The organism is Trinickia sp. Y13, assembly GCF_029522115.1.
Classification (GTDB): domain Bacteria; phylum Pseudomonadota; class Gammaproteobacteria; order Burkholderiales; family Burkholderiaceae; genus Trinickia.
In genome coordinates, this window is the sequence record NZ_JAKWFK010000008.1 from 57672 (window position 1) to 173014 (window position 115343).

Sequence of the window (115343 nt, forward strand, 5' to 3'; positions counted from 1 at the left end):
TTATTCGAGCCGCAGAGCAGGCAGTACCTCGCACATGGCGATCTATGGGATTGCGCCTACGACCGTAGCCGTGCGCCGGCGATCTTTCTGCCGCTGACGCTCGAACTCGGCTCGTGGCTCTGGATCAAGAAGAACCCGATGCAGATCTTGCGGCGCGAGGGCATCTTCAATCCGATCAAGGCGCACCGCACCGAGCGCGTGCTGCGCCGTCATACGAACTTGCTCGATTTTCTGGCGCGGGCGGCCTACGCGTCGCCGCGCTGGCTGCCGCAAGGGACGCGTCGTAAGCAATTGATGACGCGCGCCGTCGAGCACTGGTACCGGAGGTCCCGGGCGTGAGCGCATGGATCTTGCTGCGTGGCTTGACGCGCGAGTCGAGGCACTGGGCGGGCCTGCCTGGCCGGTTGCGCGCGAGCGGCCTCGAAGGCGAGATCGTCACCGCAGACTTGCCCGGCAGTGGCCGGCACGCTCATGCGCGGGCGCCGTGGACGATCGCCGCGACGACCGATTTCGTTCGGCGGGCCATCAGAGCGCAGGGTTATGCTCCGCCCTTTCGCGTCGTTGCGCTATCGCTGGGCGCGATGGTGGCGGTCGATTGGGCTCAGCGTTTTCCCGGAGAAATCGAAGGCATGGTGCTCATCAACACGAGCATGGGCCGCCATTGCGGGCCCATGCGGCGGCTGCGGCCGGGCGCTTGGCCTGCAATCGTACGTGCGCTTTGGTATTGGCGCGCGCGGCGTCGCGCGGAAGCGGCGATTCATGGGCTGACCTGCACGCGCATCGACAGTCGCGAGACCGACTTGGACCAATGGACGGCCATCTACGCAAGCGCGCCGCCTTCGCGCACCAATGCGCTGCGCCAATTGCTCGCAGCGGCGCGTTATCGGGGGCCGGCGGCTGCCCCGCGCTGCCCGGTCCTCGTCATCGCTTCGCGCGCCGATGCGCTCGTGCATCCTGCTTGCTCAGCGCAGTTGGCAGCCGCATGGAGCGCGGCCTCGATCGAGCACCCTTGGGCGGGACACGACCTGCCTCACGACGACCCGGCTTGGTTGGCCGGGACGATCGCCGCGTGGGCGGGGCGCGTCTGGGCTCTCACGACTGTCGCGGCCTCGCGCTCGGGCGCATAATCGCGCTCACCGGCCGAGCAGGCCGGGCCTACAGAACATCGTCAAGCATCGTCATCCGCCGCGGAGGGCACCCATGCAAGCGAACAACGAAGAAGCCATCGCCCATCTGCTCGCCGATCTCGTCGAGTATGCGCGCGGACGATGGTCGCCGGACGCATTCGTCCCGCTCGAATCGTTCTTGAGTTTTTACTACGAACTCGTCGATACGCAGGATTTGCAAAGCCGCAGCATCGCCGATCTGTACGGCGCCGCGATGGCGCATTGGCAGACGGCGCAACGATTCGTGCCGGGCGGCGTGGCGGCGCTGCGTGTCTACAACCCCGTGCTCGACGAGCACGGCTGGCATTCCGATCACACGGTGATCGAGATCGTCAACGACGACATGCCGTTTCTCGTGGATTCGGTGACGATGGAGGTCAATCGCTGCGGGCTCACGCTGCATTCGGCGATTCATCCGGTCTATCGCGTGTGGCGCGATGCGCAAGGGGCGATCGTGCGCATCGAGCCGGGCGGTGCGACGAGCGGCGAGGAAGCTTCGACCAACGGCTCGCGCTTGGAATCGTTCATCCACTTCGAGATCGATCGCTGCGGCGACGCGGCCAAGCTCGCGCAATTGCGTTCGAGCATCGCGCGCGTGCTGGGCGACGTGCGCGCGGCGGTCGAAGACTGGCCGAAGATGCAAGCCGTGGCAAAAGAGACGATCAAGGCGTTGGCTGCGCGAGAAAGGAGCGAGGAAACCGAGGAGGCGCGCGCGTTTCTCGAATGGATGGTGGCCGATCACTTCACCTTTCTCGGCTTGCGCGATTACGCGCTCGTGGCGCATGGCGACGATTTTGCGCTGCGGGGCGTGAGCGGCACCGGTGCGGGCATTCTGCGCGACGAACAGAAGCTGGCCGATGCGCCCGATTTGACGCCGCTGCCGAAGGCGGCCGGCGCGATCATCGGCGAAACGATGCCGATCTTCCTGACCAAGGCCAACTCGCGCGCCACCGTGCATAGGCCCGGATACCTCGACTACGTCGGCGTCAAGCTATTCGCCCCTGACGGGAAGCTGATCGGCGAGCGCCGCATGCTCGGTTTGTACACGTCCACGGCCTACACCGATTCGATCAACGAGATTCCGATCGTGCGCCGCAAGTGCGCGAACGTCGTGCGGCGCGCCGGGTTCTTGGCGAAAGGGCATTTGCACAAATCGCTCGTCTCGGTCCTCGAGCAATATCCGCGCGACGAGTTGTTTCAAACGAACGAGGACGAGCTGTACGACATCGCGCTCGGCATCCTGCGTCTGCAAGAGCATCAGCGCACCCGGCTTTTCGTGCGGAGGGACCGCTTCGAGCGCTTCGTGTCGTGCCTGGTTTTCGTGGCGCGCGAAAAGTACAACACCGATTTGCGCCAGCGCATCGCGAAGTTGCTCGGAGGCGCATTCAACGGGACCGGCGTCGAGTTCACGCCGCTCTTGTCAGAGTCGCCGCTCGCGCGCATTCACATCGTCGTGCGCACGAGTAGCGGTGTGCTGCCCGAGGTCGACACCACGGAGTTGGAGAAGCGCCTTGTCCAAGCGACGCGCCGTTGGCAGGACGATCTCGCGGACGCACTGCTCGAACGCTTCGGCGAAGAAGAGGGCAATCGCCTGTTGCAACGCTACGGCGATTCGTTTCCGGCGGGGTATCGCGAAGATTACGTTGCACGCACGGCCGTGCGCGACATCGAACTGATCGAGGCCGCGCAGCGCAGCGAATCGCTTTCCATGAACTTGTATCGGCCGATCGAAGCGGCGCCGCGCGTGTTCCGGTTCAAGGTCTACCGCGTCGGGCAATCGATCGCGCTCTCGCGCAGCTTGCCGATGCTCGAGCACTTGGGCGTGCGTGTCGACGAAGAGCGTCCCTACCTGATCGAGCCGCCCGGCGGCGCGCCGGCATGGGTGCATGATTTCGGCCTCGAATTGAGCGATTCCGTCGAATTCGACATCGAGCGCGTGAAGGCGCTGTTCGAGGAAGCCTTCGCACGCGTATGGGCAGGCGAAGTGGAGAACGACGACTTCAATCGGCTCGTGCTGCGCGCGCAACTCGCGGCCCGCGAAGTGTCGATCTTGCGCGCCTATGCGAAATATCTGCGGCAAGTGGGATCGACATTCAGCGACGCGTATATCGAACGTGCGGTAACGGGCAATCCGGCGCTCGCGCGCGGGCTCGTCGATCTATTCCTCACGCGCTTCGATCCGGCCGTCGGCCCCGCGCGGGCCGAGCGCACCGAACAACTGCTGCAAGGCATCCAAAGCGCCCTCGATCAAGTCCCGAATCTCGACGAAGATCGAATCTTGCGTCAGTTTCTCGGCGTCATCAACGCGACCGTGCGGACGAACTATTTTCGGCGGGATCAGGCGGGCGCGCCGTTGCCGTATCTGTCGTTCAAGCTCGATCCCTCACGCGTGCCGGGGTTGCCCGAACCCAAGCCCATGTTCGAAATCTGGGTGTATTCGCCGCGCGTGGAAGGGGTGCATTTGCGGGGCGGGCGCGTGGCCCGCGGCGGGCTGCGCTGGTCCGATCGGCGCGAGGACTTCCGCACCGAAGTGCTTGGCCTCATGAAGGCGCAGATGGTGAAGAACACGGTAATCGTGCCGGTCGGCTCGAAAGGCGGCTTCGTCGTCAAGAATCCGCCCGCGGGGGGCGATAGAGAAGCGACGCTGCGCGAGGGCATCGCTTGCTATCAAACGTTCTTGCGGGGGTTGCTCGATGTCACCGATAACCGCCAAGGCGGTGCGATCACTCCGCCGCCCGACGTCGTGCGTCACGATACCGACGATCCCTACCTTGTCGTGGCCGCGGATAAGGGCACGGCCACCTTCTCCGACTACGCGAACGCCATCGCGCGCCAGTACGGATTCTGGCTCGACGATGCCTTCGCCTCGGGCGGCTCGGTCGGATACGACCACAAGAAGATGGGCATCACCGCGCGCGGCGCGTGGGAATCCGTGAAACGGCATTTCCGCGAGATGGGGTTCGACACGCAGACGACCGATTTTTCGGTGGTGGGGGTCGGCGATATGTCGGGCGACGTGTTCGGCAACGGTATGCTGCTTTCGCGTCATATTCGGCTCGTCGCCGCGTTCGATCATCGGCACATCTTCCTAGACCCCGATCCGGATCCCGAAACGAGCTTCGTCGAGCGCGAGCGGATGTTCGCGCTCGAACGTTCGAGCTGGGCCGATTACGACCCGGCCAAGATCTCGGCCGGCGGCGGCGTGTTTCCGCGCACGGCCAAAGCGATCTCGATTTCGCCGGCAGTGCGAGCCGTGCTCGGCATCGACGCGGCGGCGCTCGCGCCGAACGAGCTCATTCGCGCCATCCTGCTCGCGCCGGTGGATTTGCTCTACAACGGCGGCATCGGCACCTACGTGAAGGCGACGCGCGAAACGCATGCTCAAGTAGGCGACCGCGCGAACGACGGGGTGCGCGTGAACGGCGCGCAATTGCGTGCCAAAGTCGTCGCGGAAGGCGGCAATCTCGGCCTCACGCAGTTGGGACGCATCGAATTTGCGCAGAAGGGCGGCCGCATAAATACCGATGCGATCGACAATTCCGCCGGCGTCGACTGTTCCGACCACGAGGTGAACATCAAGATCCTGCTCGGCCTCGTGGTGGCCGATGGCGAGATGACGGAGAAGCAGCGCAACGCCTTGCTCGCGGAGATGACCGACGAGGTCGGGCAACTGGTATTGCGCGACAACTACGAGCAGACGCAGGCGTTGTCGATCGCAGGACGCTATGCGCCGCAACTGCTCGAAGCCGAAGCGCGGCTCATGCGCTCGCTCGAACGGCTTGGCCGCCTGAACCGGGCGATCGAGTTCCTTCCGAGCGATGACGACATCGCCGAGCGGCAAGCGGGCGCGCTCGGCCTGACCACGCCCGAGCGCGCCGTCCTGCTTGCCTACAGCAAGATGTGGCTCTACGACGAGCTGCTCGACTCGGACCTGCCCGAGGATGCGCTCGTCGCCGACATGCTGCGCGATTACTTCCCCAAGCCCCTGCAAACGCGCTTCGCCGACGCCGCCGAGCGCCACCCGCTCAAGCGCGAGATTCTCGCGACGCACTTGGCCAACGCGCTCGTCAATCGTGTGGGCTGCACGTTCGTGCATCGGCTGCAAGAGGAGACCGACGCCAAGCCCAGCGACATCGTGCATGCCTGCATCATGGCGCGGGATGTCTTCGATATCGGCGAGCTTTGGTTGCGCATCGACGCGCTCGACAATCGTGTTGCCGATGACGTGCAGGCGCGCATGTTCGTCGACGTCGCGCGGCTCGTCGAGCGCGCGGCGCTCTGGTTCCTGCGACAATTGCAGGCTGCGCAGCTCGCGCGCGATAGTGCGGGCGTCGCGGCGCTGATCGCGCGTTGCCGCGAGGCGGCGGCGCGGCTGGCGCCTCGTTTGCCGGCGCTGTTGCCTAGCGCCGAGCTGGCGGCGCTGGACGAGCGGCGGCGCGCGCTGGAGCAGGCGGGCGTCGACGCCGATCTGGCCGCGCGTGTCGCGAGCGGGGACATTTCAGCGGCCGTGCTCGATATCGCCGAGGTGGCGTCGAGCGCGGCTCAACCGCTGGAACTCGTGGCGGGTGTCTATTTCGCGCTGGGCACCATGCTCGACTACGCGTTCATCAGCGAACGCGCGAGCGCGTTGCCGACGCACACGCATTGGGACATGCTTGCGCGCGCGGCGGCCCTGGCCGAGTTGGCGCGGCTCAAGCGCACGCTGACGGCGAGCGCCCTTGCACATGCGCCCGAGCGCGCATCGACCGACGCCATCGCGGCCGCGTGGCGCGAGCAACGCGCGCCGCAGCTCGAGCGCTTCGCGCGGCTGGTTGCCGAGCAGCGAGCGTCGGGCGGCGCGAGCTTGTCGATGTTGCTCGTGCTCGTACGGGAAATGGCGGTATTGGAACGGAGATGAACAAGTTGGGTATGAACGATCGACACGATGACCACACTGACCACATGCAAGCGCCGCGCTTGACGAGTCTCTCGCACGGAGGCGGATGCGGCTGCAAGATCGCGCCCGGCGTGCTTGCCGAATTGCTGGCGACGCAACCCGCGGCGATGCCGGTCGCGGCGTTTGCCGATCTGCTCGTCGGCCGCGAAACGGCCGACGATGCCGCTGTCTACCGCCTGAACGACGAGCAAGCGATCGTCGCGACGACCGATTTCTTCATGCCGATCGTCGACGATCCATTCGACTTCGGCCGCATCGCCGCGACGAACGCGCTGTCCGATCTCTATGCAATGGGCGCGCGGCCGATTCTCGCCTTGGCGATCGTGGGGATGCCGATCAACGTGTTGCCCCGCGAGACGATCGCGGCGATATTGCGCGGCGGCGAAAGCGTGTGCGCCGATGCGGGCATTCCGATTGCGGGCGGGCACTCGATCGATTCGGTGGAGCCGATCTACGGCTTGGCCGCCCTCGGCGTCGTGCATCCGGCGCGCGTCAAACGCAATTCGACGGCGCGCGAAGGCGATGTGCTGGTGCTCGGCAAGCCGCTTGGCGTCGGCGTTTTGTCTGCGGCTTTGAAGAAAGGCGAACTGGACGAACGCGGCTATGCGGCGATGATCGAGTCGACGACGCGGCTCAATCGCCCGGGCATCGCGCTCGCCGAATTGCCCGGCGTCCATGCGCTGACCGACGTGACGGGCTTCGGGTTGCTTGGGCACGTGCTCGAATTGGCGCGTGGCGCCAATCTCGGCATTCGTCTGCACTATGGGGCGTTGCCGCTGCTCGCCGGCGTCGAAGCGTTGGCCGCGCGCGGGATCGTGACGGGCGCATCGGCGCGTAATTGGAACTCGTACGGCGCCGACATCGACCTGAACGCGCAATTGCCCGATGTGGCACGTTCATTGCTGACCGATCCCCAGACTTCGGGCGGCCTGCTTGCGGCGTGTGCACCGGACGCTGTCGAAGCGGTGCTCGCTTGCTTTCACGCCGACGGTTTCGCCGATGCGGCGGTGATTGGCGAAGTCGTCGGCGGGCAAGCGCGCGTCAGCGTGGTGTGATGGCCGGCGTGGGGTTGCGGCGAAGATTCAGGGATCGTTCAGGTGAGAACGAAGTCAGATGAGGATCGCGCGAGCGGTGGGCTCTACGCCGTGCTCGCGATCCGTCGTTGCTGTTTCTTCCTCACGTATCTATGCGCAAATCCACGTTTCTCGGCCTTTTATTCCTCCTGTTTTGTCTATCGATTACCGCTCGGGCGGCGCCGGCGTCGACGCCCGCCGCGGCTGAGCCGGTCTCGAATCCTTCCACCGTCGCACTGAGCCCCGAACAGGCCAAGCACGCATTGCAAGTGCTTGGCGACCCCAAATCGCGAGCTCAAATGGAGGACACGCTGCGCGCCATCGCAGCAGCGGGCGCATTGGCGACCCCTCCGGCAGCAAGCGCGCCCGCGGCCGCGCCGGCCAGCGGTGCGTCTGCCGTCTTGGCCGCGATCACGTCGAACGGGCTCGTCTCGCAGGTATCTCGCCAGACCGTCCGAGGCATTCGAGCGATCGCCACCTCATTGCGTCACTCGGCGGCCGCTTTGCTCGATATACGTTCGGTTCGCGCGTGGTGGGTCTACGAAATGACGAGCAAGGAAGGGCGCGCGCAACTCGAACAGCTTGCATGGACCCTTGCCGCGACGTTCGTGCCGGCCTGGCTCGTGAGCTGGCTCTGCTCACGGCTGCTGCGAAAGCGCGTTCGAGCGTTGGCGACGGGCGGAGCCGAACCGCCTCGCGCGTCCGGCATGGACAATGGCGCTGAAAGCGGGCCGGCTGCCTCCGCCAATGCCCGGGCAGATGCCCGGGCCGATTCCACGGTCCGGCATTTCAACGCGAACGTGCCTGCGGCGAACATCGACGAGCATGCGATGCGCGCGGCGCGCAGCGGGCGCGACGCGGCGCATGCCGGGCGCCATTGGTCCGTGCTGCAGCGGCTGCCGTATGCGTTGCTGCGTACGTTTCTCGAAGCGATTCCGCTTGCCGCGTTCATCGGCGTGGCGATCGTCGCCATGTCGTTATTGACGGACGACGGCACGCCCGAGGCCGATGTCGTCGAGACGGTGATCGAAATCTACGTCATCGCGCGCGCCGTGGTGCTGGCGAGCGCGTTCCTGTTCGCGGACGATGCGCCGAGGCTGCGCATGCTGCCGCTTGGCGACGCGTGGGCTGCATTCGGGCAAAACTGGGTATTGCGGCTCGTGGTCGTGCTGGGCATCGGCGTTGCGCTGGCCGAAACGCCGGTGCCGCTGGGCCTCACGGCCGAAGCGCACTTGGGCATCGCGAAGGTGGTGGCGCTGGCGGGCCACGTGATGATCGCAATGCTGATCTTGCAGATTCGCCGCCCCGTGGCGGACTGGCTGAGAACGAAAGCCGCCGCTTCGCGCGTGCTGCGCTTCTTCGGGAATTGGTTGGCCGACATATGGGCGCCGCTCGCCGTATTCCTCGTCATGGCGCTTTGGTTCATTTGGGCGCTCGACGTGCGCAACGGCTACCAAGCGCTGCTCGAGCACGTCGGTTTTTCATTGCTGATTCTTATCGGCGCGCGCGTCGTCGCCATCGTCACGTTTGGCATTCTCGGGCGCATGTTCGGCAATCAGAACGGCGGGACCGCCTCGGTCGCGTTGCAGCGTGCCCAGCGGTACTACCCCATGCTGCGCCGCTTGATCTGGCTCGCCATCCTCGTTACGGCCGCCTCGCTGGTGCTGTGGGTGTGGAACGTCCACATCTGGCATGCGTTCACGAGCAACTTCGTGGGGCGCCGGGTCGCATCGGCTTGCACGACGATCGCCATTGCCGTGCTGGTCGCATTGCTCGTCTGGGAATCGATCAACGTGTCGATCGAGCGACGGCTGCACCGGTGGACCGACGCCGGGGATCTGATGCGGGCGGCGCGCTTACGCACGCTGTTGCCGATGCTTCGATCCTCATTGCTGTTCGGAATCGGGCTCATCGTGGGCTTGACGGGCTTGAGCGAGCTCGGCGTCAACATCGGGCCGCTATTGGCCGGCGCGAGCGTGCTCGGCGTAGCGCTCGGCTTGGGTGCGCAAAAAGTCGTGCAGGATTTCCTCACCGGCACGTTCCTCTTGATGGAAAACGCCATGCAAGTCGGCGATTGGGTCACGCTGGCGGGGCTATCGGGAACGGTCGAATACTTGTCGATTCGTACGGTGCGCCTGCGCGGCGGGGACGGTGCGCTGCACACCATACCGTTTAGCTCCGTGTCGACCGTGAGCAATTCGAACCGCGGGCTCGGCAATGCGGCCGTGAAGGTAAGCATTGCCTATGGGCAAGACATCGATCTTGCGGTGCGTACGCTGAACGAGATCGGGGCGGGCTTGCGCGAAGACCCGGCATTCAAGGACGGCATCGTCGGCGACTTCAGCTTCTGGGGCGTCGATCAGGTGGACGGCTCGATGGTCACGCTGCTGGGTCAAATGCAATGCCGCGATACGGCGCGTTGGCCGACGCAGCGCGAGTTCAACCGGCGCATCGCCGAGACCTTCCGCGAGCGCGGCATCGTCATTGCCAATCCGTTGCGCAATGTGTTGGTGCCGGGCGAAGCCCATCAGCCGGTCGCAGATAGCGCAGCGCAGACCGATGGCGCGAACGACGGCGCGCAGGCACGCCGTCCCGAACCCGACAAGAAGCCTTCGGCTCACCCATGACGAGCGATGAGCGCGCCTCTATACTGACGCGCGCAGCACCGGCATTCGCATCAGTAGGAGTATCGGTATCAGCTTCAGCGAGCGGTTCTCTCCAACAAGTCACGAATCCAAGGAGTGCCCATGCATACTCGCACCATCGCCTCGATCGGCGCGATCGCGCTGACCGCCTGCGCGACGACAGCCTCGGTCGCGCAGGATAACGACGCCGCCTTTGCCGAATCGGGCGCGCACGGTAGGCACGTGAAGGTCATGATCATTTCGATGTTCGCGCCGGAAGGACAAGTCTGGCTCGACCACCTGGGCCCATGGGAAGCAATTCCCGTCGCCGGGCTCTCGCCCGACTACCCGGACGTGCATTGCAACAAGCAAGACATCTGCGTGATGACCACCGGCATGGGCCATGCGAACGCGGCTGCCTCGACCATGGCCCTGACATTCTCGCCGCGCTTCGACCTGCGCCACACGTACTTCATGATTGCCGGCATCGCCGGTATCGACCCGGCCCAAGGGACGCTCGGGTCGGCGGCGTGGGCGAAATACCTCGTCGATTTCGGCATTCAATGGGAACTCGACGGGCGCGAAATCCCGCCGGGATGGAATACCGGTTATCTCGGCATCAATACGACGAGCCCGACGCAAAAACCGCCGCTCGATTACAAAACCGAGGTGTTCCAACTGAACGCGAAGCTGGCCGATGCCGCTTTTGCGCTCTCGCGCAACGTCGTGCTGACCGACAGCGCGCAGGCGCAGGCGGCCAGAGCGAAGTACAGCTACGCGCCCGCGAACCAGCCGCCATCGGTGATCCAATGCGACACCTTGGCGGGCGACACGTGGTTCTCGGGCACCGATCTAGGCCAACGCGCGCGCGATTGGACCAAAATCATGACGGACGGCAAAGGCACGTACTGCACCACCCAGCAGGAAGACAACGCAACCTACGAGGCGCTGACTCGCGCGGCCAATGCCCATCGCGTGGACCTCTCGCGCGTTGCCGTTCTGCGCACGGGTTCGGATTTCGATCGTCCGTACGACGGTCAGACGAGCGTTGACAATCTGCTCAACTACCAAGCGCAGGGCGGTTTCCCGCTGGCGATCGCGAACCTGTATGCGACGGGCAACCCGCTCGTGCAGGAAATTGCGACGCATTGGGGGCAATGGCGCAACGGCGTGCCGCAACGCTGAGGGCGCCGGCCGCGGCGGCGTTGCGCCGCTGCGGCCGAAACGGCGTCCAAACGGGCGCGTCGCTGTCCCAATGATCGAGCACGGAAGGCGATACGTCGAACATATAGGATCCCTTTAAGTTAGGACTGCTAATTATTCACCGGCGCGGGCGAGATCGACGCCGGCATTGCGATCCTCGCGCTGTGCCACGCGGGCCGCTTGCGTTTGACCTTCGAGGCTCAAGCTCGGATAGCTTTGCTTGTTCAGCGACGGCAACGTGCCGTCTTGCCGGGCAGCGACGAGTTCCGCGCGAACTTGATCACGGGTTTTCGTGCTGGTGCCGAGCCACGATTGATCTTGATACGAGCCGTTGTGGCCGATGCCGCCATCGGCAAATGCGGCCGTGCTGGCGAAGAGGGAAACGAAAAGTGCTGCTGCGAGAGTGCGCTTCATGATTTGCTCCTGTCTTGTTGGGTGCGGCGCCGATGATCGGCGTCGCGACAGAAGCAAATGTAGGCTCAGGCGGAATCAGGATAAACCCGAATTTGACGAAATGATTTGTCGGTGCGGCAAAACAATCGGCGCCGTCGACCTCACACCACCCACTCCGTGAGAACGGGCGTGTCGAGCGCCGGGGCGCTTTCGCGTTCCTCGAGGGTGCGCTTGCTGCAAGGGGTATCGAGGCTTTGACGGCCGCTCAGCAACGGGCAGCGGTCGAACACCTCGGCGATCCAGTCGACGAAAACGCGCACCTTCGGCGAGAGATGGCGGCTGTGCGGGTAGACCGCCGAAATCGGCATCGGCAGCGGTTTCCACGCGGGCAGCACTTCCTTGAGCGCACCGGAGCGCAAATGCGGCAGGACCATGAACAGCGGCGCTTGGATCAGGCCGAAGCCTTCGAGGGCGCAGGTCACATAAGCCTCGGCGTCGTTGACGGACACGGAGCCGGGCATCTTCACCTCGACTTCCTTGCCGTCGACGAGAAAGTCGAAGTTGATGATCCGGCCCGTTCTGCTCGAAAAGTAATTGACCGCTTGGTACTGGCCCAATTCATCGATGGTCTGCGGCTCGCCCGCGCGCGCGAGATAGTCGGGGGCGGCGCAAGTCACGCCCTCGAACAAACCGATGCGGCGCGCGACCAGCGAAGAATCGGCCAACGCGCCGACGCGCACCACGCAGTCCACGCCCTCCTGCAGCAAGTCGACGGGGCGATCGGAGAAACCGAGCTGCAGGTCGATATCGGGGTAGCGCTGATGGAATTCGCAGAGCCCGGGAATGACGACCGTGCGCCCGAGCGCGCCGGGCATGTCGACGCGCAACTTGCCGTGAGGCTTCTTGCTGCCGTTCTGCAGGCTGCTTTCGGTTTCGTCGACGTCCGCCAAAATGCGCACGCAGCGTTCATAATAAGCGGCGCCATCGGGCGTGAGGCTCAGCCGCCGTGTCGTGCGGTGCATGAGCCGTACGCCCAGGTACGCTTCGAGGTTCTGGATGATCGTGGTAACGGACGCGCGCGGCAGGTCGAGCGTTTCCGCAGCCTTCGTGAAGCTGTTCGTGTCGACCACACGCGTGAAGACCTGCATGGCCTGAAGCCGATCCATCGTCGTTCTCCGGAATACTCCCGCCGACTGTCCCAAGTAATGAGAACAATTGTTCGGGCGCGGTGAATTGTGTTGCCGGATTATAGGCATTTATCGCCGAGTCTGCCGAACGCACAATTCGCATCATTCTGAAACTGTCGCGCTTTGCGCGTTCGATCATGCGAACTACGCATTCCCGTGGGATTTCCGCGGGATCGCCTTGGGGCACGGATCCGCTCGAGGTCAATGAGGTCCGGATTGCCGGATATGAGAGCAATATACCGCTGCGGCTTTATCGCCGGGCCGGTGTACGCTCATTGCCGGTCATGCTTTATTTTCATGGTGGCGCTTTCGTTAGCGGTTCGCTGGACGATGCCGAATTTGCGGCACGCTATTTTGCGGAACATCTATCGGTATTGGTCATATCCGTAGGCTATTCGCTCGCGCCGAAGCATCCGTTTCCCGCAGCGCTCGAGGACGCCTACCGCGCAGCCCGCTGGGTGGACGGGTCGGGCCGGGCGATCGGCGGCGACGGCAAGCGGCTGTTGGTGGCAGGGCATTGCGCGGGCGGGCATATCGCCAACGGTCTCGCATTCGTCGCACGAGATCGCGGCGACGTGGGCATCGCGGCGCAAGCGCTGTTCAGCCCAATGCTCGATCCGAGCATGACGTGCCTAGCCGACGAGCGCCAAGTGGCGTCCGACATCACGCCGCGTCAGTGTCTGGCGAGCTACCGCGCCTACCTGCCGCAAGCGTCGCAACGGTTGCATCCCTACGCCGCGCCGCTCGAATCGAGGCGGCTCGCGGGGTTGCCGCCGGCTTTCATCGCGACGGCGCGCAACGACGTGCTGCACGTCGAAGCGGAAACCTACGCCGCTCGCCTGATCGGCGCCGGCGTGCCGACGCAGGTTATGCGCTACTCAAATGCAACACATGAGCGGATCGCGTACGATCCGCAAGCTTTGCAAGACGCCGCGCGCTTCTTCGAGCGTCACCTCGAACCGCGCGCTGTCACGATCGGTTGACCAGAAACGTCATACAACAACACCACACCGGAGCCTCGTCATGCCAAAGAAGTCTCTTTCTCGTACTCGCATCGCCTACGCCGTCCTTGCCGTGGCTGCGGTGGCCGGCATCGGTGCGTTCAGCGCGATTCGCGTCAACGCCAGCGCGCCCGCGCAAGCCGCGCCGATGGCGCCCGAGGTCGATGTCGCCTCGGTCCTGAACAAGACCGTCACCGATTGGCAAAGCTATTCGGGCCGTCTCGAAGCCGTCGATAGAGTGGACGTCCGCCCGCAAGTCTCGGGCACGATCGTGTCGGTCGACTTCAAAGACGGCGCGCTCGTCAAGAAAGGCCAAACGCTGTTCGTGATCGACCCGCGTCCGTACGCGGCCGAAGTCGATCGCGCGAAAGCTCAGCTCGCCGCGGCCAAGGCGCGCGAGAGCTACGCGCAGACCGATTGGCAACGCGCGCAGCGTCTGATGGCGGACAACGCGATCGCCAAGCGCGACTACGATGAAAAGCAGAACAATGCCCTCGGTGCGGCTGCGGACGTGAAGGCGGCGCAAGCAGCGCTCGAAGCCGCGCAGATCAATCTCGGCTATACGAGGATCGTCGCGCCAGTGGCGGGACGCGTTTCCCGAGCTGAGATCACAGTTGGCAACGTCGTGTCGGCAGGCGCGAATGCGGCGCCGTTGACGACGCTCGTCTCGGTTTCGCCGATCTACGCGTCGTTCGACGTCGACGAGCAGACGTATCTGCAATACATCGGCCGTGCCCGGAGCGGGGTGAACGTGCCGGTGGAACTGGGACTGGCGAACGAAACCGGCTACTCGCGCAAGGGCGCGATCGCCTCGGTCGACAACCGGCTCGATACGTCGTCGGGCACCATTCGCGTGCGTGCGCGCTTCGACAACCCGGACGGCACCTTGGTGCCCGGCCTTTACGCGCGCGTCAAGGTGGGCGGCGGGCAGCCGCATCCCGCGCTGCTGATCGACGAAGCCGCCATCGGCACGGATCAGGACAAGAAGTACGTGCTCGTCGTCGACAAGAAGGGCGCCGTGGCGTACCGCGAGGTCAAGCTCGGTGCATTGCACGGCAACTTGCGCGTGATCACGGCCGGGCTCTCGGCCGACGAGCGCATCGTCGTGAATGGCGTGCAGCGCGTACGTCCGGGCCAAACGGTGCGTGCGCACATGGTGCCGATGACCGACGATCCGTCCAGCAATGGTAGCGCGAGCGCCGATGCGGGCCAGGCAGGCGCGGCCCAATCGACGAATTCCTGAGCTTTAGCTTCGACTCAAAGCACACTCAGAACGCCACATGAACATTTCAAAATTTTTCATCGACCGACCTATCTTCGCGGGGGTGTTGTCGGTCCTGATCCTGCTGGCCGGCGTCATTTCGCTGTTTCAGCTGCCGATCTCCGAATACCCCGAAGTGGTGCCGCCCTCGGTCATCGTTCACGCCCAGTATCCGGGCGCGAATCCGAAGGTGATCGCCGAGACCGTGGCCTCGCCGCTCGAAGAGCAGATCAACGGCGTCGAGAACATGCTCTACATGCAGGCGCAGGCGAACAGCGACGGCAACATGACGTTGACCGTCACGTTCAAGCTGGGAACCGACCCCGACAAGGCGCAGCAACTCGTGCAGAACCGCGTGTCGCAAGCGATGCCGCGCCTGCCGGACGACGTGCAACGTCTCGGCGTGACGACGATCAAGAGCTCGCCTACGTTGACGATGGTCGTCCACTTGATCTCGCCGGACAACCGCTACGACATGACGTATCTGCGCAACTACGCGTTGCTCAACGTCAAGGACCGGCTCGAGCGTATCGCGGGCGTCGGCCAAGTGCAGTTGTGGGGCGCGGGCGACTACGCGATGCGGATCTGGCTCGATCCGAACAAGCTGGCTGAGCGCAACTTGACGGCGAACGACGTCGTCAGCGCCATTCGCGAGCAGAACGTGCAAGTGGCGGCTGGCGTGATCGGCGGCTCGCCGTCCTCGCCGGACGTGCCGCTGCAATTGTCGGTGAATGCGCGCGGCCGCTTGCAGACCGAATCGCAGTTCGGCGCCATCGTCATCAAAAGCTCTCCCGACGGCGGCGTGACGTATTTGCGTGACGTCGCGCGCGTGGAGTTGGCCGCATCCGAGTACGGTCTGCGCTCGTTGCTCGACAACAAGCCGGCCGTCGCGCTCGGTATCAATCAGCAGCCTGGCGCCAATTCGCTCGCGATCTCCGATCAAGTGCGCAAAGACATGGCCGAGCTGAAGAAGGATTTCCCGGCCGGCGTGGACTACGACATCGTCTACGATCCGACGCAGTTCGTGCGCTCGAGCATCGAAGCGGTAATCCATACGCTGCTTGAAGCGATCACGCTGGTCGTCATCGTCGTGATCGTGTTCTTGCAGACGTGGCGTGCATCGATCATTCCGCTCGTCGCGGTGCCGGTGTCGATCGTCGGGACGTTCTCGCTGCTGCTCGCATTCGGATTCTCGATCAATGCGTTGTCGCTGTTCGGGATGGTGCTTGCCATCGGTATCGTGGTCGACGATGCGATCGTCGTGGTCGAAAACGTCGAGCGCAACATCTCGGCGGGCTTGAGTGCGAGGGCCGCCACCTATCGGGCGATGCGAGAGGTGAGCGGGCCGATCATCGCCATTGCGTTGACACTGGTTGCCGTGTTCGTGCCGCTTGCGTTCATGAGCGGATTGACCGGCCAGTTCTATAAGCAATTCGCGATGACGATCGCGATCTCGACGGTGATCTCCGCATTCAACTCGTTGACGCTGTCGCCGGCGCTGTGCGCGATCTTGCTACGCGGGCACGATGCGCCCAAAGATTGGCTCACGCGCGCGATGGACCGCGTGCTCGGCGGATTCTTCAGGCAGTTCAACAAGGTGTTCAAGCGCGGCTCGCAGTCGTATGGCCGCGGCGTGACGCGCGTGCTCGGCCGCAAATCGCTGATGCTCGGCGTCTATGCGGTGCTCGTAGGCGCGACTTTGCTCGTCACGCACGTCGTGCCGGGCGGCTTCGTGCCGGCGCAAGACAAGGAGTATCTGATCGCGTTCGCGCAGTTGCCGAACGGGGCCACGCTCGATCGGACGGAGGGCATCATCCGTGAAATGGGCGACATGGCGATGAAGCAACCGGGCGTCGAGCATGCGGTGGCGTTCCCCGGCTTGTCGGTGAACGGCTTCACGAACAGCTCGAGCGCGGGCATCGTGTTCGTGACGCTCAAGCCCTTCAAGGATCGCGGTTCGAGGGCGTTGTCGGCCGGGGCCATTGCAGGCGCGTTGAACCAAAAGTACGCGGGCATCAAAGGTGCATTCGTGGCAGTGTTCCCGCCGCCGCCCGTGCTCGGCCTGGGCACGCTCGGAGGGTTCAAGCTGCAGCTGGAAGATCGCGGTGCGCTCGGCTATGCGCAGCTCGACGAAGCGACGCAGGCGTTCATCAAGCGCGCGCACGAAGCGCCCGAGCTCGGCCCGCTGTTCACGAGCTACCAGATCAACGTGCCGCAGTTGAACGTCGATCTCGACCGGGTGAAAGCCAAGCAGCTCGGCGTGTCGGTGACCGACATCTTCAATACGATGCAGATCTATCTGGGCTCGCTGTATGTGAACGACTTCAACCGTTTCGGCCGCGTTTATCAGGTGCGCGTGCAAGCCGATGCGCCGTTCCGCGCGCACCCGGACGATATCTTGCAGTTGAAGACGCGCAACGCCGCGGGCGAGATGGTGCCGCTCTCGTCGGTCGTGAAGGTGTCGCCCACGTTCGGTCCCGAGATGGTGGTTCGCTACAACGGCTATACGGCGGCCGACATCAACGGCGGCCCGGCGCCGGGCTACTCGTCGGATCAAGCGCAGAACGCGATCGCGCGCATCGCCAAGGAAACGCTGCCGCGCGGCGTGAGCTTCGAATGGACCGACCTGACGTATCAGCAGGTGCTGGCCGGCAATTCGGCGATCTGGGTGTTCCCGATCAGCGTGCTGCTCGTGTTCCTCGTGCTTGCCGCGTTGTACGAGAGCTTGACGTTGCCGCTTGCGGTCATTTTGATCGTGCCGATGAGCGTGCTGTCCGCGCTAACGGGGGTGTGGCTGCTGCGTGGCGACAACAACATCTTCACGCAGATCGGCTTGATGGTGCTGGTGGGATTGGCGTCCAAGAACGCGATTCTGATCGTCGAGTTCGCGCGTGAGTTGGAGCACGATGGCCGTACGCCGATCGCGGCCGCGATCGAAGCGAGCCGGCTGCGACTGCGTCCGATCTTGATGACGTCGATCGCATTCATCATGGGCGTCGTGCCGCTCGTGCTATCGACGGGCGCCGGCTCTGAAATGCGTCATGCGATGGGTATCGCCGTGTTCTTCGGGATGCTGGGCGTCACGCTGTTCGGCCTGATGTTGACGCCGGTGTTCTACGTCGTGCTGCGCAAGCTGGCCGGTGGCACGATCCACGTCGCGGGCAAGGACTCGAAGAAAGACACGGACGTCGACGAACCCGCGCTGTCGGATGCTTGAGGCTTAGAGGAAAAACAATGAAACGAATGGATTCGGTTGCCGCAAGCGCGCGTGACAAAAGCGCGAAACGCCTGGCGCTGCGGGTGTTGGCGGGCAGTCTGTTGATGACGCTGGTGGCGGCCTGCTCGGTGGGGCCGACTTACAAACGGCCCGATGTCGATACCCCGCAGGCGTTCAAGGAAGCGCCGCTGCCCGCTTCCGAAGCGGGCACGTGGAAGAGTGCGCAGCCATCGGAAGCGATGCAGCGCGGCCAATGGTGGACGATTTTCAACGATGAGACGCTGAACAAGCTCGAAGACGAAGCGCTATCGGCGAATCAAGATTTGAAGGCGGCCGCCGCGCGCGTGCGCGAGTCGCGCGCGGGGCTCGACGCCGCCCGTTCGGCTTGGTTCCCCGAACTCGGCGTGGGTTTCGGTCCGACGCGCGAGCGCTCATCGCCGGCTTCGCAAGGGCTGCCGCAGAACGCGTACGTGCCTCCCGTCACGCTATGGCGTGCGCAGTCGACAGTATCGTACGAGGCGCCTTTGTTCGGCCGCGTGAGCGATAACGTCGCCGCTAGCCGCGCCGATTCGCAGCAGAGCGAAGCACTGTTCCGCTCCGTGCAGTTGGCGTTGCAGGCCGATGTCGCATCGAACTACTTCTCGTTGCGCGAGCTCGACGCGGAGCAAGACCTGTATCGCCGCACGGTGACGTTGCGCGAAGAAGGGCTCAAGCTCGTCAAGCATCGCTACGACGCCGGTGAAGTCAGCGAGCTCGATCTTCAGCAAGCGACCAATTCGCTCGCGAGTGCGAAGGCCGACGCAGCAGGCATTGCTCGGCAGCGCGCCGCGTCGGAACACGCGCTCGCCGTGTTGCTCGGCAAGCCGCCCGCGGAGTTTTCGTTTTCGCAGCAGCCGCTCGAACGCGTGCTCGCGCGCGTGCCGGCCGGGTTGCCGTCCTCACTGCTCGAACGCCGGCCCGATATCGCCGCTGCCGAGCGGGCGATGGCCGCCGCGAATGCTCGCGTGGGGCTGGCCAAATCGGCGTTCTTTCCGCAGCTCGATATCACGGGGGCGTTCGGCTATGAGGCGTCCGGCTTGAGCCAGCTGTTCAACTGGTCGAGCCGCACGTTCTTGCTGGGGCCATTCGCGGGTACCGCACTGACGCTGCCGATCTTCGACGGCGGCCGCCGCAAGGCTGATCTGACGCGGGCGAGGGCGCAATACGACGAGCAAGTGGCGAACTACCGTCAGCAGGTGCTCAACGCGTTCCGCGAAGTCGAAGATAGCCTGGCCGATCTGCGATTGCTCGACGATCAGATCAAGGCGCAAAACGACGCGGTCAACGCGGCGGCGCGTGCGCAGCATCTGTCTGAAGCGCAGTATCGCGAAGGGCAGGTCAACTATCTCGACGTGCTCGATAGCCAGCGCACGGTGTTGTTGGCGCAACGTCAGGCGAGCCAGTTGGCCGGTGCGCAGGCGGTGGCGACGGTCAGTCTCATTCGCGCGCTTGGCGGCGGCTGGGGCGATCCCAAGCCGGCCGATACGCAGCAGGTTGCCAAGCGGTGATGCGGTGTGCCGCTCGCGCGCAAGCGGGCGCGGGCGGCGCGTCTTGAGTTGAGGGAGCGTCTCTCGTGCATTCGCTTGCGCGAGAGATGCTCCGGTCTGTTTGCGCTGCATGGCGCACAAAGGAAGCGAGGGACGGTAGATGAACTCGACGGTTGTGATTGATGACATCGAGCAGGGCGTGAGCTTCGAGCAATTCATGACATCGCTGCGCGATCCCGCGTTCGCAGCGCCCATCGTTTCGGCGCGGCGTTTTTCCGATGCATTGCATATCGACCTACAGACGCTCGCAAAACAGGCGGGCGTACATCGCAACACGCTGAGCCGGATGCCCGCGTCGGAGAGCGTGCAGCGGTTTTTGCGCGAGGCGTTGCGGGTGATTCGCGCGGCGACGGACGTGCAAGGGTGTGTGAAGCAAGCGCTGTTCTGGTACCGGAACGAGCCGTTGTCGGAGTTCGGGTACAAAACGGCCGAGCAGCTTGTGTGCATGGGGCGGACGGAGGATGTGCTGCGGTATATGGTTTTGCTCCAGCGGTAGGCGCACTGCGGTAACGCTGATCGCCAAGTTTGTCACCGCAAAACCGATCCCCTTAGTGAACGTTGAGCTTAAGCGGGGGGCGGAGAAAGGGGGGCAAGACGATGCGGGCGCCTACGCGCTCGCATTCAAGCTTGAAGCGAGCTTGGTTTGGCGAAGCGCGTTTCGCGACGGCGGAGTGGATGAAGCGCTAGACGTATAAGGCTTGGTGCGCATGCGCTCATTGTTGGTCGGATTCTCTGTTGTTGCTGTTTTGATTGTTTTTGATTATGGTTCGTCCGGCGGGTTTGATGGCCTGTTTCGGAATCATTTTGAAAAATCCCAGCCCGTTTGCAGTCTTTATTCCGTCGAAGCCCACGGAAACCCATTCGTTCCCCTGAGCCGCTTGCTCTGCCGGTATGGTTTTCCCTACATAATTTGTCTTGAAGACCCACTTTTTGAATTTATTTAGGTACGGCACTATTTCAAAGCCAACGAAAATGGCCGCACTTTTGTAATCTCCCTGGTAAATTGCTCTCCCAGCGTCCCAGAATGGAATGTAGCAGCCTAGAATGGTGTTGAACGCTTCCGTGAAGGTGGATTCGCGAGTCACAAGATCGGCCATTTTCTTTACGGTGTTGCCGATGATCGGGTGAAGGGTGTGCTTGACGGCGGTACGAACGGTGTCCAGCCGATGGCTACCTGCTTGCTCCACCAAAGTAGTGACGAATCTGGGGTTCGCCGGCAATGCGCTGGGATCCCTATAAAGTAACCGAGTGCCCACCAGCGTCATCCACGAGCGAAATCCGGCGGGATCGGTGGGTACCTTGAAAACTAAATTCGGATGGTGAGGAACGATGGCATAGCGCTGGGTTTCCCCATTCTTTTGTGTTTCGATTATGGAACCGAGCTCTGCTCTGTGGTGGTTGCTTTCTGCAGCGCCAAATTCTGTTCTTCGCTCTCTCATTTCGACGTGGTAAAATTTTGCCTTGTCACTGCGATTTATTCCAAAGTCGGCGAGCTTTTCCATGAAGACGTCGATGCCATCGTGTATGGTTCGCCACTTGATTTGCTCGACCCCCTTCTTTTCGAAGAAATTTTCACCCTTTTTTTCCATGGTTCTTATTTCGCCTATCAGTTTTCTCGCGGTCGGCGATTCCCCCAATATATCGAGCCCACCTCTGTCCGTGGTGCAGAAGTGCTGAAGGATCTCGATCGGTGTTCGTGTAGTCTCCTGTCTGGTTCCCGCTGGGACGCTGCCCGACACATCGATGCCACCGGTAATATGAATGATGGCTACAGGTAGGTTTTCGTGGGGATTATATCCGGCACGCTTTAGCGCGAATGCGGCCACTTGTTCAAACGATTGCACCGAGCTGATTGCCTTCCGCATATATTGACTTAAAGTCTGGGAGGGGTACACGATGACGTTCTCGGGAAGAGACGTAGCATTCCCAAATTGACCGTCCGTCCCGGCATCGCGACGCTGCCGTTGCTGTTGTTGGACTGTGTTCAATCCGGTGATTGGGCTCGCCCCAGGCTCGGTTTCATCGTTTTGAAAAGTTGTAAGTAATTCGTAAAGTTCGGTCGGCCTGCCGTGATTATAGGTGGATGATCCACTCCCTTGGCTGTTCGATCCCGGTGCCGGTCCAGGTCCGGACGCAGGTCCTGCACCCGGATCGAGGGGCGGGACTTTGGGCCGCTGGTAAGCTTTATCCCAGGTACGCGCATACGTGCCCGTGAAGAAGTTCAATATCATTGCCAGCATGAGCCAGCGTCCCCATCCTTCCACATTGGGTATGCTCGATGACTCGGGCGGTTGCTGCTCCGATAGTGCATTGAAGATGTCGAATAGGGTGGGTTGCTGCAACTCGCGATACCAAAGCTGTTCGTCGACCGCTTTTTTCTGCTCATTGGGGGTGGGCCGTTTCTGACCAACGTTGTGGCGGATTTTTTTCTCCAGCTTTTGTATGCCTTTCTTGGTCTTCGGCTGCTTATTCGGCGCTTTTTTATTCTGTAATGCATGGACGTTTGTCATGTGGCGGGCTCCTCGAAAGCCGTCGACTTCGGCACCGGCGCCGAACCGCCCATAGGCCCCGGGGAACGACGTTTATTTGCAGGCACAGTACCGGCTGCAACGGCGCCGAGCTTGATGATTTGCGGTGGCAAGGGATGGATCGGCGGACGGATATCCCGCTGCTTGCACGTTAACCGATGCTTTGTGGCGGTTCAACGGCCAATCGGTCAGCGTCGGTCCCCGCGGGTGTCGTTGCCCCACATACTGATACATGACATTTTCAACGGGAAACGCACTATTTCTCAACGACGGAGAGAAATGCGATAACGATCACTCCTGATCGCGACAAAGCTGCCACGTTGACAGGTCGAATCACGCATATTTGGAAGCGTCAAGGGCAAGACTTCTTTGAGCGCGAGGGGATCAAGCCGCTCAAGGATAAGTTCAAGAGCGAGGGCGTTGATGTTTTCGCTAAAAAGCTCGCGGCGGTCCGTGATGCTGGGGCGGCACGCTCATTTCCTGTAACGCGCGCCGGCAATCAATCTTTCAAAAACAACTCGTGCGTCGGCGCGAAATGCGCATATAGCGGCAGTATCGCCCCGCCCATCGCTCTGGCATCGGCGCCAATCGTCCCTTCGATCAACTGCGGCCGCACCATGCCTTCCCATTCGATCCGGTCGAGAGCGCCCTGCGTGCGCCGAATCATCTCTCGCACGAGTTGTCTATCGATCTCGCCGTCGATAACGACCGCTTCCAAGTCGAGCAATGCCGAAGACGTCGCGATCGTCATCGCGATCGCGGGACACGCTTCCTCGAGCCACCGCTCGGTCACCGCCCATACGTCCGGGGCAAGCGCGCGGTGATCGTGCGCGGCGGCGGCCGGTGCGCCGGCCGTGACGAACCGTTGCTCGAGCACGAAGCCCGATGCGGTATGCAACAACTGCCGCGGCGCGTGCCCATTGCCGAGCGAAAGCGGCATCGAGCCCACGGCCCCCGCATTGCCGTGCGGGCCGCCATGCAGGCGGCCGTCGATGACCAAGCCGCCGCCGATGAAGGTGCCGACGAATAGGTAGAGAAACGAGCGAATGCCCCGGCCTTGCCCCATGACCAACTCGGCAGCGCATGCGGCGGTCGTATCTTTGGCAAATTCGACCGGCAATCCCGTCATCGATTCGATCCGCGTGCGAATGTCGATCGCGTTCCACGCTTCGAGCGCAGCAGGCGGGGCGCCCAGAAAATCGCGCCACCCGCCAAGCCAGAGCGGGGCCGCCACGCCGATGCCGACGACTTTCGCGGCGTGCTCGCCCAGCGAATCGATCACGCGTGCGACCTTGCTCTCCAGCGCAGGGAACAGTGTGCTCGGATCGGGGTATGCATAGTCGAGGACGTCGCGCGTGCAGACATGACCCATGAAATCCATCGCGAGGACATCGAGGCTACGTCGCCCCACCTTGACGCCAATCGTGTATGCGCCATCCGGTCGCAACGCGATGGGCACCGACGGTTGGCCGATACGTCCGCGCACGCGTGCTTGCTTGGCGAGCAAGCCGTCATCGATCAGCCGGTCTACGATCATCGACACGCTTTGCATGCTGAGCCGCGTCAACCGTGCAACGTCGGCTTTCGGCAGCGGTCCATGCAAGCGAATCGCTTGCAGGACGATTCGCTCGTTGAACTGCCGCATGCCGACTTGGTTCGAGCCGACCGTTCTCGATGCGTGCGGTTGCGTTCGGGCATTCATATCAGAGGATCCTCGAGCATCGGCGCGGGCATCGAGATGGTCTTGCTCGCGGCGCGAAGCACCGGAGGCTCGCCATCAAGCGATCGCCCGAACGTCGGCTTGTTTGGCGCCCGTCATGATCGCGACGGCGTCGGACATATGAATGTCTTTCGTATTGACGAGCGCCGCACGCCGCCCGAGCCGCTGAATATGGATGCGATCTGCGATTTCGAATACATGAGGCATGTTGTGGCTGATGAGAATGACGGGCAGGCCGCGATCGCGCACGCGGCGGATCAATTCGAGCACCATGTTGCCTTCTTTCACGCCGAGCGCAGCCGTGGGTTCGTCCAAGATGACGACATGGCGCGCGAATGCCGCGCTACGCGCAACGGCCACGCCTTGTCGCTGGCCGCCCGACAAAGTCTCGACGGCCTGGCGCATCGATCGAATGCCGATCTGCAAGTCCTTCATATGCCCGGTCGCTTCTTCGAGCATGCGCCGCTTGTCGATCATCTTGAGCAGCGAGCCGCGCCAGCCTGGCAAACGTCGCTCCCGACCGAGAAACAAGTTTTCGGCGATGGTCATGGCGGGCGCCACGGCCAACTCTTGGTAAACCGTTTCGATGCCTTTCTCGCGCGCATCGAGCGGGCTGCGGAACTTGACGGGGGCCCCATCGAGCAGGATTTCGCCTTCGTCGGGCACCGTTGCGCCCGAGAGCGCTTTGATCAGCGAGGATTTTCCCGCGCCGTTATCGCCGATGACGGCGAGAATCTCGCCCGGCATGACTTCGAAATCACAGCCGTCGAGCGCGGTCACTTGTCCGTAGCGCTTCACGAGGCCGCGGGCTTGCAGCACGGGCGTCGTCGTGGAGCGTGAGCTTGAGGTCGACATGGCGTTTCCTTGGCGAATGCAAATGCGGATACGAGGATGAGGATGAGTCGGATCGACGATTGGCCGGAAGCGGCTCGTCAGGCGCGACGATGCGACAGCTTGTCGGCCGCAACGGCGAGAATCACGAGAATGCCGGTGATCAATACCTGATAGACGGATGAGACGCCGATCAAGGTCAGCCCGTTGCGGAACACCCCGACGATGAGCGCGCCAAGCAGCGTGCCCACGATCGAGCCGCGTCCGCCGAACAGGCTCGTGCCGCCCAGCACGACCGCCGTGATGCTGTCCAGGTTGTCGGTTTGCCCCGCTTGCGGGTCGCCCACGCCGGTGCGCGAGATGAGCAGCAGCGCGGCAATGCCGTAGATGCAACCGGCGAGCGAATAGACCGTCAACAAGATGCGTTGCGAAGACAAGCCCATCAAACGCGCGGCTTCGGGGTTGTTGCCGAGCGCATACAAGTGCCGGCCCGGAACGGTGCTGCGCAGCACGAACCAAGTCACCAAATAGAGCAGCAGCGCGAGCACGGTGCCGTATGTGACTTCGGCCGGCCCGAGGCGGAACGTGTTGCCGAGGAACATCATCGCATCGGGCAGGCTCGATACGGTCTCGGCATTCGAATAAATCTGCGTGAGCGCAAAGGCGATATTGAGCGTGCCGAGCGTCACGATGAAAGATGGCAGCTTCACGCGTGTGACGAGCACGCCGTTCAGGAGCCCAAACAGCGTACTCGCACCGATGCCGCACAGTATGGCGAGGATAGGCGAGACGCCGAGATCGACGGCGAATTTCGTCATCACGATCGAGCCGAACGCCATCACCATGCCGCACGACAAGTCGATGCCGGCCGTGAGCACGATCAGCGTTTGTCCGATGGCGATGACGGCGACGACCATCGTCTGTTGCAGAATCAGCGACAGATTCTGAAACGACAGAAACCGATCGCTTTGCGAAATGAAGAAGGCGCACGCGGCAATGAGGGCGATCAACGGGCCTGCCTCGGCGATGGTCGGCATGCGATGGCCGCGCGAGTGAGGAGTGGGGGCCGGTGCGAGCGGCCCGGCGGATTGAGTCGTCATGATGCGTCGTCTCCTACGATCGAAATCGAGAACTGAGCGGGCGCGGCGAGGGGAGGGCGCCGCGCCGAGCGCCGTTACTTACCCCAACAGTTTTCCAAACCGAACTTCGTGTCTTTGCTGTCGACACCGGGCATCGCCTTGTCGGTGATCAGCGTGACTCCGGTATCGGTGTAGCCGCTGACTTTCTTGCCGGACTTCGCGTAGTTCACGCCGGCATCGACACCCATCGACGCCATCTTCAGCGGGTATTGCTGGGCGGTCGCGGCGATTTCGCCCTTTTTGACATTGCGCACGCCTTCGCAGCCGCCGTCGATCGAGACGATCAGGACGTCTTTCTCCTTGCCCGCCGTCTTGAGCGCACGGTAAGCGCCTGCCGCCGCGGGTTCGTTGATCGTGTAGACGACGTTGATGCCGGGCGCCTTTTGCAAGCAGTTTTCCATGGCGGCTTGCCCCTTGGATTGATCGCCGCGCGTGTCTTGGCTGCAGACGATGCTCGGGTCGCCTTCCTTGACACCGAAGCCTTGCAGGAAGCCGTTGTGCCGCAAGATGCCGACCGAAATCCCGGGCGCGAGGTCGAGCGTGGCGATCTTCGCCGGCTTGCCGCCGAGCGCCTTCTTCGCATACTCGCCGATCAACACGCCTGCCTTGAAGTTGTCGGTGGCGAACAGTCCATCCGTCGCGTCTTGCGGGTCCGTCGGCGTATCGAGCGCGATGACCATGACGCCCGCCGCGCGGGCCTTCTTGATCGACGGCACGATCGCTTTCGTATCGCTCGGCGTGATCAAGATCGCCTTCGCCCCCGCCGTCGTCATGTTCTCGAGCGCCGTGACTTGCGCCCCATTGTCGCCATCGTATCGGCCGGCCGCGGTCAACAGCTTCGCGCCGTCCTTTTCGGCGGCCGCTTGCGCGCCTTCTTTCATCTTCACGAAGAACGGATTGGTGTCGGTCTTCGTGATGAGCCCGATGACGGGTTGATCGGCGAAAGCGGCGCCGGCACAGGCAACCGACGCTGCGGCGGCGCCGAGCATCGCACGTCGCGCAACGGCAAGATAGGGACGGGTCTTCATCGAACGCTCCTCCTCCAAGTGATTGACAACGAATTGGCAGCGTATGGCGTATCGCGTTTAGCTGCTCGATTAAATCAACTGCCTGGATTTAGTACAGCAGGCGTCGTCGAATGAGTCAAGGGAGCTCGTTGGGTGCGGTGCGTTAGAGACGGTTCTGTCTAATGGCGTAGAACCACCGCCCTCTAAGCCGAAGGAGGTAATGCTGCGATGCGGAAAAAAGAAAGCCGACTCAGGGAATATCCTAAGTCGGCTTGATGCGGGTGACGCCCTTTTTGTTCGCCAAAGCGGCGTGAGCGCGTGGTCCCTGTGCTTTGTACTGCGCAGTCCCAGGTGGCTCGACGCCGAATGCTTCGGCTAGCCTCTCGACGAAGCGGGGCGCGCGCAGGGCAGTGTGTTCTCTTACGCTTACGCGGCGCGCGCGGTTTCGTCGGCTGATGGGGCGCGCACGGCTGGCTTTGCGGTGCTCGCCCGCTTGGTCTTGCCGGCGCGCGATGGCGGCTGGCAGGCGCCGCAAACGACGTTGTGCTGCAGATCGTGCTTATGCGCGACGAACTTACCGCCGCAACGGCAGCACGGCGTCATTTGCAAAATGTCGGCATCGAAGAAACGAACCAACGTCCATGCGCGGGTCAAATCGAGCACGGGCTCGGCATCGCTGTGTTTGCAATGCTCGACGTAAAGCCGGTACCCCTTGGTTAGCGCATCCAGATGCGAGCATCCGGCCTCGTGCTTGAGGAACACGTAGGTGTTATAGAAGAGCGACGCGTGAAGGTTCGCCAGCCAAGTCATGTACCAATCGGCCGAGAACGGCAACATGCCCTTGGGCGGCGACACACCCTTGATTTCACGGTACAGCCGGATCATGCGGTCGCGCGACAGCGAGAGTTCGCTTTCGAGCACCTGCATGCGCGCCCCCAACTCGATGAGTGCGATGGCGCGAAACACCTCTTGAGCGTCTTCCGTCAGGCTCTTCTTCTGGACCATGACGCAACCCCGCGAGTTAAGCGAATTGTTCGGCCGGTTGGCTGGCGAGCAAGATCGCGGTATGAGTGGCGGCGACTTCGGTGTTCTTGGCGGTCTGTGTCAATGCCGAGAACATCGCATGATCGTTGAAGCGAAAGAAGCACAGTAGCTGATCGGAGGAGGCCAGCTTGACGCACTGCGCGAGCGAAAGCCCCCCAAGCAAATCGGCCAGTTCCGAGGACAAGCCCAGGCGGAACATGCCGATGGCCTTGTCCTCGCGTAACATGCGTTGCGCGAGCATCACATATGACAGGTTAATTTCGCGGATAGATTCCAGCGTGTCGCTGTTCAGGTCCATTTCTCACGTTTCCGAAGCCCCGTTGACCCAGATCGGTACGATTTACCGTATATTTTTTTGCTTTCACTAGCACGACATCGTTTGCGCGTCCGGCTGCAAATCTGATACAGCTAGTTACATCTTGTAACACCACAGGGCCAATTCTAAGAACCATAGTTACCGAAAGCAATCCCTTCCCAATAAAATGTAGGAAAAAAGCACACTTAGGGTTTTCGGCAATTTTTTCACAGTCTTGTAACAGGAAAAATTGACCGAGTTTAGGCTGGACTTTGGGGTGGCTTGGCGTGCGCGCCCCGGCGATTTGCGCTCGATGGTTTCCGTCTTGCCGCAACACGTGATGGCGGCAAGCGAGTGGATCTGAGCGTCGCCAAGCCGGAGCACGGGCTGTTATGTGGTGACGGCAAACAGCGTCGCGTTCATGAAGAGCTTGAAAGCTTCACCGAGCAGGACGGCCGCGCCGACGCCCCCGCACCAGAGGGCGATGAACCAAACGCAGCGCCGCAGCGTGACGCTCCGTTTAATGGTACCGATGCTCGCCATGGCGCACCTTGCCGCGAAACACCCAATAACCGAGCATCGTGTAAGCCAAGATGATCGGCAAAATCACGACGGCGCCCGTCAATGTGAACGTTAAACTGCGCTCGGGCGCGGCCGCTTGCCAGAGCGTGACCGACGACGGAATCGCATAGGGCCATAGCGTTGCGAGCAGGCCCGCATAGCCCAAAACGACAAATGCCATGGCCAGCACGAACGGGCGCGTGTGATGCCGGTCGCGTGCTGCGCGCCGCATCATGTATGCGCATGCCGCGACGAGGAACGGGGCGGGCAGCATGCGGTGAAACCACTGGGCGCTGAACCACCGCGCAGCGACGCCGGGTTCCTGCAGGGGCGTCCAAATACTGACGGCGGCGATGAAGGCGATCAGTACGACCGTGATGGGCCACACGAGCCGATGCAGGCGTCGTTGCAAATCGCCTTCGGTTTTCGCGACGAGCCAGCAGCAGCCGAGTAGCGCATAGGTGGCGACGAGCCCAAGCCCTGTCAGCAGCGTAAAAGGCGTGAGCCAGCCGAACGCTTCGCCTGAGAATTCGCCGTTTGCGAGCGGGATGCCTTGAATGAATGCCCCGAGCGAGATCCCTTGAAAGAACGCCGCACCGGTCGAACCGCCGATGAATGCCAGATCCCACAAGTGTTTCGTGCGAGTGGCCTTGGCGCGAATTTCGAACGATACGCCGCGCAGGATCAAGCAAACGAGCATTGCGACGAGCGGGAGATAGAGCGCGGACAGCACCGTTGCGTAGACGATGGGGAATGCGCCGAACAGCGCCGCGCCGCCCAGCACTAGCCAAGTCTCATTGCCGTCCCACACGGGCGCGACGGTGTTCATCATGAGATCGCGTTCGCGTTCGTCGGGGAAAAGCGGAAAGACGATCCCGATGCCGAGATCGAAGCCGTCAAGCACGACGTAAATCAGCAGGCCGAGCGCGATGATCGCGGCCCAGACGACGGTGACATCCATGGTGATCCTCAAATGACGAAAACAGTGCCGAAAATTGCGTTGTTGCAAAGGCGAGCGAGCTCGACGCGCGCGAAATCATGCGGCGGCGGTGAGCGCGGGCGGCCGATGTTGCACCCCAGTCGTGGCGTCGCTGTCCGGCGGCGAGACGGGCGGGCCTGCATGCATGAGCTTGAGCATGTAGTAGATGCCGGTGCCGAATACGAGGAAGTACACGACGACGAACGCCATCAGCGAGAGGCCCACTTGCTGCGCGCTGAGCGGCGACATGGCTTGCGAGGTCCGCATGACGCCGTATACGACCCAGGGCTGCCGCCCGACTTCGGTCGTGACCCAGCCGGCCAATAGCGTAACGAAGCCGGTGGGACTCATTAGGAGTGCGAAACGATGAAACCACGCGGCGTCATAGAGCCGCCCGCGCCGATCGAGGAACCAGGCGGTCACGGCAAGCGCGATCATGAGCACGCCGAGCCCCACCATGATGCGAAAACTCCAAAAGACGACGGTCGAGTTCGGCCTTTCTTCGGGCGGGAACGACTTGAGCCCGCGGATCTCGCCGTCCCACGTGTGCGTGAGCAGGAGGCTGCCCAGATGCGGCACCGACAGCGCGTACCGGGTGGTTTCGGCTTGCATGTCGGGCAGGCCGAAGAGATTGAGCGCGGTCCCGTTCTTCTCGGTGTCCCACAGGCCTTCGATCGCCGCGATTTTCGCGGGTTGATAGCGCAGCGTGTTCAAGCCGTGCTGATCGCCGACGAAGGCTTGCAGCGGTGCGATGGCGAGCACCATCCACAGCGCCATCGAGAATGTCTTCTTGATGGCGCGATCGCGCCGGCCCTTGAGCAAGTGCCAGGCGCCGGCCCCCGCCACCAGCAAAGCGGCGACGAGAAAGGCCGCCAGCGTCATGTGAACGAGGCGGTAGGGGAAGGAGGGATTGAAGACGATTTGGAACCAATCGACTGGAACGACGTGATCGCCGGAAATGGCGAAGCCCTGAGGCGTTTGCATCCAGCTATTCGATGCGAGGATCCAGAACGCCGACATCAGCGTGCCCACTGCCACGGTCAGCGTCGCGGCAAAGTGGGCGCGAGGCCCCACGCGGTTCCAACCGAACAACATGATGCCCAGAAAGCCGGCTTCGAGAAAAAACGCGGTCATGACTTCATAGGTCAGCAGCGCGCCCGTGATCGGCCCGGCGAACTTCGAAAAGCTAGCCCAGTTGGTGCCGAACTCATAGGCCATCACGACGCCCGACACGACCCCCATGCCGAACGCAATGGCGAAGATCTTCGACCAGAACAGGCACAAGTCCTTGTAATAGGCCTTGCCCGTTTTGAGCCAGCGCCATTCGAGCACGGCGATGAAGCTCGACAGCCCGATGCTCAAGGCCGGAAAAACAATGTGAAAGGAAACGGTGAAGGCGAATTGAATGCGCGCCAGGTCGAGGGCGCTGAGCGAAGACGATTCCATAGCGTTATACCGATGACGAGCGACGCGCGCCGGCTCGTGTCGACGCGCACTGCATGAGCAGCCGGTCGCAAGAGTAGATCAGCGGAAGAAAAAATGGTGCGATGCGGGCGCGGCGCGGACAGGGGCGCGCGTGCGGCAATTTACCGTATGGACATGCATTAAGGCGCTGAAGCGCAAGCAAAAATTTGACGCGCCGCAGCGCGCTCGCATTGCCGCGCCGATCTCGTGCTGCGGCAATACACCGCGCATTTGCGCGCGGATTGCTTGATGGAGATCGGCTGTCGCGGTGTGCATCGCATGCTAGCGCGTACCCGACGCCCGTGCGCGCGACGGGGCGCAATGCCGATTACATCCGGCGGCGCAGCCGGATCGAGCCGCGGCCGCCGTCGCCCAGGCTAACTGTCGCGTTTTTGCGTGCGGTCCGTCGGAGGCGAATTTCAGCTGAAAACGCGGGCCGATTGGCCGAAGGGGAGAGGCATGCGCCCCCGGGCCCTAGGGGGCGGAACAAGCGTGAACGAGCCTTGGCAAGGCTGTCTTAAAGCAAGGCCAGCGCGCCTTGTCGCGGTTCGCACCGGCGCAGCGGCGCACCGCTCGTCTTCGAAACGACCACGAGTTGAACGAAACTGTTCTCGGGCGCGAATGGAGCAAAGAAGCGGTCCATGACATCGATGAAAGCGCTGACGCTATTGCCCGAGAATGCTTGCTCGTCGACGGCGAGCGTCACCTCGATTCCCCGCACGAGCGCAGGGCAGGGATCCATGACGATCCACTGCATGGTCGAGCGCGCGCCCACGAACGCAATGCCTTCGATGTGCCGAGCCGGCGCGGGGGAAAGCGTCGCGAACTGACGCAGGAGGCGTTTGATTTCTTCGAGCCCTTCCGTGCTCAGCGCCATCGCGTGCGGCGTGAACTGGGCGAGCAAGCGCCACAGTGAGCCGTTGTTTTGTTGAGCGCGCACGCTTTCGGTCGGACGGCGCAGCAGCACGAGGCGCGCCGCTACCGAGCCGCCCTCGACGACGAGATCGCCCGTGGCCGAGCCGTACGGCAGGGTGGCGGGCACGTTTCGATTGGTGCAGGTGACGTCGGCGGCGACCTGGGTGACCGGGACCGCTGCCGGTTGACCGTCCAGGCCGACGAACGCCAACTCGGTGCACGCCGGGCCGTGTTGCTCCGGTCCGTCCTCGGTGCGAGCGACCCAATAGGGTCCGCTCAACGATGCCGCGCTGCCATGCATGAGTCCCAAGAAAGGCTGGAAAGCAGAGGGGCTCGCGGCTGATTGCTTTTCCGGGTAGACGGCATCGACGCGATACACATCGAAGTCGGAAGCGCTCGCGGATTTCTGCACTTTTGGCGTGACGACGTACGTGTGCTTGAGCGGATCGATCTTGATCGGCTCGGCCTTCGTCGAAAACAGGTTGACGATGGGCGTGCAGAACAGCTTCAAGTGCCGCTCGCTGAACTGCGCGATGCGCTGCGCGGCCCATGAATCTTCATGGACGCCTTCGATCGCCACATGCAGCGTCAACGTTCTGCAAGGACCCGTGGCGGCGAGCATCGACGCCGCATCGAGGTCGAGGAAATCGAATTTGTCCGGAAACGCGAAATACTCAGCGAGCAGACGGAACGGCGCCGATTCCTCGCGTTCTTCTTCGATGAGCGCTTCGTGCTCGGCGAAGCCGGCCGCCGCGATAGGAACGCGCTCGAGCGGTATCCAACGTCCCGTGCCGTCCGGCTCGACGAACGCCTTCGCGGCGCGCAGCAATAGCGTATCGATGAGCGCCGTGACGATTTCTCGTTGACCGTGCACATGCATGCGGATGGTCGATGGCGCAATGGATTTGAGCCCGGCGGCCGTCGATGCGGAAGCGAAGGTGATGGCCGCGAGCCCGGTCGTATCGGCGGGCAAGGCTGCATTTGCGGGCGCCGCGGCGCTCGGCAGGTAGCGAGCCGACGCGATGCGCACCGGCGCGAGCGTGACATCGCAGGCCGTGCGAAAACGGCAGGGCTGGGCTTTGCTGACGAGATCGGCCCCGCGCGCGATCTTGACGGGCCCAGTGAGCGCTTCGAAAACCTTCTCGGCGTCGAATTCGACAATCGAGCAGGAAGGGTACGGGCGAAGATACTGCGGATACAGCGTTTGCAGCATGCCTTCAGTGAATTCGGGATAGTCGTCGTGAAGGCGCGTGTCGATGCGCGCGGCCAGTAACGCAAACGATTGCAGCATGCGCTCGACATGAGGGTCGTCGGAATGCTCGCCCGAAATTGCCAGACGTGCGGCGATTTTGGGGTATTTCGCCGCAAAATCATGCAATGAGCGGCGCAGCATGGCGAGTTCGCGTTCGTAATGCGGAAGTAGGTCTTCCATTCAAAATCCGATATCGAGAGGGCAGGCTATTCACGGCTCGCGGCTGGGCCGATATATCGAGCGAGCCGCCTATTATTACCGATATACGATCGCCATCTCGACTAATCAGATTTTTCGGCCGATGCGCGGCGCGGGAGCGGCTCGGCACGCCCGCGCATGCGCAAGCGGCGGCTTTACTCGCCCGGCGCGTACATATCGAGCAGTTTCAGCGTGACGCCGTTGGTCCAGCCGAAGCCATCCTGGAGCGGGTATTCGCCGCCCCCGCCCCCGCCGGCATTAGGCCCCTCGACCACGTACTTTTCGACGAGCTTCTGATCGGACGCATACACCTGTTTCACGTCTGCGAGGAAACGCGTTCCGACGTCCTTGGCGAGCGGGGCGCCCGGCAAGTAATGCTGCACCCCTTTAACCGTTAGCCAATGCAACGGCGCCCAACCGTTAGGCGCATCCCACTGCTGTCCCGTTTGAAACGTCGTCGTTGCGAGGCCGCGCGTTTTCAGCAGTTGATCGGAAACGGCGTGGATCGTTCGGACGGCGCGCTCCGGCCATGCGGCGCGAACGAACAGCGGGTAGACGGCCGCCGCCGACAAATTGTCCCGCAGCTTGCCCAGGCGCCAATCGTAGTCGGCGTAGTAGCCTTTCGGATGCCAAAGATATCGGTTGATGCCTTCCGCTCGGCGCTCGGCTTTCCGAATATAGTCGGCCGTGCATCGGAAATCGAGCGACAGCGCGCACCCTTTCGCGATCGTTGCTTCGAGTGCGAACAATAGGCTATTCAAATCGACCGGGATGATCGAGGTGGTGCGGATGGACGTAAGCGTTTTGTTGTCGCCGAACCAACGCGAGCTGAAATCCCAGCCCGATTCCGCGGCGGCGCGCAGGTCGCGATAAACCTCGTTCGGATTGCGACCCACCGCCTGTTTCGCGGTCGTCACGTCTTCTAGATACGACTCGTCGCGCGGCGTATCGCGTGCGTCCCAGTACCGGTTCAGAACGGTGCCGTCGTTCAGTACCACGACGTTGCGCGTCGCATGTCCGCGCGCCGTCGTAGCGGCTCCCGTCATCCAGTAGGCGTATTCCTTCTTCAGCGCCGGCAAGTACTTCTGATAGACGCGCGGCCCTTCCGCCTTGGCCGCGAGCTGGACCATGAGCGCGAAGAATGGCGGCTGCGACCGGCTCAGATAGTACGTGCGGTTGCCGTTCGGAATGTGCCCGAAGCGATCGATCTCGTAGGCGAAGTCGTCGAGCATATCGTCGACGAGATCCTCATGCCCCGACTCCTGCAGCCCCAGCATCGTGAAATAGGTGTCCCAGTAGTAGCCTTCGCGGAAACGTCCGCCCGGCACGACGTAGGGCTTGGGCAACGGGATCAACGAGCTGTTGGCCGGCACGTCGGCCGCCGTGGTCGTGCGGGTCAGTTTCGGCCAGAGCCAATCGATGTGCTCGCGCAGCGTTTGGCCGCTGGGGGGCGTGATGACGGGCTCGCTCGGTAACGTGAAGTTGGCGAGCACGAACTGCTTCAGGTCGAAGTTCGGTTGCGCCTTCTGTTGCTCGTACGTCTGCACGATCGAGGCCGGGTCGCTGTTCGGCACGGCGTCGACGAATGTCTTCTGGTCGGGGAAGATCTGCTGCGTTTGGACCGCGACGAACAAGTCGCCGTATAGCTCGGAAGGCGGCGGGGGTAGGGAGGCGATGGCATCGGCGCGGCAGACGGACGACGCCGTGAGTCCCGCCAGCAAGACGATGCCCGCGAGCCGGGTCGTGCGCGCGCGTAGAGCGCTTTGGCCGCGCGCAAGGGACGATTCGAACATGACTCCTCCATGGGGTTGAGATGGTTCGTTCTTGGTCCCCTCGTTGTTGTGTCAGCCGGTGCGCTTGTCTCCGTGCGGCAGCTTGGCGATTTTGCCAAAGAAGAAGCGAAAATAAATCAATGGAAAACGTTTGTGCAAGGAGAATCGGTGAAATCGCCGCATTTGCGATCGACCACTACGAACGTGCATAGACTAATTTGTCTATATCGACGATCGGTTTAAAAATCGATGAAGCGGCGAGCGCAACGCTACTCGAACTTTCGCTATAAGCCGGAATGGGCAAATACAGGTGGGATTCGCGTCAATACGCGACTCGATGCGACGAGACACGGCTCGCGCGCAGCGCAAGCGCTGTCGGGCAGCTTACAAGCGGGAGCGTGCGTGGCGGGTATGCAATAGCGGCGCCGAATCGACGCACGCGCCCCGCGGATACGTCTGATGAATCAGCGGCGAACGGAGCGTCGTTGACTGCGCAAATCTTCGCGCACACGCTTGGTGACCAGCACAGCGAGATAGTCGGTGATGTGAGCGCCATCGCTGAACGCTTCCCACGTCTGGCTGACCATCTGCGACACGGTTTCGGGCGGCACGCCCGTATCCTTCGCAATCGATTCCACCAAATCGTCGACGTTCGGCTGGGCCATTTGATTCTCCATGGAGGGCGGACGGAAAGCGCGTACCACTATAGAAGGCCAGCTCGCGCGTATGCCAATTGAATTGACCTATCGGGGCTGCGAGGCTTCGTAGCGCGCCTCGTCGGACGGGCGTATGCACCGTATCCGTGCGGCGCCTGCGAGACGATTTGTCGCGTCCTCCAATCATTTGAACGTCGATTCCCGATTTCCTCAATTTATGGAGAAGCAGGGGGAGGTTGCGCATCGCGAACGCATGATCGTGGTAATCGTCGCCGCACGTCATTGTTCTTATCGGCAAGGGAGCTATGCCGTCGCATATCAAATTTTTCGTTGCTTTGGGCTAAAGAATTATGTCGCTTTGCCGATAATCAATGCGCGACGCGTAGGCCGGTAGGCGCCGCGGCATGATTATCGTTCCTCGCTATATTCAACGAGCATGAAAAAGACAATCTGTGGCATCGCCGCACTCATCTTGGCGGGCTGCGCCAGCGCCGGCCGCATCGGCGATCTGCCGGCCATCACCGATAGCTCAGCTTCCACGACGTTGGTCTTGATTCGGCCCAGTAATGCAATCGGCATGACCAACAGCTACTATGTCGCGTTCGACGGTAAGGACGTTTTCAGCATTCGCTCGGGCGAGAACACGCATTTCGCGATCCCGGCAGGATCTCACACGATCGCCGTGAAATGCTTCGGCGGGTGGTCGCCGACCTGGAAGGAAGACGGCAAGGCATTTGTCGCTGAACGCGGCGGCATCAATTACTTTTCGATTTCACCCAGTATGACGTGCTCGAAGATCGAGCCTGTCGGCGAGGCCGACGGCAAAGCGCTCCTCGCACGCACGACGTTTGTGGATCCGACCAACCCGTCCAACAAAGAAGAAACACCTTCCGGGCCCGCATCCAGCCAGTGCCCCGTTCAATTGCGGCATGGTGTCCGGGAGCCGGTTTGCGCGTCGCAGGCGTTGTCGCCGACGGTCGCACAGTTGCCTGCACCGCCGCTCTCGCGGCCAGCCGCCGAACGTAGCATGGGGCCCGCGCTTTCCGCCGCGGCGACGCCCGCCGCCCCTTCTTCGCTTCATTCACGGACTCAGACGATCACTAAGGTCGTTGCGGGCAAGCAGGTCGTTTGCGAGGTTCCGTTGGCAGGCTCCACCGGCGAACCCATGCAGCAGCGCCAATCGGCTACGACCATCGTACGCATCACGATATCGCCGCCGAGCACAGTCAAACAAGTGACGCTGGCCGAATCGAGCGGCAATACGGCGCTGGACGCCGAAGCGATGAAAGCGGCGGTCGGCACCGTGTGCAGCGGGCTCGAGCGACGTTTTGCGTTCCTCCAACCTTACGAGTTCGGTCCGTCGACGGAGCCCGCCGCAAATCGCTGATCGAGCAGCGAGCGCACCACGCGCACAGAAAGTTCGCCGGGGCGGGGGCTCCGTTAGAGGCGTGCGATCGCGTGGTCGGGCGTCGCTCGGCAGCGCGCCGCTGCGAGCGGGCTCATGCGAGCAGGCCGCGGTCATCGTTCCAACTTATCGATCTGCTATCGTTCGCCCGTCCTCAGCCTTCCTTAGGAACCCGGGGGCGAGGCGCAGCTTGTCGGCCGTAATCTGGTGCCACATGCAACTTCCGCGTGGGTGCAACGGTCGGAGGCTCAGGTGCAGGTATGGATAGTTAGAACGATTCGTATGAACGGACTCATGAGACTCGAGCAGGTGACGATCGTCCTCGTCGAGGACGATCCCTCCAGCAGACAGTCGCTCGCAATGGTGCTCGAAGCCGAGGGCGCGCGAGTCGTGGCCGCGGCCGATGCGGAAGAAGGCATCGAAGCGGCGCTGAGCCTGGCGCCCGATGTCGTCGTCTGCGACATCGATTTGCCTGCCATGGACGGTTTTTACCTCATTCAACGTTTGCGCGAGGACGAGATCCGCAACGGCCGCTCGCCTGCCGTTGCGGTCGCGATCACCGGGCATGCCAACGAAGCATACCGGCTGCGCAGCATCGGCGAAGGATTTCATCACTTCGTCAGAAAGCCCGCGGACCCCGAGCGTCTCATCGCGCTTCTCGCCGATGCCGTCGATGCGCGCGCGCTAGGATAGTGCCGCGCGCCGGTTCGTCCCGAGCCGCGCTGCCCTCACGTGCGGAAGTTTTTGCAAAAGCGGACTGTCAAAGTTGCTTTAGCAACTATTCGACCCTGTGATTCGGGCCGCTGACGCGGCCCAAGCATGGCGCGGTGAAGTATGCCGGATCGATCGTGCGGCCGCGTGCCTTCGTTCATGGCAACGACGCGTCGCGTGGAGGAGGGGCGGCGAATCGATGCAGGCATGCGTCGTGCTTCCATGGTCGCCAGCGGCAATATACGTGTCGCATTTCCTCCAAACGAAAGCCGCCGTCATGCGTCCGGATAGCTTCGCCAGCGATAGCCAGTCGTTCTCGCCGCCACCAGAGCAGGTGGTTCCTCCCGAGGAACGTTTGCGGATCCTGCTCGAGTCCGTGCAGGACTACGCGATCTACATGCTCGACGCCGACGGCGTGATCGTCAGTTGGAACAGCGGCGCCGAAAAGATCAAGGGCTACACGGCGCAGGAGGTCATCGGGCAACACGTCTCGATCTTTTATCCACCGGACGACATCGCCAATGGCAAGCCCGAGGCGGAACTCGCCGTTGCGGCGCGTACCGGCCGAGTGGAGGACGAAGGCTGGCGCGTGCGCAAAGACGGGACGATGTTTTGGGCGAATGTCGTGCTCACGGCCGTCTATGCCGTGGGCGGCGACGGCCGCCAAGTCCGCGGCTATGCCAAAGTCACGCGCGACATGACCGAGCGCAAGCGCTTGCGCGAGTTGGAAGCCGCGAGCCAACACATGAACGAGTTCTTGGCGACGCTCGCCCATGAACTGCGCAACCCGCTCGCGCCCGTCAGCAACGCGCTGAGCGTCATGATGCTGGAGCCGCTCGTGAGTCCGACGCTGCGACAGTGCCGCGATATGATCGACCGGCAGATCTCGCATTTGACGCGGCTCGTCGACGATCTGCTCGACGCGGGTCGCGTGACCACGGGCAAGGTGTCGCTGCGCCTTGCGCCCGTCGATCTGTCGGAAGTCGTCGTGCGCGCCGTCGAGATGACCCGGCCGCACGTCTCGTTGCGCCAGCAAACGGTCGATGTGCAGACCGCGGCGGGGCGCATCGTGGTCAATGGCGATGCGACGCGGCTCGTCCAAGTCGTGCAAAGCCTGCTGAACAATGCATCGAAGTTTTCGGAGCAGGGCGGCCGGATCACCGTCAGCATCGACAAGATCGGCCGTACGTTCGCGCGCTTGCGCGTGACCGACGAGGGCTGCGGCATCGAGGCGAGCGCACTCGATTCGATCTTCGATTTGTTCGTGCAAGCCGACAATCGTTTCGAGCGCAGGGAGAGCGGGTTGGGCATCGGTCTGACGTTGTGCCGCTGGCTGGTCGAAATGCATGGCGGGTCGATCAACGCGACGAGCGACGGGTTGGGGCGCGGCGCCACCTTCGCGGTGAAGCTGCCGCTGTACGCCGTTCAGGGCGCCGCCAACGATGAAGGCATGGGCGAGGATGTCGCGAGCAATCGGCTGCGCGGCGCGCTGGCCGTGCTCGTCGTGGACGACAATCGCGATTCCGCCGATAGCATGGCCATGTTGTTGCGCATGATGGGGCACCGCGTGCAGGTTGCCTACAGCGGCGCACAAGCGGTGCAGCTCGCCGAACGCGCGGATACGATCGACGCCGCCCTCATCGACTTGGCCATGCCGGGGGCGGACGGATACACGGTGCTGCGTCAGTTGAAGGGCAAGAAAGCGACGCGCGGCGCGCGTTTCGCAGCGATGACGGGCTTCGGCCAGGAAAGCGATGTCGCGCGCTCGCTTGCCAAGGGCTTTGATCTGCACCTCACCAAGCCCGTGCAGTTGCCGCTGCTCGAATCGTTGCTGGTGCCGGCAGGCGAGCGCGGCCGCACCCCGTGACTACCGTGGCTCGCCCCTCGAATACGGGGAGATGGCGCAAGACTAGCGCGCCCAATCGCGGGCGCGCGCGCCACGTTTGAGTTCAGGTCAGCGGCAGATCGATGTATTTCTTGAACGGTGCGCGTTGCGTCAAACGCTGATACCAGCGCTCGAGGCTCGGCATCGGCGGACGATCGATCCCCTCTACACCGAACCAACGCTTCGCGAATGCGCCAAGGACGATGTCGGCGAGCGTGAAGCGGTCGCCTTCGATGTGAAAGCGCCCCTGAAGGTGCGCGTCGAGAACTTTCCAGCGAACGACGAGTGTTTTGAGGTTGGACGCGAGCGCGATCATGTCCCGGTCTTGCGCGGGCGTGCGCACGAGTGTCATGAACACGGGGCGTTCCGCGGGGGCGAGGGTCGAGAGCGACCAATCGAGCCAGCGGTCGATACTGGCGCGCAGCTTCGGTTCGCTGGGATACAGGGCGCTCGAAGCGCCATATTGCATCGCGAGATAGCGCACAATGGCGTTCGATTCCCATAGGACGAAGGCGCCGTCGACGAGCGTCGGCACTTGCCCGTTCGGGTTGAGCTCGCGGTAGTCCGGATCGTTGACTCGGCCGAATTGCAGTCCGGCATCGATCCGCTCGAACGGGAGGCCGAGCTCGTCGCAGCACCACAGCACCTTTTGCACGTTGACCGAGTTGGCACGTCCCCAAATCTTCAGCATTACCTGTCCTCCGAAAGAATGCGGCGACGCCTCGAAACGAGGCAGCCGGCGCGCGGTTTGTACAATACGCCGAATTCAAAACGGCAAAGCGAGGATCGACCCGCCATGGCACGCCTAATTCCCGATGATTGGAAGAATTTGGCCGCAACCGGCGCCGCGCAACGCGAGCGCGAAACGCTCACGTTGCTCGAGGCCGCGTTGCCCGAGGGTTACACCGTATATCACGGCGTGCATTGGACTCGCCTGAATCGGGCTTTCTCCGTATTCGGCGAGGCCGACTTCGTTATCGTGAGCCCGGCCGGGCGCGTCATGCTCGTCGAACAAAAGGCAGGGTTCTTGCGGGAAACGCCGAAAGGGCTCGTGAAGGTCTATCTGCAAACCGAGCGCAACGTCTCCATTCAGCTGGCTCAGACCATCGAGCGAATGCATCGCCGGTTCACCGCAGCCTTCGGCGCCGGCACCTACTGTATCGAAGCGCTGTTGTTTTGTCCCGATTATGTCGTCAAGCAGACCGCGATCGCGGGCATCCCGCCCGAGGGCATCGTCGATGCCACTCGAAAGGATTGTCTGGTTTCGATCATCCTTGCGGCGTTGCCAGCCGACGAGCCGAAGCTGCCCTGTGCCGCCAAGATCCATCACTTTTTGTCGGACGAGTTGTCGCTGACACCCGATACGAGCGCGCTGGTCGGCCAGGCGGGCACGCTGGTGACGCGCTTGTCCGGCGGCTTGGCCACATGGGCGCGCCGGCTCGAATTCTCGCCGTTTCGTCTGCGCGTAGTCGGCACGGCGGGCTCGGGCAAGACTCAGTTGGCCGTGCAAGTGATGAAGGATGCGGCCGCGAGCGGCAAGCGCGTGCTGTACGTTTGCTTCAACCGGCCGCTGGCCGACCATATCGCGCGGGTCGCGCCCGAGGGTGCGAAGGTCGCCAATTACCATCAGTTGTGCGATTGGATCGCGAGAGATGTCGGCGCGGTGCAGGATTTTCAGACGACGGAGGCATTCGGCCGGCTTGAAACGGTATTTGCCGACGCGCCGATCGGCGAGCGGTGGACCTTCGACGTCTTGATCGTCGACGAGGGCCAGGACTTTCAAGAGGCATGGGTAGCCGCCCTGTCGCGTCTGATTCGTCCGGAAGGCGCTTGGTGGTGGCTGGAAGATCCGCTGCAGAACCTCTATATGCGCGAACCGGTTGCATTGCCCGGATGGACGGTGTTGACGGAGACGACGAACTATCGCAGCCCGCGAGACATTTTGGATTTCGTGCGCGAGAAGGTGGGGGGCGCGGTGCCGCGTGCGGCAGGTCTGGTCGCGGGGAGTCCCTTCGACGGCTCAGATATTTCGATCGCTTCGTACGACGAAGCCGCTGGCGAGACCGTCGTCGATTCGACCAAGCGCGCCATCACGCAGGCGCTTTCGTTGGGGTTCCGCAAGCAAGACATCGCGGTGTTGTCGTTCCGCGGCCGCGAAGGCTCGGCCCTCACCGCGCTCGAACATCTGGGGCCGCACCGGCTACGCAGCTTTACGGGCAAGTACGATTTATTCGGCAGCCCGGAGTACCGCGACGGCGACGTGCTGCTCGAGTCGATCTATCGCTTCAAAGGGCAGTCGGCGCCGTGTGTGGTGCTGACGGAAGTCGACTTCGAGGCCTTTGACGAACGTGCGGCCCGCAAGCTGTTCGTGGGGGCGACGCGCGCCACAATGAAGCTGATCGTAGTCGCGTCGCGCCGCGCAGCCCCAATGCTCGGCGCGATCATTTGAGGTCATACGTCAAATCAATTTGGCGGAGGGCTATTTCATATACGCTGCTTGTTATTCAAAGATAAACCGAGCGCTAGAAAACGTTTCCATGTTCCAGGAGCTATTTACCGGCTGTCGAATATACGAATCGACCCATGATGCAATGCGCCATTTGATTTGGATCAAGTTATTAGACTGGCGCGCTGAGCGGTAGCCGAGGATAGGCGCCAAGCCAGTGCTTGCAGAATAGGCCGAAACCCTTTGCTGGCGGGCATTTTGGGGTGCCGCGCGTGCGCTTTGAAAAGTACGATTTTTACGGTTTAACGATAACCCCTCCCTAATCTAACCGGGTGGATTTATCGCTCTCTAAAATCGCATGACGGATTGTCGAACCCCGGATTGCGACAAAATCCTTCTCCATGTTTTCCCTAGAATTGCTTGTAGAATAAAAATTCTATTGTTAGTCTTTGCTTGACCTCGGTGGTTATGTAGAGGGGGCAGGGGCGAGCGGCTCCATTATTTGTTTTCCGTTCGTCACCGCACAATTGAAACGCCGTCGCGCACGCGACGGTTCAAATGCTTGGCGACGGAGTCCTTATGTCGAATGCTACCCGTGACGCGGTTGAACAGTATTGCGTAGGCGACGTCGTAACGCTCAAAGCGGGCGGCTCGCGCATGACAGTGACGGCCATCACCGCCGAAGGCGTGCTGTGCCAATGGTTCGACGAACACGGGGAATTTCGGCAGGGCGTATTCGCACGCGAGGTGCTCGGCTGGGAGCCCCGCTCCATTCCGCCTGGGCTCGTTCACGTTCGCGGGTACGGCGCCGGCGCGTGGACCAACTCGCTGACAGCGGGCGCCACGTTCGCGCGCACGGCCCTCAAATCCGCTGTCTAACCGAACAAAAACAGGCGGCGCAATCGCGCTGGCAGCGCGACGACACCGCGCTGCCGCGCTGTCTCAGCGGTTGTGATCGCGCTTGGCCGCGCGCTGTTCGATACGCGAGAACAGTGCGGCCGAGAATGCGGTCATGCTCAGTAGCCGGCGCTTTGCCGTGATGGAGCGAGCGATGCCGGGTGGGGGATTGGGCAGGAACGCCCAGTAAAGCGCGAGCAGCCAGCCGAACACGGTCCAGCCCATACATGCGTTGAACAGCGCGATCGTAAGCAGGTCATGGCGGCCTCGGCGGTCTGCGACGATGGCCGGCAAAAAGTAAATCGCCAGGGCAAACACGACCTCTACGACTTCTAAGGCTACGTGGCCCAACATGGCACTCGCCTCGAAGAGTGGGGTGAGTTCGATTGTCGCGCATTCGGGACGGCTGCGCACGGCGATCGGGTCTATCATGTGCGCTTTGACTGCCACAGCCCACCGCCATGACAGCACATGATGCGAAGCAGCAAAGCAAATCGATAGATCCGCACGCATTAACACAGTTCGTCGAACGCAAATGGGATGAAGAAATCGTCCCCGCTCTGACCGAATACATCGCGATTCCCGCCAAAAGCCCCGCATTCGATGCCGATTGGCAAAAGCATGGCTACCTCGAGCGCGTCGTGACCGATGCCGCGAGCTGGGCGCAAGCGCAGCGGGTGCAAGGCCTTAAGCTCGAGATCGTGCGCTTGCCGGGGCGCACACCCGTGATCTTTTTCGAGGCGCCCGCCACGGCGCCCGGCAGCACCGACACTGTCGTGCTATATGGCCATCTCGACAAGCAGCCCGAGTTCGACGGATGGCGAAAGGATCTCGGCCCCTGGACGCCGAAGTACGAGCACGGCAAGCTGTACGGCCGCGGCGGCGCCGACGATGGATATGCCATTTACGCGAGCATGTGCGCGCTTGCCGCGCTCGACGAGCAGGGTGTGGCACGCCCTCGCTGCGTCGGTCTGATCGAGACGTGCGAAGAATCGGGCAGCTACGATCTGCTGCCCTATGTCGATGCGCTGCGCGAACGCCTCGGCAATGTCGCGCTCGTCGTCTGTCTCGATTCGGGCGCCGGCAATTACGATCAACTTTGGTTGACTACGTCGCTGCGTGGTCTCGTCGGCGGTTCGCTCGAAGTTCAGGTGCTCGACGAGGGCGTTCATTCGGGCTCTTACGGCGGCATCGTGCCATCGAGCTTTCGCGTCATGCGGCAATTGTTCGAACGCCTGGAAGATGCGGCGACGGGCAATCTATTGCCGGCGGCCTTCCACTGCGAGATACCGCCCAGCCGGGAGGCGGAAGCGCGAGCCACGGCCGCCATTCTTGGCGACGAAGTGTGGAAGGCATCGCCTTGGGCCTGCGGGCAGGATGGCAAGCCGGTATTGCCGGTGACGACCGACCCCTACGAAGCGCTGCTCAATGCGACCTGGCGGCCTTCGCTTTCGGTCACGGGCGCCGAAGGGTTGCCTGCCCTCGCGAGCGCGGGCAATGTACTGCGTCCGCGAACGGCCTTCAAACTCTCGCTGCGGGTGCCGGCGCTCGTCGATGCGGCGCGTGCGGTTGCCGATCTCAAGGCGCTGCTCGAGCTCGATCCGCCCTATAACGCGAAGGTAACGTTCAAGCCGGATGCGAGCGCGAACGGCTGGAACGCGCCGGATCTCGCGCCGTGGCTCGCGCAAGCGGTCAACGACGCATCGCGCGCGCATTTCGGCGCCGATTGCGCCTTTATCGGGCAAGGCGGCACTATCCCGTTGATGAACGTATTGCAGGAAGGGTTTCCGCAGTCGCAGTTCGTCGTCTGCGGCGTGCTGGGTCCGAAATCGAATGCCCATGGGCCGAACGAATTCTTGCACGTCCCGTTCGCCAAGAAGTTGACGGCTGCAATGGCGCATGTGATCTCGGCAACGCCATAACGCGCAGGGTCTTTCTTTGAGCGCGGATGCCGCGGGCGTCCGCGAATCGCACTCGCATCATGAACGACAGTGGACAATAACAAACGAGGTTCGACGTGGCGATATTGATTCTCGGCTTGCTCATTTTTATCGGTGTTCATAGCACGCGGCTCGTCGCCCCGGCATGGCGCAACGAGCAGGCCGCTCGATTCGGCGAGCATGGATGGAAAGGCCTATATTCCGTCGCCTCGCTCGTGGGATTCGTACTGATCGTGTGGGGTTATGGCGTCGCGAGGCGAACGCCGGCCGTATTGTGGTCCCCGCCCATTGGCGCCCGGCATCTCACGGCACTGCTCGTAGCGCTCGCGTTCGTGTTGATCGCCGCCGCTTACGTGCCGGGCAATCGGATCAAGCGAACGATCGGGCATCCGATGATGGTGGGCGTCGCCGTCTGGGCGCTGGCTCATCTGCTTGCGAACGGCACGCTCAACGCCGTCCTGCTCTTCGGCGTCTTTCTGATTTGGGGCGCGGTCGGCGCGGTCGTTTCGCGGCGGCGCGATCGGATGGCCGGCGTGCAATATCCGGCCGGTACCGTTTCGGGCGATACGAAAGTCGTGATCGTCGGCTTGATCGCCTGGGCGCTGTTCGCCTTCGTGCTGCATCGCTGGCTGATCGGCATGAGCCCGCTCGGCTGAGCGGGTATCGTGGCGGCGCTCGGCCGCTCAGTCCATGGCGAGGATCGCTCGTGCGACTTCGGGCGGCGCCAAGCCGATCGTCAACTCGGGCGTGCCGTGCCAGTGCGCGCAACGACGAAGCGCGCGGCGTAGCTCGGCAAGCATCGACGCGCCGGCGCGCACCCCAGGCTCGAGATGGAGCGACTTCAATTCGAACACGCCTCGTTCGCGATGCGCTTTCGCGTCGACGCGCCCAATCAGTTTGCCGCGATGAAGAATGGGCAGGCAGAAGTAGCCGTACTTGCGTTTGGCCGCCGGCGTGTAGCATTCGATCGCGTAGTCGAAGTCGAATAGGGCGGCTGCGCGTTTGCGGTCCCACACGACCGGATCGAACGGCGAGAGCAACGTGGTAACCGTCGAGCGTAGACGCCCCTGGGCGGCATCCTCGATCAACGGCGTCAACTCGGTCGGCACGAAAGCATCCTGTTTCCATCCTTCTACGCGCACGACGATGGCCTCGCCCCGATCGGCCAGCGCATGAAGCTCGGCCGTGTAGGGGCGGCGCTCGATTCGATAGTAATCGGCAATCCAGTCGGCACGGCTGACGCCCAAGGCACGGCAGGTTCGGGCGACGAGCGTTTGCGACACGGTGTCGGCCGGCGGCAGATCGCGCTCGTCGTTCCAGTTGGGCATCACGCGCTCGGCGATGTCATACACGCGATGAAAGTTGTGCCGGTGCGCGACCATCAGGCGCCCCAGTGTGAAGAGCACTTCCAAGTGGCGTTTTTCCGGCTTCCAATCCCACCAGCCATTGCCGCGGCCCGCTTCGCGGGCGAAGTCCGCCGCGCGTACCGGCCCGTGCTCGCGCACGCGAGCGAGCAGGCGCTCGATTTCGTCCCGGTGTCGTTTATGCCAATCGGCCGCGTATTTCCAGCCCATCTTGCTCGGATCGAGCATGCGGTGGCGCACGAGCCCGTAGTCTTCGATCGGCACGAAACAAGCCTCGTGCGACCAATATTCGAACAGGCGCCCTTCGGCGAGGTGCTCGTCGAGCCACTGCGGATGGTACGGGCCGATGCGGCTGAACAGGACGAAATACGGGCTGCGCGCAACGACGTGAATCGTATCGATCTGTAATTGCGCCATGCGGCGAATGGCGGCCAGCACGTCGTCTTTGTTTGCTTTTCGGCGCGGGGGCGATAGTAGCCCCTGCGCAGCCAAATGTAGTGTGCGCGCGGCGGCCAGCGGGATCGTCGTCATTGGCAGGGTCTCGCGATACCTATCGTGCTTGGCGGATGTCGAAGCGTACACCGGCGGTGCGCTTCATGCATTCGGGCCAAGCAAGGACGGCCGCCGGCCCCAACGAAGGGCGGCCGTACTCGACGCGGCGTCGCTGACTATCGAGAAAGCGGCCGCGGAAAGAGCGGGCGAACCAGAAGCGGGGCGAGCCCAGCGACGAACCAGACGAGCGTCCACGACGTGGCCGCGAGCAGATGCGCCAGCCCGAGCGGCACGAGAAAAAGGCCGGCGTACACGAGCGCGTTGGCCATGCCGAGCGCGGTGCCTGCGCGCGCCGGTCCCGCGAGCGTCGCGAGTTCTGCGTAAGCCACGCCGTGCCATGCCGACACGCACACACCGGCGACGACGGTTATGACGACGATGGCGGCGACGGGCGCCGCGTGCCCAAGCGCTACGACCGCGGTCAATGCGGCGAAAGGCAAGGCCGCTGCGATCGTGGAGCCGCGCAGATAAGCGCGCCGATTGCCGTGACGATCCGTATAACGGCCGCTCCATACGCGCATTGCCATCGCGCCCACCTGCAGCGACGCCATCGCCGCGCTGATGCCGAACGTGCCGAGGTGCCCGAAGTCGTGCAAAAACACGGTCCCGAGCGTCAGGATGGCGAACTGAGGCACGCATAGCAAGGCAATGCCCAGCGCCACCCGCCATATCTGCATTTCGCGCAGCGCGCTGGGTTGGTTCGCGGGCGCGCTCGGCCGTGCCGCGCTCGGCGCGGCCGATGCGTCGGGCGGCTCGCGGAGCCAGCGCAGCGCGAAGATCGCAGGCGCCGCACACATGAGCGCCAGCACGCTGTAGACGGCGGCAAAGCCGTGCGCCGAAGCGAGCCACGGCAGCAACGAGGCGCCGATGCCGCCGCCCATCGGTACGGCGGTCTGCCGGATGCTCATGGCGATGCCGCGTTCGCCTTCCTTGAACCAACTCATGATCGCGCGGCCGCTCGAGCCGTTGACGCTACCGCCCAGCAAGCCGACGAGCGCCATGGCGAGCACGAGCAGCCATAACGCCGGGATGGCCGTGGGCGAGGGGACGAGATAAAGCGCCATGGATAGCAGCGCGAGCGCGGTCCCGAGCAATCCGGCGACGAGCACCGGCCGATCGCCGAACCGATCGGTGGCCACGCCCCACGGCAACTCGGACAGCGCGATCCCCAGCCCGGTAGCGCCTAGCACGAGACCGAGTTGCGCATTGCCGAGCTGGTAGCCCGTGCGCATCCAGACAGCCGTCGTCGGAATGCCCGCGGCTACAGCGGAAAAAGCGGCATTCGCGGCGACGCCGACACCCAGCACTTTCCATCGATGTGACGCACCGAGCGTCTTTGTCCGTGTATCGACGAGATATTGCGCATCCATAGGTTGCTCCGCAGCAGATTTGACGGAGGCAGTGTCCCACCCTATCATCGTGCTGAAAATCGGATAATTTAAAACCTTCCGTTCGGAAAAACAGGACGATATGAGCCAAGCGAACTTCGATGTAGCGGCGCTGCGCAGCTTCGTCACGGGCATGGACTTGGGCAGCTTCGCGAAGGCGGCGGACCGCGTGGGCCGCTCCACTTCTGCGGTCAGCGCGCAAATCAGAAAGTTGGAAGAGCAGGTGGGCGCGCCGCTGTTTCGCAAGGCGGGCCGCGGTCTAGGGCTGACGGATGCGGGCGAGGTGATGCTGCGTTATGCGCGCCGGCTGGTCGAACTCAACGACGAGGCGGTCGCCGCTGCCAGGGGCACCGATCTCGAGGGCTGGGTGCGACTGGGTCTGCAGGAGGACTTCGGCGAGTCGTTGCTGCCGGGCGTTCTCGGGCGCTTTGCGCGGGCGCACCCGAAAGTGCGCATTGAAGCGCGCGTCGCGCGCAATGCCGAGCTGACGGAGCGGCTCGACGCCGGCGAGCTCGATCTCGCGCTGGTATGGGACGACTTCAAGCTTGGGATGCGCTCGCGGCGCGCGTCGGGCGCTAGCGTCGATGTCGCCAAGCCCGCCATGCATTGGATCGGCTCGGACGCGCTGCAATGGACGCGCGACAGTGGCGAACCGTTGCCGCTCGTATTGTTCGACGGTGCGTGCGTGGTGTGTTCGCTTGCAACCGACGCACTCGATCGCGCGGGTATCGCATGGCGCGTTGCGCTGACCAGCCCGAGCCTCGCCGGGTTGTGGGCCGCCGCCGCAGCGGGGCTTGGCCTCACCGTGCGCACGGCCTATGGCTTGCCGCAGACGGTGCGTACCATCGATCCGGTCGCATACGGTTTGCCCGCGTTGCCCGCCCTGGGTCTGACGTTGCTGCGCGCATCGAGCGTGGCCGCGCCGCCGGTCGATCAGCTCGCGCAGATCGTGGTCGACGCCGTGCGTGGGTTCGCGAGCGAGCGGGGCGTCGAGCGCATCGCCGCTTGAGTGAGCGCCTGGCTCGGGTATGAACAAGGTTCGTAAATATGCGAAGCTTCGCATATTACGAATCCCGGCCGATCCTCGTCAACGGTGCCGCGCCCTCGACGCCGCGCGCACCGCGAACATCCATTCGTTCACGCGAAGCGTGTGCGCTGGGAGCAGCGGATGGAAGTGGAGCATCGGGCAGGAAGCTCACCGGCCCGGCGTCGTCACGACCGGGTTCTGCATTGCCTCGTTGATTTTCTGGAGATAGCTCGCGCCCGAGGGATTGGTCGGATCCGCGTTCCCCGACACGTAGTAGGAGAGCCCTTGCTTGAGTCCGCCGTGATCGGCAATGCGCAGCGCGTCGTTCGCCGCGGCCATCCGCACTTGAACCGTCACGCTGTTCTCGTACTCGGACTTCGTCACCACTTGACCACCCAACCTCGGATCGCCCGGCCCACCCTTCGACCACGGCCCGCCATCGAGGTAGTATTGGGAGATTTGCCCGAGCCCCAGCGACGTGTTGTTCTGCGGCGCTCGATCGAGGTCGCCGACGTGGCGCATGCCACTTTGGTAGCCGCCCGTAAATGCGCCCGATTCCACCTGCAGTTGAGCGCGAAGCATGTTCGGATCGAGCCCATATTCGCGCGCGGTTCTGTCGACCAAGCGGCCGAAATCGGCTTGGTTCTTCACCTGCGCATCCGACTGCTTTTCATCGCCGCGTATCACAGGCTTGAATTGCGGGTGCGTCGACCGGGCCGCTTGATCGACGCTGGTGGCCCGCGAAGTCGGTCCCGTGGACACATCGCCCTTCCCGGACGAAACTTCCAACCGCTGGGTGGGGTGTTGCGTCGACTGGGGATTTGACGGATTTGTCGAGTTGGACGAATCCCCATGGTTCGTCGGGTGCTTGGAATGCGCGTGGCGCGACACGTGCTTTCCGTGCGTGCTGTTCGCCCCGTGCATCCCTCTCTGCCCCGTGAGCTTGGCATTTTCGAAGCGCAACTTCGACATCAATTGCGTCAACGACGTATGCAACTGCTGATTCAGTTGATTCAAAGACTCTTGCGGATTCGCCGCGAAATCGCGAATCGATGCTTCACTGAAATTGAAGGATACCGCAGGGGTTTTCATGAGACGGTCCCGGTTGGTCAGGTATTGGCGGTAAAGATGATCCGCCCGGGGCAGGCTCCGCGTACGTCCTGCGAAGCGCAGTCCCGTCATGCGAAGCACATCCGCTTCCCCTTTTCCGGCGCAGTCCCTTTCAGTTCCTCGTCCGCGACGATCGGCTCGGTTCGGGCCCGCCCGCGCATGGTTATCGCGATGACTATCGACTGCCCGAACCTTCCGAACACGGCCGTACCTCTTGATCTGACCTCCACTTCCGAGGCGCCGGCCGACGCCCGCCCCACGGCCGAACCGTAGGGCAGCGGCATGCTCCAGGCGAGAGGAACGCTAGCGTTCTTGCCGGCGCGCTCGTACACAACGCGCCCCATGCCTCGCGCGCGGCGCGCCGAACGGCTGATGTGCTGTCCGAGCGCGTAGCGTCGTCGAGCACGGCGGCCGATGCCAAAGCCCTCATCACCGAGGCGCCCGAATTGCGTCGGCAAGCGGCGGACCTTCATCCGATTACCTTCGCCACGGATTTCAGCGAGGCGTTCGGAACCTTAACTCGGGCGTAGAACCTCAAGTTTTACGCTTACCTTGTGGGTGCCCCTGGCTCATGGCATGGCTTACCGCTTGGCTTGCGGCGTCCCGGAGCCGAGGGCGCATCGCCTGAAGCGCTCAGCGAGATAACGAAGAACCTACCCCCGCGTCCCCCGGGCGATCTCGTCGCCCGCGTTGGGCGAAAGCTTGCGCGTGATGGGGATGGACCCGAGCGAGAACAGACCGACGACCACGAACGACGGCCAGAAATCCGACCACATCGCATGCGTGTGGCCGTGCAGCGCGCGCGCGATCTGCAACACGATCCCGCCCACCGTCACACCGAGGCCAAGAGACATCTGTTGCACGACGCTGCCGAGGCTCGTTGCGCGGCCAACGTCCCGGCTCGCGATCTCCGCATAGATCATCGAGTTCAACGCAGTGAACTGAAGGGCAGGAAAGAAGCCTCCTAGCAACACGACGAGCCACATCGTCCAGACCGGGGTGCCCGGGAAAAAGGCGCCGTAGGCGGCGATCGCGATGCTCGAGAACACGGCGTTGTAGATCAGTACCTTGCGGAAACCGAACTTGCGCAACACCGAGGAAGTCAACGAGCGCATGAACATGCTGCCGAAGGCCGAGGCGCAGGTGATCGCCCCCGATTGAAAGGCCGACATGCCAAGCCCTTCCTGTAGCGCCAGCGGCAGCAGGAACGGTACGGCGCCTAGGCCGATTCGGAACATCGAGCCGCCCAGCACGCTCGCGCGAAACGTCGGCGCGCTGAGCAGGCGCAGGTCGAGCAAGGGCCGTAGCGCGCGCTGCGCATACAGCACGTAGAACGAGAGCAGCAAGGCCCCGGTCACGCACATTTCGTAGGCGGCGCGGTCGGACACGAGTTCGCTGCCGATCAGCGAAAGGCCGAGCAGAAGGAGTGATGCGCCGCTAGCCGAGAGCATGAAGCCGAACCAATCGAGCGGGCCGGGATGCGGTTCGTGTGTGTTGACGATGTGACGGTTCGTCAGATAGATGCCGAGAATACCGACGGGCACGTTGACGAAAAAGATGAGCCGCCAGTGCAGGTACGTGGTGATGAAGCCGCCCAGCAGCGGCGCCGCGGCCGGCGCGAACATGGCAGGCAAGCTCAGGTAGTTCATGGCCCGCACGAATTCGCTCTTGGGGACGGCGCGAAAAATGATGATGCGGCCGACGGGGACCATCATTGCGCCGCCGATGCCCTGCAGGAAGCGCGCGACCGTGAAGACGGGCAGCGAGCGCGCGACGGCGCACATGATCGAACCTGCGATGAAGATGCCGATGGCCGTGCGAAAGACGGTGCGCGCCCCAAACCGATCGGCAAGCCATCCGCAAATCGGAATGAACACGCCGAGCCCGACGACGTAGCTCGTGATGGCCACCTTCAGGGCGACCGGGTCGCTGCCGAAATCGCGCGCCATCGCAGGCAATGCCGTGACGATGATGTTGCCGTCGACGCTCTCCATGAACATGGCGCAAGCCACGATCAGCGGGGCGAGAAAGGCTTTGATGGCAAGCGGCATGGACGAGCGGCGCTGCAACGGCGAATCGCGGGCAAGGACGCAAAGCAGCGATTATGCGCCGACTCTCGCAACCGTGCGTACGAACGCGCAAGAGATTGTTGTGCGCGCAACGAAAATGGCCGATCCGGCAAACGGGGCCGGACCGGCATACGACGAACTCCACCCTGCGTTCGAGCTTACCGTCCGCTTACGGGCAATCTACCGCGAGCCCGGTTCAGGCGGTTTTACGGCTCATTGCTCGAACGGATGGGCGCTCACGTACGAGGCCAGTTTCGACATGACGAAGCTGCCCCAACCGGTCGGGTAGTCCCAGCCGGTGGTGGCTTTGTAGCCGTGGCCGCTGTAGCCGTTGTTGCCGGATGTCACGTCGTGGACGAGCGATGGCGTCGATCTCACGGCGCTATAGATGCTCGAAGCGGGGAACCCCAGCGAGTTGGCGTGAGCCGATTGCAGCCGCGCCCACAAGCCGACGAAGATCGGCGAAGACAGGCTCGTGCCGCCTATCTGCTGGATTTGGCCGTAGTTGTAGACGAGCGCTCCCGAGCCTTGCGCCGCGTCGAACGAAATGTCGGGCACGGCGCGCCCGCTCGGCTTGGGGCTCACCGAAAGCGCCCTTTGCCAAGAAGGCACGGGCTCGACCACGCTGACGCCGCCGGTCGAGGCCCAGAGTTTGCCGTTGCCGTCGAGCCCTTCGTTCCATACCGTTTCCTTGGCCCACCTGCCGCTAGAGGTGAAAAGCGTCGTTCCACCGACGGCGATCACATTGGGCGACGATGCGGGCCATGATATCGAGTACGTGCTGCCGTCGGGATATCCGCGGTTGTTGCACTCGTAGACGCCTTCGTCTCCCGACGAAACCGAGAACGTCTGCCCTTGCGCCACGGCTGCGGCAAAGATCTGATCCTCGGCGGCCACGGTGCCGTCGGCCTGAGCGTCGGTTTCGCACCAGCCGAGCGAGACGTTGATGACCTTGGCCGCGTTGTCGCTGACGGCTTGATTGAACGCCTGCGTCAAGCCCGTGTTGCCCGATGCGTCCATGTCGGCTTCATAGAAGATCAACTGGTTGACCGCGCCGCCAGCTGCGCCGACGATATCTTGGCTGTCGAGGTCCCATTCTCCTTGGCCTTCTTGATCGTCGCTGTAATTGCCGCTGGGGTCGCCCGTTTGCACGGCGGCGACGTTCACTTGCGCCAAACCGTTTGCATCGGTGAATTGGTTCAGATCCTGTGTGGCCTGGCCCGCGCCGCCGATCGTGATCACGCCCACCGTCGTTTGCGATGCGCTCGGCAGGCTCGCCGCGCCATAGATCGAGCCGAATTCGAGCGGGTAATGCCCCGTCTCGGTCCCGGCCGCATGAGGCTTCGGCTGCGTACGCGGGCCTCTGACCGCCATCGTATGGGCCAACGTCACGTTTTGCAGGCCTAGCACGGACAACACGGTATCGCCGAGCGCTTCAGGCACTTGCGCCGGCGCCGAATTGGCCACGACCGTGCGCTCGCCCTTGCGGAAGTGAACGAGCGGCGTATTGAAAGCTGTCTTCACTGTGCCGACCGTGCCGTCGGCGGAGATCAGCAGGCGGTTTTTCGAAACCCGAATGTTGACGAACCCGCTTTTTCGCAAGTGCGCGACGACCTTTTGCACTTGGGCTTCGCTGGGCGCGAATTCGGCAAGGAACGCTTTCGGCGTCAGAAATTGCCCATACTTCGCATTGCCGCGCTCGTTCACGGCCCGGCCGAGCGCCTCGAGCTTTTTCAAATTGCGCACGCGCAGGCTGACGACGACGTGCTCGGGCTCGCCCGCAGTCGCTTGCGCGGCGGGCGCGGCCGCGAATGTCCGCATTTGCTCGGGCGTAAGAAAGGCCTTTGTCTCGGTGCCGACCCATATCGTCGGCGAACCGGCCGCATGCGCGGCAACCGAGGCAGCGGCGAGCGGCAATGCCAACGCCGCGGTTTTGAAAATAGCCGATACCGACCCCTTCGATTTCACTGTCGACTTCAATTGAACCTCCTAGGATTTCAACGTCAAGAGACGCCGTATCCGCGGGAATGCGGTGAGTCAACGGATTTGAGTTTTGCTGCCGTCTCGAGCCAACGTTGTGATTAATGGATGGATATTGCGACACTCAATGATTTATTGAGCATGTTTAACCTAACAGGTCAAAAATGTTGTCGTGTAGCTGTTAGGAGTGGTAGTGGAAATGCGGGTCTGTCCGGCGCCGTGGCGGTCATGCGCCCCCTGTGCGGGTTGTTTGGCATCGAATGCAAGGTCTGTGGCGAAATTAATGCGATAGACTTTATGGGATATGAATAATCGGTATCAATCTCCCATGGGCAGGGTGTTCTGATCGATGCTAATTTTCAATAGAATTTACGCTTATCGCTTAAAGATTCGTTTGTATATTTAGATTGACGATGTCGTTCGTTTAAAATCGCCGTTTATCGACCGGCGGCTTCGTCGTAGAAACGCGCCAAGTCGCCTTTCAGCGCATGCAGGGCCGCATCGTCGAGGTAGATCATGTGACCCGTCGGGTAATACGTCACCCGCACGTTTTTGCGTAGCGCGGGCGGCAGGCCCATGTGCTCGAGATCGTATTCGGTCGCAAAGAACGGCGTGGCGAGATCGTAGTAGCCGTTGGCCGATAACACCCGCAGGTGCGGGTTCTGACGCATCGCTTCCGCGAGATCGGCGGCGGCATACGGGGCGCTGAGCGTCTCGCCCCACCACACATGGTGCTTCCAGTCCCAGGCGCTCAACACGTGATCGTTGAACACGCGATAAGCGCTGTCGTGCGCGTCATGCAGATCCTGCGCGAGATGTTGGTGAAACGCGGCGGAGAAGGCGCCGGTAATGTACCTCTCGGATGCGTCGTAGTCGGGCGAGGACGAATCTTGGTCGTATTCGATGCCTTCGAAGCGGCTGTCATAGCGGCCTATGCTGCGCGTTTGCGCCAACAAGAGCTGTTTGCGAAAGTGGGACGGCGGGATGCGTAGGCGCGCGCCGATCACATATTTCGTGTCCAGTCCCGTGTAACGGGCGATTTGGCCCGCGATTGCGTCGCGCTCCGCATCGGGCAACGTGTCGCCTTTGGCCAGCGCCGCCGCATACGGGCCCGCCGCGAACGCGCGCACTTCGTCGAGAAACGCCGGCAGATCGGTGTTTTTGCCGGGTCCGAGCTTGTCGTGATACCACGCCGCTGCCGCATACGACGGCAGATAGCGTACGTACATGAGATCGAAGCCGGGCGCTTGGACGGCGGAGTTGAGGACCGACGAGAGCAGCACGACGCCGTTCAAGGAGATGTTGTGCTGCGCGAGGCGGTAGGCCAGCATCGCCGCCCGCGTCGTGCCGTACGATTCGCCGAGCAGAAACTTCGGCGAATTCCATCGATCGTTGACGCTCAGGTAGCGGTCGATGAAGCGGGTGAAGGCGTCGAGATCGCCGTCGACGCTCCAAAACCGTTTGCCGTCTCCGTGGCCGACGACCTTCGAGTAGCCGGTGCCGACCGCATCGACGAAGACGAGGTCGCTCTTGTCGAGCAACGAGTCGGGATTGTCGGCCAGCACGTAGGGTGCGGGCGGGGTGGCCGTGGGGCTAGACGTATGCACGCGCTTGGGGCCTACCGATCCCATCAGCAAGAACACGCTCGCCGCACCCGGCCCGCCATTGAAAAGGAAGGTCACGGGGCGCGGGGCGCCGTGCTGGGCGGGTTTCGTTGTATACGCCACGTAGAACATGCTCGCCTCAGGCTCGCCCGCATCGTTGCGCAGCAGCAGGTTGCCTGCCGTGGCGCGGTAATCGATCTTGCGGCCGTCCAGCTTCAGGGCGTGGTCGGTCACCGTCGATGTCTCGCGCGGGACGGGTAGCGCGGCGCGGGGCGCCGCCGATTGCGCATGTGCCATGTTTGCCGAGAGGCTGCCATGGGCCTTGGCGTCCGGCGCTGCGGCCGGTGTCTCGGTAGAGGCGGCCGCGGTGGCGGGAGTGGCCTCGCTCTCATCATCGGCGGCGGCATGACGGCTCGCGCCCAATGCGCACGCGAGTGCAATCGAAAGCGCGGCGAACTTGGCCGCACGACTGCCGGATAGCGATGAGGCGAAACGATGGCGCATGGCTGGACCTTGTGCGGCGAATGCGGGCCGTGAATTGGAGGAGATTCCTAGCAAACTGCCTTCCCGAGCCGAGCGCCGAATCGTACCGGGCGCGATCTTCGCTAACATGTCGACGATCGACCGTCACCTCGCCAAGGCGTTTGCCATGTCAAATCCCCCGCTTGCCACGAAAGATACCGCAGACGGAAAGCGCAGTCAGCGCATTGCGATGCTCGCGCTCTACGCGGCGCTGGTGGCGCTGGCACTGTGGATCATCCGGTCGTTCATTCCCGCCATCGTCTGGGCGCTCGTGATCGCGATCGTCATCTGGCCGCTGTTGCAGCGCTTGAGCCAAGCCAAGCAAAGTGCGGCGCGCGCGAACATGGTCGCGCTGCTGTTGACGACGGTGGTCGGATTGTTCGTCGTGCTGCCGTTCGTGCTCGTCTTCACGCAGGTGGTGCACGAAGCGCATCAATGGGTTACGTGGATCAAGGACATCACGCAAACCGGGTTTGCCGTTCCTGCGTTCGTGACCCGGTTGCCGTTCGGCAATCAAATCGCGGCGTGGTGGCAAACCAATCTCGCGCGGCCGCTCGAAGGATCGCCCGCCATGGAGGCGCTGCGCGGCGGGCAAGTCGCGACGGCCGGGCGGCACTTCGGCAGCGCCGCCTTGAAAGGCGTCGTGCATTTCGGTTTCATGTTGCTGACGCTATTCGTCTTTCTGCGTTCGGGGCCGCGCGTGGCCGAGCAGGCGCTACGCAGCGTGCGGCGTGTGTTTGGCGCGGACGGCACGCACCTTGTCATACGCATGACCGCCGCCGTGCGTGCGACCGTGACCGGCCTCGTGGTGGTCGGGTTGGGCGAAGGCGTGCTGATCGGCGCGTCCTACTTCGCGACAGGCTTGCCGCATGCGGCCGAGCTGGGTCTCGTCACGGCGGTGGCCGCCATGCTGCCGTTTTGCGCGCCGCTCGCGTTCGGCGGCGCGGCGCTGTGGCTGTTCGCGCACGGCCAAGTCGTGGGCGCGTTCGCCGTGCTGGCGACGGGCGCCATCGTCGTCTTCATCGCCGAGCATTTCGTGCGCCCCGGCATCATCGGCAGTTCGACGAGGCTCCCGTTTCTGCTGGTCTTGTTCGGCATCCTCGGCGGCGCCGAAACCTTCGGTTTGGTCGGGCTCTTCATCGGCCCGGCCCTCATGACGGTTCTGACGCTGCTATGGCGCGAAGGGACGCGCTGAGCCCGACACGGGTTAGGCCTTTTCCGGCACCGGGTTACGGAAACTCACGTTCAGCAGGTTCCACGCAGTGATCGTCGCAATCACGAACCCGAGCTCGGCGATTTCTTCGTCGGTGAATTGCGTGCGCAGTCGCGCGAAAGCTTCATCGCTCGGGTCGGTATGCGGCAGCCCCGCGACCAGTTCGGCCCATTCCAACGCCGCGCGCTCGCGCTCGTCGAAGAACGGCGCTTCGCGCCATCCGGCGACGGCGTTCGCATGGCGCGGGTCGACATCCATCTTGATGAGGTCGCGCCAGTGCATGTCGATGCAGTAAGCGCAGCCGTTGATCTGCGAAACGCGAAGCAGGACGAGATCGACCAGACGATGCCCCAGCATGTCGCGACGTAAGCCGGCCGAAAGTTGATAGAGATTGCGAAACGCTGTCGGGGCCAATTGGGAATAGTTGAGGCGGGGGGGGTGCGTCATTGCTGTGCCTGTCGAGTGGGAGCGGAGCGCCGCCCCATGCGGCGTCCATGCTTCCAAGACGAGGCGCTGCTCGTTTTTGTGACAGCTGTTACGGCGCCAACGACTGGGCAATGCCGGTGAGCTTCTCGGGGTTGCGCACGGCGTAGATCCCGAGCACGCGCTCCCCGTCCGTTGCGAGCGCCATTGCCGATTCGAGCTTGCCGTCGACGTACCGCAGAAATCCCGGTTCGCCGTTGATCAGCGCATGGCGGTACACCGTCTGATCGCCCAAGCGCCGCCCCGTGACCCAGAAGAGGTTGGCGATTCGATGGGCGCCGCGCAACACTTTGTATACGGCCGGCACCTTGCCGCCGCCGTCGCCGACGAGTTCGACATCCTCGGCCAGCAGCGCTTGAATGGCGTCGCGCTCGCCCGATTGCGCCGCGCGGATGAATTTTTCGACCACGCGCCGGTGCGCCTCGCGCGGGACGTCGAACCGCGTGCGGTTTTGCTGCACCCGCTCGGAGGCGCGATGAACCATTTGGCGGCAAGCGGCTTCGGTTTTGCCGAGCAATGCGGCGATTTCGTCGTAGCCGTGATCGAACACCTGACGCAGCAAAAATGCGGCGCGCTCTTCCGCCGACAATCGTTCGAGCACCCATAGCAGCGCCATCGACACATCGCTGGCAAGTTCGACGGCAGTTTCCGGCGTGCGCTCGTCGCCCTCGACGAGCGGCTCGGGCAGCCACCAGCCGACGTAAGCTTCGCGTTCGGCTTTTAGCGCGCGCAACCGGTCGATAGAGAGTCGCGTGACGATCGTGACGAGCCAAGCCTCGGGCGATTGAACCGCCGCGCGGTCGGTGTTCTGACGCCACCGCAACCATGCCTCTTGCACGACGTCTTCGGCGTCCGCGCGGGTGCCGAGCATGCGGTACGCCACGAGAAACAGGCGCGAGCGTAAGGCGTCGAACGGGTCGGCATCGGGTGCCGGGGTGACGGGAGGCATACTCATATGGGACTCGAAAGCGGACGGACCGGGGCAATGGCCCCAACCACCCTTAGACGGTGCACCCCGGCGTTTTGTGACAGCGCCTGCCATTGTTATACGCGAGGGGGCATCGCGAGGCCAAATTCGCGTGCCAACAGCGCGGGCACTTCGTCCTGTGCGATGGTGCGTTTTTCGACGCGGCCGTGGGACACCGTCTTGAAGCTATCGCCGGCCAAGGTTTTCCGGCCCGAGTCGGTCAGCAGAACGGCGACGAGCTTTTGTACGAAGATGGAATCGGGATGCGTCGAGTTCAGATAATTGGCCGGCACGAAGTCGACCCACTCTTGCGTGGAAAGATCGAACGCATATAGATTTGCCCATTCGCCGTCGATCTTCGTGCGCAGGAGGTAAAAGCCGTCGTCGCCGAGGCTGAGCATGTAGACATCGCCCTCTTGGTCGATTTCCACGCCCAGCGCGGTAAGGGGAATAGGCGCGCGAATGACGTTGGCCCCGAAACCGAGGTCGCACAGCCACTGCTCTCCGCCCAGCTCGACGATGACGACCATGTGCGTCCTGGGGCGGCGCATCGGGTAGGTCATCGGCCGCGCCGCGGCCAATCGATGGGCGATGCCGAGCGACTCGAGCGCCATCGAAAACAGCCCATTGACTTCGTAGCAGTAGCCGCCGCGCTTGCGGTGGATGATCTTGCCGACGATTTCCTCGGGCACGAGCGATACGATCTTGCCTGCTTGGACGTCGAGATTTTCGAACGGTACAGAAAACAACTGGCGCCGCATCATGCGCGTCACCGTTTCGATGTCGGGTGTGCGCGGACCTGAGTAGTCGATGCGAGCGAAATAATCTGCGAGGGAAAAATTGTCGGCGTGCATGGCGTGCTCTTCTGTTTGTATCGTCAATATCGTTGCCTGCGCAACTCAATGCCTTCACTCATGAAATTTTGCGTTCATTGCGCGGCGAACGACGAGGCCACCGACAACGCGTAATCCACTGCTTCCGAATCGACGTCGAGATGCGTGACCCATCGTTGGCGCGTGGCGCCGTAAGACGAAACGATCCCGATGCCGTGGTGGGCCAAGTGCGAGGCGAACGCGGGAGCAAGCGACGCTTCGACGTTGACGAACACGATGTTGGTGTCGGGGGCGGTGACGGTCAGCCCCGGCAGCTTGGCCAACCCTTGCGCGAGCACGCGCGCGTTTGCGTGATCGACAGCCAGGCGCTCGACGTTGTGCTCGAGCGCATAGAGTCCGGCGGCCGCTAGAATCCCGGCTTGCCGCATGCCGCCGCCCAGCATTTTGCGCCAGCGCCGCGCGCGGTCGATGGCTGCCTTGGAGCCGACGAGCACGGAGCCCACCGGGGCGCCGAGGCCCTTGGAGAGGCAAACGGAAACCGTATCGAACGGCAACGCGAGTTGCGCCGGGCTCGTGCCCGAGGCGACGGCCGCATTGAACAGGCGCGCGCCGTCCAGATGGCACAGCAAACCATGCTGCTTGGCGAGCGCCGTCGCCGCTTGCACGTAATCGGCGGGCAACACCTTGCCGCCGATCGTGTTCTCGAGCGCCAGCAACCGGCTGCGAGCGAAGTGAGGATCGTCCGGCTTGATCGCCGCTTCGATGTCGGCCAGCGCGATCGTGCCGTCGGCCGCGTTCTCCAGCGGCTGCGGCTGGATGCTGCCGAGCACGGCGGCGCCGCCAGCCTCCCAGCGGTAGCAGTGCGCTTGCTGGCCGACGATGTATTCGTCGCCACGCTCGCAATGCGTCATCAAGGCGATGAGATTGGACTGAGTGCCAGAGGGGACGAACAGGCCGGCCTCCTTGCCGATCGTCTCGGCCACGCGCGCCTCCAGGCGCTTCACGGTAGGGTCGTCGCCGAATACGTCATCGCCAACTTCCGCCGCCGCCATTGCAGCCCGCATGGCGGCGCTGGGGCGCGTGACGGTATCGCTGCGAAAGTCGTATTTCAATGCAGCCTGTTCCATTTCGATTCTCCTGTGGCATGCCTTGTTCGATGCGCTCATGGTGGCACGCGTCGCGCTTCGACCCTATACACAACTGTGCCGAATCTGTTACATAACAGATTTTGCGATTCTACGAGGCGTCATGGATTGCGCAGAGCAGGACGAGCCGTTGTATCGGCAGTTGGCGCAGCGGCTTTGGGAGAACGTCGAAGGGGCGGCGATGAACGAGGGCGAGCGCCTGCCGTCCGTGCGCACGCTTGCCGCGCAGCACGGCGTGAGCTTGACCACTGCGCTACAGGCGCTGCGTTGGCTCGAGACGCGGGGACACATCGAGGCCCGGCCGCGCTCGGGCTATTTCGTTGCGAAACGCATGCGCCGCGGCAAGCGGGCAGGCGGCCAGAGCGAGCCGAAAAGCGGCGCGCCGAAACGATGGGCACGCCCGGCCGCGGAAGTCGACGCGCAGGCGCGCGACCATCTCGCGATTGCGGGTGCGCCCACGGCGGTGCGGCTCGATCTCGCTTCGGCGGAAGCGGCGCTCTATCCGATCGAGCGGTTCAGCGTGTTGTTGCGGCGGCTGGCTTATCAACATCGGGACCTCGTCGGCTCGCACGTGCGCGGGTCGGGGTACCCGGCATTGCGGGCGCAGATTGCACGCCAGGCAATGCAGTACGCCTGCGAGCTCGATCCGGATGAACTGGTCGTGACCAACGGGTGCGTCGAAGCATTGAATCTGGCGCTGCGCGCGGTCGCGCGTCCCGGCGACACGATTGCCGTCGAATCGCCGACTTATTTCGTCCTCCTACAGATCTTGCGTGCTTTGGAGATGCCGGCTTATCCGATTCCATGCCGGCCGCAGTCGGGCATCGACGTGGATGCCTTGAAGCAAGCGCTCGATCGCGGCGTGCCGATCAAGGCCGTGGTGACGGTGGCGAACGGCAACAATCCGCTCGGCAGCGTGCCGAGCGATGCGTCCAAGCGCGCCCTCGTCGAACTGCTGCGCGAGCGCGACGTCGTCCTGATCGAAGACGATATCTTCGGCGATTTGTGCTTCGGCGAGACGCGCCCGAGGCCGGTGCGCGCGTTCGACGACACGCACGGCAACGTCTTGCTGTGCGGCGGCTTCTCGAAGAGCCTGTCGCCCGGCTTGCGTCTGGGATGGATCGCGCCGGGACGCTTCACGGAGCGCGTCAAAGCGCTCAAGTTCACGACGAGCATGGCGACGGCCGAGTTGCAGCAAGCGGCGGTGGCACAGTTGTTGGCAGGTGGCGGCTATGCCTTGCACTTGCGCCGCTTGAAGGCTGCGCTGCTCAGTCAGCAAGAGGCGCTGCGCCAGGCTGTGCTGCGCTATTTTCCCGCAGGCACGGAAGTGACGCGTCCGGCTGGCGGCTTCGTGTTGTGGGCCAAGCTGCCCAGTGGGGACGGGCCGCCGCGCAGCACGCGTGATTTGTTCGAGCGCGCGCGAGCGGAAGGGATCAGCTTCGCGCCCGGGCATTTGTTCGGCGAGGGCGGGGCGTTCGACGATTGCCTCAGGTTGAATGCGGGCAATCGCTGGACGAGCGAACTCGATGCGGCCGTGCGCCGGCTTGGCGAGCTCGCTGCGTAGGCGCGTGCGCTGGCCGGTCGCGTTCGGTCGGGATCACATCATCCCGGCAAGGCGTGCGACCCCGAGCGCACCGATGCCGCCGAGGATCGGACCGACGATCGGCACCCAAGCATACGACCAATCGGATGAGCCCTTGCCGGCGATCGGCAGCACCGCGTGTGCGACGCGAGCGCCGAAGTCGCGAGCAGGGTTGATCGCGAACCCCGTCGGCCCGCCCAGCGAGAGCCCGATGCCGTAGACGATCAGCGCGACGACGAGCGGCCCTAGCACTCCCGTGGTGCCGACGGCTTTGGTGAAGATGGCCACGACGAGAAACACGAGCACGAACGTGCCGATCAGTTCGGTCAACATGTTCGAGAATGGCGCGCGGATCGCCGGTCCCGTCGAAAAGCAGGCGAGCTTGATGCGCGCGTCATCGGTCTTTTTCCAATGCGCGAGATACGTGATCCACATGAGCACGGCGCCAATGAATGCGCCAATGACTTGCCCGGCAATATAAGGCAACACCTCGTTGCCGGGGAAATGCCCGAGGGCGTAAAACGCGAGCGTGACGGCAGGGTTCAGGTGGCCCTGACTGCCCAACGCGACGGCGGCCACGACGCCGGCCAGCACGGCGAAGGCCCAACCGGTCGCGATCACGATCCATCCCGAGTTCTGTCCTTTCGACTGCGTGAGCAACACGTTCGACACCACGCCGTTGCCCATGAGCACGAGAATAGCCGTGCCAATCAATTCACCGACAAATCCGTTCATGACGTTCTCCATCGATTCGATCGTTGTCGACTACATACCCATGCGCGCGCTCACGCCTGACCCCAATGCAAAGCGGGGGTGTGGACCGGCGCATCCCAAAGCGAAAGCCAATCGTCGTTGAGCTCGGTGAGCGTGATCGAGCACCCGGCCATCTCGAGCGACGTCACGTAGTTGCCGGTCAAGAAACGCGCAACCCTCACGCCGCGTGCGCGCAAGCGCGTCATCGCGGCATTGACCATCAAATAGAGTTCCGATAGCGGCGTGCCGCCGAAGCCGTTGACGAGGAGAATGCACTCGCGTCCGTTGCGCGGTGCGAGGTCTTCGACGATCGGCCCGACCAGATCTTCGGCGATGGCATCGGCGCGATCCAGCTTGACGCGGCGCCTGCCCGGCTCGCCGTGGATGCCCACGCCCAGTTCCATTTCGTTCTCGCCGAGCACGAACGTCGGGGTGCCCGCGGCCGGCACGGTGCAGGAGGTCAGCGCGACGCCCATCGAGCGCGTTCGACTGTTCACGGCTTTGCCGAGCGCGGCCAACCGTTCGATGTCGCGCCCTTGCTCGGCCGCCGCGCCGACGAGCTTTTCGACGATCAGCGTGCCGGCCACACCGCGTCTGCCCGTCGAATAGGTCGAGCGATCGACGGCGACGTCGTCGTCGACGATCACGGTGCGCACATTGCCTTCGGCCATTTCGGCGGCCATGTCGAAGTTCATGACGTCGCCTTCGTAGTTCTTCACGATCAGCACGGACCCCGCACCCGAATCCACCGACTGCATGGCGGCGACGATTTGATCGGGGGTCGGCGAGGTGAAGATTTGCCCGGGACACGCGGCATCGAGCATGCCGCGCCCGACGAAGCCCGCATGCAGGGGTTCGTGCCCGGAGCCGCCGCCGGAGATCAGGGCGACTTTGCCCGGCGTCGACTGCTTTCGCCGCACGAACTTTCGTCCCTCGCCGAGTTCGACGAGGTCGGCATGCGCAAGTGCGAAGCCGTCGAGCGATTCGGCGAGCACCGTTTCGGGTGCGTTGATCAGCTTTTTCACTGTGTCTCCTCCTGTTGTGAATCCTTGCAGGGTTGGGCCGTTGGCTGCCGGGCGGTCGCTCGGCAGGTACCGGCCGGCGCTAGTCGAGTCCCCTCGAAGGCCGCTCCCTTTCGGAAGCGTCGGAAGCTTCGGAAGCGAAGGTTTGCGCCATCTGCGTGAGCGTGCGAACGAACTCGGCGACGAGGTGATCGACGTGGCGATTCGTTTCCTCGCCCAGATCGGGCAGCGTCACGCTGATGGTGCGGGTCCCGTGTCCATTGCCGGTGGGCAACTGACGCCGGGGATGCGCCTGCCGATACAGATCGAGAAAAACGCGCTTCTCCGCGGTGGAGAAGTGGCAGACGGTGAAAATCGTGCTCAGGTGATCGACGGGAATCGGGGTTGCGTACGCAGGATTGCTGATCTGCGAGACGAATGAACGATGCTTGCCGAGCGCCGTGGCCAAATGCTGGCGCGTCCCGGAAGGGCGGGTGTCCAGTACGCGAGCGAGGATGCGCTTGTATTGCGCGACGAAGTCTTCGCGAGCGCCGGTGCTATTTGATGCGTCGATCATGATTGGAACTGAAGAGGGCAACGTCGACGGGTAGTGCCGACATCGATGCATGCACGTCGAGGTCGGCAATGGCTGCTTTCACGCGTGCGACGCTGGCAATGCCAACCGAAAGCGCGCGCAGCCCGCATGCGAGCAAATGAGGGAGCACGGCCGTGTCGGCCGCGGCATCGCCGCACAGGCTCACTTCGAGGCCGCGTGCGGCGCCGTGATGCGCGACGTGCGCGATGAGCCGCAGCACGGCAGGATTGAGCGGATCGGCCAGGCTCGCCACCGCGGCGTTGTCGCGCCCGGTAGCCGTCACGTATTGCGTGAGATCGTTGGAGCCGATTGAATGGAAATCGGCGTCGAACGATTCGGGCGCAAGCGCGGCGGCCGGCACTTCCACCATCATGCCGAGCGGCGGCATGCGCGCGTCGATGCCCGCGCGTTCGAGTTGCCGTATTTCTTCGGCGAGCATGACGCGCACGGCTTCGAGTTCCCTCGGCGTCGTCACCATTGGGATCATCACCTTCAGATCGCCGTGCGCCGCCGCCCGCGCGAGCGCGCGCAGTTGCACGCGAAACAGATCGGGGCGCGCCAAAGAGAGCCGCACGCCGCGCATGCCGAGAAACGGATTCGATTCATGTTCGAGCGTGATGCCGGCCATGGGCTTGTCGGCGCCCGCATCGAGCGTACGCACGACGACGGGCTTGCCCGCGCACCAATCGAGAAGGCGCCGATAAGCGTGGTATTGCGTGTTTTCGTCGGCGTCTGCGAAGTGCTCGCCGAACAGCAACTCCGTGCGCACGAGCCCGATCCCGTCGCAAGCGGCGGCATCGAAACGATCGAGTTCCGCGAGACTGGCGACATTGATGCGCACGGCCACGCGCACGCCATCTCGTGTGACGGCGGCCTCGCGGATGCGCCGGGTGGCCGCGGTGCGCCGGGCCGCTTCGCCTTCCATGCGCGCAGCAAAGCGACGGCGATCGTCCTCGGTCGGTTCGACGTGAAGCGTGCCCGACACCGCATCGACGAGCACTTCGCTTGCATGCTCGGGAATAGGCCCTGCGAGGCCCACGATCATCGGTACGCCTTTGGCACGCGCAAGCATCGCGACGTGACTGCTGGCGCTGCCTCGCATGAGCACGATCGCGCGCGCCGAGGACCAATCGATCGCAAGAAACGCCGACGGCGAGAGATCGTCGGCCACGACGACGGCCCCGTGGCGCACCATTGGCGCGGCATCGTCTCCGAACAGGGCGTCGAGCACGCGATCGCGCAAATCGCGCAAATCGGACGCACGCGCGCGGAAGTATTCGTTCGACGAAGCGGCGTAGTGCTCGATCTCATCGTCCAATGCGCCGGCCCATGCGGTATCGGCGGCTTGTCCGCATCGCACGGCTTCGTAGATGGGCTGCGTCAACGTCTCGTCTTCGATGAGCGCCAACTGAAAGCCGATAACGTCGGAGGCTGCCGTGTCGGCGTGCTCCGTCAGCGTTTGCAGTTGATGCGCCGCGCGCGAGAGCGCCTCCCGCAAGGCCTGCACCTCATGCTCGATCTTCGCGTGCTTGACGCGCTCGCGCATTGGCGTGGGCGCTGGCGTCAGGCGCATGAGCGGTCCCGCCGCGAGGCCAGTCGAAGCGGGTTGACCCGAGAGCACGCGCTCAACCATTTCGTTGGCCCTCCCGGTGAGCGTGAGCAGCTTCGCCGAAGTTGCACTCGACGAGCGCGATCATCGCCGCTACGGCGTCCGCCGCTTGTTCGCCGGTGGCGCGAAAATGTAGCACCGCACCCGCTTCGGCCTGAAAACCCATCACTTTGACGGGACTCTTCGCGTTCACCCACGGGCCGTCGGAAGAGAGGGCGATTTCAACTTGCGCGACGAACGTTTTGGCAAGCTGCGTGAGCTTCACGCTCGGCCGAGCATGCAACCCCGTGGGATTCGACAAGTGGGCGTGACCGGCGACGACCGTATCCGACATGTGACGTTCCTCGTTCAATGCGACTGGAGTTCTTCAGCCATGCTTTTCACTTGCAGCGCGCTGGCGCCGCCCGATGCTTCGGCAGCGGCGATCACCGCACCTTCGACGAGCGGGGCGTTGCTCAGCAACACCTTGCCGCGTCGAGCGTCGTCGAGCATTTCGATGGCCATCTCGCTGTTCGTTTCCGCGCCGCCGAGATCGACGAGCACGACGACGCCCGCGTCCGACCATGCGCGCTCGATGGCGTCGGCGATGGCGCCGACATCGGTGCCCAAGCCGCCATCGGCGTTGCCGCCGGTATAGGCGAGCGGCACGCTATCGCCGACCATTTGCCGCACCATGTCCGCCGCGCCTTCGGCGACTTTGGTGGAGTGAGAGACGATGACGATTCCGACATTCGACACGGTTCAACCCTCGAGAAAATCACACAACGTTGCGATGACGAGCGCGCAAGAACGCGCGCCCGGGTCCATGTGGCCGATCGATCGTTCGCCCAGAAACGAGGCGCGGCCTCGAATCGCGCGCATCGGCGTGGTGGCGTCGGCGGCATGAAGCGCGGTTTGCTTGATGCGCGCGAGCAGTTGTTCGCCGGGGACGCGCAGTTGCTGCTGCACGGGCACGAGCACGTCGAGCAACGTTTTTTGGCCTGGCGTCGATTTGCCGCGCCGTTCGACGGCCGCGACGGCGGCATCGAACGCCTCGGCCAGATCGGGCAATGCCGGCTGTTCTGGCAGGGCCTTGCCGAAAGTCATGAAGAACGTCCCATAGAGCGGGCCCGACGCGCCGCCGACGGTCATGACCAGCGTTTTGCCCGCTTCGGTCACGGCTTCGGCCAACGGCCGCTGCGATAGCGCGGCCGCTTGGCCCGCCACGTGTTCGAAACCGCGTTTCATGTTCAGGCCGTGATCGCCGTCACCGATCGCCTGATCGAGCGCCGTCAATTCATCGGCGTGTTCGACGATCGTTCGTGCGATGGCGCGTAGCAGTCCTTCCAGGGTATCGGGCGTCATTGGCACCTCCGTGTGCGGCGGTTCGCAATCTGAGCGGCGCATGCCGATGCGCCTGCGGTTGTTTAGTTCATTGTTGAGTTACTAAACTTGAGGCGAAGTCTAGCAGCGCTGCCGCCGACTTGAACTATGGAAAACCCTTGTAGTTCGCGCAGAACCGAGGCTCGAGAGGGCAAGGGACGGCCGAGCGCATGGCCGTTGTAGTTGTTTAATGAAAACGAATTGTTGTTGAGTAATTTATTCAGTCCACGATGTTGCGGACCCAATCCGCGAAGCTATCGTTCTCGAATTCATAGACCTCTCGCGGGCTCTTGGCCACCACCGTCTTTTCCGCGAGGCGGCCGAGCGCCTTTTGAACATGGGTGGCCTGCAGATCTTCGATGCCCACGCGCTTGCGAATTCGCACGAGCGTCGCCTTGGCGAAGGGCTTCATCGAAGGGTCGTCGGCAAACATCCGCACCAGGACGCGCTCGGTGGCGTCTAGCGAATTCCACGTTCCCTCGTGGTTTTCCGTGCGCGCGAGCTTTTCCTGTTGCATCGCGATCGCCTCGGGGAAGGTCAGCGCCGGACTCATCATGAGCGCGAGCACCGTTTCCATCAGAGGCTCGGGCCGCCGGCCGAAGAATGCGAACGCTTCGCGCGCGGCGGCCGTATCGAGCTTGCGCTTGGTTGATTCCTTGAAGCGGCGCGCGATGTAATCGACGAACTCGTCGCCGAGCAACTGGAAGTCCTGCACCGTGCTGGCGGCCGAATAAAGCGGCGCGTTCGCATTCGTGAAGACGTGGCCGAGCTTGGTGCGCGAAGACCCGGTGAACAGCATGCGAAGCTTGCGCTGATGCTTGGTCAACGTGGTGCGCAGCGCGCGCGCCATCTCCTCGCCTTCCTTGCTGCGGCCTAGCGCTTGCGCTTCGTCGACGAGGAAGAGCACGGGCCTGCGCTTCGCGAGTTCGGCCACGAGGGCGTCGATGAGCAGGGCGGTATCGGTGATCTTGTGCTTTTGATCGTCCTCGAGTTCGATATGCCCTTCGAGCTTGGCGCCGGCAAATTCGGCTTTGCCCTTCAGGGCCTTGACCGGCGTTTGAAGCCGTGCGATGACTTTTTCGAGCAGCGAGTGCGGCTCGAGGGCCTCTTCGAGGGCTCGAACCAAAGCGGCGCCCGGCGTTTGCCGTGTTTGCCAGAGATCCGCATAGACTACCGTGTAGCCCTCGGTCTCGGCGTACGGCTTCAGGTCGCGCAATAGGAACGCGGTCTTGCCGGTGCGGCGCGGTGCGAATATCGTCGTCGATGTAATGAGGCCCGCGTTGAGCGTGGCGAGATAGGCGCGCGCAAGATCGGGGCGCGGGAAGTGCCACAGTTCAGTCAGCTCCATCGGTTATCCTGAATTACCAATTTGTCGATAATTATACCGTACAGGTATAATTTAGATAACCGTGCGCTGCCGGTGACACATCCAGCGCGGACCTACATTACCGCGTCAGTACGTCGAAGGCTTGCAACAAGCGCTCGATGTCGGCCGCGGTCAGCGCCCCCATGGTGGAGATTCGGAACAGCTGCTTCGACAAATCGCCTTGGCCCGCGTAAATGACGAAGCCGTGTGCTTTGAGTGCATCGTGCAACGGCTCGTAGGCAACCTCGCGCGGCAGTTCGTACGCGCGCAGGACGACCGACGAGTGCTCAGGCGGCAGGATCGAGGCCATGCCGCGTGCGGCGAGGCCGCTGCGCACTTGCTCGGCCAGCGCCGCATAACGCGCGTGCCTTGCGGGCACGCCGCCTTCGTCCTCGAACTCGCGCAATGCTTCGACGAGGGCGTAATAGGCGTGGACCGAGGGCGTGAATGGCGTGTTGCGGGCCGCTTGCATGCGGGCGAGGCGGCCCAGGTCGAGATAGTAGGTACGGCTCGCCGCGCGCTCGATCGAGCCGTGCGTGGCGATGACGAACGAAGCGCCCGGCACGCCGTGCAAGCATTTATTGGCCGTCGCGGCAACCGCGGCGATATTCGCGGCATCGAAATCGATCGTCTCCGCACCGAAGCTGCTGACCGCATCGACGAGCAACTGCACGCCGTGCAAAGCGCATAGGGCGCCGATCCCGTGCAAGTCGTTCAGGCGGCCCGTCGTCGTTTCGTGATGGACGACGGCCACGTGCGAAAAAGGGCCCTCCGTGTCGAGACATCTCGCGACGGCAGCGAGATCGGGGGCGCTCATCCAATCGTGCGCGAGTGCGAGATATTCGATCCCGTACTGCTTGGCGATATTCGCGATGCGCTCGCCGTAGACGCCGTTTTGCACGACAAGCAAGCGGCTATCGGCAGGCACCAGCGAAGCGATCATGCTTTCGACGGCGCCGGTGCCCGAGGCAGTCATCAGCGTCGCGGCCCATTTTTGCGGATCGAGCTTATAGGCATCCAGCAACCGGGCGCGCGCCTCGTCCTGCAGGTCGTAGAAATCGCTTTCGCGATGACATAGATCCGGTTGCAGCAAGCTTTGGCGCACGCGCTCGGATAAGGTCACGGGGCCGGGGTTGAGCAGGAGCGTCTTCATCGAGCAAGTATCCTTATGCCGCGCCGATATGGCGCATCAAACGCGCTTTCACGTCGGCGGGCGTGATGGTGGGGCGAGGCAGGCCTTCGGCGGTGCCGCGCCGAATCGTCAAGCGTGCGAAACGGGGCCCTCCAATTGCGCCGCCATGGCGTGGCTGCTCAAGCAGCGTATCGACGACGGCAAGATCGTCGCCTTCGATCGCCGATTCATAGCCGCATGCGGCCGCGATCGCGGCGAACGACACGTGAGACGAGACCGTGGCCTGCCCGCCGGTGGAATCGTGCACGCCATTGTCGAGCAGCAGATGCGCCAAGTTGCTGCGCCCGTAAGCGCCTAGCGTGGCGAAGGCGCCCATCCGCATGAGCGCGGCGCCGTCGCCGTCGATGGCAACGACGTTCAAGTCGGGGCGTACGAGCGAAAGACCCAGCGCGAGCGGCATGACGCATCCCATCGAGCCGACCATGTAGAGCTGGTTGGGCCGATCGTCCAACGCATAGAGCTCGCGCCCGCAAAACCCCGTCGAAGCAAGCACCACCGTGGCATCGGCCGGCGTGTGCGCGACGACGCGCTCGAGCGCGTCGCGCCGCGAGGGCAAGCCGTCTTCGGGCGCGCCCCGCCACTGCGTGCGCGCCACGCATGCCGCGCGACGCGGCGCTTTCGTTTCCGCGAGCGGATACGGCGCGACGCTACCCTTGCGCATGACGAGCGCGTAGGGACGGCCGGTCTTGTCCATATGCGCGACGGCCCGCTCGAGCGCGGCCTCGACCGCTTCGGCGTCGGTGGGGAACGGCTCCCAGGCAACCTCCATGGTTTCGAGTAGCGCCGGGGTGATCGGCCCCATCAGTGCGTGCTGCGGCTCGTCGGCCACGCCCGGTTCACCCCGCCAGGTCACGATGAGCAATTGCGGCAGGCGGAACGTCCACGTCAGCGAGGTGAGCGGACTGACGGCGTTGCCGAGGCCGGAGTTCTGCATCATCGTGACGCCACGTTCGCCAGCGCGCGCGCCGAGCGCAACGCCCGCGATCAGCGCGACCGCATCGCCCTCGTTCGCGGCGCTGATGTAGTGCAGCGACGGGTCTTGCAGGACATAGTTGATGAATGGCGTGAGAAACGAGCAGGGCACCCCTGCGTACCACGAGAAGCCCCGGCGCCGCGCCGCCTCGACGAATTGTGCGGCTTCGATCATTGCGCTTCCCCTTGACCGTTGCCGCGCCCGAGCGCGAAGGGCGTTTGCGCATGCGCGAAATCGCCCGCGCGCCTGAAATCTTCCAGGTCGTTCACGCCGCACCAATGCCCGTGAACGTATTGCACCTCGATCTGCTCGCCCGCGTCGATGAGCGCGTTGATGAGCGCCGGTACGTCGAGCGAGTCGAACTCCGGCTGCAACCTCAGTTCCGCAAGCATCGATCGCAGGCGTTCGATCCCTTCCCCGCGAACGCTCAGCAGCCCTATCCATCTGCCGTCGGGCGGCGCGCTATCCGCTTTGCCGCTGCGAATGCGCTGCAGCAGCGTCTTGCGGCCGAACAGCGCGCGCTCGTCCGGGGCCGAGCAATAGGCAAAATCGCGCGCGGTGCGATTCGATGCCTCGGAGTGCGAAGAGTCGACGACGACCGTGAACGGCGCATCGTTTTCGACGAGGTCGCGCAGAATATAGCTGCGAAAGAGCAAGTCGCCGTAAGAGATCAACGTGTCGGCGGCGAGCTCCCCGGCGTCGACGGCGCAGGCGAGCGAGGCGAGCTCGCCCGTCTGTGCATAGCGTTCGTTGAGAACGAGCTTGATGCCCGCCTTATCGATTGCATCGGCGCGGTACCCGCCCACGACGGCAATGTCGTTGATCGCATGCTTCTTGAATGCATCGACGAGCCAGCGCAGTAGCGGCTTGCCCGCAACGGGCAGCATCACCTTCGGGCGTTCGGCGGTGACGGCTTCGAGCCCGTGCCCGCGGCTCGCCGCCAGTACGATCGCGGCGCCCGGCTTGCGCGAGGCAGCCAGATAGACGCGTTCGGCCGCCGCATATTCGTCTGCATTTTGCAGCCGGAAGATTTCCTCGACGCTGGCAATTCGCTCTTCGACGTTGACGAGCGTCTCGCTGCGGTGAATCTCCTTCGCGACCGCTTGCATGGACGACGCAGCGGCACGAACGAGATGATTGGCCCAAATGACCGTGCTGATCCCGGCTTTTCGAAACACTTCGGTCGGCGTGCTGTAGTACTTCGTCGGCACGATGACGAGCGGGGCACGGCCGGCCCATTCGCGAGCGAATGCAAGGATCTCGTCGGGACGCGACAGCTTGCTGTGGATCAAAATGGCGTCCGCGCCGGCGAGCCGATAGGCTTCCGCACGCGCGAGCGCTTCTTGCAGCCCCCAACCGGCGATGAGCGCTTCCACGCGCGCCACGATGGAGAAATTCGTTTCGGACTGCGAATCTTTACCGGCTTTGATCTTGCCGCAGAACTCGTCGATATCGGCAAGCGGCTGACGTTCGCCGCCAATGAAGCTGTTCGTTTTCGGAAATTGCTTGTCTTCGATGCACACGCCCGCGATGCCGCGCTGCTCCAGCTTGCGCACGAGGCGCCGCACGTTGTTGAAGTTGCCGTAGCCCGTGTCGCCGTCGAGCAGGATCGGCAGGTCGCTCGCGTCGGCCATGAACTCGAGCGTGTCGACCACCTGGGTCCAACTGGCCTCGTTGTTGTCGCGCACGCCGAACTGCGCCGAAATGGCGAGGCCGGACGCCCATATGCCTTTGAACCCGGCCTCGCGCACGATGCGTGCGGAGAGACCGTTATGTGCCTCCATCAAGAATTCGAGCTCGTCGCTGACGAGCATCTCGCGCAATCGGTCGAAGCGCGAACGGGTGTCGATAATCGGGTCGCGCGCGTTCATCGTTCCGCTCCTGCCGGCTGGGCGAGACGCGGCAGCACTTCGCGCTCGGCGCGGGCGATGTCGCCCGGGAAATCGATCTCGATCCACGGTAGTCCGGTGACGTCGGCGACGTCATAGGAGCGCCCCCCCTCCAATAACAGGTCGCGCACGGCTTCTTCGTGCGGCAGGTTGGTGCGGCCGCTCGCGACGTAGCCGGCGACGATGTCGGCGAGGCGGCGCGCCGTGCTCTCCCGAAAGCGAAAAAAGCCGACCGATTCGCCGATCGTGTCGTACTGCAAGCCGACCGCGAGCTGTTTGCGAAGCTCGACTGGCGTGCCGTTCTGCAAGCACAATTTGACGGGCTCGTCGCCGGCTTCGAAGTCGCGATCGATCAACAGCCGATCGACGCTCGACCCCGCCACGAGGGCGTCCAAGATGGCTGCGTCGTACAGCACGTCGGCATCCATCAGCAACACGTCGCCGCCGCGCGTGAGCGCCTCCGCCATCGTATGCACCGTCAAGACGCTGCCCAGGTCGTAGCGCGGGTTGATCACGATCCGCGGCCTTGGCCGCCACTCGATGCGATCGAGCTCCGCTTCGATGCTTTGGGGTTGGAAGCCGAGCGCGAGCTCGATTTGCTCGACGCCGGCCGCGCGCAACGCACGCAGGTGGCGTTCGAGCAGCGTCACGCCATGAAAGCGCAACAAGCACTTGGGAAATTGCTGTTCGGGCGGTTGCTGTAGGCGCAGGCCGAGGCCCGCGGCGAGAATGATCGCTCGCATGCTTGTTTTTTCTCCTGGCAAGAAGCCGAAAGACGCGGCGGCCGGCTCGCGTCAATCGGTAAGCGGCACGCGCGGCGCACGCCGGCGTTGCCAATCCCGTTCACTCCAATGCAAATAGACCATGCCTGGCAAACCGAGTGCAAGCTCTCGCGCGCGCTTGGCGAGCGACAACGCCAGCGCCGCATCGGGCGTGAGCCCGACGAGCGGGGCAAGCAGCAGGTAGCCGCCTTCCTGAGCGCCGAGCGAGCCGGGAATCGCGAAGGCCGCGCCGCGTATCGCTTGGCCGACGCTTTCGAGCAGCAGCGCATCGAGCCAACTGACCGGATGTCCGATGAAGGCGAGCGCGAGCCATACCTCGCCGATGCCGACGATCCATCCGCAAAAGCTCAGGGCGAACGACGCGGCGACGCGCCGGTGCGCGCGATAGAGTTCGCGCACGGCCTCGTCGATCGCGTCGGCGCGCGCGCTCGCGCGCAGCGCCCGCCGCGCGCCGAGCGCTTTGCCGATCAAGCGTGAGAAGCGGCCGAACAGGCCGCGTTGCTGCGCGTAGTAAAAGGTTGCGATCGCGGCCGCGAGCACGCCCGTTGCGCAGAGCGTCGCCACGTGCAGCATGCGCGCCGCGTGCACGTTTTGCGTGGCCGAAAAAGCGGCGAACGCCGTCAAGCCGATTAGTGCAAAAGCGATTTGCGCGACCGACTGCAGCGTCGTCGAAACGGTGACGGCTGCGGCCGCATCGTGCATCTGCACCCCGCGCTGCCCCAAATGCCGCGCCATGAGGACAGGGCCGCCGATCTGACCGGCCGGCAACAAGCTGTTGACCGATTCGCCGGCCCACCGCGCGCGCAGCGCATCGACGAAGGAGGCTGGGCGCGCGAGCAACACAGCAAGCGCCGCGGCATCGACGGCGAGCGGGAGCGCATGAAACGCGGCAACGGCGAGCAGCCCCCAGCCCGCCGATGCGAGCGTGGACGCAACGGCGCCCGCGCCTTGCCGTGCAAGCAGCGCAACGAACACCGCCGCACCGAGCGAGAAGAGAATCGCCGCCGTTCGCGTCATGTCGTTCTCTTCTCGACAGCGGCGGCGTCGCGCGAGCGGAACACTTGGCGAAAACCGAAGTAGGCGATCGCGTCTTTCATGTTCGAGACGAAGCGCCGCCACGGGCGCATGCGCGCGTCGGTCACGTATTCGAACGTCAACGACACGCGCATGTCGCCGGCTTTGGCCGGCGTGATCCGGTGGCGCAGCTTGTCGCCGTCGAACAGCACGATCGCGCCGGGCGGGTACTGGATCGAATCCGCGATTGTCGGGACGCCGGGGGTGCGCGTATGCAGCTCGTAATCGAGGCGGCACGACGACTCGTCGATCACGCCGATCAGCAGCGTATAACGGCGCCCGTCGTAATACGAGGTGTCGTAATGCCAGCCGATGTGATCGCCGGCGCGCGTGTAGTAATAAAGCGCGTAAGCGTGCGGGTCGTCCTCGGGCGAAAGTAGCAACTTGTCGCCGGTGATCGCTTCGAGCCATTCGATCAGGGCGCGCGAGCGGTAGAGCTCGGCGATCTGCGGCGCGAGCCGATCGATCGTATGGCGGCTGACGCTGCCCCCTTGCTTATGGCCGGGCAAGTAGTTGCGATTGACGGCGGGCTCGAGCGAGCGCGCGCTGTCGGCGAGCCCCGCGGTGAGTTCGTCCGGAAGGAACGTGTCCAGGTAGAGGAACGCCCCCTGCTGCGTGAACTGCGCACGCAGCGCATCGCGATCGAGGCTGCGCACCGTGTCGCTGAGCATTTCGTCGATCGATGGTGCCTCGCCCTGTGGCGCATGGCTCGGAGCCGATGCGGGTACGGGCGCATCGTTTGCCGCAACCCGTGCATTCATCGCGACACCCAGGCTTCGCTTGCCCGCTCGCCCGGCGGCGGGCGCCGCACGATGCGCCGGTAATCGAGAACGACCCACAGTGCAAACAGCGGCGCGCCGATCGAGGCGGCGATGAGGAACGGCTCGACGGTGTGCGTGAGCGTGACGAGCGGCAACAAATAGAGCACGTCTTCCGTTTCGAAGCCGGCTGCCGATGCCTGCCGAGTCCCGGCCTTACCGGCCAGCGATTCGATGCGCATACGCAGATAGAAAATGAGGGCGACGGCGACGCCCGCCAGCGCGCCTAGCCACGTAGCCTGCGCAAAGATGCCGTCCTCATGGGCGCTCGCGATGCCGACGCCCATCGAGAGGAACAATGCGATGGTCACGAACGCATCGCTTGCCAGATCGTAGAAGTGCCCGAGCTTGCTTGATTTACCGCTGATGCGCGCCAGTTCTCCATCGGTGTGATCGATGAAATTGGACAGGACGATCAGCAAGGCGCCGGCGTTGATCCATCCGAACGTGGGCTGAGCGAGCGCGGCCGCTCCGGCGATCCCGACGACGAGACGCAGTGTGGTCAGGTGATTCGGCGTGACGCGCGTGTCTTTCAGCGGCGTGACGAGAAGGCGTGCGAGCCGAGCGTCCCACGTGCGCGGCATGGGAGCGATGGCGCGAGGTGAGGGGTCAACGCGATTTTCCATTCGAAGCAATATATACGCTTTTACGCAGTGTTGTTTGCAACGGCGCATTCGCGCGGAGCCCTTGCCGGGCCGCGCACGCCGAGTTGGCAAAACCCGGTAAAGTGCCATCTTTCTTCACTTTCTACATCATGTCGATCCGGCATGGCTCGTGCGCTCGGTCCATTTCGAATCGTGAGCCGTCCGGCGTAACGGTGCGTAATTTCTTGCCGCCATGAAACGTTTTGCCCTCGCCACCTTCTTGCTCCTGTTGTCCGTGCGTTCGGCCCCGCTGTTCGCTGCATCGCTCGACGAACCGCTGCATTGCGATCGATCCGCCCATGCATTCATCGGCGAATTGGAAGACAAAGGCCTGATCGATCCGCGCCCATCGCGGGTGGAGCCCAATTCGATCAATGCGTTCGGTCCCGCTCACAGCGCGGATCTGACCGCCTTCGGCTATCACGTGTTTGCGATCGTCGGCTTTCAAAAGGACGATCCGATGTTCCAGAGGGGCAAGGGCAAACCGCTCGCCGATTCGGCTTACGGCGCAGTCGTGCTGGGCACGACCGACAGCGTGACAGCCGCCGTGAGGACGGCCGGCAGCAAGGCAATCGTTCATCACGTGGCGCCATTCGTCACGGCGATTTTCTGTCAGATGGACGCCGGCGCGGCGGCAGACCGGCCTTAGCTTTCTATCGCCTTTCTATTAGCCTGGTATATCTCGCTGCGTGGCATTTAATTCTCAGGGTTATACCCTATTCATACGTACTTCTTGCCGTGGGCTATCGGCGCAGTCAAATGATCGCAGCGGCTGGAGTTGGCAATAAGCAACGACCCGCCACGGGGCGCCTAGTCGGGATGGACTTGGCGTCGGCGTCGTGCAACCATTCAGTCCATCACGTCACGGTAGCGGTGGTGACAAGCGGTTCGGATGAGACGACAGCGATTGCATCGCCGGTCGCCAAAGACTGCGGGCTTGGCCCGATCTACGGGGTCTCTCGAATCAATTGGCCGGTTTGGAGCAAGCAATGAAAAAGCACGTCCTCTGTCTCGCCGCGTCGGCGGCGTTCGCCGTTCCCGCGTTCGCACAAAATAGCGTGACGTTGTATGGCCTGATCGACGAAGGCTTGAACTATACGAACAACGTGCGCGGCAGCCACAACTACGAGCTCGCAAGCGGCTTCGCGCAAGGCAGCCGGTGGGGCTTGAAGGGCGCCGAAGATCTGGGCAACGGCCTGAAAGCGATCTTCCAATTGGAGAATGGGTTCGACGTCAATACGGGCCGCTTGAATCAGGGCGGCCGCATGTTCGGCCGCCAAGCGTTCGTCGGCCTGGCTAGCCCGTACGGCACGGTGACGCTCGGCCGCCAATACGACGCGCTGGTCGACTATCTCGCGCCCACCACCGCCAACGGAAATTGGGGCGGCTATCTGTTGTCGCACCCGTTCGATAACGACAACACCGATAACTCGTTTCGCGTCAACAACACCATCAAATACGCGAGTCCCAACTATGCGGGCCTGCAATTTGGCGGCACCTATAGCTTCAGCAACGATCCGGGCTTCTCGAATAACCGCCAATACAGCATCGGCGCTCAATATCAGAACGGCGGCCTGTTGGTGGCCGGCGCTTACTTGCAAGCGAACAACCCCGGCTTGACGTCGGGCGGGGCGATCGCGTCGAACGACGCCAATTTCGTCTCGTCGCGCTTGCGTGTCTTCGGCGGCGGCATTAATTACACGTTCGGGCCGGCGACGGCCGGCTTCGTCTATACGAATACGACCGTGCGCAACCCGACCTCCGATGCGTACCTCACGGCTACCGACTCGCTCGTGCCGATCACGGGGCCGCTCGCCGGTTCGACCTTGAACTCGCTCAAGTTTCAGAACTTCGAGCTGAACGGGAAATATCAGTTGACGCCGGCCCTCTATGTCGGCGCGCAGTATGTCTACACGATGGAAAACTATGACACGTCGCTCGGCGGCGTGAAGCCGAAGATCCACACGTTCGGGCTGATGGTCGACTACAACCTGTCCAAACGCACCGACGTCTACATCCAAGGCGCCTTCCAAAAGGTGGCGGGCGACAGCACGGGCTCTTCGCTCGATCACGCTTATGTCACCGGAGCGGACGACGTCTCGAGCTCGTCGAAGCAGGCCGTCGCGCGCGTGGGTATTCGCCACAAGTTCTAATAAAAACGAACAAGATGCGGCGCTTGGCGCCGCGTGTTTGGTCTCGGCCCATCCGGCGCTCGTGCGCGGATGGGTTTTTTATTTACCGGCTTTTACCTGTTGCGCCGATATGGCGCGCAACTTGCGCAGCGGCGTATTCTTGACTGCGACTCGCGTTTATCGCGTTTATCCGGTCGCCCGAACAAGAACGAGGGAGAGACATCATGGCCCGGACACAAGAACTTGCTTCACGTTTACTGCAGGCCCGACGAATGCACACGCTCGTCGATCCCGCGTCGGTCGCCGCTTGCAAACCGCAGAATGCCGACGAGGCGTTGGTCGTCCAGCAACTCGTGCTCGACGAATTGGGGGGCTGTGCGGGCTATAAGATCGGCGCAGGATCTCCGACAGCCGTGCCGCAGTTTGCGCCACTACCGGCAACGCGGGTATTTGGCGCGGCCACGGGCTTGCGTTCCGGCGACTATGCATGTCTAGGCTTGGAACTCGAAATCGCGTTCAGCTTCGCGAGCGACGTAGACCGATCATTGGCTGAGCAGCCCGAGGGGGTGATCGACGCCATCGACACGATGTCCGTCGTCGTCGAAGTGGTCGATAGCCGCTTCGAGGGCTGGCCCAATATCGATCCGTTGCTGCAATTGGCCGATTTGCAGAACAACGGCGCACTCGTGATCGGCGATACGCGGCCCTACGATCGCAACTTCGATTTCAGCGCGCCGCAGCTCGGTTTTTACTGGAACGACCATGAAATATTTCAAGGCGCCGCAAGGCACAGCGCAGGCGATCCGCGGCGCTTGGTTGCCTGGCTCATCGGGCGCACGCTAGAGACGGGGCATTCGATTCCGGCGAGGACCATGTTGACGACGGGTTCGTATACGCCGTTTTACATTGCGTCGGGGCCCGGTATCGTTAGAGGAAGGGTCGAGGGATTCGGGAAAATCGAGTTCGAGATCAAGTAGGCGGGGTGTGTCGGCCCGTCAGTCGCCGTTCGACCACGGCGACCCATCGGTCGCCCTCGAACGACGCCGCGGCCAGCGCCGTGATCTCGGGGTAGGCCTCCCGCGCGATGTCCGTTAACACTTGACCTGGCGGCGCTTCGACGAGAAGCGTCGCGCCGCGCTCCACGAGCGCCGTGAGCGCGTCGAACCAGCGCACGGTGTAGCGCATGTTGGTGGCGAGGTCGTCGCGGATATCGGCGGGGCGATACAGCGCGCGGGCTCGCCGGTTGCCGATGTAGACGGACGCCGGGCTGCGAAACGCGACACCGGCGGCGTAGGCCACGAGCGCATCGGACGCTTTGCGCAGTAATTCGCAATGCGAAGGCACGCTGATCATGAGGCGCTTTGCGCGATGTGCGCCGGCCGTGGTGGCGCGTTCGTTGAATGCATCGAGCGCCGTGACCGAACCTGCGACGACGATCTGACGCGGTGCGTTGACGTTGGCGATGTAGACCTGCGTGTTCGGGGAATTCGCCAAGGGCTCGATTAGCGCTTCGACTTGCGCTTCGGTCAAACCTTCGATCGCCGACAAACCATATCCGCTCGGATACGCTCGCTCCATCAACTCGGCCCGCGTTCGCACCATGCGCAATGCGTCGGCGAAGGACAGTGCGCCGCTTCCGACCGCCGCGGCATAGGCGCCAACCGAAAGCCCGGCGTGCGCGTGCGCCTCTATGCCGGCGGCGGCCAGCCGCCGTTGTACCGCAACCCCGGCGACGACGAGCGCGATCTGCACGGCGATGCTCGAGCGCAGGGCCTCGGCTGTATCCAATTGTCCGACGTCGAGGGCTAGGACATCCGATGCTTCATCCAGGGTTGCGGCTACAGCGGCGTGGGGCGGTAGCCGATGCAAGAACCCTGGGCTCTGTGCGCCCTGGCCGGGATAGAGCAGCGCGAACATCAGGGTTGCGCTCCGTCATAGGGTTGAGGCGTCGACCAAGGGTCGGCGACGAGACTCGGGCCGCGGCCGGACCGCGCCATCACGCGCGGTTTGTGCTCGGCCCATTCGCTGAGCGCAACGCCTCCGGCGGGCGTTTCGAGCTGCGTATCGATGCGCACTCCGAAGGCCGCTTCCACGGCGGATAGACGCGCGCGCAGCGTCCGTGCCGTGATGCGCGGCAACGGCGTCGGCATCCGAATCAGCAAGTCGAGATCGCTGGCATCGGAGACGACGGGATGTCCTGTCGCCAGCTCGAAGCCGACACTGCCGGTCGGCCCCCAAGCGAGGCCGTCCAGCCAGCCGTGCCGAGTGAGCGCTTCGAGCGCTTGGAACGCGCTCAGTGCGCGGCGCTCAGGGGAGAGCGGGCGATCCCGCAGATGCTCGGGCGAGCACGCCGATGCGATCGAATCGAGCGCAACGAAAGCGCCGTATCGTTGAGCCCGCGACGGTCCGCGAAAACCCACGGCGACGAAACCGGGCGGCGCATCGGCCCGTCGGACGACGGCATAAGGCGCATCGGCGAACACACCGCTTAGCCAAGCGGGCATGTTGCTCATCGGAGGGAGGGTATGCAGCCGAAGCAGGTCATGCGCTTCGTATTCCTTACCCTTCGCGAAGGTGTCCGTCCTCATCCGCTCCTCACCGTGCCACGTACCAGCGCCACTCCGCAGATCGCTCAAACGGCATCCCATTGCAAGGCTAGACGGCGCCTGACCTCGATCGATGCCGCGCGAGTGGTGCGCGCGGCATCGGAGTCGAGCCGGTGCCGCGATAGATCGGCGGCATCGGCTCGCGCCGACGACGCCGCGTCCGCGAGCGCGCGGTGCACACGCGCAATCTGCTCTTGCGTGGGCGCGTCCGCGTCGACTTCTTCGATCAAACGATCGAGCAAGCCGAGCTTCGCAAAACCCGTGAGCGAATACGACATCGGCGTGATCGTTTCTCCGAGTGCATCTAGCGCTTCGACGCAGCGGCGTGTGACGCGTGCGGCGGCTTCTTTGCCCATCGCATGGACCATGATCCCGGGCGCATCGAGCGCGAGAATGCGATTGGCTTGATAGCCGTGGGCGAGAAACGCGCCCGACATCGCGGGCCCGACGATCAGCGCGACGACAGGGTGGCCCGCAAGCCGCGCGCTAGCATAGGCGTCGACCGCCGCAGCGCACGCGAGATGAATGCCGAGCATTTCTTCTCGATAGCCGTACGCTTGGCTTTTCACGTCGACGATGACCACGATCGGCCGTCGGCGCGGTGCGTGCGCGTCCGCCTCGATCACCGCGCGCACGGTTTGCGCAAGCCGCCAGCCTTGTTCGAGCCCGACCACATTGTCGCGGGCGCGAGGAAAACGGTTTGCGGGGTCGGGCACCACGGCGATGAAGCGTGCCGGTTCATCGCCGAGCGGTGCATCGGCATGCCAGATCGGCGCTGCGCCGATCGGCTCGCCCGCGAGCGCCCGCAGCCAGCGCTGGCCACGGGAGAAGGCCTTCGTATCGTTCATTCCGACTCCTTAGTATCTGCACCTGGGTCGCCGAACACCGATCTCATCGATGCTGGCGTGACCGCGTCCGGATCGATTCGAGAGAGCAGCGACAGGTAACGACCGACCGCCTCGCTCCGATGTACCGGGCGCACACCCGCCGAGAAGGCCTCTCGCACCGCTGCGGCGACGGCATCCGCATCGTCGTCGACGAGGCGGTCCGCAAGGCCCGATGCGACGCGCTGCTCGCCGCCGATCAATTGCCATATGCGACGCCGGTCGCTGGCGTCCAGCTCCTCGATGCCGGCCTCCTGCTCGATGACCTCGGGCCCGTTCATGCCCAACCGTCCCTGGCGCGTCATGATCAAGCGCGAACATAGGGCCGCGGCCAGCGACATGCCGCCGAAGCATCCCACCATGCCGGCGATCACGCCCACGACCGGCACGTGCCGGCGCAGTGCGACGAGCGCGGCTTGAATCTCGGCGATGACCGCGAGGCCGAGGTTTGCTTCCTGCAAGCGCACGCCGCCGGTCTCGAACACGATGACGGGGCGCACGGTGCGGCCGCGCTCGCAGTCGCGCAACGCGAGCTCCAGTGCGCCTGCGATCTTGCTGCCCGACACCTCTCCGATGCTGCCGCCCTGAAACGCCGATTCGATAGCCGCAACGACCGCCGGCTGGCCGTCGATGCTTCCGCGCGCAATGATCGCGCCGTCGTCGGCTTGGCAGACGATGCCCTGCAGCGGCAGCCAGGGCGAGGTGAGGCGATCGAACGGGCCCAGCAGCTCGCGAAACGTACCGGCGTCCAGCAGGCGCCGCGCTCGCTCGCGCGCGGTCAGTTCGATGAAGCTTTCGCGCGCCGAGAAGCTCGGCGCAGCCGCTTCGAACCCAGCGTTCATGCGTTCTCTCCTTGCATGCCTTGGGTCCCCCCTTGGGTGCCTTGCGCGGCTTCGACGGCCTCCGCAAGCCGCAAGGCAACCACGCCGGGCGTCGCGCCGAAATCGTTGATTTCGATTTGAGCCGCGCCATCGTAGCGCGAGAAGAACCGATCCAACACGCTCTTCCAAATGTGGCCGTAACCGTCGACGCTCGTATTGACGACGACACGGGCCTGCATCGCCTGGTTTGGCGCAAGCAGCACTTCGAGGTCGCCGGAGCCGACCACGCCCACGTGCGCACGCGCGGACACGATGCTGCGCGCAGGGTAATCGAAGCTCAGATGCTCCATGATGCTGTCCTCCCGCCGGCGCCGTCCTGCGCCAGCTTGTCCATGAAAAGGGTAGCCGCGAGCAGATCGGCGGCGCCGCCCGGCGACGCATTGAGCGACAGCAGGCGCGCTTCGAGCCGTTCGAGCGCGGCGCGGCCGCGCGCGGTGGCGCAGCCGCCAAGCGTCAGTACTTCTTGTGCGCCCGCTTTCGCGGCGCAGAGCGCGGGCGGCCCGGCGCGATGTAAAAGACAGGTGTCGTCGAGCGAGGTCATGATGGCGAGCAGCGCGTCGATGCGCGCGACGTTTTCGCCGACGCCGCGATTCCTTGCCGCGCGAAGCGCGGGCAGGCCAATGCGCACCACATGAGGAAACCCTTCCTGCGCTTCCCGTCGCGCCCCCCCGACGCCATAGCGAGCCCGTACGCGCGAGCCGTTGCTATCGACGAGTGGCGCACCATGATCGGGAAAACAAGCGATCTGCGCGGCCATGGCGCAGATCTCCCGTGCAGCGTCGAACTGCGGCCGCGTGAGCGCTTCCATGCCGAATATCGTTGCGCCTGCAACTAACAGCCCGACGATCCAAATCGCGCCGCGGTGAGCGTTGCTACCTTGCGTCGCCTCCATCATCACGCTTTCGCCATCGCGGCCAATAGCGGCCAGTTGCGCCCGCAACGACGCCGACGGCACCACGCCTGTCGATGCGCGTGCAAGTGCGGCAAAAGTCGGCTCGAGCGAGCAAGCCGAGCGCTCCATCAATGCAAGATTCAGATCGCGATGGGCGCCGCTGCCGCGCCGATCGACGAGCGCGGGCTTGGGCGTAAGACGCGCCTCTTCGAGCAGCGCATGGGTGGCCAGACGCGCGAGCCACGCGGCGGCATCGTCGCTCGGTAGGGAGGTGTTGGCTTCTCGGCTAGGCCGAGGCACTCGACGAACTGCGATGGCGGGCATCGCTCACCAGCTCCGAAAGCGCGCCGGCGGCGCATACAGGCCGCCCGACCAAGCCACGAGATCGTCGATGCTGCGTGCGGCCAGCAACGCGCGCTTGGCTTGAGCGCGCCGAATGCCGAGGTCTTCCGGGTAGGCGACGATGCCGCGCCGCCGCAGCTCGGCAGTGCGTTCGGGCTTCGCGCGGAGCCCGATCGGCGTCACGCCTGCCACGGCGGCAAGCGCCGCGCGCCGCTCCTCGATGCCTTCGGCTTTATGCAGATAGGCGATGCCTTCCTCGGTCACGACGTGGCTGACATCGTCGCCGTAAATCATCACGGGTGCGATCGGCATCGCGCTCTTGGCGCCGACGGCGATGGCATCGAGCTCGTCGACGAACGTGGGTTCGCCGCCTTTCTTATAGGTTTCGGCAAGCTGAACGACGAGTTTGCGCCCGCGCGCGATCGGCCCGTCGCCGGCCTTGAGCAGCTTGAGCCACGCTTCGCTCGCATGGCGGCGTCCATGCGGATCGTGCCCCATGTTCGGGGCGCCCCCGAAGCCGGCGAGCCGCCCGCGCGTGACGGTGGATGAATTGGCATCGGCATCGAGCTGCAGCGTGGAGCCGATGAATAGATCGACGCCGTACTGGCCAGCCAATTGACACAGCACGCGGTTGGAGCGAAGACTGCCGTCGCGTCCGGTGAAAAACACATCGGGACGCGCCGCGACGTAGTCTTCCATGCCCACTTCGCTGCCGAAGCAATGAACGCTTTCCACCCATCCCGATTCGATCGCGGGAATCAGCGTGGGGTGGGGATTGAGCGTCCAGTTGCGGCAGATCTTTCCTTTCAAGCCGAGTTCCGCGCCGTACGTGGGCAGTATCAGTTCGATCGCGGCGGTATCGAACCCGATGCCATGGTTAAGCGAGGTCACGCCGTAGGGCGCGTAAATGCCGCGAATCACCATCATCGCGGTTAGCACCTGCAAATCGCCGATGTGCCGTGGATCGCGCGTGAACAACGGCTCGACCGCGAACGGGCGGTCCGCCTGGACCACCACGTCGACCCACGACGCAGGAATGTCGACGCGGGGCAGGGTGTCGACGATTTCATTGACCTGAACGATGACGATACCGTGGCGGAACGCGGCCGCTTCGGCGATCGTCGGCGTGTCTTCGGTATTCGCCCCCGTGTACAGATTGCCGTGGCGATCGGCCTTCTCGGCGCACAGCAACGCGACTTGGGGCGTCAAGTCGACGAACATGCGTGCGTAGAGTTCGACGTAGGTATAGATCGAGCCGATTTCCAGCAGCCCGTCTTCGAGCAGCTGAGCGACGCGCAGGCTTTGCGGCCCCGCGAAAGAGAAGTCGACCTTGTGCGCGATGCCGCGCTCGAACAGCGTCAAATGCTCGGGGCGGCTGATGCTGGAAATCAAGAGATGGATGCCGTGGACGATGTCCGGATCGACGCGGGCGAGCGAGCGCGAGAGGAAATCGGCCTGCTTTTGGTTGTCGCCCTCGAGTGCAACGCGATCGCCTGGGCGGATCAGCGTTTGAAGCGCATCGATGATCCGCTCCGACGGCAGAATGCCATCCTCGAGCCAAGGCGCTACGGCGGCCAGGCGTCGCGCTTTCTCGTCACGCAGTGTGGTCCACGTACGCGGGACCGTGGGTTCGGCGGCGGGAATCATCTGGCGAAGCGGCTCCTATACGTGAAACGAGGGCGGACGAGTTTCATCCGTTGTGGCGCCGCGAAGGCGGACGCTTCTTCGCAGCGATCATCGGCATGGCCTCCGACGCGCCCGCATCGTTGCCTGCGCTTGCGAGTTTGCTCGCACTCTTACCGGCGCGCTTGCCCCCCGAAGCGGCGGCGCGCGGCGCCTGCTCGCTGAGCAAGCGATAAAGCAAATCGCCGGTGCCGAGCAAATGGTCGGAAACGAGCTTTTGGGCCGCGGGGATGTCCTTGCGCCGCACGAATCGCATCAACTGACCATGCTCGTGATCCGACACGCGCTTGTGCTCGGGCAATCCGAACTTGACTCGAAGGTAGCGTTCGCCGCGACGGTGCAACGTGCCGATCATCTCGAGCAACTGCGGCCGCGCCGCGGGCGCGTAAAGGCTCATGTGGAACGCCTCGTTGCGAGCGACGTAGAGCGCCGGGTCGCGCTCGAGTTCCGCGGCTTCGTACAGCGATTGCGCCACGTGCAAGGTCTCGCTCGTGTGGTTCGGGATCGCCAGCGTGATCGCGAGACCTTCCAACGCGGCGCGGATCTCGTAGATCTCGCGGGCTTCGTCGGCCGAAAGCGGGGCGACGGTGGCGCCCTTGTTCATCTCGGCCTTCGTCCAGCCTTCGCTTTCGAGCAGCCGCAGCGCTTCGCGCACGGGAATCGCGCTGACGGAGAAATGCCGCGCCAGGGCGTCTTGGCGCAACGGCGCGCCGGGAGGCAGGCGGCCATCGACAATCGCCGCGCGCAATGCGTCGGCCACCATGCGCGAGGCGCTCGTGCGAGGAGCGACGGCTACTCCCGCAAGGGGCAGGCCTTCGGGAACCTCGATCTCTAGGGGAAAACGATTCGTTGCGTCATTCATGATGCTCGATATTATATACAAAATATTCGATAGGAAATGGGGCAAACCCGGGGTACATCGGGGCCTGGACGTAGGCCAGGAGCCAGGCGCGCCGAAGCCGTCGCGCGCTTGCGCCGTCATTGTCGGTAGTCAAACCGTTTCACCGGAGGAGTCGATGAGTTCGATGACAGACAGCGCGCGTACGGCGCGGCAGCGCACGCCGCTGAACCGTTCGCAAATAGCGGGATTTTGGGGTGCCTGGGCGGGCTGGACGCTCGATGGCATGGATTCGTTCATTTATGCGCTCGTGCTCACGCCGGCGCTGACCGAACTGTTGCCGCGCTCGGGATTCGCGGCAAGCGGCGCGAACATCGGGCTTGCCGGTTCGATCTTGTTCGCGTTGTTTCTCGTGGGATGGGGCTTGTCCTTCATTTGGGGGCCGCTAGCCGATCGCTTCGGGCGGACCAAAGTGTTGGCCGCAACGATCTTCACGTTCGCCATTTTCACGGGTCTTTCCGCAACTGCGCACAGCGTGTACGAACTCGCCATCTACCGCTTTCTCGCCGGTGTCGGGATCGGTGGCGAATGGGCGTTGGCGGGCACCTATGTGGCTGAAGCGTGGCCCGAAGACCGCCGGAAGATGGGGGCGGGTTATTTGCAGACGGGCTATTACGCGGGCTTCTTCTTGGCTGCCGCGCTGAACTATACGATCGGCGTCCACTTCGGGTGGCGCGCGATGTTCTTGACCGGAGCGGTGCCTGTCGTTATCGCGATTCTCGTGCTGTTGCGGGTCAAGGAACCGGAGAAGTGGAAGCAGTCGGAGGCACGCGTGGTGCACGTGAAGCCGCTCGCGCAAATCCTCGGTCCCGGCTATCGTCGGCGCACTTGGGTGGCCTGTGCGCTGTTGACGATCGCCATCGTCGGTCTATGGGCCGGCGCGGTGTACGAGCCGTCGGCTGTCATTCAACTCGCGCTGAAGTCGGGCATGGATAAAGCTGGTGCGATCAAGACCGCTTCCCTGGCGACGGGCTTGCTTTCGATCGGCACGATTCTCGGGTGCTTGGCGTTGCCGCCGCTCGCGGAACGCATTGGCCGAAAAAAGACGCTCGCAGTGTATTTTGCCGGCATGGCCGCTTCCATCATCGGCAGCTTCGGTTGGGCATTTTACTTGCCGAACGGGTTGGCGCCGTTCATCGCTTGGCTGTTCGCGCTTGGGTTCTTCGGCGGCAACTTTGCGTTGTTCAGCTTGTGGCTGCCCGAGCAGTTCGAAACGCGGGTGCGCGCAACGGCATTCGCCTTCTGCACCTCGTTCGGCCGCTTCATCGGGGCGGGGGTGAACTTCCTTCTAGGCGCGGCCGTGCTGCATACGCATACGCTTGGATTGCCGGTTGCATTGACTGCCGGCGTGTTCGTGGTGGGGCTGTTCATCATTCCGTTCGCGCCCGAGACGAGGGGGGAAGTCTTGCCGCAGTAAAGCGGCGAAGCCTCAACTCGCCGGGTTTTCGTCGGTTGCCGGCGGCGCTGCGCCGCTTGGCATGCCGAGCACGCTCACCTGAAAGATTCGCGTGGCGGCAAGCGATTCGAGGCTCGGATCTTCCGGAATGGTCAGCAAGAGCGGGAAGATGACCGACCCGCCAATGATCGCGCGCCGGCTGTTGTCCGCCGGGCGCATCCCCCAAATGTCCTGATAGACGAGCGGGACCGCGCGACCATCGCGTATCGTATTGCCCAAGTACAGCATGACGTGCCCGCCGATATAGATCAGCGTGCGCATCGGCTTGCCGTTTCTCACCAAAAAGTCGAGCCGTTGCGCGGGCGAGTCCGACGAAAGATCGGTCATGTCGCCAGCCGACATTTGGGCGGACGAATGTCGCGGCAACCAAACGCCGAACGCGGCAAAGATGCTTTGCAACTCCGACGAACAGTCGTTGTAGAAGTTCATGTTGCCCCATCCATAGGGGCGGCCGATCAACGACTTCATCAGCATGGCCAAATGCCGCGGCGTAGCGGCGATCGGCGCTCGTGCCGCCACCGTGTTCGGCAACCGGGCTTCGCGTATCACGGCACGGCCATCGATATCTCGCGCGGGGACGAGTGCCGCAAGCGGCTGATTCGACGCGGCGCTTTGCGTGTGTGCAAGTTGCGCGTGTGCAAGCGGCAGCAGCGTGCCCGCAGTCGCATTGAACCGGAACGTGGCGCTATCGTCGCGCACCGGTGTACTCGCTGCGGTCACCACTGCCCAACCGTCTGAGCCGCGATGCGACCAAGTCGAGATGAATGCGTCGTCGACGAAACCCACGCCGTTCGACGCCACCCACCCTTGAACGTCCGGCGTTTGCACGTAGTCCCATGCGCCGTCGGCGCTTTGGCCGAGCACGTAAAGCGGCGTGCCGGGGCGCACCGAAGAGATTTGTAGGTTGTCGAACGGGTAGCCCTGACCGGCGAGCCGGTGCGAAAAGAACGATGGGTCCATCGTCGGCAATTCGCGCACGAGCAGCGCATCCGTTGCGATGGCGCGCGCGGCGGGCGTGTAGCGAGGCGCTTGCCCGAACTGCTGCAGGTTCATGTTGCGCTCGATATCGTCGAGCCACCGGCTCGTATGCGGCCGAAAGTTCTGGCCGTACCCGATCCCTCGACCTACCTTGCCTGCGTTGTCATAGCTGCCGATCCGGCGCAATTGGAGATCGACGATATCGGAGCCGCCATCGCCGTACAGACGATTGGCGATGAAGGCCGGATTCCACGGCGACGGATCGCGTTCTGCGGTACCAAAATATCGGGCAAGGTAAGCAGCCCAATGCGCACGCTGTTCGGCAGGGCTTAAAAACGGCGTGTCATAGCCCGCGCTGGACGGATCGATCCAGTGATCGACATCCTGGTCGTAGGCAGCCATCGGAAACAGGCCGATAGGATCGACGTAAGCATGCGAGGCTGCCGGTGGGTTGGCGGCACAGGCAGCAAGCGTCAAGACAAGCGATGCAAGAGCGATGCGAGCGATACGCGAACGCGCATGTGACGCGACGTTGGACGACATAAGCAAAGGCACAGGGCGAAGAAAGCGTAAGGCCATCATGATAAGGCCTGTCTGCGGCAGGGCGGGCGGTTATGCGTTCTCGCGTCGCGCGACGCCGACGCGACAAAGCGCAGTCATCGGGCCGATTCGACACAGTTCGTCGAACTGCTCGGCGTTCCGTACGAACAGCGAGCCGGCGAATCCCAGCGAATTGATTGGGATTCCCGCAGCGCATTCGGCAGAACGTGGCACGAGCAGCATCCAGCGTGGCGTCATCAGCAGGTTGTACGGGGCGCTTTGATGCAGGCGACCGTCGACAACGATCGATCTCAACCCAACGGCATCCAAAAGCAGCCGATACCGATCGAGCGCCTGTGCGGCCGCTTGCTCGATTGGAGCCGGTACGAGTCGCGCGAAAGCATGGGCGAATGAGAGGCCGGGCAAGGTGCCCACCGGGCCGTCAAACGACGCCGCATCGATGAGCGGTGCGATGGGCAGCGACTGCCCCAAATCTCCAAGCGGCAACGGCACGACCTGCATGTGCTTGTGCGGCTGGCTCGCGCCCGCTTCGCGGCCGCCGTTGTAGAACCCCAGTGCGTCGAATTCGCTCAGGCAGGCGAACCATGCCGCGAAATCGTCGAGATCGAGCAACGCTTCCTGCGGCTCGAATGCACGCGTCACGATCAGCAGGTGATGATCGATGACATTGAACTTGTTGAGTAGCGCGAAATGCGTGGCCGATACGTCGGCGACGAATAGATCGGGGTCGTGCGGAAGGAACGGATCGACGAAGCGCTGTGGCGCAGACGTTTCCTGGCGGTGTTTGCGGACCAAACTCGAGACCTGCCGGACGACGAAGCGTATGCCGCTATCGTCCAGCGTGGTTTGGACCGTCTCGATCGGGCGCAGCGCGCCGCATGCGAGCGCATGGGCGGTTCGCCCGATGATGGCGGGCCGGAGTGTGCCGGGGTGCAACGAACAAGCGGCCATTGTCGATATGGATGGCTGGAGCGATCAATGTCGTCATTGTGGCGCAAATGAAAGAAACGATCATTTGGTACGTGCAGACGACCGATAAACGGCGGAAAAGGATCGGCTGCCAAGTGCCGCATGACGATGGCATCGTTGCGGCTTCCGCGGCCGGCGGCGAGGCGCCGTTTGTCGAGCTGACGCCGGAACGTCTGCCGACGCAGGATTTCGCGCGGTCGGTGGAATATCGATGCGCGCTATCCGCCGGGCCGGCGTTATTCGCCGAACAGGCTCCGGATGTCTTTGACGTCATCCGTATCCGAGAGGTTGTATTCGGCCCGCACGGCTGTCAGCACTTCGTCGACGAATCGCTCGTACCCCACCGCGTTGCCGAAGTGTTTCATCGTCCAATTGCAGCCGTTTGTGTCGGAGGGCTGTTTTTGCGGACGCGGCACGCGAATCTTGACGCCGTCTTCGACGATTTCGTGGATGCGATGGATGCGGTGGCTCACTTCCTCTTGCAATTGCGAAGCGTTGCGCGTTTTGCGGGCCATGTCGGGCTCCTCGTCAAGGTTGCGCGACAGTTTACGATACGCGGCCGCGATCGAGATGACGGACGCGATGCTCACGCGCCGTGTCCGTCGGAACATGCTCAAATGCCGCCGCCGTTCATGATCGGCAAGAGAACCCGGTAGACCTGAATGACCGCCGGTCCCAACAACACGATGAACATCGCGGGAAAGATGCAGAAGCAGAGCGGAAGCAGCAATTTCAAAGCAATCTTCGCTGCCTGTTCCTCGGCGCGCATCCGGCGCCGCGTGCGCAACGTGTCTGAAAGCACGCGCAGCGAATCGCCGATACTCGTGCCAAAGCGTTCAGCCTGGATGAGCATCGTGCTGAACGATTCGATATCTTCCACGCCCGTGCGCAAAGAGAGATTACGCAGCGCCTGTTCTTTCGAAAAGCCAGAGCGCAATTCCAGCAGCATCAATTGGAGCTCATTTGCCACCACCGGGCTACGCAGCTTGATTTCGTCAGCCACCTTTACCATCGCGGCGTCCAGACCCAGGCCGGCCTCGACGCAAACGGTCAGCAGGTCGATCGCATCCGGAAAATCCTCGAAGATCGTGCGCTTGCGCGCGGCCACGCGACGCCTGAGCACGCCGTTTGGCAGGTAGTAGCCGAATGCGCCCATCAACAGCAGGATTCCGCTCAGTTCGGTCGGGTTGGTCGAGACGGAGCTGGTGGCAAGCCAGGGCAACGCGATGAGCGGGAGCGCGAGAGCCAGCGCGGTTTTGGCCGCAAAATAAACCGCGGCGGCGTGCGGGGATCGCCAGCCCGCATTCATGAGTTGCAGCCGCAATGCCGACTTCTCCCAGTTCTCTTTGGGAATCGACAGCTTCGCAATGGGCTGCGAAATATCCGCGATCCTTTCGAGCCATGCCGAGCCTGGCGACTCGGGTTCGGACGGTGCTTTGACTTGTGCCCCTCCCACAGCCTGTTCGATGCGCCGCCGCATGTCGCGCGGTGCGAAGAAGATCATCGCGCCGAAGGCTCCGGCGAACACGATGACGAAAAGGCCGGCCAGCAAAGCGATGTTGATCGTATTGGGCGATTCCATGACACCCCCATATAACAGCGTCGCGGCGAGTGCTCGCGCACTCACACGCGGATTTTGATAATGTTGCGCATCCACATCACGCCCGCCACCATGATGACCGCCATCCCCGCAAGCATCTTCTGGCCGAGCGGATCTTCCCATAGCACCGGAAGGAACTTCGGATTGAAGATCATGACGGCGCCGCCGGTCACGAACGGAAGCAGACAAAGCACCCACGCCGACAACTTTCCTTCCGCGGCCAGCACGCGCACCTTGTCGAAGAGCTTGAAACGCTCGCGGATCAGAAAGCCAATACCGTCGAGCACCTCTGCCAGATTGCCGCCCGTTTCTCGCTGAATCAGCACGGCGATCACGAAGTACCGCAAATCGCGAATCGGTACGCGGTTTGCCAGATTCAGCAAAGCCTCGTTCATTGGCACGCCGTAGTTGATTTCATCGAAGGTGATCCGGAATTCACCGCCCATCGGTTCGGCGAATTCCGAGGCCACCATGCCGATGGCGCTGGCGAACGAGTGCCCCGCACGCAGGGCGCGGCTCAACGTATCGGCAACGTCGGGCAGTTGCTTTTCCAGCTTATGCAGCCGTTTGTTCCGCAGGCGCAGGATATTGAAGTAGGGAAGGGCGCCCACGAATAATGCGGCTATCGGACCGACCACCACGGGCACGGGCAAGAGGGCCGTTACCACGAGCGCACAAAACGCCAGGATCAGGCACGTGAGACCCAGCCGCGCGGCGCTGGTACGCGTGCCCGATTGCTGCAGCAGAAGATCGAGCGATTTCGCGCGCGGCATCTGCAGCATCAGCTTTTCGAAGAAGCTGCCATCCTTGAGCACATCGTTCTTCAGAATCGACAAGCGTTCCTTGCTCGCGTGTCCGCCCGCCGACAATGCGCGGATGCGTGAGTCGATGCGCCGTGCCGCGGGACCATGGCGGCTGTTCCACCAGACGTAGATGGCTTCGAACGCTAGCACGACGGCTACGAACATCAAGACGATGAATGTGTAGAAGATCGAATCCATGCTGGCCTCCCCGGTTCCGGCAGCTTAGACAGCGTGCCCGGTTGTTTCGCTACTTGACTACTTGGTGTCGAATCGCCGCGCGGGGTCGTAGAGCTGATCGGGAAGATTGATCCCGAACGCTTGCAGTCGATCGACGAATTTAGGCCGCACCCCGGTCGCACAGAAATAGCCGCGTACGTTACCGTTTGGATCGAGACCCGTTCGCTTGAAGGCAAAAATCTCCTGCATGTTGATGACTTCGCCTTCCATCCCGGTCAGCTCCTGGATGCTCACGATCTTGCGCCGGCCGTCGTTGAGCCGCGTAGCCTGGATGACGACGTGAATCGCCGATGCGATTTGCTGGCGCATTGTTTTCGGCGGAAGCGACATCCCCGCCATGTTGATCATGTTCTCGAGGCGCGTAAGGGCATCGCGCGGGGTATTCGCATGGATCGTCGCAAGCGATCCCTCGTGGCCGGTGTTCATGGCGGCGAGCATGTCGAGGGCTTCGGCGCCGCGCACCTCACCCAGAATGATTCGGTCAGGACGCATCCGCAAGGCGTTGCGCACCAGTGTGCGTTGCGTGATCTCGCCACGCCCCTCGATATTCGGAGGGCGTGTCTCGAGCCTGGCCACATGAGGCTGGCGAAGCTGAAGTTCCGCCGCGTCCTCAATCGTGATGATGCGCTCGTCGGCCGGGATGAAGCCCGACAGGATGTTCAGAAGCGTCGTCTTGCCGCTGCCGGTGCCGCCCGAGATGAGGATGTTGACCTTGGCGCGCGCCAGAGCGTCGAGGAGTTCGGCCATGGGCGGGGTGAGGGTCTGCAACTCGATCAGATCCGACACCTGCAATGGATTGACGGCGAAGCGCCTGATCGACACGAGCGGCCCATCTACGGCGGACGGGGGGATGATTGCGTTGACGCGCGATCCGTCCGGCAGTCGCGCATCGACCATCGGGCTCGATTCGTCGATGCGCCGTCCGACGCGTGACACGATCTTCTCGATCACTTTCATCAGGTGCGCATCGTCGTAGAACGTGACATCGGTCAGTTCAAGGCGTCCTTTGCGTTCGACATACGTTTGTTGAAACGTATTGACCAATATGTCGGATATGCCTGGGTCGCGTAGCAGCACTTCCAGGGGACCGAAGCCGAACATTTCATCGTAGACGTCGACGACGAGTTGCTTGCGCTCCGGGTCGTTGGCGGGCGCTCTTTCCTCGTCGAGGATGCGCATGATGAGTGCGGTGAGTTCCTGACGAACGAGGTCCGGTGATAGACGCGCGAGGCGTTCGAGTTCGACGCGCTCGAGCACCAGTTGGTGGACTTCGCGCTTGAGCTTCTGGTACGAGCTGCGGGCCATGCCATTGTGCGAGCTTCCCACTGGGGCGCGTTCGCCGAGCGGCTGCACGGATTGGTTGGAAATCTGCTCACGTAGCAACATGGTGTTCTCCTCGTTCTGCGTTCATTACATGGAGGTCTTGAGCTTGGGGGCGGCAAGGCGGCTGAACAACCCGGACCGCCGTTCGGCGTTTTCCTTGTGCCCTTGCGAGAGCGCTTGCGTCCCACAGGCGATATCCGCCGCGAATTGCTGCAGACCGCGCGATACGCCGCTCTTGCGGCTGACCTCGAAAACGGGCAGGCCGTGGTTCACCGCCTCCGTGACGACTTCGTTGTCCTCGGGCAGCACGAGGTGAGGCGACATGTCGAGCACTTCCTCGAGGGCCGCCTTTTCGCGCTCCGCGTGGCGCGTATATCGGTTGACCAACAATTTCAGGTGTGAGTAGGGATACCCGAGCGATGTCAGGATCTCCTGGAGACGCCGGCCTGCCCGGGCATACAACATGCCGGGCTGCAACACGACGTGAATTTCGTCGCTGCGATCGAGTGCGACGATCGAAAGCTGATTGATGGACTGCCCGAGATCGAAGATGACGAAATCGTATCGGGGAGCGGCTACCCCGAGCATCCATTCGAGTCGGTCGTTTTGGACATCGGCTGCCTTGACCGGATCGCCTGCGCCTGCGAGCAGGTCGAACGTGTCGCTCACGTGCATGAGGCTCGCATCCAAAAACGCCGAATCCATCCGTTCGATGTTTCCGCACACCTGCGGTAGCGTTGAAGGGGCGCTGTCGTTTGAGAGAAGAAACGATGCGTCGCCATACAGTTGATTGAGATCGACGAGCAGCACGCGCTTTTTCTGAAACGTGGACAGTGCATAGGCGACGTTGCAGGCAATGAACGTGGTCCCCACGCCGCCCTTGCATGACATGAAGGACAAGACGCGAGTCACATGCCCACTCTGCAGCATGCGGCTTTGCTCGACGCGGTGCAGCGCCTCGCACAGCGAATGCTTGTCTAGCGGCCACGCGAGCACGTCGCGAACGCCCGCACGCATCGCTTCGATGAGCGTCTGCTGCGACGTGTCCGGAGTCAGCAGGATGCAGGTCAGCCGCGTCATGCGCTGACATAGACTCGCGATGACAGGTAACTGCGCGTCTTGCAGCGTGACTGCGTCGACGATCAGTACGTCGAATGATTCCAAGCTGTCGCCGCGCTCGGCGAGTTGCGCCGGGGTTCCAACGATGCGCGTCGTCCGGTAGCTGCCGCATTCGCCGATGTGGCGCACGATCTGGGCAAGGCGCGAGGCGTCGCTTGAGATGCTGAGGATATCGATCATGATGTTTCTGCCCGAGCTATCAAGATTATTGACATACGTTGCCGCCTGTCGACGTCGCGAGACTTTCGCGGGGCAACGTGGTGGTGAGGGGCGGCATGGCGAGCGTGATCGGAAGGAACGGGATCATCATCTTCACGCTTACGTTGGTGACGCTGACCGTAACGAACGTGCAGGTGCTGCGCGCCGTGCTCGGGTCAGAGTCGCAGCCGGACGGGGTGTAGCTAAGATTCACGTTCGACGAGGCAAGCAAGGGCAGCAACCCGGTGATCCTGGACTTGATGATCGACGCATCGGCGTCGCACACAGCGGCGGTGCGTGCGCCGAGTCGCACGGCTTCGCTCGCGGTATTCCAGTAGAACAGCGCGCGACCGAATTCGAGAATACCGATCAACAACGTGCAAAACAGTGCGACAACGATCGCAAACTCCACGAGGGCCGCGCCGCGCTGGTTGCGCCTCCGGGAGGCGAAGGATCGCGAATGCGGCTTCATGATTCTTGCCTCATCACGGTGGAGATGTTGCCGAAGATGAGCCCCTGCAGATTGAAGAACGTCTCGATCGGCGTGTACGGGTAGCCTTTGATCTTGACCTCGACGAGGTTGACGCTGCCCGTTGGTGTTCCGCTGGCCGCGCCGTTGTTCGTGTCGTAAGTCGGGACGCCGGCGAATTGCGGGGGATCGGTGGCATCCTGGCATCCGGTGGTGTGGGACGCGTCGCAGACGACGATCATGGAGGTCGTCAAGCCATCGACGAGCGGCGTCGCCGAGCCGCTCGGGCAGGGTGAGCTGCCATACACCGCGAGACACTGGGCATCGGCCACGGGGTAGGCGGGATCTGTCGATAGGTACATCGACAGAAAGCGCGCGGCGTCTCGTGTCGACTTGGTGAGCGCCTCATACTGGTAGAAGGCCCGGCCGAATTCGGCAACGCCCATAGCGAGCAACAGCAGCGGGACTACTACGATGGCAAATTCCACCATCGCTGCGCCGCGCATGCGTTTGAGACTGGTACGGTGGTTTTTCATCATCGCCTCGCTTATTGCACCAACACGGGAACGAGCGGGCCGACCGAAGACCCGTCACCGGGAATGCCCTGCGTGGCGCACGGGACGCTTGCATCGGTCGACTTGCCTTCGTATTCCAGATGGACCGCCGAGGCCGCGCCGCCACTGTCCATCGGATCTAGCATCAGGACGCAGTCCCACCAAGCGATCTGAGCCTGATGGCCGCTCAGCAATTGTGTGCAGTCGACTTCGGGGGCGAGCGCGAGCCGTCGATCGGCGCCAGCTGAATAGGTCGTCCCCGACCACGATCCACTCGTGTTGACGCCTGCTGCTGCGTCCCCCTGATAGGCGGTGAACGTCGAGCGCTTGCTGACGAAATCGCTATAGGCGTTGCTTTGAGCGGGCCAACTCGTGGCCGTATAGGCGAATCCGGTGAAGTCCGGTGTCGCGGTGGCTTGGGAATAGGGGTTCGCATAAATGCCGAATCGCGAGTTCCATGCGCCGGTGTCCGTAACCTTGTTTCCCGGCGAGCCGATACTCGAGCCGATCGCCGGCAGCGCGCAGTAGTTGCCGGTCAACTCTTTCCTGACGGAAACCGCGCTGTTGCTACCGTCGAGGGCTGCCCAGCCGAAATTGCCCGGGCCGTAGGTGGGCGGCGAGCCGGTTTTGGACGCGATCCACTGGCCGCGTGTATAGCTCTGGCCCGCTATTGGCGGACTGACCTGAGTCCCGGCTTTGCAGACGAACACAGGAATGGCGCAGGTGGTTTGAGCGGGGCTGATCGTGGCGACGGCCATTGTTGATACCGACGCGTTGGCAACCGAGTTGCCCGGCAGGACATCGAGCACCTGGGCAAACCAGTTGGAAATGTTCGATAACGAGGTCGTGCACTTCACGTACTTCATGGCCGAAGGATTGGCAACCGAGCCCTTTGGCAGGAACGGATTGGTCAGCGAATCGCTGAACGTCACGTTGCTGTCGGTTGCCAACTGTACCGGGGTGCTCTGAAAAAACACGCGATTGAGGTTGCCGGCGGTGATGCCGGCCGCCTCCGATACCGAGAGGTTGATCGTGGCGCCTGTGAGATCGCGAACTGCCGCGAGCGCGCAGGCGTCCGCACTGTTCTGCAGCTCGCTTCTCACGATGTAGAGCTTGCCGAGGTCGAGCGCGAGCCCGACCACCCCGATCAGCACCGCAAGGGACAGCGCGACGATGACCGCCACCGCGCCGCCTTGAGTGCGTCGAGTCCTTCTTGGTATGCCTGATTGCCATTGGCGACGCATGATGACTTCCCCCCTCGATTGATTGCTTTACTGGCTCCCGCCGCCGCCGCCACCACTGCCACCGCCGTTTCCGACACCGATCACCAACGGCGTGAACGTTGTCGGCGGCGAGTCGAACGACTTCTGGTACTGGCCCATTGCCGAGTTTGCGGCCTTGCCGTCGATGCCCGGTTTCGACGGGTTGCGTGCACCCGCGTCCGGATCGATGACTTGCGCTTGCGTCACGGTTTTGACCGCTTCGCCGAAGTGCGCGTCCCAGATCGGCGAACTCGACATGCAGCCGCTGAGGGCGGCACAGGCCGGGGCCGCGACGATGAAGAGGGCGCGGCGCGCGAAAAGATAACGATTGACTTTCATGAGATTCCCCTTGACGCGAGCGTTACTGCTTGGCTGAACCGTTCGATTCCTTCGACATCGCGAGCTCGCCGCGCTTTTGATCTGCGTCCAGGCGTGCCGCAGTCCGTTCGATGCGATCAATGCGAGCCGCGTCGTCGTCGATTGCTGCCGCATCCGTGGTTGGAGACTGTGTCGCAGGCGCTGACGGTGATGTGTGAGGCGTGGTCGGCCTGCCAGATTCCGAGTGGGGCAGGAGTGCGGCAGTGATGTCGGCAGTCGGTACGGGCTGTGACACGGCCGGTGACGGAACGGGTGTGGACGTTGCCGATTCGGTTTCATTGGGCGCTATCGCCGCGGGCGGTTGCGTCGTCGAACTGGATGGCGGAGTGCTCGGTGGCGTCGAGGTGCCCGCCGGCGCCGCAAGCGACTGCGTCGACGAACTTGCCGGTGCGTTCGACGCGCCCGGTACCGCGGCGGGGGCCATGCGCTGCTTGGCGCCTCGACCTTCCATGTTGCCGGTCGCGTAGATATCCGCCTCGCTCGGTTGCGTGAAGGTGTCGGTCGGCAACGGAAGATTCGGGTTCGCCATGGGTTTGACGAGATGCGGCGTGATGATGAACACGAGCTCGGTACGGTCCTGCTGGAAGTTCGTGCTGCGCAGCAATGCACCGATGACAGGTAACTCGCCCAAACCCGGAAGCGCCTTCAACGTGCCGGTGATGTTGTTGCCGATGAGGCCGCCGATAGCGAACGACTCGCCGTCGTTCATCTGTACCGTCGTCGCCGCCCGGCGCGTCGTGATGAGCGGAAGGACCGCCGTCGCACTCGTGCCCGCCGCGCTCACCGCAACGCCCGTGGGCGACAGCTCCGATACTTCCGGGGCCACCTTCAGGTTGATGCGGCCATTGGCCAGCACCGTCGGCGTGAACTTCAGGCCCACGCCGAACTCCTCTTCTTGCAGCGTGATCGTCGTTCCGCCGTTCGAGTTGCTTTGCGGTACCGGAATGAACACGCGGCCGCCGGCCAGGAACGAGGCTTCCTGACCGCTGACCGTCACGAGGTTCGGCTCGGCGAGAATCTTGGTCAGCTCGTCGGTCTTCTGCGCATCGATTGCTCCCGAGAAGGGCAGCTTGTTCGCCTTGCTGCCCGCGATGACCGTCTGTGCGCCGGTCAGCAAGCTGCTCACCAAGGCGCCGGTCCAGCTTCCGAAGCCGCCCTGAAGGTTGAGCGACGAACCAAGCTGATTGACGACCGTCTTCGCCACTTCGGCAACCTTCACCTCGAGCATGACTTGCTGCGGCGAATCGACTGTCATCATGTTGAGCACGCCCGTCGAGCCGCCCGAGCTCGAAATTTGCTGAGTCGAACTGGCGCCTCCGGCATTCGATGTGCTCGATTGCGATTGCTGGGTGGGCTGTGACGACGCGTAGGCGTTGGCGATTTGCATTGCCTGCTGGGCGGCGGGTGCGCTCGATACATCGCCCGACAGCACCAGGTTGCCCGCCGCGGTCGTGACGCGAATGCCGCGTTCGGCAGGCATCAGTTGCCTGAGCGCATGTTGCAGCCCATCGGCGTCGATACCGACCATGACATCGATCATCTGGCAGGTACCGCTGCGCCCTTGGATGATCATGTTGGTCGTGCCGACGGACATTCCGACGATATACAACGTGCGCGGCGATACCAGCGTCGCCTGTGCAACTACCGGATTGCCGATCGTGCGCGCGAGTGTCGGTTCATCGAGCGAAACGAGGGTCGACTTCCCGACCGGCACGACGACGCTCGTTCCTTCGCGCACTTCGCCCCTGCAATTCGGACCCCGCAGCGGCTGCGTGGCGGCTGATGCGCCCGCCTTTGGGTCCGCGTTGCCCTTGGTCGGCTCTTTGGCGACGACGGGCTGCATGCTCATCACCCCCGCTGCGACGAGAGCCGTCAATACCGCGCTGCCGGTCTTGCAGCGCCGCGGGCCCCCGCCCAAAATCAACCCCGTTCTCGTTTCCATTTTTCGATGCCCCCGGTTACTGATGTCTGTGATACCTGTAATTGGCTAACTGATGCCGCGGTGTTATGTGCTTTTCACGTGCGCACGCCTATCGGTCCTCGCGTGCGCGGCGTTCATCGCTAGAAGCATTCTTCGCTGCCTGTCACCCCGGAAAGCACACCGACGCAGTCGCGCTTCGCGTGAGGGGCCGGGCGTGCTGCGACATAGCGCACGCGTGTCGTCGCAACCGGCGCCGAGGCAGCGACAGGGGCGGGGTGGCCGAGCAGCGTGAGCTTGGTCGCCCCGTTCGTCGCGAGCTGGTCTTTGTCCACTTGGTTGCGCAACACGAGCGATAGGGTGCCGACGCTGCGTGCGAGATCGAGTTTTTCCGCTTGATCCGGCGACACTTGAAGCGTGACCGCGTTGACGACCTTCGGTTGGGTGTCGTCGCGGCTCACCTGCTGCGCGACAGCCAAGACCAGAATCTTTTCGAGCACGATTTTCGAAATGCTCTGCTGGTCGCCTTTCCCGGGCTCTTGCGTGTTCACGATGACGTCGACATAGTTGCCCGGCAAGGCGAAGCCCGCCACGCCCACCACGTCGTTCACTCGAACCGTGATGGCCCGGTCGCCTTTTTCGATCACCGCGGAGAGGCCGCCTTTCGTGCCGATCGGCGCGAGCTTCGTTTCGAGCACGGGCTCTCCTCGAGCGAGGCTCGTGCGGAGCACGCGTCCGTCGAGCGGTTTGACATCGGTGAACGCCCCCGGCGGGACGCTGCCGGTCGGCCAGTTGACGATGCGGATCATGTTGACGTTGAGCGGCTGGCCGAGATTGATGTCATCCCTCGCGACGGCGACGGGTGTGAGTGCACTCGACGAGGTGTGAATCAGCCATCTGGATGCGAATACGACCGCCGCAAGGCCGGTGACCATGGCCACCGCCAGCATGATGAGAGCGCGACTGTTTTTCATGACGAGACTCCTGGTGGATCAAGGGACGAGCGCGGTTCAACGCGCCGCCGTTCGTTTATCGGGTTGCTTCACGGCGGGCGGATGAGGTCCGGTACGCATTCCGACTTCGCCGAAATAGCTCTGCCACGCTTCGAGGAGCCCGTCCTCGGTCACTTCACGCGCTGCCCCGCGATAGTCTGCGGAAGCGGCAAGCAGTTGGATCAGGTCGCGCGGATAGCACGCAAGAAATGGCTTGTTCGTCGCCATGTGCAGGTCGTGCAACAAATAGTCGAACGCCGACTGCCGCATCTTGAAGCCGACCGATGCGCAACATGCATCGAAAACGGCGCGATAGTCGTCGAGTGAAAGCGGGCCGATTTGCAGTTTCGAGCCGAGGCGGCGCAGGAATGCTTCATCTCCGATCTGAGCCGGATCGAGATTGCTCGAAAATACCGGCCAGACGTCGAACGGTGCCGTGAAGCGCGTTCCCGACCGAAGCGTGAAGAGGTCGATGCTGCGATCGAGCGGCATGATCCAGCGATTGAGCAGCTCGTGAGCCGCTACGCGCTGACGCCCGAGGTCGTCGACGATGTATAGGCCCATGTTGGCCTTCAGATGCGGCGGTGCCTGATAGAAGCCTGCGTTGACGTCGTAACGAAGATCGAGCCCTTCGAGCGTCAGTTCGCCCCCGGATATCATGACCGGCCGGCGACATAGCCGCCATCGTTTGTCGCCGATCGCCATTTGCGCTGTCGCAGGCGCGTCGCGATGGACGAGCGGGTCGTAGATCTGCACGATTTCACCGCCGATGAACAGCGCATAGGGGATCGGCACATCGCCGCGCAGCAGTTTGCCGAGCCGCTCGGCGATGAAGGTCTTGCCGCTACCGGCTGGGCCATACATCAGCAGTGGACGTCCAGCATTCAATGACGCCGCCGCGCTGTCCAGCAACTCGCGATTGACGCGCACATCTTCGAATGCGGCATCGACGTCGGCATGCGTGATGCGCTGCCGACGCACCGAATGTTCGCGTACGACCTCCGCGTATTGCTCGAATGCGATGGGAGCGGGGCCACAATAGCTGCAGCGTGCCAACTCTTCGGCGGCGAGCGTGCGGCCCGCGTCGGTGAGGCGTAGCGTCACGTCGATGTCGGTCGCGCCGCGGTGAGTGATCTCCGCGAGATGCTCACGCACCAGGAACGACAGCACGTCTTCGAGTACGGCGATGGGCAGACGATGGCGCTCGGACAAATCGGAGAACGTGGACTTGCCGTTCAGAAACGTGGACTTCAGCACGAGCCGGCCGACGAACGTGGGAGGCAAGCCGGTGTCCTCCAACGTGCGCGGCGCACGCAGCGCGACGGGCGATGTCTCCGCATTACGCGCGCGCAAGACAGGCGGCTCAGGCAGGCGCGTGATTTGCGCCGAGCTGCCCTGTTCGATGTTGTGTCCGTCCATGTCCAACCCCCGATAGTTTTTAGCTGGCCTGAAACCGTGAGAAACGTTGCTCGCCCGGTTCCTTCTCCGAAACGTCCTTTTCTTTCGATCGCTACACCACAGACATGAAGAGCGTGACCAGCGTGCCGGCGGCGATGGCTACGCCGTAGGGCAGGGTTCCGACTGATTTGATGCCTGATGTATCGTTCGATCCGTCTTGTTGCAGCCGCCAGCCTCCATGCGTGATCGACCAGAGGTTCAAGAGAAACTGCTGCATGCGACCTCGAAACAGCGTCCAGACGATCGACCAAACGCCACCAATGACGAAGGCCGTGAGCGCAACGTAGAGGATCATGGCTGGGCCGATCCATGCGCCGATCATCGCGAGCAGCTTGACGTCACCGGCCGCGGTGGCGCGCAGCAGATACAACGGAATCAGCAAGGCGAAACCGGTGAACATGCCCGCGAGCGCATCGCCGACACCCGACACAGGCCCGTGGAGGCACGCCTGAACCACGAATGCGGCAAGCAGGCCCGTCGCAATCACGAGGTTCGGGATGCGACGGCACACGATGTCGGTGCTCGCGGTGACGACGACCAGTCCCACGACGAGAAGCGGGATCGGCTGGGTGGGAAGCGGTACGGTCAACATCGAGAGCCTCGGTCCAGTTGGTTGGCTTGCAGCGGGGCGCCGTGATCGCGCTTTGCTGCATTGGAGCCATTGGTCAAAAATCATTGGCGACGGTGTTGTAGACGGTGTTCAGCTTTGAACCGATCGTGGAAACGGTCGCAACGCAGACGATCGCGATCAGCATGACCATGAACGCGTACTCGACCATCGTTGCGCCGCCGTCCTCGTGGAGAAACGCCTTCGTCACGACAACGGGGCGCGAGCGCCGGAGCGGGCCCACCAGATCCTGCACGATGGGGCGTTTAAAGAAGGCATTTGCATTCACGATTCACTCCTTCGGCAAATTGCCAGTGAGTTCACAATTGTTTGATTCAAACGAACGAACGCTTTTTGAGCTTGTTCGTTCGTCTTGCTAAAGGCCATTTGCCTTCACCCCGATGCATGTATGCATTGCTACCGATCAAAGATCGTTCGCGATCGAGGTGAACATGCCGTTCGCACCGGTACCGATTGCTGTGACGGCCACGATACAAACCACCGCAATCAGGGCGAGCATCAGTGCATACTCGACCATGGTGGCGCCGTCCTCGTCGCGGATGAAGTGCTTTGCCTGGGTGAGAAAGCGTTGCATTTGTACTCTCCTTCCAAAAGAGCTGTAGGGTCTCGGTTAGATGAGAAAGAACAGCTACGTTCTAGAACATGGCGGGCGAAGCGGTTAAACGGCTTCGTCCGCCCAAGCTCGTCAAAGATCGTTCGCGACTTTGTTGAACATGCCATTCGCGCCGGTGCCGATCGCCGTAACGGCCACGATACAGACGACGGCAATGAGGGCGAGCATGAGCGCGTACTCGACCATCGTGGCGCCGTCTTCGTCGCGAAGGAAACGCTTTGCTTGGTTGATGATGGTTTGCATTTTCTAACTCTCCATGAGATACGGAGTGACAAGGCCCTTGCCGGGATTGGCTTCGGGAAGGTACTGCTATAGGTGCTGCGGAAAAAACCTGGGCAATTTGCCTGTCGACGTATGCGTGCGTATAGCGAGATCGCAACTGGTGCGTGAACAGGTAGAGGGGCCAACATCGCGCACACTTGTTCGTGTTGCTCGATGCTGACCAAGGCGTGCTGAAGCTGCAGGCCCTGCGCAATGGCGGGCTACCGCGAGGGCATTGCGGACAATGCGCTTGATGCGTGCGACTCCTCTCGCCGTTGCGACAGGAGATACACCGTGTCGATTCGTGGTCCTCATGCTGATCCCCCCCCGGGTGTTCAGCGCTTTTCTCCGGCATCTGATCCAGACCGATGCCAACTTGTCAGTCGGCGATTCCCCGAGGTCCCTGCCTCGTTCCCGCCATCCAGATGGGTGGCGGGAACAGGAAGGTTCCTCCCCGCGGGTAACGCCCATTTGTGGCTCTTCGGCTCGGTCTTTGTCGAGTGGTTCGAATCACTGGGTCATCACGCCGTCGACTGCGCGGCTACCATCGCAAGGTCTGGACCAACGCCGCCAATCCCTTGATGTTCAAGGCTTCCCGCAAAGCCTACGACCGCGGCTCGCACGATTTGTGGATGAACTGTCTCAGGCCTGCGACAACTTCGAGGCAATTGGAGGCTAGGGCGGGTTTAACTGCGTAGCGCGTGAGTGACTAATTGTTCTCGGGCTGGCTCGATTAACTAGCGCCAAGGTGTATCGACTCGAACTCCCATAATCCTTCGAGCACGTCGCAGGCTGCCCGGAAACGAGATGGACGGAAATGTATCGATGTTGAAACGTGCCCCCGGCGTACCGGCGATTTCCGCCCGAGTAGGCGTGCGTGCGCTACCGCACGTAGCTGTAGCACGAGTCGTATTCCCAACGGGAAAACTCTCTTGAAAGCCCGATTGGTTTCTGCCAACAATGAGCCAGGTGATTCGTGCGTCGGTATTGCGGACGAAATCACGCTATATACGAGAAAGAAGAAAAATCATTACGGACCGGCTCATCGCATTTCGGGTGATGGCCATATAAGGCGAATGATATGTACGGTTTGTGTCGGGGGGCGCGCGGCGCTGGCAACTGCGTGCACGGATGGTTGACGCAGAGTCGGTTGCTGCTCTACAGCTGCACCATGATCGTGATCTATGCGATCGTGCTGGGCGCCTGGGCGTGGTCGACACACGGCTTCGACAGATCGGATGTTGGCCGTCCCGGCGTCGACTTCGCGGTTTTCTGGGTGGCTTCGCACATGATGCTCCACGGTTCGCCGTGGCAAGTGTATAACCACCTCGCTTTGGCGAAGGCCGAAGCGATGTTCCTACCTGGCGTCCAATCGAGCCACTTTCTGCCTTGGCTGTATCCGCCGGCGTTCCTTTTTGTCGTCGCGCCGCTTGCATTGCTTCCACTAGCCGTCTCCTACGTCTTGTTCATCGGTGTCAGTGCGCTATGGTTCACCGGTGCGACGTTGCGCATCTCAGGGCTTGCCCGGACGATCGGGAGACCGCGCCTGGCAGCGCTGTTCGTGGCGGGTTCGCCGAGCGTGTTCGTGGCGGCTCTCGCGGGGCAGAATTCGTTGCTTACGGCGGCGTTCGCCGCGCTCGCCGTGCACTGGGCCGATCGCAAACCTGTGCTGGCCGGCTTTTGCATAGGCTTGCTCGCGATCAAGCCGCAGATGGCGATCGTCTTTCCTTTTGTTTTGATCGCTGCAGGGGCTTGGCGAACGTTCGTGGCCGCTGCGATCAGTGCGTTGTCGATTACCGCGCTCGGCGTGCTTGCCGGCGGCGTGGAGACGGTGCATCTGTTCCTTCTCAACGCCGATATTCAGCGCAGCGTCGTCATCCAGCATTATTTCCATTTTTGGCTTGCGTCACCCACGACGTTCGCTGCGCTGCGCATCAACGGTGCCGGACTCGCGCTCGCGCAGTTTGGGCAGGCATGGGTGGCGATCGCCGCGATAGCGGCGGCATGTCATGTCTGGCGTAGAACAAAAGATACGCGACTGCGTTGTTCGGTTCTGCTCATTTCGGCGTTGATCGCTAATCCTTACGTATGGCACTACGAGCTTACCTGGCTCGGCATCGCGCTGACATGCCTGGTATCGCTGGGGTTCGAGAAAGGGTGGCTGCGGGGCGAGCAGTCGATTCTTGGGCTCGCGTGGTTGTTGCCACTCTATGAGTACTTCAATCCGTATTTGAATCTGCCCCAGATCGGCCCGGTCATCTTGCTGTGCGCGTTGCTGCTTATCCCGCGGCGTATGCGTGCAACAGCCGAGGGGGCATTTTCACGAGCCGAAAACGTGGCCGCCGCGCAGGGCGTGGCTCGTGATGACACATATGGTTTCAATGCAGCGCAGAGTCGGAATAACGGGGGCTAACATGGACGCACCTATCGGCAAACCATTGATTTCGCTAGTGGTGCCGTTTTATAACGAAGTCGAGGCGGTTGACGGGTTCTTTGCCAACATCGTGCCGTTTCTGGAGACGATCGAATCGATAAGGTTCGAGATCGTCTGCATCAATGATGGCAGCATCGACGGCACACTGGACAAGCTCGTGCAAGTTGCGACGAGCGACAAGCGCGTGCGTGTGCTCGATTTCACGCGAAATTTCGGCAAGGAGGCTGCACTGACGGCCGGTATCGAGGAAGCTTCGGGTGACGCCGTGATTCCCATCGACGCCGACTTGCAGGACCCGCCTAGCCTGATTCCGGTCATGATCGAGCATTGGCTGCAAGGGGCGGAGGTCGTCGCAGCGAAAAGAAGTGATCGGGCTTGCGATACGTTTCTGAAACGCACGACAGCCGCGCTCTACTATCGCGTCCATAACGCGCTTTCTGAAATCAAGCTGCCCGAAAACGTCGGGGATTTTCGCCTGATGGACCGTTCAGTCGTCAACGCTTTGCGAAGTCTGCCGGAGCGGCACCGCTTTATGAAGGGGCTGTTCGCATGGGTCGGTTTTCGGACCGTCATCGTCGAATATCAACGTGAGCCCCGCACAGCGGGGAAGTCGAAGTTCTCCGGATGGCGGCTCTGGAATTTTGCCCTCGAAGGGATCACAAGCTTCAGCACGATACCGCTGCGCAGTTGGACGTATATCGGGCTCGCGATGGCGGCGCTCGCCTTTTGCTACGGTGGGACGATTGTCGGGCGCACTATCCTGTTCGGGAACCCCGTGCCTGGATACGCTTCACTGCTTTCGATCATGCTTTTCCTGGGCGGGATCGAACTGGTCGGCATCGGTGTGGTGGGCGAGTATGTCGGACGCATCTATCACGAGACCAAAGAACGCCCGATTTACATCGTGCGGCGGCGCTATCAAGCGAACGACAACGTGCGTGCGTTACCCGTGCGACGCGGCGAGGCCGGCGCGCGCAACGTAACGGCGCTGCACGTCCCACGCAGGCGCGCGATGACGGATGCGCGGATGGGTCGCTAACCTGAAAGGAGAGGGTCATGTCACCGGAAGCCTATTTGGAAATGGCGGATACCGAGCTCGAGCACTGGTGGTTCCGTGGCCGGCGAGACATCCTTTGTTCGATACTCCGCCAGCTCAAGTTAACGCCTCAAACGCGTGTGCTCGAAGTTGGCTCCGGCACGGGTGGAAATCTCGAGCTCCTGGCCGAATTCGGCAGTGTGAGCGGATTGGAGATGGATGCGGACGCGCTCGCCATGAGCGTTGAGCGGACCAGTGGTCGTTTCGACATACGCCGGGGACGCTGTCCCGATGACATTCCATTCCATGACGGAACCTTCGATCTGATTTGTTTCTTGGACTGTCTGGAACACATTTCGGACGACGTGGGCACGCTCAGGCGCATGCATGCGCTGCTGGCACCAGGCGGATCGATTGTACTGACGGTACCGGCCTATCAATGGTTGTGGAGTGCGCACGACGAGTTTCTTCATCATCGTCGCCGCTACGATCGTGCATCGTTGACGAGGTGTGCGCACGCAGCGGGTTATCGCATCGAGCGCATCACCTATTTCAACACGCTGCTCTTTCCGCTTGCGGTGGCGGCCAGATTGTGCGATCGGCTGCTTCGGCGCGGAAGATCGAGTGGAGATGCGGTGCCGGCTGAGCCGTTGAATGCCGTGCTATACGGCATTTTCAAGAGTGAATCGTCCTGGCTCGCGCGTTATGGGCTCCCGTTTGGCGTCTCGCTACTTGCCGTATTGAAGGCCGATTCGTGATGAACAGCCCGAAATGCTTGGCGGAACGGGCTTTGCACACCGCGTTGGGACCGGACCTTACTCGTCTGGCTAAGGCGCTCATCAGATCGTTCTCTCATTCATCGGTGCGGTACGTGCTGGTCGGTTTTTCGAACACGGCAGTCGGCTTCGCAGTAATCTGGGTCGCGCTGCGCTGCTTCGGCCTCGACAATGTCGCTGCCAATGCGGCTGGCTACTCGGTTGCGTTCCTATGGAGCTTTGCGCTCAACCGGAAGTGGACGTTTTATCACAGGGGCGCTGTGGGATCTGCCTTGCTGCGTTACCTGCTGGCAACGCTAGTGGCCTACGGGATGAACCTGCTCGTGGTGGTACTGCTGGAGCGGCGGCTGAGTCAAGGCAGCTTATTCGTACAGATTGACGGAATGCTGACCTACACCGCGGTCGCCTATGCGGGGGCGCGGTATTTTGTGTTCCCGACGAATCGCGCGCTGTCTGGGTAGATCAAGGTCTGAGGCTTAGTGCAAAGACAAACCGCGTCTTGTGACGAGGAACGACATGAGACTACTCTATCGGCCGTGGTTATTTCGGGTTGCGTTGTGCTCGAGCGTCGTTCTCGCCATTGAACTCAGTTTTGCGGCAACTCTGGCGTGGAGCACATTTGCGCGATCCGGGCCGCCGCAAGCGGGATTCGGAATCGACTTTTCCGTGTACTGGAGTGCGGCGGCGGTGGCGCTCAAGCACGGCCCGGCAGCCGTATTCAATCAGGATCTCATGATGGCCGTCGAGCGAACGGTCCGATCCGGAAAACTTTTCGCGGGGACCAGTGGGCCGTGGCTATATCCACCCACATTTCTCATTTTTCTCCTGCCATTTGGGATCGTGCCTTTGAACGTTGCGCTGACCGCCTTCAGCTTGATTGGGACAACCGCCTATCTTCGATCCATGTGGGGAATCGTGCGCCCCGTTGGACCTCTGGCGCTCATTCCGGTGGCGGCGTTTCCCGGTTTTTGGCTTGCGCTCTGTTATGGGCAGAACTCCCTTCTCACGGCGGCTGCGGCCGCGGCTGCTCTCGCATTGATGCCTACGCGACCGATATTGGCTGGCATCTTTGTCGGGCTTCTTGGCGTGAAGCCGCAGCTAGGACTTGTATTCCCACTTGTACTGATCTGCGCGCGGCAGTGGCGCGGCTTCGCATCGGCGGCAGTATGCTCGGTTCTGTTATGGGGTGTTAGCGCGGTCGCGCTCGGCGGTGATATGGTGCCGGCCTGGCTACATACCGCCTCGTGGTTTCGACATACGTGGATCGAGCATAACCCCGAGATATGGCGCGGGATGCCGACGATTTATGCTACTGCGCGAAGAGCGGGTGCGTCTGCGCAGTGGGCATATTGGCTACAAGGAGCGGTCGCAGTCCCCGCTTGCGCAGTGACGGCCTGGCTATGGACGGGGCGTGCAAGGTACGAGCTGAAAGCCGCTGCATTGTGTTGCTGCACGCTACTTGTTCAGCCATATCTGCTCTATTACGATCTCGCTTGGCTCGCGATCCCCGTAGCTTTCTTAGGAGTGGATATGTATCGGCACTCCGCGCGCGGCTTCGAATGGCTGTTGCTCGTCGTTGCTTGGGCGATGCCCTTGCAGTCCGTTGCAGCTACGATGAAGCCAGGGGTGGGGCATTGGACTCCAGGGGTTCTGGCGTTGCTCCTTACCCTGATTGTCTGCCGGCATAAGCAGCAAACCGTGCAGCCGGCCGAGCACGGCAAATCCGATGTATGCGATCGCACCGCGCATACCAGCTACACACCTGCACGTCCGGTTTTGCCCAGCGGGGACGCTCGGCGATCCGGTTGAAACCAGCGGCGTCTACCCCGCACATATATTTCAGCGCCCCTCGGCGCTTCGCTGCCGTCGCTTCATGCGAGCGGCAGCGAAGCCGAAGGAGCCCCTGCAAGTCATGCCTTGCGCCATTTCGTGTCGGCCCTCGCCTGGGTGGTTCTCATGGCTGTCGTACGCTACCTGCGGGCAAGTGTCCATGCAAAGACTATGCCAACCGTTACGGAACGCTTTAGTATCAAAGGGCGAACGTCGCGTCAGGGCGTGCGCCCAACTGTCCGGCGTCCGTGTTGTCGCAGCTTTGCTACAAACCGAGCCGCCGCGGGGCTGGTCGCAAAACCGGCTTATCCGTGAGCGGCGGCGGATTCGCCCCGGCGCCAAGGCAATAACCGCTGTGTCGCCGATGTTGCGAAATCGAATAGGAAGCGGAGTGACTTTTAAATCTATCGAGGGAACCGCTTTGATGGCGATACGGTGCGATGTTTCGTTTATGAAACGTACTTATCCGCGCCAGGCAGATCGAAATGAAGCGACCAGGCAATGCCGCCAAAACGCCTGCACCCCGCCTGTCGCATGGTTGAGACAGCGTGCGCCGGCGCAGGCTGCGAGCCCGCAGCGACGGACTTTTCCCGGAAACGAGCGTCGGCCCACACAAAACGGTAAGAACTACTGCGACTCCGTATTCGGCCCGATGGCGTTTTTTCCTATAGTATTTCGTAAGGTTGGGCGCTATGTTGCATTGCATGAAAGCAAAAAAGCCCGGCAGGCACATTGCCGGAGCGCTAACGAGAGATTCCGAGGTGGTGGTGCGTATATCGGCGCGACGATTCCGACGTAGTCATACGGATGACGTCGCGGGATGCACATCGAGGCGCGCTGGCAGGCAACGCCGCGGTAGACGGTACGCCGATGCCGATCGGGTCTCTGGGTCGATGTGAAGTGCATCGGCGCACTGATTGAGATCAAAGATAACGTCGAATCGACGCGTTATTGTGCCCACGGGCACATACCGCTTTCGACACGGGGGGGCAGTACATGAGCACCGCTTTTAATACGATGCGGGCAGAGCGCAGCGTTCTTCTTGTTTCGCTCGAACCCGACACAGCGGGCATCGATGCGCTTATGGCAGCCGGGTGGCACGTCGTTCACGCGCAGACGCGGCAACAAGTGCAGCGGGCGGCTGCACGCGGCGCGATTCACGTGGGGCTCGTGCAATTGCCGGAGCCATGCAGCGCGCAGCACCTGGCCGAGTTGGAGGCGTGCGTTTCGGACACCGAAGTCGCATGGATTGCCGAAGTGCAACCCGGACAGGCCGAGGAACAGGCGGTTCGTCGGTTCATCCTCGATTATTGCTTCGATTTCGTCACGCAGCCTTGCCACGACGCGCGGCTCACGATTCTGATCGGCCATGCCGATGGTCTGTGGACGTTACGGGCTTCGGAGGGCCATGCAGAACCGGCGCCTGCCGACAGCGCGATGATCGGCCACTCGGATAGGATGCAGCAACTGAACCGCGGCGTCGACAAGTGCGCGCGCAACGAAGCGCCGGTTTTCATCGCGGGCGAGTCTGGAACCGGCAAAGAGTTGACGGCTCGAGCCATTCACGACCGGTCGGCGCGCGCAAAGCAGCCGTTCGTTGCAATCAACTGCGCGGCGATTCCTCCGTCATTGTTGCAATCGGAACTGTTCGGCCACGAACGCGGTGCGTTTACCGGTGCGCTGCAACGAAAAATCGGCCGCATCGAAGCCGCCGCGGGCGGCACCCTGTTTCTCGATGAAATCGGCGATATGCCGCCGGAATGCCAAGCCGTGCTGCTGCGTTTCCTGCAGGAAGGCACGGTCGAGCGTCTGGGCGGCGCCGGCCCGATCAAGGTCGACGTGCGGGTCATTTCGGCAACCCACGTCGATCTCATGAGCGCGATCCAAGCCGGGCGGTTCCGCTTGGACCTTTATCATCGTTTGTGCGTGCTGCGGCTGGACGAACCGCCGCTACGCGAACGCGGAGAAGACATCAAGCTGCTCGCCCAGTACGCGCTCGAGTTGCACCGCGGCGATGGCGCACGCAAGATTCGCGGCTTCTCGAGCGACGCCATTGCGGCGATGTACCACTACGGCTGGCCGGGGAACGTACGCGAGCTCATCAACTGTGTGCGGCGAGCGCTCGTGATGGCAGAGGGGCGCTTCATCACCGCGGCGGATCTGGGCTTGCCTGGCGTAGAGATCAAAGTCGGGCGGACCTTGGCGGAAATTCGTTGCGATGCCGAGCGTGCGGCTGTGCGAGAAGCGCTCGCGCGCCATGCCTATAGCCTTTCCGATGCCGCGGTCGAGCTTGGAATCTCGCGCGCTACCCTGTATCGGTTGCTCAGTGCGATCGGCTTGCGCGAGGAAGGGTCGAGCCAGCGCCCCGCGCGCGCTTGCGCGGATATCCGTGCCTGCGCCGGCGATTCCGGTCAACACAGCGTCGAGCAAGTGGCGCCGTGAGCCGCCGCTTCACTTGAACCGCGGGCTTGCGCGTCGCGCACGACGCGCTTGGAAAACCCGCCCGCACCGCATATCCTGACCTTCAACGTCCGCGCGCCCGCGAGGCGCGCGGTTCCTTTTTGCGGACCCGGAGGGCAGGATTCATGACGCGAGCCGTCGATTCGGTATTCATTCTCATTGCACGTTTGGCGCTGTCGGTGCTGTTTTTATGGTCCGGCGTGATGAAGGTTCTCGCCTACGGAGCCTTCGTGGCCTACTTGCATACGAAGGGAGTACCGTTCGTGCAAATTGCCGCCCCTATCGCCACGGCGGTGGAGGTGGTCGGCGGGATCTTGCTCGTCGTCGGTTTCTTGATTCGTCCGCTCGGGCTCGTCATGGCCGTCTATACTCTTGCGACGGCCGTGCTGGGTCACGACTTCTGGAATGTGACCGATGCGGCGCTTCAGCACGACATGGTTATTCACTTTTGGAAAAATGTCGGGCTGGCGGGCGGCTTTCTGCTGCTCTGCGTCACCGGCGCGGGCGGCGCGAGCATCGACGCTGCTCGGGCGCCGAGGCGCCCATCCCTCTAGCCGTATTTGTGCTGCGGCGCGCACGGAGTTTGCTTGAGTGGTCATATTCGATCCGTGCGCAAGAGGGAGGGCCTGCGAATGATTCAAAGCTTCGAGCAGCAAATCGACGGACGCACCATGCACTTTTGCGCCAGCCTCGGCGAGGGAGAGTCGACGCATCGCGTCATCATCAGCCGCGGCGACTCCGCCGAGACGCTCGTGGTATTCGATGCATCCGGGCTGATCGGGACCTTGAAGGCGGAAATGGCGGCGCCCGATAGACTCATCGCCGACGCCGTCCGCAAAGCGTGCGACGAAGGGTTGATCGCGCGCGCGCTCGATACGGGCGCGATTCAGAACGCTACGCTGTAGCGTTGCCGCTTTACGCCAACCCGCAATTGGGGGGAAGCCCTGAGCCGCTTTCAACGCGCTGCGGTTTCGGCTTCGGTCTCGGCACTCGGCCGGGCATGAGACGACGGATGGACGCGCGTAGCCAGCGCTATTCCTGTCAACAAGAGGGCCGTGGCGATTGCCGCCGAGATCTGCAATCCTGCGACGACCGACGAGGCGGCGCCCGCGTTGGCAAGCGCGCCGAACGCGGCGACGCCCACGGCGCCCCCCGCCTGGCGCGCCGTGTTCAGCAACGCGGACGCGGTCCCGGCGCGGCTGCGATCGACCGACGCGAGCACCGCGGTCGTCATCGCGGGCACGGCCAGCCCCATCCCGGCAGGAATGAGTAGAAACGGCGCAAGCAGTGCAACGACGGGCGTATCGGCCTGTGTCAGGTGCAGCAGCGCGTAACCGAGCGCGCCCACGGCGGCGCCGATGATCATCGGCCGGCGCGGACCCCAGCGGGCGACCACCCAGCCGCTCGCGACGTTCGATACGAGAAATCCCCCCGTTAGCGGCAAGAACGCGAGACCGGCTTGCAACGGCGTGTCGCCGTGCACGCGTTGCAGATACAGGCTGATGACGAAGATGGCGCCGTAG

General features: G+C 62.9%; 103 protein-coding genes (2 of these 103 cut by a window edge). 33 read left to right on the plus strand and 70 right to left on the minus strand.

Annotated elements, in window-relative coordinates; translation table 11 throughout:
- From MMB74_RS15585 to MMB74_RS15610, 6 genes are all read left to right on the plus strand, one after another.
- Positions 1–339, plus strand: the end of a protein-coding gene (locus MMB74_RS15585; RefSeq protein WP_277429554.1) for a M14 family zinc carboxypeptidase. Its footprint begins 702 nt before the window's first position; only the last 339 of its 1041 coding nucleotides appear in the window; its start codon lies off the left edge, out of view; it ends in the stop codon at positions 337–339.
- Positions 336–1127: an alpha/beta hydrolase gene (locus MMB74_RS15590; protein ID WP_277429555.1), complete on the plus strand. Its 792-nt coding sequence runs from the start codon at positions 336–338 to the stop codon at positions 1125–1127. Before MMB74_RS15585 ends, MMB74_RS15590 begins: the two co-directional genes overlap by 4 nt.
- Positions 1128–1200: 73 nt before the next feature.
- Entirely contained in the window at positions 1201–6063 is a 4863-nt protein-coding gene (locus MMB74_RS15595; protein ID WP_277429556.1) for an NAD-glutamate dehydrogenase, read from the plus strand.
- A gap of 11 nt (positions 6064–6074) precedes the next feature.
- Positions 6075–7157: a selenide, water dikinase SelD gene (selD, locus tag MMB74_RS15600; RefSeq protein ID WP_277429557.1), complete on the plus strand. Its 1083-nt coding sequence runs from the start codon at positions 6075–6077 to the stop codon at positions 7155–7157.
- Between the two features lie 131 nt (positions 7158–7288).
- Complete coding sequence (locus tag MMB74_RS15605) at positions 7289–9802, plus strand: mechanosensitive ion channel domain-containing protein (protein ID WP_277429558.1); 2514 nt, start codon at positions 7289–7291, stop codon at positions 9800–9802.
- Positions 9803–9922: 120 nt separating this feature from the next.
- Entirely contained in the window at positions 9923–10984 is a 1062-nt protein-coding gene (locus MMB74_RS15610) for a purine nucleoside permease (protein ID WP_277429559.1), read from the plus strand.
- Between the two features lie 132 nt (positions 10985–11116).
- Here MMB74_RS15610 and MMB74_RS15615 read toward each other — a convergent pair whose 3' ends face one another.
- A complete protein-coding gene (locus MMB74_RS15615) occupies positions 11117–11416 on the minus strand; it encodes a DUF4148 domain-containing protein (RefSeq protein WP_277429560.1) in 300 nt (99 codons plus the stop codon).
- Between the two features lie 140 nt (positions 11417–11556).
- Entirely contained in the window at positions 11557–12561 is a 1005-nt protein-coding gene (locus tag MMB74_RS15620) for a LysR family transcriptional regulator (protein ID WP_277429561.1), read from the minus strand.
- 158 nt (positions 12562–12719) lie between these two features.
- On the opposite strand from MMB74_RS15620, the gene MMB74_RS15625 reads away from it, so the two are divergent.
- From MMB74_RS15625 to MMB74_RS15645, 5 genes are all read left to right on the plus strand, one after another.
- Positions 12720–13565, plus strand: coding sequence for an alpha/beta hydrolase (locus tag MMB74_RS15625; RefSeq protein WP_277429562.1), 846 nt, complete (start codon positions 12720–12722; stop codon positions 13563–13565).
- 40 nt (positions 13566–13605) lie between these two features.
- Positions 13606–14826: an efflux RND transporter periplasmic adaptor subunit gene (locus MMB74_RS15630; protein ID WP_277429563.1), complete on the plus strand. Its 1221-nt coding sequence runs from the start codon at positions 13606–13608 to the stop codon at positions 14824–14826.
- A gap of 37 nt (positions 14827–14863) precedes the next feature.
- Entirely contained in the window at positions 14864–18061 is a 3198-nt protein-coding gene (locus MMB74_RS15635) for an efflux RND transporter permease subunit (protein WP_277429564.1), read from the plus strand.
- 104 nt (positions 18062–18165) lie between these two features.
- Positions 18166–19608, plus strand: a complete 1443-nt coding sequence (locus tag MMB74_RS15640) for an efflux transporter outer membrane subunit (protein ID WP_277429758.1) — start codon at positions 18166–18168, stop codon at positions 19606–19608.
- A gap of 139 nt (positions 19609–19747) precedes the next feature.
- The gene (locus MMB74_RS15645) at positions 19748–20143 is read left to right on the plus strand and encodes a DUF2384 domain-containing protein (RefSeq protein WP_277429565.1); all 396 of its coding nucleotides are present in this window, start codon (positions 19748–19750) and stop codon (positions 20141–20143) included.
- Between the two features lie 217 nt (positions 20144–20360).
- Here the strand turns inward: MMB74_RS15645 and MMB74_RS15650 are convergent, their stop codons facing one another.
- The 13 genes from MMB74_RS15650 to MMB74_RS15710 form a co-directional block, all read right to left on the minus strand.
- On the minus strand, positions 20361–22157 hold the full coding sequence (locus MMB74_RS15650) for a hypothetical protein (protein WP_277429566.1): 1797 nt from the start codon (positions 22155–22157) through the stop codon (positions 20361–20363).
- 517 nt (positions 22158–22674) lie between these two features.
- Entirely contained in the window at positions 22675–23877 is a 1203-nt protein-coding gene (locus MMB74_RS15655; protein ID WP_277429567.1) for an ROK family transcriptional regulator, read from the minus strand.
- Positions 23878–23952: 75 nt separating this feature from the next.
- Positions 23953–24750 (minus strand): ATP-binding cassette domain-containing protein, encoded by a 798-nt coding sequence (locus MMB74_RS15660; protein WP_277429568.1) that lies wholly within the window; start codon positions 24748–24750, stop codon positions 23953–23955.
- Positions 24751–24827: 77 nt separating this feature from the next.
- Positions 24828–25763, minus strand: a complete 936-nt coding sequence (locus MMB74_RS15665) for an ABC transporter permease (protein ID WP_277429759.1) — start codon at positions 25761–25763, stop codon at positions 24828–24830.
- A gap of 137 nt (positions 25764–25900) precedes the next feature.
- On the minus strand, positions 25901–26893 hold the full coding sequence (locus MMB74_RS15670; RefSeq protein WP_277429569.1) for a sugar ABC transporter substrate-binding protein: 993 nt from the start codon (positions 26891–26893) through the stop codon (positions 25901–25903).
- A gap of 405 nt (positions 26894–27298) precedes the next feature.
- Positions 27299–27877 carry a flagellar transcriptional regulator FlhC gene (flhC, locus tag MMB74_RS15675; RefSeq protein WP_277429570.1) on the minus strand — a complete coding sequence of 193 codons (579 nt, stop codon included), beginning with the start codon at positions 27875–27877 and terminating at the stop codon, positions 27299–27301.
- 16 nt (positions 27878–27893) lie between these two features.
- Positions 27894–28214, minus strand: a complete 321-nt coding sequence (gene flhD, locus MMB74_RS15680; RefSeq protein ID WP_277429571.1) for a flagellar transcriptional regulator FlhD — start codon at positions 28212–28214, stop codon at positions 27894–27896.
- A gap of 387 nt (positions 28215–28601) precedes the next feature.
- On the minus strand, positions 28602–28754 hold the full coding sequence (locus tag MMB74_RS15685; protein ID WP_277429572.1) for a hypothetical protein: 153 nt from the start codon (positions 28752–28754) through the stop codon (positions 28602–28604).
- Entirely contained in the window at positions 28732–29733 is a 1002-nt protein-coding gene (gene cydB / locus MMB74_RS15690; protein WP_277429573.1) for a cytochrome d ubiquinol oxidase subunit II, read from the minus strand. The genes MMB74_RS15685 and cydB overlap by 23 nt, the downstream gene beginning before the upstream one ends.
- 75 nt (positions 29734–29808) lie before the next feature.
- The gene (locus tag MMB74_RS15695; protein WP_277429574.1) at positions 29809–31197 is read right to left on the minus strand and encodes a cytochrome ubiquinol oxidase subunit I; all 1389 of its coding nucleotides are present in this window, start codon (positions 31195–31197) and stop codon (positions 29809–29811) included.
- Between the two features lie 535 nt (positions 31198–31732).
- Positions 31733–33562 (minus strand): type VI secretion system baseplate subunit TssF, encoded by a 1830-nt coding sequence (gene tssF, locus MMB74_RS15700; RefSeq protein WP_277429575.1) that lies wholly within the window; start codon positions 33560–33562, stop codon positions 31733–31735.
- A gap of 173 nt (positions 33563–33735) precedes the next feature.
- Positions 33736–35373 carry an alpha,alpha-trehalase TreA gene (gene treA / locus MMB74_RS15705; protein ID WP_277429576.1) on the minus strand — a complete coding sequence of 546 codons (1638 nt, stop codon included), beginning with the start codon at positions 35371–35373 and terminating at the stop codon, positions 33736–33738.
- A 443-nt stretch (positions 35374–35816) separates the two neighbouring features.
- Positions 35817–36017 (minus strand): DUF3562 domain-containing protein, encoded by a 201-nt coding sequence (locus MMB74_RS15710; RefSeq protein WP_277429577.1) that lies wholly within the window; start codon positions 36015–36017, stop codon positions 35817–35819.
- 427 nt (positions 36018–36444) lie between these two features.
- On the opposite strand from MMB74_RS15710, the gene MMB74_RS15715 reads away from it, so the two are divergent.
- The 3 genes from MMB74_RS15715 (at position 36445) to MMB74_RS15725 (ending at position 39991) form a co-directional block, all read left to right on the plus strand.
- Complete coding sequence (locus tag MMB74_RS15715; protein WP_277429578.1) at positions 36445–37395, plus strand: energy transducer TonB; 951 nt, start codon at positions 36445–36447, stop codon at positions 37393–37395.
- A gap of 300 nt (positions 37396–37695) precedes the next feature.
- A complete protein-coding gene (locus MMB74_RS15720; protein ID WP_277429579.1) occupies positions 37696–38106 on the plus strand; it encodes a response regulator in 411 nt (136 codons plus the stop codon).
- A 295-nt stretch (positions 38107–38401) separates the two neighbouring features.
- Positions 38402–39991 carry an ATP-binding protein gene (locus tag MMB74_RS15725; RefSeq protein WP_277429580.1) on the plus strand — a complete coding sequence of 530 codons (1590 nt, stop codon included), beginning with the start codon at positions 38402–38404 and terminating at the stop codon, positions 39989–39991.
- A gap of 82 nt (positions 39992–40073) precedes the next feature.
- On the opposite strand, the gene MMB74_RS15730 is transcribed toward MMB74_RS15725, so the two are convergent.
- Complete coding sequence (locus tag MMB74_RS15730) at positions 40074–40700, minus strand: glutathione S-transferase family protein (RefSeq protein WP_277429581.1); 627 nt, start codon at positions 40698–40700, stop codon at positions 40074–40076.
- 105 nt (positions 40701–40805) lie between these two features.
- Between MMB74_RS15730 and MMB74_RS15735 the strand changes: the two genes are divergently transcribed.
- Complete coding sequence (locus MMB74_RS15735) at positions 40806–42458, plus strand: ATP-dependent helicase (RefSeq protein WP_277429582.1); 1653 nt, start codon at positions 40806–40808, stop codon at positions 42456–42458.
- Between the two features lie 576 nt (positions 42459–43034).
- The gene (locus MMB74_RS15740; protein ID WP_277429583.1) at positions 43035–43334 is read left to right on the plus strand and encodes a YodC family protein; all 300 of its coding nucleotides are present in this window, start codon (positions 43035–43037) and stop codon (positions 43332–43334) included.
- A gap of 63 nt (positions 43335–43397) precedes the next feature.
- Here the strand turns inward: MMB74_RS15740 and MMB74_RS15745 are convergent, their stop codons facing one another.
- Positions 43398–43706 (minus strand): superinfection immunity protein, encoded by a 309-nt coding sequence (locus MMB74_RS15745; RefSeq protein ID WP_277429584.1) that lies wholly within the window; start codon positions 43704–43706, stop codon positions 43398–43400.
- A 107-nt stretch (positions 43707–43813) separates the two neighbouring features.
- Here MMB74_RS15745 and MMB74_RS15750 point away from each other — a divergent pair, with 107 nt between their 5' ends.
- The gene (locus tag MMB74_RS15750; RefSeq protein WP_277429585.1) at positions 43814–45274 is read left to right on the plus strand and encodes a M20 family metallopeptidase; all 1461 of its coding nucleotides are present in this window, start codon (positions 43814–43816) and stop codon (positions 45272–45274) included.
- A gap of 95 nt (positions 45275–45369) precedes the next feature.
- Positions 45370–45948, plus strand: coding sequence for an NnrU family protein (locus MMB74_RS15755; RefSeq protein WP_277429586.1), 579 nt, complete (start codon positions 45370–45372; stop codon positions 45946–45948).
- Between the two features lie 27 nt (positions 45949–45975).
- On the opposite strand, the gene MMB74_RS15760 is transcribed toward MMB74_RS15755, so the two are convergent.
- Positions 45976–47187 (minus strand): crosslink repair DNA glycosylase YcaQ family protein, encoded by a 1212-nt coding sequence (locus MMB74_RS15760; protein ID WP_277429587.1) that lies wholly within the window; start codon positions 47185–47187, stop codon positions 45976–45978.
- A 137-nt stretch (positions 47188–47324) separates the two neighbouring features.
- On the minus strand, positions 47325–48578 hold the full coding sequence (locus MMB74_RS15765) for an MFS transporter (RefSeq protein WP_277429588.1): 1254 nt from the start codon (positions 48576–48578) through the stop codon (positions 47325–47327).
- 100 nt (positions 48579–48678) lie between these two features.
- On the opposite strand from MMB74_RS15765, the gene MMB74_RS15770 reads away from it, so the two are divergent.
- On the plus strand, positions 48679–49605 hold the full coding sequence (locus MMB74_RS15770; RefSeq protein WP_277429589.1) for a LysR substrate-binding domain-containing protein: 927 nt from the start codon (positions 48679–48681) through the stop codon (positions 49603–49605).
- Positions 49606–49791: 186 nt separating this feature from the next.
- Here the strand turns inward: MMB74_RS15770 and MMB74_RS15775 are convergent, their stop codons facing one another.
- The 5 genes from MMB74_RS15775 to MMB74_RS15795 form a co-directional block, all read right to left on the minus strand.
- Positions 49792–50715: an FmdB family transcriptional regulator gene (locus tag MMB74_RS15775; RefSeq protein ID WP_277429590.1), complete on the minus strand. Its 924-nt coding sequence runs from the start codon at positions 50713–50715 to the stop codon at positions 49792–49794.
- Between the two features lie 86 nt (positions 50716–50801).
- Positions 50802–51206: a hypothetical protein gene (locus tag MMB74_RS15780; protein ID WP_277429591.1), complete on the minus strand. Its 405-nt coding sequence runs from the start codon at positions 51204–51206 to the stop codon at positions 50802–50804.
- Between the two features lie 180 nt (positions 51207–51386).
- Positions 51387–52784, minus strand: a complete 1398-nt coding sequence (locus tag MMB74_RS15785; RefSeq protein WP_277429592.1) for an MFS transporter — start codon at positions 52782–52784, stop codon at positions 51387–51389.
- A gap of 231 nt (positions 52785–53015) precedes the next feature.
- Positions 53016–54743, minus strand: coding sequence for a S53 family peptidase (locus MMB74_RS15790; RefSeq protein WP_277429760.1), 1728 nt, complete (start codon positions 54741–54743; stop codon positions 53016–53018).
- A 476-nt stretch (positions 54744–55219) separates the two neighbouring features.
- A complete protein-coding gene (locus tag MMB74_RS15795; protein WP_277429593.1) occupies positions 55220–56890 on the minus strand; it encodes a peptidase S10 in 1671 nt (556 codons plus the stop codon).
- Positions 56891–57035: 145 nt separating this feature from the next.
- Between MMB74_RS15795 and MMB74_RS15800 the strand changes: the two genes are divergently transcribed.
- The gene (locus tag MMB74_RS15800; RefSeq protein WP_277429594.1) at positions 57036–58103 is read left to right on the plus strand and encodes an AI-2E family transporter; all 1068 of its coding nucleotides are present in this window, start codon (positions 57036–57038) and stop codon (positions 58101–58103) included.
- Positions 58104–58115: 12 nt separating this feature from the next.
- On the opposite strand, the gene MMB74_RS15805 is transcribed toward MMB74_RS15800, so the two are convergent.
- The 4 genes from MMB74_RS15805 to ltaE all read right to left on the minus strand — a co-directional run bounded on the left by MMB74_RS15805 (position 58116) and on the right by ltaE (position 61531).
- Positions 58116–58568, minus strand: coding sequence for a carboxymuconolactone decarboxylase family protein (locus MMB74_RS15805; RefSeq protein ID WP_277429595.1), 453 nt, complete (start codon positions 58566–58568; stop codon positions 58116–58118).
- An 88-nt stretch (positions 58569–58656) separates the two neighbouring features.
- Positions 58657–59559 carry an RNA polymerase sigma-70 factor gene (locus MMB74_RS15810; RefSeq protein ID WP_277429596.1) on the minus strand — a complete coding sequence of 301 codons (903 nt, stop codon included), beginning with the start codon at positions 59557–59559 and terminating at the stop codon, positions 58657–58659.
- An 89-nt stretch (positions 59560–59648) separates the two neighbouring features.
- Positions 59649–60425, minus strand: a complete 777-nt coding sequence (locus tag MMB74_RS15815) for an arylamine N-acetyltransferase (RefSeq protein ID WP_277429597.1) — start codon at positions 60423–60425, stop codon at positions 59649–59651.
- 74 nt (positions 60426–60499) lie between these two features.
- Entirely contained in the window at positions 60500–61531 is a 1032-nt protein-coding gene (gene ltaE, locus MMB74_RS15820) for a low-specificity L-threonine aldolase (protein WP_277429598.1), read from the minus strand.
- A 121-nt stretch (positions 61532–61652) separates the two neighbouring features.
- Between ltaE and MMB74_RS15825 the strand changes: the two genes are divergently transcribed.
- Positions 61653–63113, plus strand: coding sequence for a PLP-dependent aminotransferase family protein (locus MMB74_RS15825; protein ID WP_277429599.1), 1461 nt, complete (start codon positions 61653–61655; stop codon positions 63111–63113).
- A gap of 33 nt (positions 63114–63146) precedes the next feature.
- On the opposite strand, the gene MMB74_RS15830 is transcribed toward MMB74_RS15825, so the two are convergent.
- The 15 genes from MMB74_RS15830 to MMB74_RS15900 form a co-directional block, all read right to left on the minus strand.
- Positions 63147–63866 carry an MIP/aquaporin family protein gene (locus MMB74_RS15830; RefSeq protein WP_277429600.1) on the minus strand — a complete coding sequence of 240 codons (720 nt, stop codon included), beginning with the start codon at positions 63864–63866 and terminating at the stop codon, positions 63147–63149.
- 50 nt (positions 63867–63916) lie between these two features.
- Positions 63917–64909: a dihydroxyacetone kinase subunit DhaK gene (dhaK, locus tag MMB74_RS15835; RefSeq protein WP_277429601.1), complete on the minus strand. Its 993-nt coding sequence runs from the start codon at positions 64907–64909 to the stop codon at positions 63917–63919.
- Positions 64910–64988: 79 nt separating this feature from the next.
- Positions 64989–65462 carry a hypothetical protein gene (locus MMB74_RS15840; RefSeq protein ID WP_277429602.1) on the minus strand — a complete coding sequence of 158 codons (474 nt, stop codon included), beginning with the start codon at positions 65460–65462 and terminating at the stop codon, positions 64989–64991.
- A complete protein-coding gene (gene ptsP / locus MMB74_RS15845) occupies positions 65443–67113 on the minus strand; it encodes a phosphoenolpyruvate--protein phosphotransferase (RefSeq protein WP_277429603.1) in 1671 nt (556 codons plus the stop codon). Before ptsP ends, MMB74_RS15840 begins: the two co-directional genes overlap by 20 nt.
- Complete coding sequence (locus MMB74_RS15850) at positions 67106–67423, minus strand: HPr family phosphocarrier protein (protein ID WP_277429604.1); 318 nt, start codon at positions 67421–67423, stop codon at positions 67106–67108. The genes ptsP and MMB74_RS15850 overlap by 8 nt, the downstream gene beginning before the upstream one ends.
- Before the next feature lie 14 nt (positions 67424–67437).
- On the minus strand, positions 67438–67827 hold the full coding sequence (gene dhaM / locus MMB74_RS15855) for a dihydroxyacetone kinase phosphoryl donor subunit DhaM (protein ID WP_277429605.1): 390 nt from the start codon (positions 67825–67827) through the stop codon (positions 67438–67440).
- Positions 67828–67830: 3 nt separating this feature from the next.
- Positions 67831–68433 (minus strand): dihydroxyacetone kinase subunit DhaL, encoded by a 603-nt coding sequence (gene dhaL, locus MMB74_RS15860; RefSeq protein WP_277429606.1) that lies wholly within the window; start codon positions 68431–68433, stop codon positions 67831–67833.
- A 238-nt stretch (positions 68434–68671) separates the two neighbouring features.
- Positions 68672–69799, minus strand: coding sequence for an AAA family ATPase (locus MMB74_RS15865; protein WP_277429607.1), 1128 nt, complete (start codon positions 69797–69799; stop codon positions 68672–68674).
- Positions 69800–69896: 97 nt separating this feature from the next.
- Positions 69897–70970 (minus strand): 2-aminoethylphosphonate aminotransferase, encoded by a 1074-nt coding sequence (locus MMB74_RS15870; RefSeq protein WP_277429608.1) that lies wholly within the window; start codon positions 70968–70970, stop codon positions 69897–69899.
- Between the two features lie 13 nt (positions 70971–70983).
- Positions 70984–72156 (minus strand): phosphonopyruvate decarboxylase, encoded by a 1173-nt coding sequence (gene aepY, locus MMB74_RS15875; protein WP_277429609.1) that lies wholly within the window; start codon positions 72154–72156, stop codon positions 70984–70986.
- A complete protein-coding gene (gene aepX / locus MMB74_RS15880) occupies positions 72153–73853 on the minus strand; it encodes a phosphoenolpyruvate mutase (RefSeq protein ID WP_277429610.1) in 1701 nt (566 codons plus the stop codon). The genes aepY and aepX overlap by 4 nt, the downstream gene beginning before the upstream one ends.
- Positions 73850–74614 (minus strand): phosphocholine cytidylyltransferase family protein, encoded by a 765-nt coding sequence (locus MMB74_RS15885; RefSeq protein ID WP_277429611.1) that lies wholly within the window; start codon positions 74612–74614, stop codon positions 73850–73852. Before MMB74_RS15885 ends, aepX begins: the two co-directional genes overlap by 4 nt.
- A 51-nt stretch (positions 74615–74665) precedes the next feature.
- Complete coding sequence (locus tag MMB74_RS15890) at positions 74666–75670, minus strand: flippase-like domain-containing protein (protein ID WP_277429612.1); 1005 nt, start codon at positions 75668–75670, stop codon at positions 74666–74668.
- On the minus strand, positions 75667–76398 hold the full coding sequence (locus MMB74_RS15895; RefSeq protein WP_277429613.1) for a 2OG-Fe(II) oxygenase: 732 nt from the start codon (positions 76396–76398) through the stop codon (positions 75667–75669). The genes MMB74_RS15890 and MMB74_RS15895 overlap by 4 nt, the downstream gene beginning before the upstream one ends.
- An 86-nt stretch (positions 76399–76484) precedes the next feature.
- A complete protein-coding gene (locus MMB74_RS15900; protein ID WP_277429614.1) occupies positions 76485–77171 on the minus strand; it encodes a CDP-alcohol phosphatidyltransferase family protein in 687 nt (228 codons plus the stop codon).
- 211 nt (positions 77172–77382) lie between these two features.
- Here MMB74_RS15900 and MMB74_RS15905 point away from each other — a divergent pair, with 211 nt between their 5' ends.
- The 3 genes from MMB74_RS15905 to MMB74_RS15915 all read left to right on the plus strand — a co-directional run bounded on the left by MMB74_RS15905 (position 77383) and on the right by MMB74_RS15915 (position 80298).
- Positions 77383–77838, plus strand: a complete 456-nt coding sequence (locus MMB74_RS15905) for a hypothetical protein (RefSeq protein ID WP_277429615.1) — start codon at positions 77383–77385, stop codon at positions 77836–77838.
- A gap of 340 nt (positions 77839–78178) precedes the next feature.
- Positions 78179–79342, plus strand: coding sequence for a porin (locus tag MMB74_RS15910; protein WP_277429616.1), 1164 nt, complete (start codon positions 78179–78181; stop codon positions 79340–79342).
- Between the two features lie 203 nt (positions 79343–79545).
- Positions 79546–80298 (plus strand): hypothetical protein, encoded by a 753-nt coding sequence (locus MMB74_RS15915; RefSeq protein ID WP_277429617.1) that lies wholly within the window; start codon positions 79546–79548, stop codon positions 80296–80298.
- On the opposite strand, the gene mdcH is transcribed toward MMB74_RS15915, so the two are convergent.
- The 8 genes from mdcH to MMB74_RS15955 are packed head-to-tail and all read right to left on the minus strand — an operon-like array spanning position 80291 to position 87471.
- Positions 80291–81238, minus strand: coding sequence for a malonate decarboxylase subunit epsilon (gene mdcH / locus MMB74_RS15920; protein ID WP_277429618.1), 948 nt, complete (start codon positions 81236–81238; stop codon positions 80291–80293). The two genes, MMB74_RS15915 and mdcH, sit on opposite strands and share 8 nt — an antisense overlap.
- Positions 81238–81909 carry a malonate decarboxylase holo-ACP synthase gene (locus MMB74_RS15925; RefSeq protein WP_277429619.1) on the minus strand — a complete coding sequence of 224 codons (672 nt, stop codon included), beginning with the start codon at positions 81907–81909 and terminating at the stop codon, positions 81238–81240. Before MMB74_RS15925 ends, mdcH begins: the two co-directional genes overlap by 1 nt.
- Before the next feature lie 44 nt (positions 81910–81953).
- Complete coding sequence (mdcE, locus tag MMB74_RS15930) at positions 81954–82775, minus strand: biotin-independent malonate decarboxylase subunit gamma (RefSeq protein WP_277429620.1); 822 nt, start codon at positions 82773–82775, stop codon at positions 81954–81956.
- Entirely contained in the window at positions 82772–83653 is an 882-nt protein-coding gene (locus MMB74_RS15935; RefSeq protein WP_277429621.1) for a biotin-independent malonate decarboxylase subunit beta, read from the minus strand. Before MMB74_RS15935 ends, mdcE begins: the two co-directional genes overlap by 4 nt.
- Positions 83650–83982 (minus strand): malonate decarboxylase subunit delta, encoded by a 333-nt coding sequence (locus MMB74_RS15940; RefSeq protein WP_277429622.1) that lies wholly within the window; start codon positions 83980–83982, stop codon positions 83650–83652. Before MMB74_RS15940 ends, MMB74_RS15935 begins: the two co-directional genes overlap by 4 nt.
- Complete coding sequence (locus MMB74_RS15945) at positions 83970–84908, minus strand: triphosphoribosyl-dephospho-CoA synthase (protein ID WP_277429623.1); 939 nt, start codon at positions 84906–84908, stop codon at positions 83970–83972. The genes MMB74_RS15940 and MMB74_RS15945 overlap by 13 nt, the downstream gene beginning before the upstream one ends.
- 3 nt (positions 84909–84911) lie before the next feature.
- Positions 84912–86573, minus strand: coding sequence for a malonate decarboxylase subunit alpha (mdcA, locus tag MMB74_RS15950; protein ID WP_277429624.1), 1662 nt, complete (start codon positions 86571–86573; stop codon positions 84912–84914).
- A gap of 43 nt (positions 86574–86616) precedes the next feature.
- The gene (locus MMB74_RS15955; RefSeq protein ID WP_277429625.1) at positions 86617–87471 is read right to left on the minus strand and encodes a GntR family transcriptional regulator; all 855 of its coding nucleotides are present in this window, start codon (positions 87469–87471) and stop codon (positions 86617–86619) included.
- A gap of 154 nt (positions 87472–87625) precedes the next feature.
- Here MMB74_RS15955 and MMB74_RS15960 point away from each other — a divergent pair, with 154 nt between their 5' ends.
- Positions 87626–88924 carry an MFS transporter gene (locus MMB74_RS15960; RefSeq protein ID WP_277429626.1) on the plus strand — a complete coding sequence of 433 codons (1299 nt, stop codon included), beginning with the start codon at positions 87626–87628 and terminating at the stop codon, positions 88922–88924.
- Positions 88925–88936: 12 nt separating this feature from the next.
- Here MMB74_RS15960 and MMB74_RS15965 read toward each other — a convergent pair whose 3' ends face one another.
- The 18 genes from MMB74_RS15965 to MMB74_RS16050 form a co-directional block, all read right to left on the minus strand.
- Complete coding sequence (locus MMB74_RS15965) at positions 88937–90484, minus strand: SH3 domain-containing C40 family peptidase (RefSeq protein WP_277429627.1); 1548 nt, start codon at positions 90482–90484, stop codon at positions 88937–88939.
- A gap of 69 nt (positions 90485–90553) precedes the next feature.
- Entirely contained in the window at positions 90554–91453 is a 900-nt protein-coding gene (locus MMB74_RS15970; RefSeq protein ID WP_277429628.1) for a phosphorylase, read from the minus strand.
- 254 nt (positions 91454–91707) lie between these two features.
- Positions 91708–91986 carry a hypothetical protein gene (locus tag MMB74_RS15975; RefSeq protein WP_277429629.1) on the minus strand — a complete coding sequence of 93 codons (279 nt, stop codon included), beginning with the start codon at positions 91984–91986 and terminating at the stop codon, positions 91708–91710.
- A 98-nt stretch (positions 91987–92084) separates the two neighbouring features.
- The gene (locus tag MMB74_RS15980) at positions 92085–93053 is read right to left on the minus strand and encodes a type II secretion system F family protein (RefSeq protein WP_277429761.1); all 969 of its coding nucleotides are present in this window, start codon (positions 93051–93053) and stop codon (positions 92085–92087) included.
- Positions 93054–93094: 41 nt separating this feature from the next.
- Positions 93095–94072 carry a type II secretion system F family protein gene (locus tag MMB74_RS15985; RefSeq protein WP_277429630.1) on the minus strand — a complete coding sequence of 326 codons (978 nt, stop codon included), beginning with the start codon at positions 94070–94072 and terminating at the stop codon, positions 93095–93097.
- A gap of 57 nt (positions 94073–94129) precedes the next feature.
- Entirely contained in the window at positions 94130–95497 is a 1368-nt protein-coding gene (locus MMB74_RS15990; RefSeq protein ID WP_277429631.1) for a CpaF family protein, read from the minus strand.
- A 24-nt stretch (positions 95498–95521) separates the two neighbouring features.
- Positions 95522–96733, minus strand: a complete 1212-nt coding sequence (locus MMB74_RS15995) for an AAA family ATPase (protein ID WP_277429632.1) — start codon at positions 96731–96733, stop codon at positions 95522–95524.
- Positions 96734–96758: 25 nt separating this feature from the next.
- On the minus strand, positions 96759–97223 hold the full coding sequence (locus tag MMB74_RS16000; RefSeq protein ID WP_277429633.1) for a TadE family protein: 465 nt from the start codon (positions 97221–97223) through the stop codon (positions 96759–96761).
- Entirely contained in the window at positions 97220–97726 is a 507-nt protein-coding gene (locus tag MMB74_RS16005) for a TadE/TadG family type IV pilus assembly protein (protein WP_277429762.1), read from the minus strand. Before MMB74_RS16005 ends, MMB74_RS16000 begins: the two co-directional genes overlap by 4 nt.
- A gap of 41 nt (positions 97727–97767) precedes the next feature.
- A complete protein-coding gene (locus MMB74_RS16010; RefSeq protein WP_277429634.1) occupies positions 97768–99018 on the minus strand; it encodes a TadE/TadG family type IV pilus assembly protein in 1251 nt (416 codons plus the stop codon).
- A 27-nt stretch (positions 99019–99045) separates the two neighbouring features.
- A complete protein-coding gene (locus tag MMB74_RS16015; RefSeq protein ID WP_277429635.1) occupies positions 99046–99375 on the minus strand; it encodes a hypothetical protein in 330 nt (109 codons plus the stop codon).
- A 22-nt stretch (positions 99376–99397) separates the two neighbouring features.
- Positions 99398–101356: a pilus assembly protein N-terminal domain-containing protein gene (locus MMB74_RS16020; RefSeq protein ID WP_277429636.1), complete on the minus strand. Its 1959-nt coding sequence runs from the start codon at positions 101354–101356 to the stop codon at positions 99398–99400.
- 119 nt (positions 101357–101475) lie between these two features.
- Positions 101476–102306 (minus strand): Flp pilus assembly protein CpaB, encoded by an 831-nt coding sequence (gene cpaB / locus MMB74_RS16025; protein WP_277429637.1) that lies wholly within the window; start codon positions 102304–102306, stop codon positions 101476–101478.
- Positions 102307–102342: 36 nt separating this feature from the next.
- On the minus strand, positions 102343–103743 hold the full coding sequence (locus MMB74_RS16030) for an ATP-binding protein (protein WP_277429638.1): 1401 nt from the start codon (positions 103741–103743) through the stop codon (positions 102343–102345).
- 91 nt (positions 103744–103834) lie between these two features.
- A complete protein-coding gene (locus tag MMB74_RS16035; protein WP_277429639.1) occupies positions 103835–104374 on the minus strand; it encodes a prepilin peptidase in 540 nt (179 codons plus the stop codon).
- 73 nt (positions 104375–104447) lie between these two features.
- A complete protein-coding gene (locus tag MMB74_RS16040; protein WP_277429640.1) occupies positions 104448–104678 on the minus strand; it encodes a Flp family type IVb pilin in 231 nt (76 codons plus the stop codon).
- Positions 104679–104813: 135 nt separating this feature from the next.
- Positions 104814–104984 carry a Flp family type IVb pilin gene (locus tag MMB74_RS16045; RefSeq protein ID WP_277429641.1) on the minus strand — a complete coding sequence of 57 codons (171 nt, stop codon included), beginning with the start codon at positions 104982–104984 and terminating at the stop codon, positions 104814–104816.
- A gap of 111 nt (positions 104985–105095) precedes the next feature.
- The gene (locus MMB74_RS16050; RefSeq protein ID WP_277429642.1) at positions 105096–105266 is read right to left on the minus strand and encodes a Flp family type IVb pilin; all 171 of its coding nucleotides are present in this window, start codon (positions 105264–105266) and stop codon (positions 105096–105098) included.
- A 1099-nt stretch (positions 105267–106365) separates the two neighbouring features.
- On the opposite strand from MMB74_RS16050, the gene MMB74_RS16055 reads away from it, so the two are divergent.
- From MMB74_RS16055 to MMB74_RS16090, 8 genes are all read left to right on the plus strand, one after another.
- Entirely contained in the window at positions 106366–107697 is a 1332-nt protein-coding gene (locus MMB74_RS16055; protein ID WP_277429643.1) for a glycosyltransferase family 87 protein, read from the plus strand.
- Between the two features lies 1 nt (position 107698).
- Entirely contained in the window at positions 107699–108757 is a 1059-nt protein-coding gene (locus MMB74_RS16060; protein WP_277429644.1) for a glycosyltransferase family 2 protein, read from the plus strand.
- 17 nt (positions 108758–108774) lie between these two features.
- Positions 108775–109512 carry a class I SAM-dependent methyltransferase gene (locus MMB74_RS16065; RefSeq protein ID WP_277429645.1) on the plus strand — a complete coding sequence of 246 codons (738 nt, stop codon included), beginning with the start codon at positions 108775–108777 and terminating at the stop codon, positions 109510–109512.
- Positions 109512–109991 (plus strand): GtrA family protein, encoded by a 480-nt coding sequence (locus MMB74_RS16070; protein WP_277429646.1) that lies wholly within the window; start codon positions 109512–109514, stop codon positions 109989–109991. Before MMB74_RS16065 ends, MMB74_RS16070 begins: the two co-directional genes overlap by 1 nt.
- Positions 109992–110046: 55 nt before the next feature.
- Positions 110047–111339, plus strand: a complete 1293-nt coding sequence (locus MMB74_RS16075; RefSeq protein WP_277429647.1) for a glycosyltransferase family 87 protein — start codon at positions 110047–110049, stop codon at positions 111337–111339.
- Positions 111340–112356: 1017 nt separating this feature from the next.
- A complete protein-coding gene (locus MMB74_RS16080) occupies positions 112357–113802 on the plus strand; it encodes a sigma-54 dependent transcriptional regulator (RefSeq protein ID WP_277429648.1) in 1446 nt (481 codons plus the stop codon).
- Positions 113803–113945: 143 nt separating this feature from the next.
- On the plus strand, positions 113946–114374 hold the full coding sequence (locus MMB74_RS16085; RefSeq protein ID WP_277429649.1) for a DoxX family protein: 429 nt from the start codon (positions 113946–113948) through the stop codon (positions 114372–114374).
- Positions 114375–114452: 78 nt separating this feature from the next.
- Positions 114453–114725, plus strand: coding sequence for a hypothetical protein (locus MMB74_RS16090; RefSeq protein WP_277429650.1), 273 nt, complete (start codon positions 114453–114455; stop codon positions 114723–114725).
- A gap of 50 nt (positions 114726–114775) precedes the next feature.
- Here the strand turns inward: MMB74_RS16090 and MMB74_RS16095 are convergent, their stop codons facing one another.
- Positions 114776–115343: the final stretch of an MFS transporter gene (locus tag MMB74_RS16095; RefSeq protein ID WP_277429651.1), read on the minus strand. It continues 881 nt past the right edge of the window; the window shows 568 of its 1449 coding nt (coding positions 882–1449); its start codon lies off the right edge, out of view; it ends in the stop codon at positions 114776–114778.

Bases quoted from the DNA above. Each gene is read 5' to 3' on its own strand.
- MMB74_RS15595 (WP_277429556.1), top strand. From the start codon at position 1,201: ATGCAAGCGAACAACGAAGAAGCCATCGCCCATCTGCTCGCCGATCTC.
- selD (WP_277429557.1), top strand. From the start codon at position 6,075: ATGAACGATCGACACGATGACCACACTGACCACATGCAAGCGCCGCGC.
- MMB74_RS15605 (WP_277429558.1), top strand. From the start codon at position 7,289: ATGCGCAAATCCACGTTTCTCGGCCTTTTATTCCTCCTGTTTTGTCTA.
- MMB74_RS15610 (WP_277429559.1), top strand. From the start codon at position 9,923: ATGCATACTCGCACCATCGCCTCGATCGGCGCGATCGCGCTGACCGCC.
- MMB74_RS15615 (WP_277429560.1), bottom strand. From the start codon at position 11,416: ATGAAGCGCACTCTCGCAGCAGCACTTTTCGTTTCCCTCTTCGCCAGC.
- MMB74_RS15620 (WP_277429561.1), bottom strand. From the start codon at position 12,561: ATGGATCGGCTTCAGGCCATGCAGGTCTTCACGCGTGTGGTCGACACG.
- MMB74_RS15625 (WP_277429562.1), top strand. From the start codon at position 12,720: ATGCGAACTACGCATTCCCGTGGGATTTCCGCGGGATCGCCTTGGGGC.
- MMB74_RS15630 (WP_277429563.1), top strand. From the start codon at position 13,606: ATGCCAAAGAAGTCTCTTTCTCGTACTCGCATCGCCTACGCCGTCCTT.
- MMB74_RS15635 (WP_277429564.1), top strand. From the start codon at position 14,864: ATGAACATTTCAAAATTTTTCATCGACCGACCTATCTTCGCGGGGGTG.
- MMB74_RS15640 (WP_277429758.1), top strand. From the start codon at position 18,166: ATGACGCTGGTGGCGGCCTGCTCGGTGGGGCCGACTTACAAACGGCCC.
- MMB74_RS15645 (WP_277429565.1), top strand. From the start codon at position 19,748: ATGAACTCGACGGTTGTGATTGATGACATCGAGCAGGGCGTGAGCTTC.
- MMB74_RS15650 (WP_277429566.1), bottom strand. From the start codon at position 22,157: ATGACAAACGTCCATGCATTACAGAATAAAAAAGCGCCGAATAAGCAG.
- MMB74_RS15655 (WP_277429567.1), bottom strand. From the start codon at position 23,877: ATGAATGCCCGAACGCAACCGCACGCATCGAGAACGGTCGGCTCGAAC.
- MMB74_RS15660 (WP_277429568.1), bottom strand. From the start codon at position 24,750: ATGTCGACCTCAAGCTCACGCTCCACGACGACGCCCGTGCTGCAAGCC.
- MMB74_RS15665 (WP_277429759.1), bottom strand. From the start codon at position 25,763: ATGCCGACCATCGCCGAGGCAGGCCCGTTGATCGCCCTCATTGCCGCG.
- MMB74_RS15670 (WP_277429569.1), bottom strand. From the start codon at position 26,893: ATGAAGACCCGTCCCTATCTTGCCGTTGCGCGACGTGCGATGCTCGGC.
- flhC (WP_277429570.1), bottom strand. From the start codon at position 27,877: ATGGTCCAGAAGAAGAGCCTGACGGAAGACGCTCAAGAGGTGTTTCGC.
- flhD (WP_277429571.1), bottom strand. From the start codon at position 28,214: ATGGACCTGAACAGCGACACGCTGGAATCTATCCGCGAAATTAACCTG.
- MMB74_RS15685 (WP_277429572.1), bottom strand. From the start codon at position 28,754: ATGGCGAGCATCGGTACCATTAAACGGAGCGTCACGCTGCGGCGCTGC.
- cydB (WP_277429573.1), bottom strand. From the start codon at position 29,733: ATGGATGTCACCGTCGTCTGGGCCGCGATCATCGCGCTCGGCCTGCTG.
- MMB74_RS15695 (WP_277429574.1), bottom strand. From the start codon at position 31,197: ATGGAATCGTCTTCGCTCAGCGCCCTCGACCTGGCGCGCATTCAATTC.
- tssF (WP_277429575.1), bottom strand. From the start codon at position 33,562: ATGGAAGACCTACTTCCGCATTACGAACGCGAACTCGCCATGCTGCGC.
- treA (WP_277429576.1), bottom strand. From the start codon at position 35,373: ATGTTCGAATCGTCCCTTGCGCGCGGCCAAAGCGCTCTACGCGCGCGC.
- MMB74_RS15710 (WP_277429577.1), bottom strand. From the start codon at position 36,017: ATGGCCCAGCCGAACGTCGACGATTTGGTGGAATCGATTGCGAAGGAT.
- MMB74_RS15715 (WP_277429578.1), top strand. From the start codon at position 36,445: ATGAAAAAGACAATCTGTGGCATCGCCGCACTCATCTTGGCGGGCTGC.
- MMB74_RS15720 (WP_277429579.1), top strand. From the start codon at position 37,696: ATGAACGGACTCATGAGACTCGAGCAGGTGACGATCGTCCTCGTCGAG.
- MMB74_RS15725 (WP_277429580.1), top strand. From the start codon at position 38,402: ATGCGTCCGGATAGCTTCGCCAGCGATAGCCAGTCGTTCTCGCCGCCA.
- MMB74_RS15730 (WP_277429581.1), bottom strand. From the start codon at position 40,700: ATGCTGAAGATTTGGGGACGTGCCAACTCGGTCAACGTGCAAAAGGTG.
- MMB74_RS15735 (WP_277429582.1), top strand. From the start codon at position 40,806: ATGGCACGCCTAATTCCCGATGATTGGAAGAATTTGGCCGCAACCGGC.
- MMB74_RS15740 (WP_277429583.1), top strand. From the start codon at position 43,035: ATGTCGAATGCTACCCGTGACGCGGTTGAACAGTATTGCGTAGGCGAC.
- MMB74_RS15745 (WP_277429584.1), bottom strand. From the start codon at position 43,706: ATGTTGGGCCACGTAGCCTTAGAAGTCGTAGAGGTCGTGTTTGCCCTG.
- MMB74_RS15750 (WP_277429585.1), top strand. From the start codon at position 43,814: ATGACAGCACATGATGCGAAGCAGCAAAGCAAATCGATAGATCCGCAC.
- MMB74_RS15760 (WP_277429587.1), bottom strand. From the start codon at position 47,187: ATGACGACGATCCCGCTGGCCGCCGCGCGCACACTACATTTGGCTGCG.
- MMB74_RS15765 (WP_277429588.1), bottom strand. From the start codon at position 48,578: ATGGATGCGCAATATCTCGTCGATACACGGACAAAGACGCTCGGTGCG.
- MMB74_RS15770 (WP_277429589.1), top strand. From the start codon at position 48,679: ATGAGCCAAGCGAACTTCGATGTAGCGGCGCTGCGCAGCTTCGTCACG.
- MMB74_RS15775 (WP_277429590.1), bottom strand. From the start codon at position 50,715: ATGAAAACCCCTGCGGTATCCTTCAATTTCAGTGAAGCATCGATTCGC.
- MMB74_RS15780 (WP_277429591.1), bottom strand. From the start codon at position 51,206: ATGAAGGTCCGCCGCTTGCCGACGCAATTCGGGCGCCTCGGTGATGAG.
- MMB74_RS15785 (WP_277429592.1), bottom strand. From the start codon at position 52,784: ATGCCGCTTGCCATCAAAGCCTTTCTCGCCCCGCTGATCGTGGCTTGC.
- MMB74_RS15795 (WP_277429593.1), bottom strand. From the start codon at position 56,890: ATGCGCCATCGTTTCGCCTCATCGCTATCCGGCAGTCGTGCGGCCAAG.
- MMB74_RS15800 (WP_277429594.1), top strand. From the start codon at position 57,036: ATGTCAAATCCCCCGCTTGCCACGAAAGATACCGCAGACGGAAAGCGC.
- MMB74_RS15805 (WP_277429595.1), bottom strand. From the start codon at position 58,568: ATGACGCACCCCCCCCGCCTCAACTATTCCCAATTGGCCCCGACAGCG.
- MMB74_RS15810 (WP_277429596.1), bottom strand. From the start codon at position 59,559: ATGAGTATGCCTCCCGTCACCCCGGCACCCGATGCCGACCCGTTCGAC.
- MMB74_RS15815 (WP_277429597.1), bottom strand. From the start codon at position 60,425: ATGCACGCCGACAATTTTTCCCTCGCAGATTATTTCGCTCGCATCGAC.
- ltaE (WP_277429598.1), bottom strand. From the start codon at position 61,531: ATGGAACAGGCTGCATTGAAATACGACTTTCGCAGCGATACCGTCACG.
- MMB74_RS15825 (WP_277429599.1), top strand. From the start codon at position 61,653: ATGGATTGCGCAGAGCAGGACGAGCCGTTGTATCGGCAGTTGGCGCAG.
- MMB74_RS15830 (WP_277429600.1), bottom strand. From the start codon at position 63,866: ATGAACGGATTTGTCGGTGAATTGATTGGCACGGCTATTCTCGTGCTC.
- MMB74_RS15840 (WP_277429602.1), bottom strand. From the start codon at position 65,462: ATGATCGACGCATCAAATAGCACCGGCGCTCGCGAAGACTTCGTCGCG.
- ptsP (WP_277429603.1), bottom strand. From the start codon at position 67,113: ATGGTTGAGCGCGTGCTCTCGGGTCAACCCGCTTCGACTGGCCTCGCG.
- MMB74_RS15850 (WP_277429604.1), bottom strand. From the start codon at position 67,423: ATGTCGGATACGGTCGTCGCCGGTCACGCCCACTTGTCGAATCCCACG.
- dhaL (WP_277429606.1), bottom strand. From the start codon at position 68,433: ATGACGCCCGATACCCTGGAAGGACTGCTACGCGCCATCGCACGAACG.
- MMB74_RS15865 (WP_277429607.1), bottom strand. From the start codon at position 69,799: ATGGAGCTGACTGAACTGTGGCACTTCCCGCGCCCCGATCTTGCGCGC.
- MMB74_RS15870 (WP_277429608.1), bottom strand. From the start codon at position 70,970: ATGAAGACGCTCCTGCTCAACCCCGGCCCCGTGACCTTATCCGAGCGC.
- aepY (WP_277429609.1), bottom strand. From the start codon at position 72,156: ATGATCGAAGCCGCACAATTCGTCGAGGCGGCGCGGCGCCGGGGCTTC.
- aepX (WP_277429610.1), bottom strand. From the start codon at position 73,853: ATGAACGCGCGCGACCCGATTATCGACACCCGTTCGCGCTTCGACCGA.
- MMB74_RS15885 (WP_277429611.1), bottom strand. From the start codon at position 74,614: ATGCGAGCGATCATTCTCGCCGCGGGCCTCGGCCTGCGCCTACAGCAA.
- MMB74_RS15890 (WP_277429612.1), bottom strand. From the start codon at position 75,670: ATGACGCGAACGGCGGCGATTCTCTTCTCGCTCGGTGCGGCGGTGTTC.
- MMB74_RS15895 (WP_277429613.1), bottom strand. From the start codon at position 76,398: ATGCTCAGCGACACGGTGCGCAGCCTCGATCGCGATGCGCTGCGTGCG.
- MMB74_RS15900 (WP_277429614.1), bottom strand. From the start codon at position 77,171: ATGGAAAATCGCGTTGACCCCTCACCTCGCGCCATCGCTCCCATGCCG.
- MMB74_RS15905 (WP_277429615.1), top strand. From the start codon at position 77,383: ATGAAACGTTTTGCCCTCGCCACCTTCTTGCTCCTGTTGTCCGTGCGT.
- MMB74_RS15910 (WP_277429616.1), top strand. From the start codon at position 78,179: ATGAAAAAGCACGTCCTCTGTCTCGCCGCGTCGGCGGCGTTCGCCGTT.
- MMB74_RS15915 (WP_277429617.1), top strand. From the start codon at position 79,546: ATGGCCCGGACACAAGAACTTGCTTCACGTTTACTGCAGGCCCGACGA.
- mdcH (WP_277429618.1), bottom strand. From the start codon at position 81,238: ATGTTCGCGCTGCTCTATCCCGGCCAGGGCGCACAGAGCCCAGGGTTC.
- MMB74_RS15925 (WP_277429619.1), bottom strand. From the start codon at position 81,909: ATGAGGACGGACACCTTCGCGAAGGGTAAGGAATACGAAGCGCATGAC.
- mdcE (WP_277429620.1), bottom strand. From the start codon at position 82,775: ATGAACGATACGAAGGCCTTCTCCCGTGGCCAGCGCTGGCTGCGGGCG.
- MMB74_RS15935 (WP_277429621.1), bottom strand. From the start codon at position 83,653: ATGAACGCTGGGTTCGAAGCGGCTGCGCCGAGCTTCTCGGCGCGCGAA.
- MMB74_RS15940 (WP_277429622.1), bottom strand. From the start codon at position 83,982: ATGGAGCATCTGAGCTTCGATTACCCTGCGCGCAGCATCGTGTCCGCG.
- MMB74_RS15945 (WP_277429623.1), bottom strand. From the start codon at position 84,908: ATGCCCGCCATCGCAGTTCGTCGAGTGCCTCGGCCTAGCCGAGAAGCC.
- mdcA (WP_277429624.1), bottom strand. From the start codon at position 86,573: ATGATTCCCGCCGCCGAACCCACGGTCCCGCGTACGTGGACCACACTG.
- MMB74_RS15955 (WP_277429625.1), bottom strand. From the start codon at position 87,471: ATGAATGACGCAACGAATCGTTTTCCCCTAGAGATCGAGGTTCCCGAA.
- MMB74_RS15960 (WP_277429626.1), top strand. From the start codon at position 87,626: ATGAGTTCGATGACAGACAGCGCGCGTACGGCGCGGCAGCGCACGCCG.
- MMB74_RS15965 (WP_277429627.1), bottom strand. From the start codon at position 90,484: ATGTCGTCCAACGTCGCGTCACATGCGCGTTCGCGTATCGCTCGCATC.
- MMB74_RS15970 (WP_277429628.1), bottom strand. From the start codon at position 91,453: ATGGCCGCTTGTTCGTTGCACCCCGGCACACTCCGGCCCGCCATCATC.
- MMB74_RS15975 (WP_277429629.1), bottom strand. From the start codon at position 91,986: ATGGCCCGCAAAACGCGCAACGCTTCGCAATTGCAAGAGGAAGTGAGC.
- MMB74_RS15980 (WP_277429761.1), bottom strand. From the start codon at position 93,053: ATGGAATCGCCCAATACGATCAACATCGCTTTGCTGGCCGGCCTTTTC.
- MMB74_RS15985 (WP_277429630.1), bottom strand. From the start codon at position 94,072: ATGGATTCGATCTTCTACACATTCATCGTCTTGATGTTCGTAGCCGTC.
- MMB74_RS15990 (WP_277429631.1), bottom strand. From the start codon at position 95,497: ATGTTGCTACGTGAGCAGATTTCCAACCAATCCGTGCAGCCGCTCGGC.
- MMB74_RS15995 (WP_277429632.1), bottom strand. From the start codon at position 96,733: ATGATCGATATCCTCAGCATCTCAAGCGACGCCTCGCGCCTTGCCCAG.
- MMB74_RS16000 (WP_277429633.1), bottom strand. From the start codon at position 97,223: ATGAAGCCGCATTCGCGATCCTTCGCCTCCCGGAGGCGCAACCAGCGC.
- MMB74_RS16005 (WP_277429762.1), bottom strand. From the start codon at position 97,726: ATGCGCGGCGCAGCGATGGTGGAATTTGCCATCGTAGTAGTCCCGCTG.
- MMB74_RS16010 (WP_277429634.1), bottom strand. From the start codon at position 99,018: ATGCGTCGCCAATGGCAATCAGGCATACCAAGAAGGACTCGACGCACT.
- MMB74_RS16015 (WP_277429635.1), bottom strand. From the start codon at position 99,375: ATGAAAGTCAATCGTTATCTTTTCGCGCGCCGCGCCCTCTTCATCGTC.
- MMB74_RS16020 (WP_277429636.1), bottom strand. From the start codon at position 101,356: ATGGAAACGAGAACGGGGTTGATTTTGGGCGGGGGCCCGCGGCGCTGC.
- cpaB (WP_277429637.1), bottom strand. From the start codon at position 102,306: ATGAAAAACAGTCGCGCTCTCATCATGCTGGCGGTGGCCATGGTCACC.
- MMB74_RS16030 (WP_277429638.1), bottom strand. From the start codon at position 103,743: ATGGACGGACACAACATCGAACAGGGCAGCTCGGCGCAAATCACGCGC.
- MMB74_RS16035 (WP_277429639.1), bottom strand. From the start codon at position 104,374: ATGTTGACCGTACCGCTTCCCACCCAGCCGATCCCGCTTCTCGTCGTG.
- MMB74_RS16045 (WP_277429641.1), bottom strand. From the start codon at position 104,984: ATGCAACGCTTTCTCACCCAGGCAAAGCACTTCATCCGCGACGAGGAC.
- MMB74_RS16050 (WP_277429642.1), bottom strand. From the start codon at position 105,266: ATGCAAACCATCATCAACCAAGCAAAGCGTTTCCTTCGCGACGAAGAC.
- MMB74_RS16055 (WP_277429643.1), top strand. From the start codon at position 106,366: ATGTACGGTTTGTGTCGGGGGGCGCGCGGCGCTGGCAACTGCGTGCAC.
- MMB74_RS16060 (WP_277429644.1), top strand. From the start codon at position 107,699: ATGGACGCACCTATCGGCAAACCATTGATTTCGCTAGTGGTGCCGTTT.
- MMB74_RS16065 (WP_277429645.1), top strand. From the start codon at position 108,775: ATGTCACCGGAAGCCTATTTGGAAATGGCGGATACCGAGCTCGAGCAC.
- MMB74_RS16070 (WP_277429646.1), top strand. From the start codon at position 109,512: ATGAACAGCCCGAAATGCTTGGCGGAACGGGCTTTGCACACCGCGTTG.
- MMB74_RS16075 (WP_277429647.1), top strand. From the start codon at position 110,047: ATGAGACTACTCTATCGGCCGTGGTTATTTCGGGTTGCGTTGTGCTCG.
- MMB74_RS16080 (WP_277429648.1), top strand. From the start codon at position 112,357: ATGAGCACCGCTTTTAATACGATGCGGGCAGAGCGCAGCGTTCTTCTT.
- MMB74_RS16085 (WP_277429649.1), top strand. From the start codon at position 113,946: ATGACGCGAGCCGTCGATTCGGTATTCATTCTCATTGCACGTTTGGCG.
- MMB74_RS16090 (WP_277429650.1), top strand. From the start codon at position 114,453: ATGATTCAAAGCTTCGAGCAGCAAATCGACGGACGCACCATGCACTTT.